General features: G+C 71.5%; 105 protein-coding genes (2 of these 105 cut by a window edge). 57 read left to right on the forward strand and 48 right to left on the reverse strand.

Annotated features, from left to right (window positions below; translation table 11 throughout):
- Positions 1-1,273: the 5' portion of a BTAD domain-containing putative transcriptional regulator gene (locus PGH47_RS02295; RefSeq protein WP_271661967.1), read on the reverse strand. The gene continues 1,214 nt to the left of window position 1, outside the view; the window shows 1,273 of its 2,487 coding nt (coding positions 1-1,273); its start codon is at positions 1,271-1,273; its stop codon lies off the left edge, out of view.
- Positions 1,274-1,456: 183 nt separating this feature from the next.
- On the opposite strand from PGH47_RS02295, the gene PGH47_RS02300 reads away from it, so the two are divergent.
- Complete coding sequence (locus PGH47_RS02300) at positions 1,457-1,750, forward strand: hypothetical protein (RefSeq protein ID WP_271661968.1); 294 nt, start codon at positions 1,457-1,459, stop codon at positions 1,748-1,750.
- Between the two features lie 105 nt (positions 1,751-1,855).
- Positions 1,856-2,734, forward strand: a complete 879-nt coding sequence (locus PGH47_RS02305) for an alpha/beta fold hydrolase (RefSeq protein WP_271661969.1) — start codon at positions 1,856-1,858, stop codon at positions 2,732-2,734.
- Positions 2,735-2,765: 31 nt separating this feature from the next.
- On the opposite strand, the gene PGH47_RS02310 is transcribed toward PGH47_RS02305, so the two are convergent.
- Entirely contained in the window at positions 2,766-3,740 is a 975-nt protein-coding gene (locus tag PGH47_RS02310) for a TauD/TfdA dioxygenase family protein (RefSeq protein ID WP_271661970.1), read from the reverse strand.
- A 135-nt stretch (positions 3,741-3,875) separates the two neighbouring features.
- Entirely contained in the window at positions 3,876-5,426 is a 1,551-nt protein-coding gene (locus tag PGH47_RS02315; protein WP_271661971.1) for a glycoside hydrolase family 32 protein, read from the reverse strand.
- Positions 5,427-5,601: 175 nt separating this feature from the next.
- On the opposite strand from PGH47_RS02315, the gene PGH47_RS02320 reads away from it, so the two are divergent.
- The 4 genes from PGH47_RS02320 to PGH47_RS02335 are packed head-to-tail and all read left to right on the forward strand — an operon-like array spanning position 5,602 to position 10,228.
- The gene (locus tag PGH47_RS02320; RefSeq protein ID WP_271661972.1) at positions 5,602-7,011 is read left to right on the forward strand and encodes an extracellular solute-binding protein; all 1,410 of its coding nucleotides are present in this window, start codon (positions 5,602-5,604) and stop codon (positions 7,009-7,011) included.
- Positions 7,008-7,961, forward strand: a complete 954-nt coding sequence (locus tag PGH47_RS02325; protein WP_271661973.1) for a carbohydrate ABC transporter permease — start codon at positions 7,008-7,010, stop codon at positions 7,959-7,961. Before PGH47_RS02320 ends, PGH47_RS02325 begins: the two co-directional genes overlap by 4 nt.
- Before the next feature lie 15 nt (positions 7,962-7,976).
- Positions 7,977-8,831 carry a carbohydrate ABC transporter permease gene (locus PGH47_RS02330; protein ID WP_271661974.1) on the forward strand — a complete coding sequence of 285 codons (855 nt, stop codon included), beginning with the start codon at positions 7,977-7,979 and terminating at the stop codon, positions 8,829-8,831.
- Complete coding sequence (locus tag PGH47_RS02335) at positions 8,828-10,228, forward strand: glycoside hydrolase family 32 protein (protein WP_271661975.1); 1,401 nt, start codon at positions 8,828-8,830, stop codon at positions 10,226-10,228. The genes PGH47_RS02330 and PGH47_RS02335 overlap by 4 nt, the downstream gene beginning before the upstream one ends.
- Here the strand turns inward: PGH47_RS02335 and PGH47_RS02340 are convergent.
- Positions 10,191-11,255, reverse strand: coding sequence for a LacI family DNA-binding transcriptional regulator (locus PGH47_RS02340; protein WP_271667957.1), 1,065 nt, complete (start codon positions 11,253-11,255; stop codon positions 10,191-10,193). The two genes, PGH47_RS02335 and PGH47_RS02340, sit on opposite strands and share 38 nt — an antisense overlap.
- 96 nt (positions 11,256-11,351) lie before the next feature.
- On the opposite strand from PGH47_RS02340, the gene PGH47_RS02345 reads away from it, so the two are divergent.
- Complete coding sequence (locus tag PGH47_RS02345; RefSeq protein WP_271661976.1) at positions 11,352-12,182, forward strand: aldo/keto reductase; 831 nt, start codon at positions 11,352-11,354, stop codon at positions 12,180-12,182.
- Between the two features lie 9 nt (positions 12,183-12,191).
- On the opposite strand, the gene PGH47_RS02350 is transcribed toward PGH47_RS02345, so the two are convergent.
- The 4 genes from PGH47_RS02350 to PGH47_RS02365 form a co-directional block, all read right to left on the reverse strand.
- A complete protein-coding gene (locus tag PGH47_RS02350) occupies positions 12,192-14,528 on the reverse strand; it encodes a SpoIIE family protein phosphatase (protein ID WP_271667958.1) in 2,337 nt (778 codons plus the stop codon).
- Between the two features lie 101 nt (positions 14,529-14,629).
- Positions 14,630-15,088 (reverse strand): peroxiredoxin, encoded by a 459-nt coding sequence (locus PGH47_RS02355; protein WP_271661977.1) that lies wholly within the window; start codon positions 15,086-15,088, stop codon positions 14,630-14,632.
- On the reverse strand, positions 15,085-15,465 hold the full coding sequence (locus PGH47_RS02360) for a DoxX family protein (RefSeq protein WP_271661978.1): 381 nt from the start codon (positions 15,463-15,465) through the stop codon (positions 15,085-15,087). The genes PGH47_RS02355 and PGH47_RS02360 overlap by 4 nt, the downstream gene beginning before the upstream one ends.
- A gap of 85 nt (positions 15,466-15,550) precedes the next feature.
- On the reverse strand, positions 15,551-16,297 hold the full coding sequence (locus PGH47_RS02365; RefSeq protein WP_271661979.1) for an AraC family transcriptional regulator: 747 nt from the start codon (positions 16,295-16,297) through the stop codon (positions 15,551-15,553).
- 87 nt (positions 16,298-16,384) lie between these two features.
- Here PGH47_RS02365 and PGH47_RS02370 point away from each other — a divergent pair, with 87 nt between their 5' ends.
- Positions 16,385-17,677 (forward strand): MFS transporter, encoded by a 1,293-nt coding sequence (locus tag PGH47_RS02370; protein WP_271667959.1) that lies wholly within the window; start codon positions 16,385-16,387, stop codon positions 17,675-17,677.
- Here PGH47_RS02370 and PGH47_RS02375 read toward each other — a convergent pair.
- The 6 genes from PGH47_RS02375 to PGH47_RS02400 all read right to left on the reverse strand — a co-directional run bounded on the left by PGH47_RS02375 (position 17,602) and on the right by PGH47_RS02400 (position 22,428).
- A complete protein-coding gene (locus PGH47_RS02375; protein ID WP_271661980.1) occupies positions 17,602-18,123 on the reverse strand; it encodes a MarR family winged helix-turn-helix transcriptional regulator in 522 nt (173 codons plus the stop codon). The genes PGH47_RS02370 and PGH47_RS02375 overlap by 76 nt on opposite strands.
- A 34-nt stretch (positions 18,124-18,157) precedes the next feature.
- Positions 18,158-19,336: an NAD(P)/FAD-dependent oxidoreductase gene (locus PGH47_RS02380; protein WP_271661981.1), complete on the reverse strand. Its 1,179-nt coding sequence runs from the start codon at positions 19,334-19,336 to the stop codon at positions 18,158-18,160.
- The gene (locus PGH47_RS02385) at positions 19,333-19,527 is read right to left on the reverse strand and encodes a ferredoxin (RefSeq protein WP_271661982.1); all 195 of its coding nucleotides are present in this window, start codon (positions 19,525-19,527) and stop codon (positions 19,333-19,335) included. Before PGH47_RS02385 ends, PGH47_RS02380 begins: the two co-directional genes overlap by 4 nt.
- A gap of 58 nt (positions 19,528-19,585) precedes the next feature.
- The gene (locus tag PGH47_RS02390; RefSeq protein WP_271661983.1) at positions 19,586-20,818 is read right to left on the reverse strand and encodes a cytochrome P450; all 1,233 of its coding nucleotides are present in this window, start codon (positions 20,816-20,818) and stop codon (positions 19,586-19,588) included.
- 121 nt (positions 20,819-20,939) lie between these two features.
- Positions 20,940-21,743, reverse strand: a complete 804-nt coding sequence (locus tag PGH47_RS02395; protein ID WP_271661984.1) for a response regulator transcription factor — start codon at positions 21,741-21,743, stop codon at positions 20,940-20,942.
- 28 nt (positions 21,744-21,771) lie between these two features.
- A complete protein-coding gene (locus PGH47_RS02400) occupies positions 21,772-22,428 on the reverse strand; it encodes a TetR/AcrR family transcriptional regulator (RefSeq protein ID WP_107910136.1) in 657 nt (218 codons plus the stop codon).
- Between the two features lie 457 nt (positions 22,429-22,885).
- Here PGH47_RS02400 and PGH47_RS02405 point away from each other — a divergent pair, with 457 nt between their 5' ends.
- The 3 genes from PGH47_RS02405 to PGH47_RS02415 all read left to right on the forward strand — a co-directional run bounded on the left by PGH47_RS02405 (position 22,886) and on the right by PGH47_RS02415 (position 25,571).
- The gene (locus PGH47_RS02405; protein ID WP_093744648.1) at positions 22,886-23,572 is read left to right on the forward strand and encodes a response regulator transcription factor; all 687 of its coding nucleotides are present in this window, start codon (positions 22,886-22,888) and stop codon (positions 23,570-23,572) included.
- A gap of 74 nt (positions 23,573-23,646) precedes the next feature.
- On the forward strand, positions 23,647-24,630 hold the full coding sequence (locus tag PGH47_RS02410; protein WP_271661985.1) for an ATP-dependent DNA ligase: 984 nt from the start codon (positions 23,647-23,649) through the stop codon (positions 24,628-24,630).
- 164 nt (positions 24,631-24,794) lie between these two features.
- Positions 24,795-25,571 carry an NPP1 family protein gene (locus tag PGH47_RS02415; protein ID WP_271661986.1) on the forward strand — a complete coding sequence of 259 codons (777 nt, stop codon included), beginning with the start codon at positions 24,795-24,797 and terminating at the stop codon, positions 25,569-25,571.
- Positions 25,572-25,590: 19 nt separating this feature from the next.
- Here the strand turns inward: PGH47_RS02415 and PGH47_RS02420 are convergent, their stop codons facing one another.
- The gene (locus PGH47_RS02420; RefSeq protein ID WP_271661987.1) at positions 25,591-26,598 is read right to left on the reverse strand and encodes an ArsR/SmtB family transcription factor; all 1,008 of its coding nucleotides are present in this window, start codon (positions 26,596-26,598) and stop codon (positions 25,591-25,593) included.
- A 107-nt stretch (positions 26,599-26,705) separates the two neighbouring features.
- On the opposite strand from PGH47_RS02420, the gene PGH47_RS02425 reads away from it, so the two are divergent.
- Entirely contained in the window at positions 26,706-27,908 is a 1,203-nt protein-coding gene (locus PGH47_RS02425; protein WP_271661988.1) for an MFS transporter, read from the forward strand.
- Positions 27,909-27,925: 17 nt separating this feature from the next.
- Complete coding sequence (hemC, locus tag PGH47_RS02430) at positions 27,926-28,861, forward strand: hydroxymethylbilane synthase (protein ID WP_271661989.1); 936 nt, start codon at positions 27,926-27,928, stop codon at positions 28,859-28,861.
- A gap of 28 nt (positions 28,862-28,889) precedes the next feature.
- Here the strand turns inward: hemC and PGH47_RS02435 are convergent, their stop codons facing one another.
- The 4 genes from PGH47_RS02435 to PGH47_RS02450 form a co-directional block, all read right to left on the reverse strand.
- On the reverse strand, positions 28,890-29,411 hold the full coding sequence (locus PGH47_RS02435) for a hypothetical protein (RefSeq protein WP_093867482.1): 522 nt from the start codon (positions 29,409-29,411) through the stop codon (positions 28,890-28,892).
- 202 nt (positions 29,412-29,613) lie between these two features.
- Positions 29,614-30,474: an ABC transporter permease gene (locus PGH47_RS02440; protein ID WP_271661990.1), complete on the reverse strand. Its 861-nt coding sequence runs from the start codon at positions 30,472-30,474 to the stop codon at positions 29,614-29,616.
- A complete protein-coding gene (locus tag PGH47_RS02445; RefSeq protein ID WP_271661991.1) occupies positions 30,434-31,273 on the reverse strand; it encodes an ABC transporter ATP-binding protein in 840 nt (279 codons plus the stop codon). The genes PGH47_RS02440 and PGH47_RS02445 overlap by 41 nt, the downstream gene beginning before the upstream one ends.
- Complete coding sequence (locus PGH47_RS02450) at positions 31,270-31,725, reverse strand: MarR family winged helix-turn-helix transcriptional regulator (protein ID WP_271661992.1); 456 nt, start codon at positions 31,723-31,725, stop codon at positions 31,270-31,272. The genes PGH47_RS02445 and PGH47_RS02450 overlap by 4 nt, the downstream gene beginning before the upstream one ends.
- A 266-nt stretch (positions 31,726-31,991) precedes the next feature.
- Between PGH47_RS02450 and PGH47_RS02455 the strand changes: the two genes are divergently transcribed.
- Positions 31,992-32,783: a SigB/SigF/SigG family RNA polymerase sigma factor gene (locus PGH47_RS02455; protein WP_271661993.1), complete on the forward strand. Its 792-nt coding sequence runs from the start codon at positions 31,992-31,994 to the stop codon at positions 32,781-32,783.
- Positions 32,784-32,792: 9 nt separating this feature from the next.
- Here PGH47_RS02455 and PGH47_RS02460 read toward each other — a convergent pair whose 3' ends face one another.
- Complete coding sequence (locus tag PGH47_RS02460) at positions 32,793-33,119, reverse strand: ANTAR domain-containing protein (protein WP_271661994.1); 327 nt, start codon at positions 33,117-33,119, stop codon at positions 32,793-32,795.
- A gap of 167 nt (positions 33,120-33,286) precedes the next feature.
- Between PGH47_RS02460 and PGH47_RS02465 the strand changes: the two genes are divergently transcribed.
- A complete protein-coding gene (locus PGH47_RS02465) occupies positions 33,287-34,087 on the forward strand; it encodes a VOC family protein (protein WP_271661995.1) in 801 nt (266 codons plus the stop codon).
- Between the two features lie 3 nt (positions 34,088-34,090).
- On the opposite strand, the gene glgX is transcribed toward PGH47_RS02465, so the two are convergent.
- The gene (gene glgX / locus PGH47_RS02470; RefSeq protein ID WP_271661996.1) at positions 34,091-36,208 is read right to left on the reverse strand and encodes a glycogen debranching protein GlgX; all 2,118 of its coding nucleotides are present in this window, start codon (positions 36,206-36,208) and stop codon (positions 34,091-34,093) included.
- A 35-nt stretch (positions 36,209-36,243) separates the two neighbouring features.
- Positions 36,244-36,756: a pep a2 gene (locus PGH47_RS02475; protein ID WP_271661997.1), complete on the reverse strand. Its 513-nt coding sequence runs from the start codon at positions 36,754-36,756 to the stop codon at positions 36,244-36,246.
- A gap of 296 nt (positions 36,757-37,052) precedes the next feature.
- On the opposite strand from PGH47_RS02475, the gene PGH47_RS02480 reads away from it, so the two are divergent.
- The 6 genes from PGH47_RS02480 (at position 37,053) to PGH47_RS02505 (ending at position 46,804) form a co-directional block, all read left to right on the forward strand.
- The gene (locus PGH47_RS02480) at positions 37,053-37,358 is read left to right on the forward strand and encodes a DUF5133 domain-containing protein (protein WP_030961613.1); all 306 of its coding nucleotides are present in this window, start codon (positions 37,053-37,055) and stop codon (positions 37,356-37,358) included.
- Between the two features lie 70 nt (positions 37,359-37,428).
- Positions 37,429-39,435, forward strand: coding sequence for an alpha-1,4-glucan--maltose-1-phosphate maltosyltransferase (locus PGH47_RS02485; protein WP_271661998.1), 2,007 nt, complete (start codon positions 37,429-37,431; stop codon positions 39,433-39,435).
- A 5-nt stretch (positions 39,436-39,440) separates the two neighbouring features.
- Complete coding sequence (gene treS, locus PGH47_RS02490; protein WP_271661999.1) at positions 39,441-41,159, forward strand: maltose alpha-D-glucosyltransferase; 1,719 nt, start codon at positions 39,441-39,443, stop codon at positions 41,157-41,159.
- A gap of 41 nt (positions 41,160-41,200) precedes the next feature.
- A complete protein-coding gene (locus PGH47_RS02495; RefSeq protein WP_271662000.1) occupies positions 41,201-42,562 on the forward strand; it encodes a maltokinase N-terminal cap-like domain-containing protein in 1,362 nt (453 codons plus the stop codon).
- A gap of 5 nt (positions 42,563-42,567) precedes the next feature.
- Positions 42,568-44,784, forward strand: coding sequence for a 1,4-alpha-glucan branching enzyme (gene glgB, locus PGH47_RS02500; protein WP_271662001.1), 2,217 nt, complete (start codon positions 42,568-42,570; stop codon positions 44,782-44,784).
- A gap of 115 nt (positions 44,785-44,899) precedes the next feature.
- Positions 44,900-46,804 carry an AMP-dependent synthetase/ligase gene (locus tag PGH47_RS02505; RefSeq protein ID WP_271662002.1) on the forward strand — a complete coding sequence of 635 codons (1,905 nt, stop codon included), beginning with the start codon at positions 44,900-44,902 and terminating at the stop codon, positions 46,802-46,804.
- A 13-nt stretch (positions 46,805-46,817) separates the two neighbouring features.
- Here PGH47_RS02505 and PGH47_RS02510 read toward each other — a convergent pair whose 3' ends face one another.
- The gene (locus PGH47_RS02510) at positions 46,818-47,369 is read right to left on the reverse strand and encodes a hypothetical protein (RefSeq protein WP_271662003.1); all 552 of its coding nucleotides are present in this window, start codon (positions 47,367-47,369) and stop codon (positions 46,818-46,820) included.
- A gap of 11 nt (positions 47,370-47,380) precedes the next feature.
- Positions 47,381-47,983, reverse strand: coding sequence for a hypothetical protein (locus PGH47_RS02515; protein WP_125523954.1), 603 nt, complete (start codon positions 47,981-47,983; stop codon positions 47,381-47,383).
- A 318-nt stretch (positions 47,984-48,301) separates the two neighbouring features.
- Here PGH47_RS02515 and PGH47_RS02520 point away from each other — a divergent pair, with 318 nt between their 5' ends.
- From PGH47_RS02520 to PGH47_RS02535, 4 genes are all read left to right on the forward strand, one after another.
- On the forward strand, positions 48,302-49,687 hold the full coding sequence (locus PGH47_RS02520; protein WP_271662004.1) for an NAD(P)/FAD-dependent oxidoreductase: 1,386 nt from the start codon (positions 48,302-48,304) through the stop codon (positions 49,685-49,687).
- Positions 49,688-49,755: 68 nt separating this feature from the next.
- On the forward strand, positions 49,756-51,999 hold the full coding sequence (locus PGH47_RS02525; RefSeq protein ID WP_271662005.1) for an FUSC family protein: 2,244 nt from the start codon (positions 49,756-49,758) through the stop codon (positions 51,997-51,999).
- Between the two features lie 52 nt (positions 52,000-52,051).
- A complete protein-coding gene (locus PGH47_RS02530; protein ID WP_125523957.1) occupies positions 52,052-52,273 on the forward strand; it encodes a hypothetical protein in 222 nt (73 codons plus the stop codon).
- Between the two features lie 301 nt (positions 52,274-52,574).
- Positions 52,575-53,030, forward strand: coding sequence for a cyclic nucleotide-binding domain-containing protein (locus PGH47_RS02535; RefSeq protein ID WP_271662006.1), 456 nt, complete (start codon positions 52,575-52,577; stop codon positions 53,028-53,030).
- Positions 53,031-53,033: 3 nt separating this feature from the next.
- On the opposite strand, the gene PGH47_RS02540 is transcribed toward PGH47_RS02535, so the two are convergent.
- Positions 53,034-54,344 (reverse strand): MFS transporter, encoded by a 1,311-nt coding sequence (locus tag PGH47_RS02540; protein WP_271662007.1) that lies wholly within the window; start codon positions 54,342-54,344, stop codon positions 53,034-53,036.
- 92 nt (positions 54,345-54,436) lie between these two features.
- Positions 54,437-55,051, reverse strand: a complete 615-nt coding sequence (locus PGH47_RS02545; protein ID WP_271662008.1) for a LysE/ArgO family amino acid transporter — start codon at positions 55,049-55,051, stop codon at positions 54,437-54,439.
- A 66-nt stretch (positions 55,052-55,117) separates the two neighbouring features.
- Between PGH47_RS02545 and PGH47_RS02550 the strand changes: the two genes are divergently transcribed.
- Positions 55,118-56,026 carry a LysR family transcriptional regulator ArgP gene (locus tag PGH47_RS02550; protein ID WP_252981121.1) on the forward strand — a complete coding sequence of 303 codons (909 nt, stop codon included), beginning with the start codon at positions 55,118-55,120 and terminating at the stop codon, positions 56,024-56,026.
- Between the two features lie 87 nt (positions 56,027-56,113).
- Here the strand turns inward: PGH47_RS02550 and PGH47_RS02555 are convergent, their stop codons facing one another.
- Entirely contained in the window at positions 56,114-56,815 is a 702-nt protein-coding gene (locus tag PGH47_RS02555) for a TetR/AcrR family transcriptional regulator (RefSeq protein WP_271667960.1), read from the reverse strand.
- A 137-nt stretch (positions 56,816-56,952) separates the two neighbouring features.
- Between PGH47_RS02555 and PGH47_RS02560 the strand changes: the two genes are divergently transcribed.
- Together PGH47_RS02560 and PGH47_RS02565 are read left to right on the forward strand one after the other, a co-directional pair.
- Positions 56,953-58,170, forward strand: coding sequence for a saccharopine dehydrogenase family protein (locus tag PGH47_RS02560; protein ID WP_271662009.1), 1,218 nt, complete (start codon positions 56,953-56,955; stop codon positions 58,168-58,170).
- 107 nt (positions 58,171-58,277) lie between these two features.
- Positions 58,278-58,511 (forward strand): WhiB family transcriptional regulator, encoded by a 234-nt coding sequence (locus tag PGH47_RS02565; RefSeq protein WP_107909724.1) that lies wholly within the window; start codon positions 58,278-58,280, stop codon positions 58,509-58,511.
- 33 nt (positions 58,512-58,544) lie between these two features.
- Here the strand turns inward: PGH47_RS02565 and PGH47_RS02570 are convergent, their stop codons facing one another.
- From PGH47_RS02570 to PGH47_RS02580, 3 genes are read right to left on the reverse strand one after another with little or no spacing between them, the layout of a single operon-like run.
- Entirely contained in the window at positions 58,545-60,368 is a 1,824-nt protein-coding gene (locus PGH47_RS02570; RefSeq protein WP_271662010.1) for a sensor histidine kinase, read from the reverse strand.
- Complete coding sequence (locus tag PGH47_RS02575) at positions 60,365-61,060, reverse strand: response regulator transcription factor (protein ID WP_271662011.1); 696 nt, start codon at positions 61,058-61,060, stop codon at positions 60,365-60,367. The genes PGH47_RS02570 and PGH47_RS02575 overlap by 4 nt, the downstream gene beginning before the upstream one ends.
- 52 nt (positions 61,061-61,112) lie before the next feature.
- Positions 61,113-61,853 (reverse strand): L,D-transpeptidase family protein, encoded by a 741-nt coding sequence (locus tag PGH47_RS02580; RefSeq protein WP_271662012.1) that lies wholly within the window; start codon positions 61,851-61,853, stop codon positions 61,113-61,115.
- Positions 61,854-61,967: 114 nt separating this feature from the next.
- On the opposite strand from PGH47_RS02580, the gene PGH47_RS02585 reads away from it, so the two are divergent.
- Positions 61,968-62,315 carry a DUF488 domain-containing protein gene (locus PGH47_RS02585; RefSeq protein WP_271662013.1) on the forward strand — a complete coding sequence of 116 codons (348 nt, stop codon included), beginning with the start codon at positions 61,968-61,970 and terminating at the stop codon, positions 62,313-62,315.
- Between the two features lie 86 nt (positions 62,316-62,401).
- Here the strand turns inward: PGH47_RS02585 and PGH47_RS02590 are convergent, their stop codons facing one another.
- Positions 62,402-64,075, reverse strand: coding sequence for an FAD-binding dehydrogenase (locus PGH47_RS02590; RefSeq protein WP_271662014.1), 1,674 nt, complete (start codon positions 64,073-64,075; stop codon positions 62,402-62,404).
- A gap of 109 nt (positions 64,076-64,184) precedes the next feature.
- Entirely contained in the window at positions 64,185-64,814 is a 630-nt protein-coding gene (locus PGH47_RS02595; protein WP_271662015.1) for a TetR/AcrR family transcriptional regulator, read from the reverse strand.
- Between the two features lie 139 nt (positions 64,815-64,953).
- Between PGH47_RS02595 and PGH47_RS02600 the strand changes: the two genes are divergently transcribed.
- The 4 genes from PGH47_RS02600 to PGH47_RS02615 all read left to right on the forward strand — a co-directional run bounded on the left by PGH47_RS02600 (position 64,954) and on the right by PGH47_RS02615 (position 68,978).
- Positions 64,954-65,583, forward strand: a complete 630-nt coding sequence (locus PGH47_RS02600) for an alpha-ketoglutarate-dependent dioxygenase AlkB (protein ID WP_271662016.1) — start codon at positions 64,954-64,956, stop codon at positions 65,581-65,583.
- 108 nt (positions 65,584-65,691) lie between these two features.
- Positions 65,692-66,906, forward strand: coding sequence for an acyltransferase family protein (locus PGH47_RS02605; RefSeq protein ID WP_271662017.1), 1,215 nt, complete (start codon positions 65,692-65,694; stop codon positions 66,904-66,906).
- Positions 66,907-66,955: 49 nt separating this feature from the next.
- A complete protein-coding gene (locus PGH47_RS02610; protein ID WP_271662018.1) occupies positions 66,956-67,702 on the forward strand; it encodes an MBL fold metallo-hydrolase in 747 nt (248 codons plus the stop codon).
- 40 nt (positions 67,703-67,742) lie between these two features.
- Entirely contained in the window at positions 67,743-68,978 is a 1,236-nt protein-coding gene (locus tag PGH47_RS02615; RefSeq protein WP_271662019.1) for a DUF4032 domain-containing protein, read from the forward strand.
- 1 nt (position 68,979) lies between these two features.
- Here PGH47_RS02615 and PGH47_RS02620 read toward each other — a convergent pair whose 3' ends face one another.
- Positions 68,980-69,849 carry a universal stress protein gene (locus tag PGH47_RS02620; protein ID WP_271662020.1) on the reverse strand — a complete coding sequence of 290 codons (870 nt, stop codon included), beginning with the start codon at positions 69,847-69,849 and terminating at the stop codon, positions 68,980-68,982.
- Positions 69,850-70,099: 250 nt separating this feature from the next.
- On the opposite strand from PGH47_RS02620, the gene PGH47_RS02625 reads away from it, so the two are divergent.
- From PGH47_RS02625 to PGH47_RS02640, 4 genes are all read left to right on the forward strand, one after another.
- Complete coding sequence (locus tag PGH47_RS02625; RefSeq protein WP_271662021.1) at positions 70,100-71,776, forward strand: FAD-dependent oxidoreductase; 1,677 nt, start codon at positions 70,100-70,102, stop codon at positions 71,774-71,776.
- Positions 71,773-73,212 (forward strand): ATP-binding protein, encoded by a 1,440-nt coding sequence (locus tag PGH47_RS02630; protein WP_271662022.1) that lies wholly within the window; start codon positions 71,773-71,775, stop codon positions 73,210-73,212. The genes PGH47_RS02625 and PGH47_RS02630 overlap by 4 nt, the downstream gene beginning before the upstream one ends.
- Positions 73,209-73,562, forward strand: coding sequence for a UBP-type zinc finger domain-containing protein (locus PGH47_RS02635; RefSeq protein ID WP_093744675.1), 354 nt, complete (start codon positions 73,209-73,211; stop codon positions 73,560-73,562). The genes PGH47_RS02630 and PGH47_RS02635 overlap by 4 nt, the downstream gene beginning before the upstream one ends.
- 61 nt (positions 73,563-73,623) lie before the next feature.
- Positions 73,624-76,566, forward strand: a complete 2,943-nt coding sequence (locus tag PGH47_RS02640) for a helix-turn-helix transcriptional regulator (RefSeq protein ID WP_271662023.1) — start codon at positions 73,624-73,626, stop codon at positions 76,564-76,566.
- A gap of 16 nt (positions 76,567-76,582) precedes the next feature.
- On the opposite strand, the gene PGH47_RS02645 is transcribed toward PGH47_RS02640, so the two are convergent.
- The 4 genes from PGH47_RS02645 to PGH47_RS02660 are packed head-to-tail and all read right to left on the reverse strand — an operon-like array spanning position 76,583 to position 83,232.
- Positions 76,583-77,773: an SGNH/GDSL hydrolase family protein gene (locus PGH47_RS02645; protein WP_443048462.1), complete on the reverse strand. Its 1,191-nt coding sequence runs from the start codon at positions 77,771-77,773 to the stop codon at positions 76,583-76,585.
- Complete coding sequence (locus tag PGH47_RS02650; RefSeq protein WP_271662024.1) at positions 77,770-80,145, reverse strand: glycosyl hydrolase family 95 catalytic domain-containing protein; 2,376 nt, start codon at positions 80,143-80,145, stop codon at positions 77,770-77,772. The genes PGH47_RS02645 and PGH47_RS02650 overlap by 4 nt, the downstream gene beginning before the upstream one ends.
- Positions 80,146-80,203: 58 nt before the next feature.
- The gene (locus PGH47_RS02655; RefSeq protein ID WP_271662025.1) at positions 80,204-82,021 is read right to left on the reverse strand and encodes an alpha-galactosidase D; all 1,818 of its coding nucleotides are present in this window, start codon (positions 82,019-82,021) and stop codon (positions 80,204-80,206) included.
- 23 nt (positions 82,022-82,044) lie between these two features.
- Positions 82,045-83,232 (reverse strand): ROK family transcriptional regulator, encoded by a 1,188-nt coding sequence (locus tag PGH47_RS02660; protein WP_271662026.1) that lies wholly within the window; start codon positions 83,230-83,232, stop codon positions 82,045-82,047.
- 235 nt (positions 83,233-83,467) lie between these two features.
- On the opposite strand from PGH47_RS02660, the gene PGH47_RS02665 reads away from it, so the two are divergent.
- From PGH47_RS02665 to PGH47_RS02695, 7 genes are all read left to right on the forward strand, one after another.
- Entirely contained in the window at positions 83,468-84,697 is a 1,230-nt protein-coding gene (locus PGH47_RS02665) for a serine hydrolase domain-containing protein (protein ID WP_271662027.1), read from the forward strand.
- A gap of 94 nt (positions 84,698-84,791) precedes the next feature.
- On the forward strand, positions 84,792-86,171 hold the full coding sequence (locus PGH47_RS02670) for a CAP domain-containing protein (RefSeq protein ID WP_271662028.1): 1,380 nt from the start codon (positions 84,792-84,794) through the stop codon (positions 86,169-86,171).
- 64 nt (positions 86,172-86,235) lie between these two features.
- Positions 86,236-86,913, forward strand: coding sequence for an AIM24 family protein (locus tag PGH47_RS02675; protein ID WP_107909757.1), 678 nt, complete (start codon positions 86,236-86,238; stop codon positions 86,911-86,913).
- A gap of 203 nt (positions 86,914-87,116) precedes the next feature.
- Complete coding sequence (locus PGH47_RS02680) at positions 87,117-88,169, forward strand: tetratricopeptide repeat protein (RefSeq protein ID WP_271667962.1); 1,053 nt, start codon at positions 87,117-87,119, stop codon at positions 88,167-88,169.
- A complete protein-coding gene (locus PGH47_RS02685; protein ID WP_271662029.1) occupies positions 88,166-89,236 on the forward strand; it encodes a polyprenyl synthetase family protein in 1,071 nt (356 codons plus the stop codon). The genes PGH47_RS02680 and PGH47_RS02685 overlap by 4 nt, the downstream gene beginning before the upstream one ends.
- Before the next feature lie 137 nt (positions 89,237-89,373).
- Complete coding sequence (locus PGH47_RS02690; protein ID WP_271662030.1) at positions 89,374-90,333, forward strand: threonine/serine dehydratase; 960 nt, start codon at positions 89,374-89,376, stop codon at positions 90,331-90,333.
- 157 nt (positions 90,334-90,490) lie between these two features.
- Entirely contained in the window at positions 90,491-92,104 is a 1,614-nt protein-coding gene (locus PGH47_RS02695) for a serine/threonine protein kinase (RefSeq protein ID WP_271662031.1), read from the forward strand.
- Here PGH47_RS02695 and PGH47_RS02700 read toward each other — a convergent pair whose 3' ends face one another.
- Positions 92,105-93,541: a serine hydrolase domain-containing protein gene (locus tag PGH47_RS02700; protein WP_271662032.1), complete on the reverse strand. Its 1,437-nt coding sequence runs from the start codon at positions 93,539-93,541 to the stop codon at positions 92,105-92,107.
- Positions 93,542-93,653: 112 nt separating this feature from the next.
- Between PGH47_RS02700 and PGH47_RS02705 the strand changes: the two genes are divergently transcribed.
- Entirely contained in the window at positions 93,654-94,625 is a 972-nt protein-coding gene (locus tag PGH47_RS02705) for an LLM class F420-dependent oxidoreductase (RefSeq protein WP_271662033.1), read from the forward strand.
- A gap of 100 nt (positions 94,626-94,725) precedes the next feature.
- Positions 94,726-95,769, forward strand: coding sequence for a hypothetical protein (locus tag PGH47_RS02710; RefSeq protein ID WP_271662034.1), 1,044 nt, complete (start codon positions 94,726-94,728; stop codon positions 95,767-95,769).
- A 28-nt stretch (positions 95,770-95,797) separates the two neighbouring features.
- Here PGH47_RS02710 and PGH47_RS02715 read toward each other — a convergent pair whose 3' ends face one another.
- Together PGH47_RS02715 and PGH47_RS02720 are read right to left on the reverse strand one after the other, a co-directional pair.
- Positions 95,798-96,280, reverse strand: coding sequence for a DUF6328 family protein (locus PGH47_RS02715; RefSeq protein WP_271662035.1), 483 nt, complete (start codon positions 96,278-96,280; stop codon positions 95,798-95,800).
- Between the two features lie 83 nt (positions 96,281-96,363).
- On the reverse strand, positions 96,364-97,347 hold the full coding sequence (locus PGH47_RS02720; RefSeq protein WP_271662036.1) for an aldo/keto reductase: 984 nt from the start codon (positions 97,345-97,347) through the stop codon (positions 96,364-96,366).
- 107 nt (positions 97,348-97,454) lie between these two features.
- Between PGH47_RS02720 and PGH47_RS43100 the strand changes: the two genes are divergently transcribed.
- On the forward strand, positions 97,455-97,739 hold the full coding sequence (locus PGH47_RS43100) for a cholesterol oxidase substrate-binding domain-containing protein (protein WP_333937964.1): 285 nt from the start codon (positions 97,455-97,457) through the stop codon (positions 97,737-97,739).
- Here PGH47_RS43100 and PGH47_RS02730 read toward each other — a convergent pair.
- Positions 97,678-98,883, reverse strand: a complete 1,206-nt coding sequence (locus tag PGH47_RS02730; RefSeq protein ID WP_271662037.1) for an FAD-dependent monooxygenase — start codon at positions 98,881-98,883, stop codon at positions 97,678-97,680. The genes PGH47_RS43100 and PGH47_RS02730 overlap by 62 nt on opposite strands.
- 361 nt (positions 98,884-99,244) lie before the next feature.
- On the opposite strand from PGH47_RS02730, the gene melC1 reads away from it, so the two are divergent.
- Entirely contained in the window at positions 99,245-99,664 is a 420-nt protein-coding gene (gene melC1, locus PGH47_RS02735; protein WP_271662038.1) for an apotyrosinase chaperone MelC1, read from the forward strand.
- Positions 99,665-99,698: 34 nt separating this feature from the next.
- Positions 99,699-100,523 (forward strand): tyrosinase MelC2, encoded by an 825-nt coding sequence (gene melC2, locus PGH47_RS02740; protein WP_271662039.1) that lies wholly within the window; start codon positions 99,699-99,701, stop codon positions 100,521-100,523.
- Positions 100,524-100,542: 19 nt separating this feature from the next.
- On the opposite strand, the gene PGH47_RS02745 is transcribed toward melC2, so the two are convergent.
- The gene (locus PGH47_RS02745; protein ID WP_271662040.1) at positions 100,543-101,235 is read right to left on the reverse strand and encodes a ribonuclease H family protein; all 693 of its coding nucleotides are present in this window, start codon (positions 101,233-101,235) and stop codon (positions 100,543-100,545) included.
- A gap of 74 nt (positions 101,236-101,309) precedes the next feature.
- The gene (locus PGH47_RS02750) at positions 101,310-102,110 is read right to left on the reverse strand and encodes a VOC family protein (RefSeq protein ID WP_271662041.1); all 801 of its coding nucleotides are present in this window, start codon (positions 102,108-102,110) and stop codon (positions 101,310-101,312) included.
- 150 nt (positions 102,111-102,260) lie between these two features.
- Between PGH47_RS02750 and PGH47_RS02755 the strand changes: the two genes are divergently transcribed.
- From PGH47_RS02755 to PGH47_RS02775, 5 genes are all read left to right on the forward strand, one after another.
- Positions 102,261-103,268 (forward strand): zinc-binding alcohol dehydrogenase family protein, encoded by a 1,008-nt coding sequence (locus PGH47_RS02755; protein ID WP_271667963.1) that lies wholly within the window; start codon positions 102,261-102,263, stop codon positions 103,266-103,268.
- A gap of 328 nt (positions 103,269-103,596) precedes the next feature.
- Positions 103,597-105,033: a family 2B encapsulin nanocompartment shell protein gene (locus PGH47_RS02760; protein WP_271662042.1), complete on the forward strand. Its 1,437-nt coding sequence runs from the start codon at positions 103,597-103,599 to the stop codon at positions 105,031-105,033.
- Positions 105,026-106,099: a family 2 encapsulin nanocompartment cargo protein terpene cyclase gene (locus PGH47_RS02765; RefSeq protein WP_271667964.1), complete on the forward strand. Its 1,074-nt coding sequence runs from the start codon at positions 105,026-105,028 to the stop codon at positions 106,097-106,099. Before PGH47_RS02760 ends, PGH47_RS02765 begins: the two co-directional genes overlap by 8 nt.
- Positions 106,100-106,149: 50 nt before the next feature.
- Positions 106,150-107,028 carry a geranyl diphosphate 2-C-methyltransferase gene (locus tag PGH47_RS02770; RefSeq protein ID WP_176579438.1) on the forward strand — a complete coding sequence of 293 codons (879 nt, stop codon included), beginning with the start codon at positions 106,150-106,152 and terminating at the stop codon, positions 107,026-107,028.
- Between the two features lie 118 nt (positions 107,029-107,146).
- Entirely contained in the window at positions 107,147-108,043 is an 897-nt protein-coding gene (locus PGH47_RS02775; RefSeq protein ID WP_271662043.1) for an SGNH/GDSL hydrolase family protein, read from the forward strand.
- An 11-nt stretch (positions 108,044-108,054) separates the two neighbouring features.
- On the opposite strand, the gene PGH47_RS02780 is transcribed toward PGH47_RS02775, so the two are convergent.
- A complete protein-coding gene (locus tag PGH47_RS02780) occupies positions 108,055-108,537 on the reverse strand; it encodes a VOC family protein (protein WP_271662044.1) in 483 nt (160 codons plus the stop codon).
- A 123-nt stretch (positions 108,538-108,660) separates the two neighbouring features.
- On the opposite strand from PGH47_RS02780, the gene PGH47_RS02785 reads away from it, so the two are divergent.
- The 3 genes from PGH47_RS02785 to PGH47_RS02795 all read left to right on the forward strand — a co-directional run bounded on the left by PGH47_RS02785 (position 108,661) and on the right by PGH47_RS02795 (position 111,197).
- Positions 108,661-109,869, forward strand: a complete 1,209-nt coding sequence (locus PGH47_RS02785) for an epoxide hydrolase family protein (RefSeq protein ID WP_271662045.1) — start codon at positions 108,661-108,663, stop codon at positions 109,867-109,869.
- 85 nt (positions 109,870-109,954) lie between these two features.
- Complete coding sequence (locus PGH47_RS02790; RefSeq protein ID WP_271662046.1) at positions 109,955-110,593, forward strand: ClpP family protease; 639 nt, start codon at positions 109,955-109,957, stop codon at positions 110,591-110,593.
- A 1-nt stretch (position 110,594) separates the two neighbouring features.
- Entirely contained in the window at positions 110,595-111,197 is a 603-nt protein-coding gene (locus tag PGH47_RS02795; protein WP_126902481.1) for a ClpP family protease, read from the forward strand.
- A gap of 16 nt (positions 111,198-111,213) precedes the next feature.
- Here PGH47_RS02795 and PGH47_RS02800 read toward each other — a convergent pair whose 3' ends face one another.
- The 4 genes from PGH47_RS02800 to PGH47_RS02815 form a co-directional block, all read right to left on the reverse strand.
- On the reverse strand, positions 111,214-111,687 hold the full coding sequence (locus PGH47_RS02800) for a helix-turn-helix domain-containing protein (protein ID WP_271662047.1): 474 nt from the start codon (positions 111,685-111,687) through the stop codon (positions 111,214-111,216).
- 67 nt (positions 111,688-111,754) lie between these two features.
- Positions 111,755-112,336 carry a DinB family protein gene (locus PGH47_RS02805; protein ID WP_271662048.1) on the reverse strand — a complete coding sequence of 194 codons (582 nt, stop codon included), beginning with the start codon at positions 112,334-112,336 and terminating at the stop codon, positions 111,755-111,757.
- Between the two features lie 57 nt (positions 112,337-112,393).
- Complete coding sequence (locus PGH47_RS02810) at positions 112,394-112,849, reverse strand: ATP-binding protein (RefSeq protein WP_271662049.1); 456 nt, start codon at positions 112,847-112,849, stop codon at positions 112,394-112,396.
- A gap of 99 nt (positions 112,850-112,948) precedes the next feature.
- On the reverse strand, positions 112,949-112,987 hold the 3' end of the coding sequence (locus PGH47_RS02815; protein WP_271662050.1) for a DUF6777 domain-containing protein. It continues 1,104 nt past the right edge of the window; only the last 39 of its 1,143 coding nucleotides appear in the window; its start codon lies off the right edge, out of view — the gene reads right to left on this strand; the stop codon is at positions 112,949-112,951.

Raw genomic sequence — 112,987 nt, forward strand, 5'->3', positions numbered from 1 at the left:
CGGGGTTGGCCGGTGCGGGGGCTTCGCCGGGGCGGGCGGTTCGGTCGGTGGGCGGCCGGCGGTCGGGCTGGGCGGGGTCGGCGGTCCCGGCACTGTGGTCGACCTGGCCAGAGGCAGCGGTCCGAGCACCATGGTGTGCCTGGCCAGAGGCAGCAGTCGGAGCACCATGGTCGGCCTGGCCAGAGGCAGCAGTCCGAGCACCATGGTCAGCCTGGCCAGAGGCAGCAGTCGGAGCACCGTGGTCGGCCTGGCCAGAGGCAGCGGTCCGAGCACCATGGTCAGCCTGGCCGAGACGGTCGGCCTGACCTGAGGCGCCGTCGCCGGCAAGGTGATCGCCCCGAGCACGACCGTCGGCTTGCCCCGGCCGGCCGCCCCAGGCACGACCTCCGCCTTGCCCCGGCCGGCCGCCCCAGGCACGACCGTCGGCTTGCCCCGACTGGCCGCCCCGGGCCCGACCGCCGGCCTCACCCGGCCGACCGGCCCAAGCCGGCCGGTCACCGCTCCCAAGGTGCTCGGCCTGCTGAAGAATGTCCTCCTCCAGCGCCCGCAGCCCCGGCCCCGGATCGATCCCCAGTTGATCGGCGAGCAGCGTCCGTGCCCCGCGCAGTACCTCCAGCGCGTCGGCCTGGCGGCCCGTGCGGTACAGGGCCAGGGCGAGCAGGCGCCAGGCGTTCTCGCGCCAGGGGTGCTCGGCGCCGTGCGCTCGGAGGTCCGCGGCGGCCCGGTCGGCCTCCCCGAGGGACGTCAGCGCCTCGGCCCGCAGTTCCACGGCGTGCAGCCGAAGCTCGGTCAGGCGGCGGCTGTCGGCCCGGGCCCACGGCTGCTCCGCGAACTCCGCGTAGGCGGGGCCGCGCCACCGGCCGAGCGCCTCGTCCAGTCGTACGGTCGCCTCCTCGGGCGGCAGCTTGGCGGCGTCGGCGACGGCCCGCTCGAACCACCAGGCGTCGACCGCTTCCGTGGGGACGCGCAGGGCGTAGCCCGGGCCCTCGGTGACGAGCAGCCGGGCCGGGGTGCGGGGCGAGCGGTCGGGTTCGAGGGCGCGGCGCAGGGCGGCGACGAAGGTGCGCAGGGCGCCCACGGGATCGGCGGGCGGGTCGTCCCAGAGGTCGTCGACCAGATGGGCTACGGGCACGACGCGGCCCCGGGCGACGATCAGCCGGGCCAGCACCGAGCGGTGCCTGGGCCCCTTCAGGGCGATCGTGTTCCCGTCCGCGTCCCAGGCGGTCACCGGCCCGAGCACGCCGAGGCCGGGGTGCGTGTCTCCCGGGCTCATGTCCGCCACCACCCTCCTCCTTCGTCGCCGGCACGCTCACGGGTCACCGACGGAACGGGTGATCCGTGGAGGTTCCAAGATAAGTCGCCGCGGGCCGTGACGATCACGTCGGCCGCGCGGTGAACTCCCGGTCCTCGACCCACGTCTTCCACGGTGACCACGACACTCACGGGAGTACGGACCATGGCCGACAAGGACGTTGAGCGGATCGACGAGCGGGACCACGTCTCGGAGCCCTGGTGGGCCGGGCTCGGAACACGAGGGGCCGTGACACTGATCGTCGTCGGGGTGCTCGCGGCGGCGTGGGCCGTCGGCGCTCCGGCGCTGGGGCTCGGATGGCTGCCGCTCACCCCGGAGAACCTGGCGACCGGCGTCCACCAGGCCGCCAAGGTGGTCGCCATCGGTGTGGTGATCGTGGTGGGTGCGGTGCTGACCCGTCGCCGCGCCGGCGCTCCGGCCGAGCCCGAGCGGGACTGACAGCGCCGGGGCGCAGGCACGGAGCGCCGCTGCTCATTCGTTGCTCATCGGCGCCGAGGAGGATCGAGGAACAAGATCCCGCCTCTCGGAAGGAGCGGAGCCGCCGTGCCTCCTGTCATCCCCGGTTTCGAACATCACCGCGTCCCCGTCGCCGCCGGAGTGTCCCTGCACACGGCCGTGGGCGGCTCCGGCCCGCCCGTCGTCCTGCTGCACGGCTTTCCGCAGACCCACCTGATGTGGCGGCACGTGGCCGCCGACCTCGCCATCGACCACACGGTGATCTGCCCGGACCTGCGCGGCTACGGCGCCAGCGACAAGCCGGCGGAGACCGACGGCTCCGTCTACGCCAAGCGGACCATGGCCGCGGACATCGTGGCCCTGGCGCGTGAACTGGGGCACGAGCGCTTCGCCCTGGCCGGGCACGACCGCGGCGCCCTGGTGGCATTCCGCGCCGGGCTCGACCATCCCGACGCTGTCACCCACCTGGCGTGTCTCGACGTCCTGCCGACTCTGGACATGTGGGAGGTCATGCACGGCGTCACCGCCGCCGTGGGTTTCCACCTCTATCTGATGGCCCAGCCGCCCGGCCTGCCCGAGCGCATGATCGGTGCCGCCCCGGACGACTTCTTCGGCCACTTCCTGGACATCTGGACGACCGACCGGGCCGCCGTCCCGGACGACGTCCGCGCCGCCTATCTCGCCGCCTGCCGTGCGGCGGTGCCGTCGATCGTCGCGGACTACCGGGCGTCGGCCGGCATCGACATCGAGCACGACCGGGTCGACCGGGACGCGGGAAGCACGCTGCGGATGCCGGTCGGCGTGCTCCAGCAGGACTGGGGCGCGGCGCTCGGCTTCGACGCCGCCGGGCTGTGGCGCTCCTGGGCGCCGGATCTGCGGCACGCCACCGTCACCTGCGGTCACTTCATGGCCGAGGAGGCGCCGGACGACATCGCGAAGGCGCTGCGGGACCTGCTCGCCCGCTGAGCCCGAGGTCCGAACCCCCGGCGTACGTCCGCTACCAGCGCCCCACCTCGGTCCCGACGACCGGCTCCGACGGCTTGCCGTCCACGCCCACCGGTACGTCCCCGGTGAGCATGACGCGGTGCATGGTCCGGGGGAAGTCGAGGTGGGCGTTGTCGCTGGGGGCGAGGTGGATGGTGGCCCGGTTGTCCCAGAAGGCCACGCTGCCGGGCTCCCAGCGGAAGCGGACCGTGTACTCGGGCCGTACCGCCTGCTCCAGCAGCATCTCCAGGACGGCGCTGCTCTCGGCGCGCGAGAGGTCGGCGATCTGCTCGACGTAGTAGCCGTTGACGTAGAGCACCCGCTCGCCCGTCTCCGGATGGACGCGCACCAGCGGATGCAGGGAGGCGACCTGACGGTCCAGGAGATGACGGACGTAGGCGTCGTCGCCGGGCCGGGGCTGATAGCCGACGCCGAGGCGGTGCTCGGCGCGCAGGCCGTCCACGAACTCCCGTACCGGGCCGGAGAGTCCGGCGTAGGCGGCCGCCAGGTTGGACCAGGTCGTGTCGCCGCCGTACGGGGGTACGGTCTCGGCGCGCAGGATCGTCGCGGCGGGCGGGTCGATACGGGCGCCGTGGTCGCAGTGCCAGCCGCGCAGCAGGGTGTGCCGGCGTCGGCGCAGCCATTCGTCGTGCTCCATGCCGAACTTCCCGCCCAGTTCGAGCCGGTCGGCGGTCGTCTCGATCTCGGGGAAGTCCGCCGGGGACGCGCTGCCTCGCTTGCGCAGGACGACCGGCTCCCCGAACCGCCGCGCGAACGCGACATGCCCGGCGTGGTCCAGCCGCTGCCCCCGGAAGAACACGACCTTCCAGCGCAGCACCGCCGCCCGGATCGCGGCGACCACGGCGTCGGCCGGCTCACCGGCCAGGTCGACGCCCGTGATCTCCGCGCCGATGTGCCCGGCGACCGGATGCACCTCGATCCCCACGGCCTGCCCCGCCCCGTCCGCGGTGGCCCTGTCCCTCGTCATCCGCACGCTCCGTCGCTCGCCCGCGCCGGCTCCGGTCCGAGCCGGTTCCAGGAAGATCGTGACAGCGTTCGGCGGACGTGGCGACAGGGCCTGGGCGGAGGGGCAACCCGGCAGCAGGCAGCCGTCAGTGCCGTGTCACAGGGAGAACTCCCGTATCACCACGTCCCGGAAGACCGCCGTGCCGTCGATCGTGAACAGGGCGAGCCCGGTGTCGATCAGATACGGGAAGACCTCCGAGGAGTGGGTGTAGCGGCCGTCGTCCACGAACATCTCGACGGACGTGCGGTCGACAAGGATGCGCAGCCGCACTCTGCGGGCGGCCGGGTCGAAGGGGCTGTGGCTCTCCTGCCAGCGGCCGGACGCGTCGGGGTTCATGGTGGGGCGGCGGTTGAGGAAGGCGTAGTCGCGGTAGATCCCGGCGTCGACGTGGCGGCTGCCGTCCGCCGAGCGGCGCAGTTGGAGGCCGGCGCCGGTGAGCTGGTCCCAGGTGATCTCGCAGGTCACCTCGTAGGCGGTGCCCTGGTGGTCGAGCACCCGGGTGCCGGAGACCTCCAGGTCGCCGAGGTGCACCGTGCGGGAGACGTGGTCGTCCAGTGCGGCGAGAGGCTGTGAGGCCAGGTAGTACGTCCCGGAGGGGGAGCGTTTCAGCGTGATCTGCCGGACGATCGAGTCGGTGCCGTTGAAGCCGTCGCAGTCGATGGTGGGCGTGATGTTCGCGTAGTCCCAGTTGTTCAGCCAGCCCATCGCGTAGCGGACGGACGGGTCGACGGAACCGTCGCCGCGGTGCCTTTCGAAGGTGACGGCGGCGTACCAGTCCCAGCCGTGGTCGAGCCACTGCGGGTCGTCGGCGTCGGCGGTGAAGGCGGTGCCGTCGAAGGAGCCCGTCCAGTAGGCGTACGTGTTGGGCAGCCCGGCCCCCTTGCCGTTCGCGCTCACGCCGAGCACCCACTTCACGGTGCCGTCGCCGGCGGTGATGCGGAACAGGTCCGGGCACTCCAGGACGCCGATGCCGCCCTTGACGAAGCCACTGACATACGTCCAGGTCTTCAGGTCGGTGGAGTGGTAGAAGCCCACCTTGTCGTTCTCGGCGAGCGTCATCACCCACCGGCCGCGCTCCTCGTCGCGGATCACCTTCGGGTCGCGGAAGTCCCGCACGCCCGGGTTCGGCAGCACCGGACCGGTGCCGTGGTTGCGGAAGGTGCGGCCGCCGTCGGTCGAGTAGTACAGGTACTGCGCCTGTGTCACCTCGTCCGGTGCCATGGTGACGACGACGATCACCGCGCCCGCGCCGAAGCCCGCGGTGTTCTCCGTGTCGACCACCGCCGAACCGGACCAGACGTCGCCGTTGGGGGTGGTGTCCTTCGGTACGGCGATCCCCCGGTCCCGGAAGGTGACCAGGTCGGTCGTGGTGGCCAGGCGCCAGGCCGTGCCCGCGGTGGTTCCCCCGGTGAAATAGTCCGGGTTGTACAGGTAGTAGTAGTGGTATTCGCCGTCGATCCAGACCGGGCGCTGAGGGTCGTTCATCCACTGGTCGGGGACGGTGAAGTGGTACGCGGCGCGGTAGCTCGCGCAGGCGGCGGCTCCTTTCCGGGGCTTCGCGGCGGCCGGGGACGCGGTCGGCAGCAGCGCGGCCGAGGCCCCCGCGGCCGAGCCGGCGAGCAGGGCTCTCCTGGTCATCGCGGGCATCACAGATCGTTCCTCTCGTCGGACGCGGAAGGCGTCGGGAGGCGGCTCATGTGGACCAGGACTTTGCGACCTAACTCGTTAAAGGTCAAGTGGTTCAGGACTATTGACAGGGCCGCGACGGGCTTCCCATCATCTGGGGCATCACTACTCGACTAACACGAGTTAGGCCCGTTGCATGACCGACTCGCATCCCACCCGCCGCACTCTGCTGCGGTACGGCGCCTACGGCGCGGGAGCCGCCGCGCTCGCCGGTACCGCCGCGAGCTGGGACCGGCTCACCGGAGCCGACATCCCCGGCCGCGACGACGGCTCGCTCGTCGTCGCCACGCTCGGCCCCGCCTACGGACCGGAGGCCGTCCGCACGCTCACCGAGGGCTTCAAGCAGGTCCATCCCGACATCAAGCTGCGGATCAACGCCGTTCAGGCGGTCGACTGGTCCGACTTCTTCGCGAAGATCCTCACCCAGATCGCGGCGGGCACGGCCCCCGATCTGGTGTACGTCGCCACCGAGGGCGTCCAGCTGTTCGCGCAGCGCCTCGGAGTCCCGCTGGACGACTGGGTGAAGCGGGACGCCGAGGAGCTGCGCGAGTACTTCGCCGACGTCCACCCCTCCCTGGTGGAGTCGATGATGTACGAGGGCTCCCTGTACCAGCTGCCGGTCGAGTTCAACGCGGCCGACATGTACCTCAACCACCAGGTGCTGGAGCGGGCGGGCGCCGGCTTCCCCGCCGCCGGCTGGACCCGCGACGACTTCACCGCGCTGCTGCGGGACATGAAGCAGGCCAGCGGCTCCCAGTTCACCCCGTACTTCTGGACCAACCGCCTGTGGGGCGGCGTAGTGCCGTGGCTGTTCGCCAACGACACCAATCTGCTGGCCGAGTCCAAGGCACCGGGCGGTGACTGGCTGTGGGACTCCTTCTACCCGGCCGCCGCGCGGGAGGGCCGCGGGGGCGGTTACCGGTGGACGACGCCGCAGGCCACCGACGAGCGCGTGGAGGAGGCGTACGACTACCTCGCATCCCTCGTCCAGGAGGGCCTGTGCACGCGGCCCGAGGGCGGCAACGGGCAGAACCTGATCGGCGTGTTCTCCACCGGCCGGGTCGGCGTCACGCCCGCGGGCGGCTTCTGGGCGGGCGGACTGCACCTGGCCGGGATGAAGGGGAACGCCTTCGACGTGCAGTACTTCCCGCGCTGGCGCACCCAGCGCATGCAGTTCGGCGCCGCAGGCTACGCGCTGTTGCGCACCTCGAAGCGGCAGGAGGAGGCCTGGGAGTTCATCAAGTACGCCGCCCGCAGGGACACCCTGACGCGACTGTTCTCCACCAACCAGACCACCCCGGCACGCCGCTCGATGCTCACCGCGCAGCGCTACCGGGAGACGGGCCCGGAGCACTGGCCGGTCTTCTACGACACCCTCGACAAGTTCCCCGACACCGGGCCGATCCCCGCGCCGCCGCAGGTCGCCGAGGTCGAGCAGGTGCTGCTCAAGCACACCGGTACGGCTCTGGCGTCCCGGCGTTCGGTGGGTCCCGCGCTGCGCCGGATGCAGGGCGATCTGGAGAAGGCCATGGAGCGTGACGTATGACGAACACCCAGATCCCGGCCGTACGGCCGCAGCCGCCGGCCGCGCCACCGGCCCCGGCGCCCCGTCGCTCCGCCCGCGACCGCGGCACCCGCCTGCTGGCCACGCTGTTCCTCGCGCCGACGATCGTCGGCATCGTCGTCTTCACGGTCGTCCCGATCATCGGCTCGGTGGTGCTGAGCCTGTTCCACTGGAACGTCATCGACGATCCGAGCTTCGCCGGCGCGGCCAACTACCGTGAGGTCTTCACCGATTCGACCGTGCTGGTGTCCTTCGGCAACACGCTGGTGTTCATGGTGCTCGCGGTCGCGCTGCAACTGGTGATCGCCCTCGTGCTGGCCCTTGCGGTGAACGGGCGGATGCCGGTGTGGCTGCGGTCGGTGTTCCGGTCGGCGTTCTTCTTCCCGCTGGTGCTGTCCGCGGCGTCGATCTCGGTGGTGATGAAGTACCTGTTCAACCAGGACTTCGGGGTCGTGAACTGGCTGCTCGGGCTGGTCGGGGTCGCCCCGGTGCCCTGGCTGACGTCGGAGAACGCGGCGATGGCCACGGTGATCCTGGTCTACGTCTGGCAGCAGTTCGGGTTCTCGTTCCTGCTGTTCGTCGGCGGCCTCAACAACATCCCCAAGGAGATCCACGAGGCCGCCGCCCTGGACGGCGCGACCGGGCTGCGCAAGCACCTCGGCATCACCCTGCCGCTGTTGTCGCCCACCCTGCTGGTCGCGTCGGTGGTCGGCATCATCAACGCGCTCCAGGTCTTCGAGCAGCCCTACGTCCTCACCAACGGCGGTCCCGGCGACGCCACCCGCACCGTCGTGATGGTCATCTACGAGAGCGCGTTCGAGCAGCTGCGCTTCGGTGCGGCCTCGGCCGTGGGTGTGCTGCTGTTCGTACTGATCATGGCGGTCACCGCCCTCCAGTTCCGGCTCAGCCGGCGTTTCGTCCACTACCAGTGAGCCGGTGACCTTCTCATGAGCCAAGCGACTCTCTCCCTCAGCCGAACCCGGCACTCCCTCGCGCCGTGGGCCCGGATCGCCGGCCTCGCGGTGTGCGCGCTGCTGACGCTGGGCCCGGTCATCTGGACCGTCTCCACGTCCCTGCGCACCCCGGCCGAGGCGTTCGACCTGCCGCCGCGCCTCATCCCGACGAGCCCGTCAGCCGAGGCGTACAGCGGGGTCTTCGACCAGATCGACGTCTGGCTGCTGGCACTCAACTCGACGCTGGTGACGGCGCTGATCGCGGTGGGCCAGATGATCACGGCCGGGCTCGCAGGGTACGCCTTCGCGCGCCTGGAGTTCCGGTTCAAGAAGCCGCTGTTCGGGCTGGTCCTAGCGACCATGATGGTGCCGCTCCAGGTCACGATCGTGCCGGTGTTCCTGGTGCTGAAGTCGATGGGCCTGACCGACACCCTGCTCGGTCTGATCGTCCCGGCCTTCCCGACCGCGTTCGGGACCTTCCTGATGCGCCAGTACTTCCTGGGCATGCCCAAGGACCTGGGCGAGGCGGCGATGCTGGACGGCTGCGGGCCCTGGCGGATCTTCCGGTCCGTGTACGCCCCGCTGGCCGCGCCCGGTCTCGCGATCGTCGGCGTGCTGGCCTTCAACTACCACTGGAACGAGTTCTTCCGCCCACTGATCCTGGAGACCTCGGCCCAGAACTACACGTTGCCGCTGGGCCTGGTCTCGCTCCAGGGCAACCTCGGTACCGGCTCCATCTCGGTGGTGCTCGCCGGTGTCGTGCTGTCCATGATCCCCGCCGTCGCCGTGTTCGTCGTCGGTCAGCGCCCTCTCCGCGAGGGCATCACGTCCGCAGGAGTCAACCGTTGAGCCTCGCAGCTCAGTGCACGGATCCCGGCGCCCCGCGCTTCCGGGTCCGTCCCCCCGCCAACTGGATCAACGACCCTAACGGTCCCTTCCGTTGGCGGGGCCGCCACCACCTCTTCTACCAGCACAATCCCGACGCCCCCGTGCACGCCAACGTCCACTGGGGGCATGTCTCCAGCGCCGACCTGGTCCACTGGGAACACCATCCGATCGCGCTGACCCCGACACCGGGCGGCCCCGACGAGGAGGGCTGCTGGTCGGGCTGTGTGGTCGACGACGACGGTGTGCCGACGGCCGTCTACACCGGCGTCGACCGGCACCACACGGGCCTCGGCTCGATCTGTCTCGCGCGGGCGCTGATGCCTGAGGACGAGACGCTCACCGACTGGCGGCCCCGGCCCACGCCGGTGGTGACGGGCCCGCCGGACGGCCTGGACGTGGTGATGTTCCGCGACCCGTTCGTGTTCCGCAGCGGCGGTCGGCGCTGGGCCCTGGTCGGCGCGGGGCACGCGGACGGCACGCCGTCGGTGCTGCTGTACGACTGCGACGACCTCACCGACTGGCGGTTCGCGGGGGTGCTGCTCGACGGCGACGACCCGGTGGCCGCGCACGCCCTCGGCGACGGGGCGGTGGGCTGGGAGTGCCCGCAACTGCTGCGCACGGCGGACGGCACGTGGGTCCTGGTGCTGTCGCTGTGGGACGGAAACCCCAGCAGCACCGGGTATCTGACGGGCAGTCTGACCCCTTCGGACGACGACGGGTTGCGCTTCGAGGCGCGTGCCGGAGGGAGGCTGGACCACGGCCGTGACTTCTACGCGCCCGCCGTGCTCCAGGAGCCCGACCGGGCGTTGCTGTGGGGCTGGTCCTGGGAGGCCCGGGAGCAGGCCGAGGTCGACCGGGCGGGGTGGGCCGGGGTCCTGACCGCGCCGCGCGTGGTGGACGTGCGTGCCGACGGTTCCCTGCTGGTCGTGCCGGCGCCGGAGCTCGAACTGCTGCGTGCCGACGTGCCGTTCGTGACAGCCGCGGGTCGGCGTGCCGAGCTGCCGGAGGCGTACGACCTGACGGTGACCGCGTCCGGCCGCACCGGCGTGCGGCTGCTGCGGTCCGCCTCGGGTGCCGAGCTGACGGTGCTGCTGGACCCGGACGAGGGCACGGTGACGCTCGACCGGGGCGGCTGGCCGCGCGGCGGGTCCGAGGGTGCGGGGCCGATCGTGGTGCGGGCGCCGGCGAACGAGGTGCGGATCCTCGTGGACGGCTCGCTGTTCGAGCTGTTCGTGGGCGACCGGGCGATGGTCACCGAGCGGGTCTACCGGCGGCCGGACGACGTGGCCGAGCTGCTCGTGACCGGTGCCGGGGCCACGGTCACCGGCTGGGAGCTGGTCCCACCGACGCACGGCTGATCACCGGACAGGCCAGACGCCGTACCGTCGCGGGCGGCGTCCGGCCCGTGTCGATGGCGTCGAGGACCAGGCGGGCTGCGGCGTCGCCCATCGCCCGGTGCGGCAGGGCGACGCTGGTCAGCGGCGGGGTGAGGAAAGCGGCCATGTGTTCCTGGTCGTCGTAGCCGACCACCGAAAGCTCGCCGGGGACGGTGATGCCGAGCCGGGTCGCGGCGTGCAGGACGCCCGCCGCGACCCGGTCGTTGTAGCAGAAGAGCCCGGTGGGGCGCCGGTCGGCGGGGACGCCGTCCAGGACGCGCGTCGCGCCCTCGTACCCGCCGGAGATCTCGCCGCCGGTGCGCACGACCCACTCCTTGGGCACGCTGATCCCCTCGGCGCGCAGTGCGTCGCGGAAGCCGCGCAGGCGGTCGACGGAGGCGAGGTCGTCCTGGCCGCCGACCATGGCGACCCGGCGGTGCCCCGCGTCCAGCAGCAGCCGGGCCGCCGTACGGCCGCCCGCGCGCTCGGCGGGGATGACGGCGGGCAGCGAGTCGTCCTCGGGCAGGCAGTTCGCGAGGACGGAGTGGGTGCGGTGCAGGCCCTCGGGGACGCGGACCCGGCGCAGCGACATGGCGGCGTAGATGATGCCGTCCACACGCCGGTCGAGGAGCTCGGCGACGGCCGCGTCCTCCTTGGCCGGGTCGCCGCCCGAGTCGATGGTCAGCACGAGGTGCTCGCTGTCCCAGGCTGTCTCCATGGCGCCGCGCAGCAGCCGTCCCGCGAACGGCGAGGAGGCGATCTCGTCGGTGACCAGGCCGATCACCGCCGTACGGCGGCGGCGCAGGCCGCGGGCGACCGGGTCGGGCCGGTAGCCGAGCTCGGCGGCGGCACGGCGGATCCGCTCCTGGGTGGCGGGCGAGAGATTGCCCTCGGCGCGGCCGTTGAAGACGAAGGAGACGGCCGTGTGCGACACCCCGGCGAGGCGGGCGACGTCCCGTGACGTCGGACGCCCGGATCCCGTCGCCTGCTTCTCCTCGGTGCCGCCCATCCCGTCGCCCGCCCTCATCCCCCACCCGTCCGGTTGATCAATCCTCACCCTATCCGTGACGCTGGGTGTACGGCACAGTCGAGGGAAGGTCCGACAGTGATCAGCATTCCGCTGCACACGCTCAACGACGGTACGGAGATCCCCGCCATCGGCCTGGGCACCTGGCCGATGGACGACGCCCAGGCGGAACAGGCGGTGGCCGACGCCCTGGATCTGGGATACCGCCTCGTCGACACCGCGACGAACTACCGCAACGAGACGGGCGTCGGCCGGGGCATCGCCGCGAGCGGGGTTCCGCGCGAGGAGGTGGTGGTGACGACGAAGCTCCCGGGCCGGCACCACGGCTACGAGCAGACCCTCGCCTCCTTCGAGGAGTCCCGGCGCCGCCTGGACGTCGCCTACGTCGACCTGTATCTGATCCACTGGCCGCTCCCCCGGGTCGACAAGTACGTCGACTCCTGGCGGGCCATGATCGAGCTCCGCGAGAGCGGCCTGGTCCGGTCGATCGGCGTCTCGAACTTCACGCCCGAGCACATCGAGCGGCTGGAGCGGGAGACGGGCGTCCTGCCGTCCGTGAACCAGATCGAGCTGCACCCGTTGTTCCCTCAGGACGAGCTGCGTGCCTTCCACGAGGGCAAGGGCATCGTCACCGAGAGCTGGAGCCCGCTGGGGCGCGGCACCGACCTCCTCGACGACCCGGTCGTCCGGGGCATCGCCGAGACCCTCAAGGTGACGCCCGGCCAGGTCGTCCTGCGCTGGCACACCCAGCTGGGCGCCCTGCCCATCCCCAAGTCGGCCGACCGGGAACGGCAGCGCGCGAACCTCGACATCTTCGGCTTCGAGCTCGACGCCACGCAGATGGCGGCCGTCGCCGACCGCGCACACCGGCGGCTCGGCGGCGACCCCGAGGTGCACGAGGAATTCTGAGCGACGTGATCAGATCGACGGCAGCGGCTGTTCGGCCCAGATCGTCTTGCCGCTGCCGGTCTGCCGGCTGCCCCAGCGCTTGGTGAGCTGCGCGACGAGCAGCAGTCCGCGGCCGCCCTCGTCGTAGGCGTGGGCCCGGCGCAGATGCGGCGAGGTCGAACTGCCGTCGGACACCTCGCAGATGAGGGTGCGGTCGCGGATCAGCCGGAGCTGGATGGGCGGTGCGCCGTACCGGATGGCGTTGGTGACGAGTTCGCTGACGACGAGTTCGGTGACGAAGGCCGCCTCGTCCATCCCCCACGCGGTCAGCTGGTCCGTGGCCGCCTGCCGGGTGGTCGCCACGTGCTCGGGGTCCGGCGGTACGTCCCAGGTGGCGATGCGGTCGGCGCCCAGGGCCCGGGTGCGGGCCAGCAGCAGGGCCACGTCGTCGCCTGGGTCCTCCGGCAGGACGGCCTTGAGCACGCCGTCGCACAGCGCGTCGAGGGTCTCGGCGGGCGCGGTCAGGGCCCGGCAGAGTTCGGCGGTGGCGTGGTCGATGTCCCGGTCGCGGTCCTCGATGAGACCGTCGGTGTACAGGGCGACCAGGGCGCCCTCCGGCAGTTCGACCTCCATGGCCTCGAAGGGCAGTCCGCCGACCCCGAGGGGCGGACCGGCGTTCATCTCGATGACCTGCGCGGTGCCGTCGGGCAGGACGACGGCCGGCGGCGGATGGCCCGCGGCGGCCAGGCTGAGGCGGCGGGTGACGGGGTCGTAGACGGAGTACAGGCAGGTGGCGCCCAGCTCGGCGACCTCGTCGGAGTCGTCCCCGGCGAGATGGGTGACCAGGTCGTCGAGGTGGGTGAGGAGCTCGTCCGGGGGCAGGTCCACGTCGGCGAGGGTGCGTACGGCCGTGCACAGGCGGCCCATGGTGGCCGACGAGGGGATGCCGTGCCCGACGACGTCGCCGACGACGAGGGCGACCCGGGTGCCGGACAGCGGGATCACGTCGAACCAGTCGCCGCCGATGCCGGCCTGCGATCCGGACGGCCGGTAGCGGTGGGCCACCTCGACGGCCGCCTGTCCGGGCAGTCCCCGGGGCAGCAGGTTGTGCTGGAGGGCCAGCGCGGTGGTGCGTTCGCGGGCGAAGCGGCGGGCGTTGTCGATGCATACGGCGGCCCGGCTCGCGAGTTCCTCCGCGAAGACGGTGTCGTCGGGGCCGTAGTCGTCCGGCTGTCTGATGCGGACGGCCACGGCGACGCCCAGCGTGGTGCCGCGGGCCCGCAGCGGCACCGCCATCATCGAGTGGGCGCCGACGCGGTGCCGCCGGCCGGCCGGGCCGCGGGCGTTGCGTTCCGCGATCCACCGCATGAACGCGGGCTCGCCGGCCTGGCTCTGGATCACGCGGCCTTCCAGGATCGCGCGGGCCGGCGGTGAGAACGGCGGGTAGACGTCCACCTCGCCCAGGTGGACGGCCGCCTCCGGGGTGCCCTCGGTGCCGGAGCCGTGGGCGACCCGGCGCAGGGCGATGTCGGTGCCGGTGAGCGCCGGGGGCTCCTCCGCGTCCAGGACCCAGTCGAAGAGGTCCACGCTGGCGAAGTCGGCGAACCGGGGCACGACGATCCCGACCATCTCCTCGGCGGTGCGCACGACGTCGAGGGTCGTGCCGATCGCGGCGGCGGCCTCGTTCAGCAGGGCCAGCCGCTCCCGCGCCCAGTACTGGTCGGAGCTGTCGAACGCCGCGAGCGCCGTGCCCACGATGTCACCGGCGGCGTCCCGCACCGGCCACATCTCGATGCTCCAGGCGTGGTCCCGGTTCAGGGCCGGGGCGCCGGTGAAGCTCTCGTAGCGGACCGGTCTGCCCGTCTCGGCGACCTGGCGCAGATGCCAGTGGAAACCGCGGCTGTGCCGGGCGTCCTCCACGGTCTCCGGGAAGTGCCGGCCGATCAGGACGTCCTCGGAGACGCCCATGACCTGGCAGGCGACGTCGTTGAGCCGGAGGTAGCGCTGCTCGGTGTCGAAGACCGACATCGACATGGACGCCTGCTGGAAGGCCTCCTGCCCCAGGTCCGGCTCCCGTGCCTCCGGCGGTTCACCGGTGATCATGAAGCCGTCGGCGGTGCCGTCCGCGCCGAGCACGGGGTGTGCGCGCACGGTCAGGGGCACCTGTGAGCCGTCGCGGTGGCGCAGGACGACTCGGCCGGTGAGCGCGGCCACGGCCTGGGGCGCCGGTTCCTCGGCGAGCAGGTCCCGAGCGGGCCGCCCCACGACCTCCTCGGCGGTGTGGCCGGTCAGCCGCCGGGCACCTTCGCTCCACCCCTTCACCACACCCTGGGCATCGAGGATCGCCGCGGCGGAGACGCGCTCCATGTCGTCCAGCATGAGTCCTCCGCCGGACCGCATCAACCGCGCCGCCCGGCGCCTGAGCCGTACCGCTCAGACGCCGGCGCCCACCGCGTGTGACTGTGCGGTCACTTGCGCAGTACGGCGAGGGCCCGGTCGGCGTGGGTGTTCATCCGCAGTTCGCTGCGCACGACCTCCAGGACCGTGCGGTCCTGCCCGATGACGAAGGTGACCCTCTTGGTGGGGGCCAGCGAGAACCCGCGCGTCACCCCGAACCGCTCCCGGACCGCGCCGTCCGCGTCGGACAGCAGCGGCATGCCGAGAGTGTGGCGGGAGGCGAACTCCTGCTGCCGTTCGACGGCGTCCCCGCTGATGCCCACGGGCCGGGCACCGACCGCGGCGAACTCGGCGGCGAGATCACGGAAGTGGCAGGCCTCCGCGGTACAGCCGGCGGTGAGGGCGGCCGGGTAGAAGAAGAGCACCACCGGGCCCTCGGCGAGCAACTCGTCGAGGCTGCGCTCGGTGCCGGTCTCGTCCGGCAGGGCGAAGTCCTCGACCTTGTCGCCGACCTTCAGCTGTGCGCTCATGCCTGTCCCTCCGCGTTCCTGGCGACGCCGCGTGCCCACAGCACGAGCGGGATCTGCAACGGCAGCCGTCCGAAGGCGACGGCCTTCTCCTGCGCGGGGCGGTCGCGCCAGTCGACGGCCATCTTCACGTTCGCCGGGAACACCCCGACGAAGAAGGCCGCGGCGGCGAGCGCGGCGGGCTTGCGGGTGCGCGGCAGTGCCAGTCCGGCAGCGAGCGCGAGCTCGGCGACGCCACTGGCGTACGTCCATGACCGGGGCGACCCGGGCAGGGAGCGCGGCACGAGGGCGTCGAACTGGCGGGGGACGGCGAAGTGGGCGACCCCTGCCGTGGCCAGCAGGCCGGCGAGCAGCAGGGGTGAGCGTTGGGACCGGGGCACGGATCCTCCTTGGATGGCCTGCCGCCGGATGCTACCGGAGGGTAGGTCTCCGTTCGCCATCCGCCCTGTCCGCTCATCGGCCCTGCTACGCGCGGCGGTTGTGCGTTCCGGGCGTGTATCCGAAGGAGCGGCGGAAGACGTCGATGAAGGCGCTGGCGGAGGACCAGCCGCAGCGGTGGGCGACGGTGGTGACGGGTGTGTCCTCGGCGAGCAGCCGCAGTGCGTGGTAGAGGCGTGACTGGGTGCGCCATTGCGGGAAGGTCATGCCGAACTCGTGGCGGAAGAGCCGGCTGAGGGTGCGTTCGCCGGCCCCGGTCGCGGCGCCCAGTGCGGCGAGGGTGCGCGGGTCGGCGGGGTCTGCGTGGACGAGTGCGCAGACGGCGGCCAGGCGCGGATCCGTCGGGGTGGGCAGCCGCAGGGGCTGCTGGGGCGAGGCGCGCAGCTGGTCGCGCAGGACGGCGAGCAGGCGTCGGCGCTCCGGGCTGTCGTCGTCGGGGTCGCGGGTGTAGGCGAGGATCAGCTCGCGCAGCAGCGGGCCGACCGCGAGGACGGTGGGGGCGTCCAGGCCGAGCGGGTTGTCGTCGGAGGGCAGGCCGACCAGGTACAGGTCGAGGTGGCCGTGGGCACGGTGGGCGTGCGCGGTGCCGGCGGGTACCCAGATGGCACGGTTGCCCGGCGCGAACCAGGTGCCGGCGTCGGTCGTGACGGCCAGGACGCCGGAGCCCGCGTAGACGATCTGGTGGTCGTCGTGCCGATGCGCGTCGATGCGTTCCCCGGCGCTGAGGACCTTGGCGCGGGTGGGCGCGGTCGGTGTGTGGCGGATGTTCGACACACTTCGGCAGATTATCGGAAGCGGGCCAGGAGCGGGCACGGCGAAGATCGCAGGGTGTCCGAGAAACGCAATCGAGCCATCACGCTGATGTCCCTGGGCCATGCCTGTGTGGACGTGTACCAGGGCGCCGTCGCCGCCCTCGTCCCCTTCTTCGTCGCCGAGCGGGCCTACAGCTATGCCGCCGCCTCGGGCGTCGTACTCGCCGCCTCCCTGCTGTCGTCGGTGGTGCAGCCGCTGTTCGGGGCGCTCACCGACCGCCGTCCGATGCCCTGGCTGCTGCCGTTGAGCGCGCTGACAGGCGGTGCCGGAGTCGCGCTGAGCGGCGTCACGGACTCCTACGCGCTCACGCTGGCGGTGGTGGCCGTATCCGGGATCGGGGTCGCGGCGTACCACCCGGAGGCGGCCCGCTCGGCCCGCGCCGCGTCCCGGGGCAGCCATACGGCCATGGGCTGGTTCTCCCTCGGCGGCAACGTCGGCTTCGCCCTGGCACCGCTCCTGGTGGCGGCGGTGGTCGCCACCGGCGGACTGGACGCCTCTCCCCTGCTGCTCGTCCCGGCGATCGCGGGCGCGGCCCTGTGCGCGGCTGCGGTGCGCTCGACAGGGAGTCGCGCCGCGGTCACGTCAAGGGCCGAGGCTTCCGGGACGGACGACTGGCGGTCGTTCCTACGGCTGTCGGGCGCCATCGTGTGCCGCTCGATCGTGTTCGTCGGCCTGAGCGCGTTCGTCTCGCTGTACGTCCGTCAGCGGACCGGCGGCGGGGACGTGGCCGGCACGACCGCGCTGTTCGTGCTCTACGCGGGCGGGGCCGTCGGCACGGTTGCCGGGGGCCGGCTCGCCGAGCGCTACGGGCGCCTCACGGTCGTCCGCCGCGCGTACACGCTGTCCGTCCTCGCGGTCGCCGGGGTCGTCCTCGTGCCGGGCCCGGCGGTGTACCTGTTCGTCGCGCTCACGTCGGCCGGCCTGTACGTCCCGTTCTCACTGCACGTCACACTGGGCCAGGACTACCTCCCCCGCCGGATCGGCACCGCGAGCGGCGTCACGCTGGGCCTGGCCGTGAGCGTGGGCGGCCTCGCGGCCCCGGCGATCGGCGCCTTGGCCGACACCACATCGCTTCGCACGGCACTGATCCCACTCATAGCCCTGCCCGCACTGGGCCGACTACTCCTGACGGGCCTACGGGAGCCGACCCCGCCCGGACCGAACCACCACGAGCCGAGCAAGGTCACCAACAGCTCGACAACCCCCCAGGGGCGCGGGGAACCGCGCGACCAGCCACGGCGGCGCCGCACACGACCCACGACACGTCAGACGGCCCCAGCCGACTGCTGCTCGCCGTCGTCGTCGATCGCATGCGCCAGAAAGTCGTCGACCATGCGATGAAAGAGCGTGGCCAACTGCCGCAGCTCCTCCGGCGTCCAGTCGGCCAACGCCAGCTGCATACCGCGGGCCCCCGCGTCCCGAACCCGGACGACGGCCCGGCGCCCGGACTCGGTCAGCTCGATCCGCTGGGCCCGTCGGTCCTCAGGATCCGGAACACGGGTGACGTACCCGGTCCTCTGCAACTGCTGCACCGTACGCGTGACATGCGAGGCCTCCACACCCAACCGCGCGGCCAACTCCCCCGGCCGCAACGGCTCCGAGTCGGCGACCTGACGCAGCAGCGCCACGGCCGCCCGGTCCAGCGGCACCCCGGCCAGGGCCATCAGCCGCTCGTGCTGCCGGGCACGCGTACTCAGATAGGTGATCCGGGTGAGCGCACGCTCGATCTCGACCACTTCCGAGGCCGCGGGGCTTTCGGGGAGTTCGGGGAGCGGTGTGGTGGACATGCATTCCACTTTACCATCTCATTGCGTAACTCAATTAATTTGCGACCGCATCGATCTGCACCGCCTCCCGCCACCTCATCCCCGTGACGATGGCCTGGCGCCACAGGCGGAGCTGCCTCGGCGGCACCCCCACCGCGAGCGCCCCGGAAACCCGGTCCCCGGTGCGGTACACGGCGACGAACCGGCGCTCGGCCACATCGCCCTCCACCACGGCCACTTCGTCGTGCCCGCGCAGATACCCGTACGCCTGGATCTTCATGTCGTACTGGTCGGACCAGAAATACGGCACCGGCGCGAACGGCTTGCGCGCCTCGGGGCGCAGCAGGTTGCGGGCGGCGGCCATGCCCTGCTCGGCGGCGTTGGTGCGGTGCTCGATCCGCATCGAGCGGCCGAACAGCGGGTTGAACCAGCGGGCGACGTCCCCGGCGGCATAGACATCGCGTGCGGCCTCGCAGTACTGGTCGCAGACGACGCCGTCGCCGACGGTGAGCCCGCTGTCGGCCAGCCAGTCGGTGTTGGGCAGTGCGCCGACGGCGGTCAACACCTCGTCGGCCGCGACGAGTTCACCGTCGGCCAGCCGCACCCCGTGCCCGGTCACCTCGGTCACGGTGACTCCGCAACGCAGATCCACGCCCCGTTCCCGATGGGCGTCCGCCAGCATCTCGCCGACCCGCGCGCCGACGGCATGGGCGAGCGGCACGGGGGCGGGTTCGAGGAGCGTCACCTCGCAGCCCAGCCGTCGGGCCACGGCGGCGGCCTCGGCCCCGAGGAACCCGGCGCCGACCACGACGAGTCTCCTGCCCGGCGCCAGCCGGTCCCGCAGCCGCACCGCGTCGTCCAGGGTGCGCAGCACATGCCCGCCCGCCCCGGGCAGCCGGCGCGGACGCACCCCGGTGGCGATGATCAGGCCGTCGTACGGCACCGCGGAGCCGTCGCCCAGGTCCACCTCGGCATCGGCGAGACGCAGGCTCGTCGCGGGAACGCCGAGCCGCAGGTCGAGGTCGAGTCCGGCGAGGTCGTCAGGGGTGCGCAGGTCCAGCCGCCCGGGTTCCCACTCGCCGGCCAGCAACTGCTTCGACAGGGGAGGGCGGTCGTAGGGCGCGAGCGGTTCGTCGCCGACGAGGGTGAGAGTGCCGTCGTGGCCCTCACGGCGGAGCGTCTCGGCCGCCGCGAGTCCGGCGGCCGAGGCACCCACGACGACGATCCGCCTCACTGGTCGACCAGCCGGATCGCGGCTGCCGGGCAGAGCGCCACGGCTTCCCGGACGCCGTCCAGGTGTGCGTCGGCGGGCCGCTCGTCGAGCAGGACCGCGATGCCGTCGTCGTCCTGGTCGAACACGTCCATCGCGGCGAGCACGCACTGCCCGGACGCGACGCACTTGTCGGCCTCCAGCTCCACCTTCATGATTCGGTTTCCTTTCCTCGGACGTGGGTGTGGTTCGTGGTGCGCGGGCGAGGAACGGTCACCAGGAGACGGGCAGTTCGTGGACGCCGTAGATGAACGCGTCGGTCTTGAAGCGGACGTCCCGCAGGTCGCCGGCGAGCCTCAGCGTCGGGATGCGCTTGTAGAGGGTGCCGTAGACGACCTGGAGTTCCATGCGGGCCAGTGGCTGGCCCAGGCACTGGTGGACGCCGAAGCCGAAGGCGACGTGGCGGCGGGCGTCGCGGGTGATGTCGAGGCGGTCGGGGTCGGCGAAGACCTCGGGGTCACGGTTGCCGATCTCGTTGACCATGATGACGCCCTCGCCGGCCTTGATCAGCCGGCCGGCGATCTCGATGTCCTCGGTCACCGCCCGGCGCCGGCCGAGGTGGGTGATGTGCAGGTAGCGCAGGAGTTCCTCGACCGCGGAGGCGACGAGTCCCGGGTCTTCGGACTCGCGCAGGAGGGCGAGTTGGTCGGGGTGCTGGAGGAGGGCCAGGGTGCCGAGGGCGATCATGTTCGCGGTGGTCTCGTGGCCGGCGATCAACAGGAGCAGAGCCATCTCCGTCGCCTGCAGGTGGGTGAGTTCGCCGGCGGTGACGCGGCCCGCGATGCTCGACAGCAGATCGTCCTTCGGCTCGGCGATCCGCCTGCCCACGACTCCGGCGAGGTAGCCGGCGACCTCACGGCTCGCCGCGCCGCGCTCCTCGGGCGTGGCGGTCGTACGGACCATGGTCCTGGTGTGTTCCTGGAAGAAGTCGTGCTCCTCGTAGGGCACGCCCAGCAGTTCGCAGATGACCAGTGAAGGGATCGGCAGGGCGAACGCGTCCACGAGGTCGACCGGGGCGGGGCCGGCCAGCATGTCGTCGATCAGGCCGTCCACGATGCGCTGCACGGCGGGGCGCAGCGCCTCGACCTTCTTCACGGCGAACGGCGCGGTGACCATCCGGCGCAGCCGGGCGTGCTCCGGGTCGTCCATCATGATGAAGCTGAGCTTGCCCTCGCCGGCCTCGGGACTGGCTTTGGTCGGGTAGCCCGGCCGGTCGGTGTCGGCGCTGACGCGCGGGTCGCCCAGCAGGGCGCGCTGCTCGGCGTACCGGGTCACGAGCCATGACTCGCTGCCGTCCCACAGCCGCACCTTGGCGAGCGGGCCCTCCCGCTGAAGGTCCTTCAGCGCGGGCGGCGGGTCGAAGGGGCAGCGGGACTGCCTGGGCATGGGGAACTCGGGAACGGCGTCCGGTGCCTCGGACGTGCGACCGGTGAGGGTGTCGGCCATGGTTCACCTCTGCTGTGGGGGGGCGTCGATGAGCACATGCAAACAGAGGGGGCTGACGCCTTCCGGTCAGTTTCCTGACAAGGGGCTGACGTGGCCCGGATCACACGATCGCCGCCTGCTCTCAGACAGCGGCGTCGGATCCGCCCAGCCAGTAGCCGAAGCCGCGGCGGGTGTGGATCAGTGCCGGGTCGTCCCGGTCCACCTTGCGGCGCAACCGGGAGACCAGCTGCTCGATGGCGTTGTCGCCGCGGTGGTCGCCCCAGACGTGGCGGCCGATCTGCTCCTTCGACAGCACGCAGTGCCTGTTGACCAGGAGATGGCGCAGCAGCCGGTACTCCGCGGGCGTCAGGTCGAGCACCCGTGTCCCCCGTCGCGCCCGGCAGACGGTGTCGTCCAGGACGAGGTCGCCGTGGTGCAGTGGATTACCCCTGGGCCGGCCGGGGCGGGCGACGCGCAGCAGGACCTGGATCCGGGCGAGGACCTCGGCGATCCGGAAAGGCTTGGTCACGTAGTCCCGTGTCCCCGGGCCGAGTTCGGGCACGAGCCGGCCCAGGGACTCGCACTCGGTGAGCAGCAGGACGGGCGGGCGGTACGGCAGTTCGGGCCGGCGCTCCCGGTCGAAGTCTCCCTGGTCCGGTACGTCGGTGTCGAAGACGACCAGGTCGAAGCGCCGCTCGACGACGCGTGCGACGGCCTCGGCGCCGGTGCCGGTGAGACTGATCCGGTAGCCGGCCAACTCCAGTGTGGTGGTGAGGAGTTCGGCGATGTCGGGGTCGCCGGCGACGACCAGGACGTGCTGGCCGGCGCCGCGTGCCAGGCGCTCCGCCGGCGGTGCCGCGACGGGGCGTTCATCGTCTGCGGGCCGGTGGGGGCCGGTCGCGCGGTTCCCCGCGTCCCTTGGGGGCGCCGCCGAACCGGTGTTCATAACCTGCCCCGTCCGCCGAAGGTCGATTTCACGGTCGTGCGCCCGGCGTCACGGGCGCCAGCCACATGCCGACGACGGCGTCGGTGAGGCCCGTCGCGGCGTCGTCCCAGGTCGCCCTGGGCGTCGGGGTGTGCTCGGCGAGGGCGCGTTCGCGCTCGGCGGCCACGTGGACGATCAGATGGCGGACCATCTCGCCGCGTTCGGCGCGGACCTCGGCCGGGAGGTCGGGCAGGCACCGGTTGAGGCCGTCGATGATCGTCTGCAGGGACGGAGAGGTGAGGGCCTCCTCGACCATGATCCGGTGCAGCGCGGGGTCGGCGACGACCTGGGCGCAGAACCGCGCGTACCAGGTGGGGCTGCCGAGCGCGGCGAGGTGTTCGAGGGAGGGCCGGACCAGGCAGTCCACCCAGCCGCGCACCTCGTCCGGGTCGGTCAGGTCGGCGACCAGCCGGGCGCGGATCTCCTCGATGCGCGTCGAGTGCCGGCGGACGATGGCGCGGACGAGGTCGGTCTTGGTGCCGAAGTGGTAGCCGACCGCGGTGTTGTTGCCCTGCCCGGCGGCCTCGCTGACCTGACGGTTGGACACGGCGTACACCCCGTGTTCGGCGAAGAGCCGCTCGGCCGCGGTCAGGAGCAGCTCCCGGGTCGCGCCCGCCTGTTCCTCCCGCAGTGTCCTGCCTGCCATGATTCACCACCGCACCGGGACTGCGCACCGCACCTCGGCGGCCAGTCCCTCGAGCCGCCGCGGTTTCACCTCCGTACAATCTAAGTCAATTGATTGAACAGGACGTGAGCCGGGGCGTGGGCATGGTGGAGCGGGCTGCACCTGTTGCCCGGGTGCTCGTGCCCCCGGGCGCGCGACGGTCCATCTCCTGGTCGCGGCCGCGATGGCCTTCGGGATGTACCTCTTCATCACCGTGCGGGTGTCGAGTCCGGTCGGGGGCCTACGGTGATCGAGGTGGAGCTGCCGTGCGTGTGGTGAGTGCCGGGCCGCGGGCCGTCCTGCTCGGGGATGACGTGGGCGGCGGAACGTACTGCGTTCCGAGTAGGGGTGAATGTCGGCAGACGGACGACGACGTGCCGGGCCGATACGGCGAGGCTGGGGGCGGACCCATGATCCGGAGCCGGAAGAAGCACCATCCATGACCATCCGTGTACTGCTCGCCGACGACCAGGCCCTGCTGCGGGCCACCTTCCGGATCCTGATCGACTCCTGCGCGGACATGGAGGTGGTCGGCGAGGCCACGGACGGCACCGAGGCCCTGGAGCTCGCCCGGCTCCACCGCCCCGACCTGGTCCTGATGGACATCCGCATGCCCGGCACCGACGGGCTCGCCGCCACCTCCGCGATCTGCGCCGACCCGGACCTCACGGCGGTGCGGGTGCTGATCCTGACCACGTTCGAGATCGACGAGTACGTCGCGCAGGCGCTGCGGGCCGGGGCGAGCGGCTTCCTCGGCAAGGACGTGACGGCGGACGTGCTGCTCGCCGGCATCCGCACGGTGGCGGCCGGCGAGTCCCTGCTGTCCGCCACCGCGACCCGCACCCTGATCACCCGGTTCCTGTCCTCCCCCGCCGAGAGCGCCCAGTCGGCCGCTCCGGAGCACCTGTCCGCCCTCACCGCCCGCGAGCGGGAGGTCATGGCGTGGGTGGCCGAGGGGCACTCCAACGAGGAGATCGCCGGGAAGCTGTACGTGAGCCCGCTGACCGTACGCACCCATGTGCACCGCGCCATGACGAAGCTGGGTGCCCGCGACCGTGCCCAACTCGTCGTCATGGCCTATCAGTCGGGCCTGGTACGGGCCGTTCCGCCGCACGGGGGCGAGTGACGCCCCGACGGCCGTTCAGGGGAAATCGGCGGCCGGTGCGCGTGGCGGCGGGCGGGCGTGTCGAGAACTGACCCGTGAGCCTGCCGCTGATCCCACCCATGCTCGCCACTTCCGGCAAACTCCCGCCCACCTCCCAGGACGCGCGCTGGGCCTACGAGACCAAGCAGGACGGCCAGCGCGCGGTGGTCTATCTGGCGGGTGACGGCACCCTGCTGCTGCGCGCCCGCTCCGGCGAGGACATCACGGCCGCCTACCCCGAGCTGCGGGCGCTGGGCGACGCGCTCGGCACCACGTCCGCCGTGCTGGACGGGGAGATCCTGGCCCTGGACGAACAGGGGCGCGCCGATTTCCAGTTGCTCCAGTCGCGGATGGGGCTGGCGCACTCGCCCGCGCGGGCCGCCCGGATGGCCGCGCAGACACCCGCGCATCTGGTGCTGTTCGACGTGATGCACCTGGCGGACCGCTCCCTGCTGAAGGTCCCCTACTCGCGGCGGCGCGGGCGGCTGGAGGACCTCGACCTGAACGGGCCGTACTGGTCGACCCCCGGTGCCGTGGTGGGGCACGGGGCGGAGGCACTGGCTGCCACCCGGGAGCACGGCCTGGAGGGGCTGGTGTGCAAGCGGCTGGACTCGCTGTACGAGCCCGGGGTGCGCTCCCGCGCCTGGGTCAAGATCCGCAACATGCACAGCGAGGACGTCGTCGTGGGCGGCTGGCTGCCCGGCAAGGGCCGGCTCACCGGTCTGCCGGGCGCGCTGCTGGTCGGGCAGTTCGCGGCCGACCGCCGGCTGCGGTACGTCGGCGGCGTCGGCACCGGCTGGAGCGAGGCCGAGCGGACGGAGCTCGCCGGACTGCTGGGGGCCCTCGCGACGGACGGGTGCCCCTTCGATCCGGTGCCCCGGGTGGCGGGCGCGCACTGGGTGCTGCCGCGGCTGGTCGGCGAGGTGCGCTACAGCGTCCGTACCCGCTCCGGCATGCTGCGCCAGCCGTCCTGGCTGCGGCTGCGGCCGGACCTGACGCCGGAGAAGTCGGCGGCCTGGCTGCCCGAGGACGGCGTCTGACGGGCCTTCACGCCCGCCAAGGCGCCTGTCCCGGGCGCCAATTGTTGTGCTGATCGTTACCAGCGGTACGCCCGTGCCTCTTGGCACGGATGTGAAACGCCGGGATGCTGAACTCCCCATCCCCCCATAGCCGTTGGGCTGCGCCGTTCCAGGAGGAGGACGCAGTGGCGTCACAGTCGTTCCGCACGCACAGCAAGAGGTGGCTCACCGGGCTCGCCGGTGCTGCCGCACTTGTCATCGCTTTCCCCAGCGTCGCCTTCGCCGCGCCGCCCGGGGCCCTGCCGGGCAACGCCGAGGCGGCCGAGCGGACGTTCCAGCCGGCCTTCGACTACGACACCGACGGGTGCTACTCCACCCCGGCCATCGGCCCGGACGGCACCGTCAACGGCGGCCTCAACCCGACCGGAGCGCTCAACGGCCAGTGCCGTGACGCCTCGGACCTCGACAACACCAACAGCTACTCGCGCTACAAGTGCAACAACGGCTGGTGCGCGTACATCTACGGCCTGTACTTCGAGAAGGACCAGGCGCTCGCGGGCAGCAGCATCGGCGGACACCGGCACGACTGGGAGCACGTCGTGGTGTGGGTGCAGAACAACGCGGTGCAGTACGTCTCGACGTCCAACCACGGCTCGTTCACGGTGCACGCCGCGTCCTCGGTGCGCTTCGACGGCACGCACGCCAAGATCGTCTACCACAAGGACGGCATCAGCACGCACTGCTTCCGGCTGGCGAACTCCAATGACGAGCCGCCGGAGAACCACAAGGGCACCTGGCAGTACCCGCCGCTGGTCGGCTGGAACGGCTACCCGGCGGGCGTGCGCGACAAGCTCGTCGCGTACAACTTCGGCAGCGCCAACTTCGGCCTGAAGGACGGCAGCTTCGCGTCCCACCTGGCATCGGCGAAGCCGTCCGGCATCTCCTTCGACCCGAACGCCTGATCCGTCCGGCGCTCCACGGTCAGCGCGCCCCCGGGCCGACGTCCCCCTCCACGAGGGCGTCGCCCAGGGGCGTTCGTGCGTACAGGACGTAGTGGCCCTGACGCCGGGACTCCAGCAGGCCGGCCTCCCGCAGCGTGGACAGGTGGGCCGACACGGTCGACGGGGCCAGTGCGTGACGGCGGGCCAGCTCCGTGGTCGAGCAGGGCGCGGTGAGACCCGCGAGGACGGCCGCGCGCTGGTGGCCGAGCAGCCGGGCGAGTGCCCGCGGCGGACGCGGCGGCAGGGCGTCGTGCAGGCGGCCCATGCCACGGGCGGGGTAGATGACCGTCGGCTGCCAGGGCCGGGCGAAGCCGCTGACCACGTCCGGCCACACGAACACGCTCGGCATGAGCAGCACTCCCCTGCCGTCCGGGCGCTGGGCGTCGGCCAGTTCCTCGTAGCGGCGCAGGGTGAGGGTGTGGTCGGTCCAGTCGACGGCCGGGTGCAGGCCGGTGAGCAGCGCGTCGAGTCCGCCGTCGGCCGCCCGGCGCGAGCGATGCGCGATGTCCGCCTCCAGTACGGCACGGTGCCGTGCCCAGTCCGGGGCGAGCAGCGCGTGCCAGGCCCGTTCGGTGAGATCTGCCAGGCGCCGCACGGTGGCGGCGGGGTCGTCCAGCGCGGCACGCCCCTGTGGTGACTCGGCGAGTCCGGGGACGCAGGCCAGGGAGCGGGCCATCTCCGCATGGGCCGGCGCCGGGTCGGTGGCGCGCATCCGGGCCAGTTCGTCGTCGAAGGACGGGTACGGCTCCGGCGGGGGCGCGCCCAGGAAGTCGGGGGTGTAGCCGCCGACGGGTGGGACGAACAGCCACAGGGGTGCGAGATCCAGGCCGGCGAGCGTACGGCGCATCCGGCGCAGCCAGCTTCGATGGTAGCCGTGCCGGGTGGGCCGGCGCAGCATCCGCAGCGCCTCGTGGGTCTGGCACAGCGGCGAGATCGCGAACCGGCAGCGCGTCAGGTCGTCGGTGCCGAGGTGCAGGGCGAGCGGCATGCGACCCCCGTCGTGAGCGGCGATTCGTCCTGGACCGAAAGAGTAGAGCGCGCCGGCCGCGGCCTCGCACTCTGGCCCCTCGACTCCCCCGCGGGAAAGGCGGTTCGATGGGCGGCACACGTCCGGCTCCGTGGCGGCGCGCCGCCGTCGTCGCGGCGCTGATGCTGGCGGCGTTCACCTTCAACACCACGGAGAATCTGCCGGTCGGGCTGCTCGCGCTGATGGCGGACGATCTGCGGGTGTCGCTCGCCGCCGTCGGCGCACTGGTCACCGGGTACGGCCTGACCGTGGCCCTCGCCTCACTGCCGCTCGCCCGGGTCACCCGGTCGGTGCCGCGCCGGTATCTGCTCGCGGGGATCCTCGGGCTGCTCGCCGTGGCGAGCTGGGTGTCGGCACTGGGTGGCGTGTCGTACGGGGTGCTGCTGGCGGCCCGGGTGGTGACGGCCCTTGCGCAGGCGGTGTTCTGGTCGGTGATGGGGCCGGTCGCGGTCGGCCTGTTCCCGCCCGAGCGCCGGGGGCGGGTGATCGGGATGCTGTCCGTCGGCGGTTCCCTGGCCACGGTGGCCGGCGTGCCCGCGGGGACGTGGCTGGGCGGGCACACCGGCTGGCGCATGCCCTTCGTACTGCTCGGGGTGCTCGCGCTCGTCTCGCTGGTGACGATCGCCGCGCTGCTGCCGACGTCGCGCCCGCAGGACGGTCATGCCGCGTACGGCGCCGCCCCCGACCGGCGCGGGTTCCGCGTCGTCCTTGCGGTGACGGCCCTGTCGGTGACCGGTGCCTTCGCCGGGTTCACGTATGTCGTCGCGTTCCTCGACGAGGTGAGCGGGTTCGGGGCGAGCGCGGTGAGTTCGGTGCTGTTCGCGTTCGGCGGGGCGGCGCTGGCGGGCGTCGCGGTGGCCGGGCCGCTCCTGGACAGCTTCCCGCGGGCGACGCTGACCGTGCCGGTGGCGGCGCAGACGGTGGCGCTGCTCGGGCTGTGGGCGACGGGCCACGTGCCGGTGGCGAGCGTGCTGCTGATCATGGTGCTGGGCGCGTCGGTCTCGACGGTCTTCATGGCGACGCAGACCCAGGTGCTGAGGGTCGCGCCGGGCCGCACCGAGACCGCCCTCGCGGCGAACTCGGCCGCCTACAACGTGGGCATCGCCGCCGGCGCCCTGCTCGGGGGCGCGCTGCTGCCGGTGGTCGGGGTGCGCGGCACGTTCCTGGCGGGAGGGTTGTGCACGGCGGCGGCGCTGATGGTACAGACCCGGCCCGCCCGGGCGCGGCGCGGCGCGGGAATAGGGCGGTGGCGTACGAGCGCGGACTTGTGAAGGTCTATCGTGGCGGCATGTCCGTCCCTGAACTGATCCGTATCGTCTCCCGCGACTCGCCCATGGCGCTCGCCCAAGTGGAGCGTGTCCGCGCCGAGTTGGCGGTCCTGCACCCCGGTGTCCGCACCGAGGTCGTGCCGGTGAGGACGACCGGTGACAAGTGGATGGGCGACCTGTCCCAGGTCGAGGGCAAGGGCGCCTTCACCAAGGAGGTGGACGCCGCCCTGCTGGTGGGCGAGGCCGATCTCGCCGTGCACTGCGTCAAGGACATCCCGGCCGACCGGCCGCTGCCCGCGGGGACGACGTTCGCCGCGTTCCTGAAGCGGGACGACGTCCGTGACGCGCTGATCCACCCCGGTGGGCTCACGCTGGACGAGCTGCCCGCCGGGACCCGGATCGGCACCTCTTCGGTGCGCCGCGTCGCGCAGCTGGCCGCCACCCACCCGCACCTGGAGTGCGTGCCGTTCCGCGGCAACGCCAACCGGCGGCTGGAGAAGCTCGCGGCCGGCGAGGCGGACGCGCTGCTGCTCGCGGTGGCCGGCCTGGAGCGCATCGGCCGCACCGACGTGATCAGCGAGATCCTCTCCCCCGAGGTGATGATGCCGCCGATCGGCGCGGGCATCCTCGCGCTCCAGTGCCGGGAGGGCGACTCCGAGCTGATCGACCTCGTCAGCGGTCTCGGCGACCCGGACACCTACCGGGAGGCCACCGCCGAGCGCATGTTCCTGCATGTCCTCCAGGGCCACTGCAACAGCCCGATCGCCGGGTACGCGCGCGTGGACCGCGGTGGCGAACTGTCGCTGCGGGCCTGTGTGTTCACCCCGGACGGGAAGACGCGGCTGAACGCCCACGAGTGGGCCGGCCGGCTGGATCCCGCGACGCTGGGCACGTCGGTCGCGGTGGCGCTGCTGCGTGAGGGCGCCCGCGAGATCATCGACGGCATCCCGCACTGAACCACGGGGCCGGGAGGGCTCGCCCGCGTCAGGCGGTGCCCTCCTCGGCCTGGTCCCGCAGGAAGTTGCTGACCTGGAGCGCGAGGCCGTCACGCAGGGCGGCGGCGTGCGCGCCGGCGCAGCCCTCCTGGAGGCCGACGCCGCCGGTCCACAGCCGGCGTTCCGCCCACTCCTCCTCGACCCGCAGCTGGATCTGCACATCGACCTGGCTCAGGCTCGCCTCGGGGCCGGCCGCGTAGAGCACGGCGGTGGCGCGGCGCAGCGGGTAGACGTCGAAGCCCTCGATGAACTGCGAGTTGCGCCAGTCGATGAACGCGGCCTCGCCGTCGCTGCCGATCCGCACGTCGATCTGGCCGTCCTCGAGGTGGATGCCGAGATGCCGCTCGCCGCGGTTCTCGACGGTGACCCTGAGCCTGAAGTACGTCAGCCCCTCGGCGGCGTCGTCGCGTCCTCGCGGCGGCTCGGCGGCCTCCAGGCGGTGGACGCGGACACGCAGACCGGCATGCTCGTCGTACTCGTGCCAGTCCCCGACCACGTTCGGCTCGTACACAATCCACCTCTCGACCCAGAGAGCTGCTTCCTATCTTTGCGCTCAGTGCACTGTCAAATGAGCAGAATGCGCTGTGGCCAGCCCATTCGCCCCCTTGATCACCGATCAAGCCGTGGGCTGGAGGAATCCCTCTCCGGGCCGTGCCCGGGTGGCCACCCACGTGCCGCACATCACGTTCCGCACACCTCGTTTCCCGCCGGCATCAGCGAGCCAGCCGGCCCAGCAGCGAGGAGGCCGCCGTGATGCCGAGCGCGGCGGCCACGAGCAGAACGGCGAAGTCGAGCGCGAGGTGGGCGGGGCTGCCGATGAGCAGGCCGCGCAGGGCGTCGACCTGGTAGCTGAGCGGGTTGGCCTTGCTGACGGCCTGGAGCCAGCCCGGCATCACCGACAGCGGGTAGAGGGCGTTGGAGCCGAAGAACAGCGGCATCGTGATGGCCTGCCCGAAGCCCATCAGCCGGTCGCGGCTGAGGACGATGCCGGCGATGGTCATCGACAGACAGGCGAAGAAGGCGGAGCCGAGGACGACGGCCACGGCGACGCCGAGCAGCTTCAGCGGGTTCCAGGTCAGCGCGACGCCGAGCAGCGCGGCGATGACGATCACGACGACGGCCTGGATCAGTGCCTTCACCCCGGCGGCGAACGCCTTGCCGGTGATGAGGGCCGAGCGCGGGGTCGGGGTGACCAGCAGCTTGTTGAGGACGCCGGCGTCCCGCTCCCAGATGATCTGGATGCCGTAGAAGATGGCGATGAACATCGCGGACTGGGCGATGATGCCGGGCGCCAGGTAGTCGACGTAGGGGATGCCGCCGGTGGGGATCGCCTTGATGCGGGTGAAGGTCTGGCCGAAGATCAGCAGCCAGAGGGCGGGCTGGACCGCGCGGGTGTAGAGCTCGGTGCGGTCGTGGCGCAGCTTCTGGAGTTCGACGGCGCACATGGCGACGACCCGGGCGGGCAGCACCCGCCAGCCGGCGCGGGGCGCGGGTGGCCGCAGCAGCAGGTCGATGCCGTCGGGGTGGGCCCGGTCAGCCGACACGGCGGGCGGTGCGGCGGGTGCTTCGGACATCGCGGAAGTCTCCTGAACTCTCGTCGAGCCCGCTGCCGGCGATGTCGCGGAAGACGTCCTCCAGCGTGGGCAGCGGGTCCGTCGCCCGGGCACCTCGGCGTTCGGAGAGGCCCTGGCGCAGTTCGGTGGGGGTGCCGAGGGCTCGGATGCGGCCGTGGTGCATGAGGCCGACCCGGTCGCAGTACTGGTCGGCCTCGTCCATGTAGTGGGTGGTGACCAGGACCGTCATGCCGGTGGCGGCGCGGACGGCACCGATGTGCTCCCACACGCCGGTGCGGGCGATCGGGTCGAGGCCGATGGTGGGTTCGTCGAGGATCAGCAGGCGGGGCGCGCTGACCAGGGCCTGGGCGAGTTCGAGCCGGCGGACCATACCGCCGGAGTAGGTGCCGGCGAGCCGGTCGGCGGCGTCGGTGAGGCCGACGGCGGCGAGGGCCTGGCCGACCCGTGCGGCGCGCTCGCGGCGGGGCACGTCGAAGACGCGGGCGAACAGGGCGACGTTCTCGCGGCCGGTCAGGCCGGCGTCGGCGGACAGCTGCTGCGGGACGTAGCCGAGCAGCCGGCGTACGGCCATACGGTCGTCCGCGGCGTCGTGCCCGAAGACCCGGACCATGCCCGCGGGCACCGGCAGGAGGGTGGTCATGCAGCGGATCGCCGTGGTCTTCCCGGCACCGTTGGGTCCGAGCAGCCCGAAGACCTCGCCCTCGCGCACGGTCAGGTCGAGTCCGTCCACCGCGTTGGTGTCCGCGAATGCATATGCGAGCCCGGTGCAGGCCACGGCGTCGGCGGTGTGTCGTGTCATGGTCGCTCCGCCTCCGCACGCAGGTTGTCGGCCAGTCTGCGCAGCGCCGGGATCGCCGCGAGCAGCGTCTCGCGGTCCGCCTCGTCGAGCCGGGACACCTGACGCCGTACGAGGTCCGAGCGGCGTCTGCGCCATTCGCCGAGCCGGGCCTCGGCCGCCGGGGTGGGCAGCAGCCGGGCGGCCCGCCGGTCGGCCGGGTCGGTCTCGCGGGCCAGACAGCCCTGCCGGGCCAGCTGATTGACCAGCGTCGACACCGAATTGCCCGCCAGGTACAGCTCCTTGGCCGCCTCCGAGATCCCGATGCCGGGCCGCTCCACGACCAGCCGGAGCAGCTCCACCTCGGCGGTGCGCAGCGGCGGGGCGGGCATCTCCCGGCGCAGTCTGCGGCGGACCAGCCGCTGGACGCCGACGAGCGCGTCGGCGAGGTCCTCGGGGAAGGTCTCCTGTTCCACGCCTTCGACGTTACCTCTGTAACAGAGGTAATGAACCAAGGAAGGGTCAAGGCCGCGCGGACATACAGTCACCCGGCCGTAACACGTAGTGGCATTCACGAAATGTGTTTCAGGTTCTGGTTGGACGGGAATACAGCCATATGTGCTTCGGACAGGAGGCACTTCCGTGGGAGCCGGCCAACAGGCCCCTGGGTGTCCTCCACGAGGTCCGAGCGCGCGCCTCCCATGGCTGTCCAGCCAGCACCTGCTGAGGGAGGTGCGCACGGATGTGTGCCGCCACCAGAACGAAGCAGCACCCGCACGACGACGCCCCCGACACCGCGGAGGCGTTCGCACGGCTCGTGGGACTCCCCGAAGGGCCGGAGCGCAAGGTTCTCAAGGACGAACTGATCCAGGCCTGGTTGCCCATGGCCGAGCGGATCGCCGTCCGGTTCAAGGGTCGTGGCGAGAACCTGGAGGATCTGTACCAGGTGGCCGCCCTGGGCCTGGTGAAGGCCGTCGACCACTACGACCCGGACCGCGGCCATGCCTTCGAAGCGTATGCGGTACCCACCATCACCGGTGAGATCAAGCGGCACTTCCGCGACCACATGTGGACCTTGCATGTGCCGCGCCGGGTCCAGGACCTGCGCAACCGGGTGCGCAGCTCCTCCAAGGAGCTGTCGCAGCAGACCCCGGGGCGGGCCCCCACGGTTGCCGAGATAGCGGAGCACGCCCAGCTGAGCGAGGACGAGGTCCGCACCGGGATGGAAGCTCTGGACTGCTTCTCCGCGCTCTCGCTGGAGGCGGAGATGCCCGGGACGGACGGCTATGCGCTGGGGGACGCGATCGGCGGTCCCGATCCCGCGTACGAAATCGTCATCGACCGTGTCTCCGTCAAGCCGTGTCTGCAACGGCTCCCGGAGCGCGAGCGGACGATCCTCTATCTCCGGTTCTTCCGCGGGATGACGCAGAGCCGCATCGCCTGCCAGCTCGGAATCTCACAGATGCACGTGTCCCGGCTGCTCAGCGGCTGCTTCGCCCATCTGCGTGAGGAGCTGATGACCGAAGCGCGGTGAGCCGTAGTCCTACCCCGCCCCCGGGATCTGCGTCGGGCCGTGACGCTCCAGGGCTTCTTCGAGCTCGAAGCGGATCTCGGGCGGCATCTCGCCCTCCCTGCCCCAGACGAGAATCAGTTCCGCGACCCGGCGGAGCTTGATGTTCGTGTGCTGGGAGACCTCCTTCAGCACCGCCCATCCCTCGTCCGGCGCCACCCGGCCCAGCGCGACGACCATGCCGATCGCCTGGTCCACGACGGCGTGCGAGACCACCGCTGCCTTGAGCTGGTCGACTTCCTCTTCCAGTTCAAGGATCCGGTCGGTCTCGTCGGCGGGCTCGCTCGGTACCGGTGCCACGCATCCATCGTCGTCTCTTCGCCGGTCGGGTGCCAGTGAACGCGTGGACGGACATCGGCCGTTTCGGCACTCCGCCGGGGGTACTCGACAGGCCCGGCAGCGGTTCCGGCCGGACACTGGGAGCACACCGGTGGCCGCCGGTGGGGCGAGACCAGGACGCGACTGACATGAACAATACGAAGACCCCCGGGAGCACGGCCGATGTCGTGTCCACACACTCCGTGTTCGGCGCACCCTGCTGGGTGAGCCTGACCAGCCGTGACCTGGAGGCCACCGAGGTGTTCTACACGGCCGTGCTCGGGTGGCGCTGGCGGCCGGCCAAGCTGGGCGACCGGTTCCGGGTCGCGCTGGTGCAGAACGTCCCGGTGGCCGGGATCGCCGCGGTCGCCTCGATGTGGCAGATGGCCGTGGCCTGGACCCCGTATTTCGCCGTGCCGAGCGCGGACGATGCGGTCGCCCGGGTCCAGGAACGCGGCGGAACCGCGGCCGTGGGGCCGCTCTCCCTGCCGCCCGGACGGGCCGCGCTGCTCGCGGACCGCGACGGGGCGACGTTCGGCATCTGGGAGGGCGAGCTCATCTCCAACTGGGAGACGTGGCGGCGGGCCGCGCCGACGTTCATCCGCCTGCACACACGTGACGCGTTCGACGCTGCCCTGTTCTACGGCGAGGTGCTCGACTGGGCCACCGAGGGGCCGGGGTACTGCGAGGTGCACTACGAGGGCGGCGAGGTCGTGCTGCGCAGCGGCGGTGACGCGGTGGCGCGCATCGAGTCGGGGGCGGTCGGGTCCGCGCCCGACCCGACGATCCGTCCCCATTGGCAGGTCCACTTCGCGGTCGAGGATGTCGCGGAGTGCGCGCGGGACGCGGAGCTGAACGGGGGCAGCGTGCTGACGAAGGGCAGTGACGAGGCGGTGCTGCGGGATCCGGACGGGGCGCAGTTCACGGTGACCTCGCGCCGTGAGAGGTGACGCTCAGGGGCGTCGGCGCGAGGGTCGGGACAGGAGAACCAGGCTGCGGCGCTCGATGAGCACTGCCGTGCCCGCCTTGTGCTCCACCTCGTCCGGGGGGCTCTGCTGCTCCGACGTGTCGATCAGTGTCGTCCAGCGTTCGCCGTACGTCTCGTCCGGGAGCTGGAACTCCATCGGCTCCCAGTAGCTGTTCAGCAGCATCAGGAACGAGTCGTCCACGACCGGCCGCCCGCACGAGTCGGGCTCGGCGATCGCGTCGCCGTTGAGGAAGGCGGCGACCGCGTGCGCGTCCGAGCGGCGCCAGTCGTCCGGTGTCATCTCGCGGCCGTCGGGCAGCAGCCACACCAGGTCGGGCAGCGGCTGGTCGGGGTGGGTCGGGGTCTCCCCCTGGAAGAAGCGGCGGCGGCGCAGCACGGGGTGGGCGGCGCGCAGGCCGATGACGTGCCGGGTGAAGTCGGCGAGGGCACGCTGGTCGTCGGTGAGCCGCCAGTCGACCCAGGAGACCTCGTTGTCCTGACAGTAGGCGTTGTTGTTGCCGCGCTGGGTGCGGCCGAGTTCGTCGCCGTGGCAGAGCATCGGGATGCCCTGGGACAGCAGCAGAGTGGCGAGGAAGTTGCGCTGCTGACGGGCGCGCAGCCCGAGCACGGCCGGGTCGCTGGTCTCGCCTTCGGCACCGCAGTTCCAGGACCGGTTGTGGCTCTCGCCGTCCCGGTTGTTCTCGCCGTTGGCCTCATTGTGCTTGTCGTTGTACGAGACGAGGTCGCGCAGCGTGAATCCGTCGTGCGCGGTGACGAAGTTCACGCTGGCGCGCGGGCGGCGCCCGCTGTGCGCGTACAGGTCCGAGGAGCCGGTCAGCCGGGAGGCGAACTCGCCGAGCGAACCGGGCTCGGCCCGCCAGAAGTCCCGTACGGCGTCCCGGTACTTGCCGTTCCACTCCGACCACAGCTGCGGGAAGTTGCCCACCTGGTAGCCGCCCTCCCCCACGTCCCAGGGCTCGGCGATCAGCTTGACCCGGCTGATCACCGGGTCCTGCTGGATCAGGTCGAAGAACGCGGAGAGCCGGTCCACCTCGTGGAACTGCCGGGCCAGGGTCGCCGCGAGGTCGAAGCGGAAGCCGTCGACATGCATCTCGGTGACCCAGTAGCGCAGCGAGTCCATGATCAGCTGGAGCACGTAGGGGTGCCGCATCAGCAGGCTGTTGCCGGTGCCGGTGGTGTCGTAGTAGTGCGCCCAGTCGCCGTCCACCAGGCGGTAGTACGAGGCGTTGTCGATGCCCCGGAAGGACAGCGTCGGGCCGCGCTCGTTGCCCTCGGCGGTGTGGTTGTAGACCACGTCCAGGATCACTTCGAGACCGGCCGCGTGCAGCGCCTTCACCATCGACTTGAACTCGTCGACCTGCCGGCCGCGGGTGCCGCGGGCGGCGTAGGTGTTGTGCGGCGCGAAGAAGCCGATCGTGTTGTAGCCCCAGTAGTTGGACAGACCGCGGCTCTGCAGTACGCCGTCCTGGACGTACTGGTGCACCGGCATCAGTTCGACGGCGGTCACGCCGAGGGACGTGAGGTGCTCGACGATCGCGGGGTGCGCCAGCCCGGCGTAGGTGCCGCGCAGCTCGGGCGGGACGTCGGGGTGACTGCGGGTCAGGCCCCGTACGTGGGCCTCGTAGATGACGGTGTCGGCGTACGGCCGTCTCGGCGGCCTGTCGTCGCCCCAGTCGAAGTACGGCTCGGTGACCACGCCGAGCATGGTGTGCCCGGCGCTGTCCGCCGGGGTCGGGGCGCCCGGGGTCCGCTCGAAGAGGGAGGCATGGTTGTCGACCTGGCCGTCCACGGCCCGGCTGTACGGGTCGAGCAGCAGCTTCGCCGGATTGCAGCGGTGGCCGAGGCCCGGGTCCCAGGGGCCGTGCACCCGGTAGCCGTAGCGCTGCCCCGGGCCGACGTCGGGCAGATAGCCGTGCCAGACGAAGCCGTCGATCTCGGTCAGCGGGACCGCGCTGTGCCGGCCCTTGTCGTCGACGAGGACGAGTTCGACGCGTTCGGCGACCTCGCTGAACATGGCGAAGTTGGTGCCCCGGCCGTCGTACGCGGCTCCCAGCGGGTAGGGGTGCCCGCTCCAGGCGGACACCCCTCGGCTCCTGTCGTCACGGCGCCGTCTCGCGGTCACCGGGCCTCCTCTAGGACGCCGTCCCGGATGTCCGCCGCGTGCGCGACGGCCGTGGCGGGCACGTCGCGGGGGACGCGGCGCGCCTCGCGCAGACTGGGCGCGGGGGCGGCCGGTACGAGCGGGGCGCGTTCGCCGGCGCGGGCGCGCTGCGAGAACCAGATGACCTTGCTGCCGGACTCGGTGGCGCAGCAGCCCCAGCCGTCACTCGTCAGGGCGATGTGCCTCAGGCAGGCGCGCAGCTCGTGGTCCGGGCGCAGGGCGCGGTCGTTGTCGCCGACGGCCGTGATGAGGTGCTGGCCGTTCCACCACATCTCGATCGAGATGTTCTTGTCCGTAGCGTGCTCGTCGATGACCCTGAGCAGCATCTCCGCGCCGTGGCGGACGGGCTCGACAAGCGTCTCCAGGTCCCAGTACCTGAGGTGGGCGGCCAGAATTCGGCTGACCTGACCCACCCGTTCGGGGCTGACTTCCACGTCGAGGTGGTAGTAGCAGGGCACTGCGGTCTTCACCGTTTACCTCCTCACCGCGAAAGCTCCCGCTCTCCTCGCCCCTGCGGGGCGGGGCCCCGATTACGGAGCGTGAGCACTGATCGCTTCTGAGTCACTCCAGGGTGGGGGCGGTACGCCATTCGTGCAACAGGAGCGCACTCCTGAGGTAGTTGAAGATCCAACAGGACGCTGCGTCGTCAACCGTGCACCATGTGTGAAGACCTCGATGCCCGTAACGGAACCCGTGCGTATGCGCGCACGGGTTTCCGCCCGACGGTCGGGAAACGCTCATCGAGCCCGGAAGGTGAACGGGGCCAATGCTGCTACCGGCCAAAGCCGAAGTCGCCCGGCAACTTCGGCGATACCGGGCCTGGGAACGAGCCATGCTCGCGGCCCCGGCCGACCTCATGGTGCGCGCCACCTTCGAGGACACCGGTTACACCCTCTGTGTGCTGATGGGGAAGCGCTGCGCGCGCGAGGCCGTGGACGCCGCAGAGCGCTATCTGCGGATCACCCCGGCCGACTATCTCCTGGAGCAGAACGAACGGCCCCGTACGGCGAGCGTCTCCGCCCGGAGAGGACCGCTGAGATCACGTCGGCGGCGTTTCCATGCCGGGAGGTAGCCGGCTTCCGGCGAAGATCGAACCCCCGGCCGGGCCCTGTGCCCGGCCTTGAGCGCGGTGGAGGTGAACCATGGGCAGGACCAAGAGCAAAGCCGGTGCCGGCATCGGGACCATCGGCCGTATCCCGGTACGGGACGTACGACCGGCCGTGGAGTGCGGCAGGCACCCGGCGAAGGCAGTCGTGGGCGAGACCTTCGAGGTCACCGCCACCGTGTTCCGCGAGGGCCACGACTCCGTGGCCGCCAATGTCGTACTCACCGACCCGGACGGCCGCCCCGGCCCCTGGACACCGATGCACGAACTGGCCCCCGGCATGGACCGCTGGGGCGCCAAGGTGACGCCGTCCGCGGTGGGCCGCTGGACGTTCCATGTGGAGGCCTGGAGCGATCCGGTGGCCACGTGGCGCCGCACCGCCCGGATCAAGGTGCCGGCCGGCATCGACGTCGGGCTGGTCCTGGAGGAGGGCGGCGAGCTGTACGAGCGTGCCGCCGCCGGAGTGCCCGACGAGTCGGAGCGGGCGGCCGTGCTGGCCGCCTCGGAGGCGCTGCGCGACGACTCACTGCCGCCCGTGTCACGGCTCGCGGCGGCGTTCGCGGCGAACGTCGATGCCGTGTTGGGGCGCTATCCGTTGCGGGATCTGGTGACCGCGTCGGATCCGCTGCCGCTGCTGGTGGAGCGGGAGCGGGCCCTGTACGGGTCCTGGTACGAGTTCTTCCCGCGTTCCGAAGGCACCGCCGAGCGTGCGCACGGCACTTTCGAGTCCGCGGCCGGACGGTTGCCGGGGATCGCGGCGATGGGCTTCGACGTCGTCTACCTGCCACCGATCCACCCGATCGGCACGACCTTCCGCAAGGGCCCCAACAACACCCTGTCCGCAGGCGTCGACGACGTCGGCGTGCCGTGGGCGATCGGTTCGCCCGAGGGCGGCCACGACGCCGTCCACCCCGGCCTCGGCACGATCGAGGACTTCGACCGGTTCGTCGCCCGGGCCGGCGAACTCGGTCTGGAGGTCGCGCTCGACTTCGCCCTGCAGTGCTCGCCGGATCACCCCTGGGTGGACAAGCATCCGGAGTGGTTCCACCACCGCCCGGACGGCACGATCGCCTATGCGGAGAACCCGCCGAAGAAGTATCAGGACATCTACCCCATCGCGTTCGACGCGGACATGGACGGTCTGATCGCCGAGACGCTGCGGGTGCTGCGGCACTGGATGGACCACGGGGTGCGGATCTTCCGGGTCGACAACCCGCACACCAAGCCGGTCGTGTTCTGGCAGAAGGTGATCGCGGACGTGGGCCGCACCGACCCGGACGTGATCTTCCTGGCGGAGGCGTTCACCCGGCCGGCGATGATGCACACCCTGGCCCAGATCGGCTTCCAGCAGTCGTACACGTACTTCACCTGGCGCAACACCAAGCAGGAACTCACCGAGTACCTGACCGAGCTGTCGGGGGAGGCGGCCGCCTACATGCGGCCGAACTTCTTCGCCAACACCCCCGACATCCTGCACGAGTTCCTCCAGCAGGGCGGCCGGCCCGCCTTCGAGCTGCGGGCCGTCCTCGCCGCGACGCTCTCCCCAAGCTGGGGCATCTACAGCGGCTACGAACTGTGCGAGAACACCGCACTGCGCAAGGGCAGCGAGGAGTACCTCGACTCCGAGAAGTACCAGCTACGCCCCCGCGACTGGGCCGCCGCCGAACGCGAAGGCCGCACCATCACACCCCTGATCACCCGCCTCAACGCCATTCGCAGGTGCCACCCCGCGCTCCACCGGCTGCGCAATCTCCGCTTCCACCGGACCGACAACGACTCGCTGATCGCGTACAGCAAGCGCACCGGTCCGGACACGGTCCTGGTGGTCGCGAACCTTGATCCGCACCACACCCAGGAAGCCACGGTCTCGTTGGACATGCCGCAACTCGGCCTGGACTGGGACGCCTCCCTGTCCGTGCACGACGAACTGACGGGCGAGAGCTACCGCTGGGGCCGGACCAACTACGTACGCCTCGAACCCGGCACGGCGCCCGCGCACGTTTTCCACGTCCAGGCTTCGCCACCGCAGATCGGAGGGTCCTGAGCCCCATGACCGTCAACGAGCCCGTTCAGGACACCTTCGAGGACACCCCTGCCAGGGATCGTGACCCCGACTGGTTCAAACGCGCCGTCTTCTACGAGGTCCTGGTCCGCTCCTTCCAGGACAGCAACGGCGACGGCGTCGGCGACCTCAAGGGCCTGACCGCCAAACTCGACTACCTGCAATGGCTCGGCGTCGACTGCCTGTGGCTGCCGCCCTTCTTCAAATCGCCCCTCCGCGACGGCGGCTACGACGTCTCCGACTACACCGCCGTGCTGCCCGAATTCGGCGACCTCGCCGACTTCGTCGAATTCGCCGACGCCGCCCACCAGCGCGGCATGCGGGTCATCATCGACTTCGTCATGAACCACACCAGCGACCAGCACCCGTGGTTCCAGGAATCCAGAAAAGACCCCGACGGCCCCTACGGCGACTACTACATGTGGGCGGACGACGACAAGGCCTACTCCGACGCCCGCATCATCTTCGTCGACACCGAAGCCTCCAACTGGACCTTCGACCCGGTCCGCAAGCAGTACTTCTTCCACCGCTTCTTCTCCCACCAGCCCGACCTCAACTACGAGAACCCGGCCGTACAGGAAGAGATCCTGGCCGCCCTCCGCTTCTGGCTGGACCTGGGGATCGACGGCTTCCGGCTCGACGCCGTGCCCTACCTGTACTCGGAAGAGGGCACGAACTGCGAGAACCTTCCCGCCACCCACGCATTCCTCAAGCGTGTTCGCCGCGAGATCGACGCGATGTATCCGGACACGGTGCTGCTGGCGGAGGCCAATCAGTGGCCGGAGGACGTAGTCGACTACTTCGGCGACTACGGCAACGGCGGCGACGAATGCCACATGGCTTTCCATTTCCCGGTCATGCCGCGCATCTTCATGGCGGTGCGGAGGGAGTCGAGGTACCCGGTCTCGGAAATCCTCGCCAAGACGCCGGCCATCCCGTCCGGCTGCCAGTGGGGCATCTTCCTGCGCAACCACGACGAGCTGACCCTCGAAATGGTCACCGACGAGGAACGCGACTACATGTGGGCGGAGTACGCCAAGGACCCCCGCATGCGCGCCAACATCGGCATCCGCAGGCGTCTCGCCCCGCTCCTGGACAACGACCGTCACTCGATCGAACTCTTCACGGCCCTGCTGCTGTCCCTGCCGGGCAGCCCGATCCTCTATTACGGCGACGAGATCGGCATGGGCGACAACATCTGGCTCGGCGACCGCGACGCCGTCCGCACCCCCATGCAGTGGACCCCGGACCGCAACGCCGGCTTCTCCACCTGTGACCCCGGACGGCTCTGCCTGCCGACGATCATGGACCCGGTCTACGGCTACCAGGTGACGAACGTCGAGGCGTCCATGGCGTCGCCGTCGTCGCTGCTGCACTGGACCCGCCGCATGATCGAGATCCGCAAGCAGAACCCGGCGTTCGGCCTCGGCACCTACACCGAACTCCAGTCGTCGAACCCGGCGGTCCTCGCCTTCCTGCGCGAGTACGAGGACGACCTGGTGCTGTGCGTCCACAACTTCGCCCGCTTCGCACAGCCCACCGAGCTCGACCTTCGCGAGTTCAGCGGACGCCACCCGGTCGAGCTGTTCGGCGGGGTCCGATTCCCGGCCATCGGCGAACTGCCGTATCTGCTGACCCTCGGGGGCCACGGCTTCTACTGGTTCCGGCTCACCCGAGTCGCATCCCGCATCGGCAGACGACTTTGAGCGTGAGCTTCGAGCGTGTGCCGAGGAAAGGACGCGTCACCATGCAGAAGACCGCATCTCCCCGACCCACCCGTACCGTCGACGCGAGCCCGATGGCCTCGCTGGCCGGGCTGCTGCGCGAGTGGCTGCCACGCCAGCGCTGGTTCGCGGGCAAGGACCGGCCCGTCACCGACCTCGCGCTGCTGTCGATGACGGAGCTGTTCCCGGGCTGTCTGCATCTGCTGGTGCACGCCGGTCACTCGGCGGTGCCGTCGCCCGGCGGCGCACCCCCGGCCGGCGACTGCTACCAGCTGCTGATCGGCGTACGTCAGCATCTGTCGCCACGCCTCGGGAAGGCGCTCATCGGCCGGGCGGAGGAAGGTCCGCTCGCCGGTCTGACGGTCTTCGACGCGCTTCAGGACCCCCGCTGCGCCCAGCTGCTGCTGGACCGGCTGCGGCACCCCGGCACGGCGGGCCCGCTGCGCTTCGAGGGCGACCCGTCGGTGCCGGTGCCGGCCGGGCTCGTGCCGCGGCTGCTGGACGCCGAGCAGTCCAACTCCTCGCTGGTGTACGGCGAGGCGTTCATCCTGAAGCTGTTCCGGCGCATCCAGCCCGGCGTCAATCCCGACCTGGAGCTGTCCGGCGCGCTGGCCCAGGAGGGCTGCGGTCGGGTACCGGCTCCGGTGGCCTGGTTCCGTACGACGCACCCGTGGGAGGCGACGCTCGGCGTGCTCCAGCCGTTCCTGCGGGACGCCTCCGACGGCTGGACGCTGGCGCTCGGCGCGCTGGCCTCGGGTGACGACTTCACCGCGGAGGCCCGTCAGCTGGGTCAGGCGACGGCGGACGTGCACCTGGCGCTGGCGTCGGCGTTCCCCTCCCGGGCGCACGCCGAGAACAGCAGGACGGCCGCGGCGATGACCGAACGCCTGGAGCTCGCAGCGCACTTCGTCCCCGCGCTCCAGCCCCATGTCCCCGGGCTGCGCACCGCCTTCGGCACCCTCGCCGCCTGCGATCCCGGGCCGCCGGCCCAGCGCATCCACGGCGACCTGCACCTCGGTCAGGTGCTGCGGGCCGGCCGGGAGTGGTTCGTCATCGACTTCGAGGGCGAGCCGTCCCGCCCGCTGGCCGAGCGGCGGGGTGTGCACTCCCCGGTGCGGGACATCGCCGGCATGCTGCGCTCCTTCGACTACGCCGCCCGCCAGCGCCGGCCGTGGCGGCCGGAGTGGGCGCGCCGCTGCCGGGAGGCCTTCTGCGCGGGCTACGCCGCCCGCGCCGGCTGGGACCCGCGCACGAAGCACGGGCTGCTCCGTGCCTACGAGACCGACCGCGCCGTGTACGAGGTGCTGTACGAGGCCCGGCACCGACCCGACTGGTTGCCCGTACCGATGGCGGCGATCGAACGCCTCGCCGTGAGAGGAGCCTGACCCCCATGGCCCTGCACGAGACCTCGCGGCCCGAGTCGGCCGGACCCGGCCGGCTCGCCACCGCGCCCGCCCTCGATCCGGCCGAGCGTGAGCGCCTGTTGTCGGGCGCCCACCACGATCCGCACGCGCTGCTCGGGGCCCGTCCCGTCCCCGGCGGGATCGCGTTCCGGGCGCTGCGCCCGTTCGCGCGTGCGGTGAGCGTCGTGGTCGACGGCGAGCGCACCGCGCTGGTCTCGGAGGGCGGCGGTCTGTTCTCCGCCGTACTCGCGCTGGACGCGGTCCCCGCGTACACGCTGCTGGTGTCCTACGCCGAGGACGGGTCGGACGAGCGGGAGTTCCACGACCCGTACCGCTTCCTGCCCGCCCTCGGCGAGTTCGACCTGCACCTCATCCGCGAGGGCAGGCACGAGGAGCTGTGGAAGGCGCTCGGCGCCGAACCCATGACCCATCAGGGCGTGGCCGGCACCCGCTTCACGGTGTGGGCGCCGAACGCGCGGGGAGTGCGGGTCGCCGGGGACTTCACCTGCTGGGACGGGACGGCGTTCCCGATGCGGTCGCTCGGTGCGTCCGGGGTGTGGGAGCTGTTCCTGCCCGGCATCGGCGAGGGCACCCGGTACAAGTTCGAGATCACCTCCCGGCACGGCCACCGCTTCCTCAAGGCGGACCCGATGGCACGCCGTGCGGAGGTCCCGCCGGACACGGCGTCGATCGTGCACGCCTCGCACTACGAGTGGGGCGACGAGCAGTGGATGGCGCACCGGGGCGACGTGCCGGTGCACCAGGCCCCCTTCTCGGTGTACGAGGTGCACCTGCCGTCCTGGCGGCCGGGGCTGACGTACCGCGAACTCGCCGAGCAACTGCCCGCGTACGTCGACTACCTGGGCTTCACGCACGTCGAGTTCATGCCGGTCGCGCAGCATCCGTTCGCCGGTTCCTGGGGCTACCAGGTCACCGGCTTCTACGCGCCGACCTCGCGGCTGGGTACGCCCGACGACTTCAAGTACCTGGTCGACGCCCTGCACCGGGCCGGCATCGGGGTGATCGTGGACTGGGTGCCGGCGCACTTCCCGAAGGACGACTGGGCGCTGAGCCGGTTCGACGGGGAGCCGCTGTACGAGCCCGGGGACTCGCGGCGGGCCGAGCATCCCGACTGGGGGACGTACGAGTTCGACTACGCGCGCACCGAAGTGCGCAACTTCCTCGTCGCGAACGCGACGTACTGGTGCGAGGAGTTCCACATCGACGGGCTGCGGGTGGACGCCGTCGCCTCCATGCTCTACCTCGACTACTCGCGGGACTCCGGCCAGTGGACGCCGAACGAGTTCGGCGGGCGTGAGGACCTGGCCGCGATGGCGTTCCTCCAGGAGATGAACGCGACGGTGTACCGGCGCAACCCCGGGGTCGTCACGATCGCGGAGGAGTCGACCGCCTGGGGCGGGGTGACCCGGCCGACCGACAGCGGCGGGCTCGGCTTCGGGCTGAAGTGGAACATGGGCTGGATGCACGACTCGCTCCAGTACATCTCCAAGGAGCCGGTGCACCGCAAGTACCACCACAACGAGATGACGTTCTCGATGGTGTACGCGTACAGCGAGAACTACGTGCTGCCCATCTCCCACGACGAGGTCGTGCACGGCAAGCAGGCTCTGGTGTCCAAGATGCCGGGCGACTGGTGGCAGCGTCGCGCCAACCACCGCGCATATCTGGGCTTCATGTGGGCGCACCCGGGCAAACAACTGCTCTTCATGGGGCAGGAGTTCGCACAGGGCGCCGAGTGGTCGGAGGCACATGGTCCGGAGTGGTGGCTGCTCGATCCCGGGTACGCGTCGGCCGGCGACCACGAGGGCGTGCGGGATCTGGTCGCGGATCTGAACGCGCGCTACCGGGCGACGCCGGCCCTGTGGGAGCGGGACACCGACCCTGGCGGGTTCCGGTGGGTGCTCGGGGACGCCGGCGACGACAACGTCTTCGCCTTCCTGCGGTTCGGTGCCGACGGCACGCCGATGCTCGCCGTCAGCAACTTCTCCCCCGTGGTCCGTCACGACTACCGGCTCGCGGTGCCGGATTCGGTGATCGCGTGGCACGAGGCCCTCAACACCGACGCCGCGCGCTACGGCGGGAGCGACGTCACCAACCCCGGTCCGGTCAAGCCGGAGGACGGGCACATCAGCCTCACGCTGCCTCCGCTGGCCACGGTGTGGCTGCTGCCTGAACGGATGTGACGCCGGAGTTCTCCGTTCCCGACACCATCCGGTCCAGGCTGGGCTAGATTCGGGCAGCGCCGATAACGGAACTCATCGGTGACGTCACACCCGGTACACATCTGGAGCAGTGCACATGCGCGACCTCGGCCTCGCTCCCCCCAGCGTCACGCCCATGACCGGCGGGCTCGCAGACAGCGTCTTCGAGACGGCGGCCGTCAATCCGACATTGCCGATGCTCGCGCGCCGTCCCGATCCCTCCTCCACCGTGTGGGAGGAGGTGACGGCCGTGGAACTGCGCGACGAGGTGGCCGATCTCGCCAAGGGCCTGGTCGCGTCCGGCATCTCGCCGGGCCACCGCGTGGCCATCATGGCGCGCACCCGGTACGAGTGGACGGTGCTCAGCTACGCGCTGTGGACGGTCGGCGCCGAGGTGGTCCCGATCTATCCGACGGCGTCGCGCGACCAGGTCGAGTGGATCCTGCGGGACGCCGAGTGCGTGGGCGTCGTCGTCGAGGACGAGCAGGCGGTCATGACGGTCGGCTCCGTGTGCGGATCGCTGCCGCGGCTGCGGCACGTCTGGCAGCTGGACGCGGGAGGGCTCGCGCAGCTCGCGGAGCGCGGTGAGTTCGTCCCGTTCACCACGGTCGAGTCGCTGCGCCGCATCGTCCTGCCGGACTCCACCTCGGTCGTCGCCTACACGTCCGGCACGACGGGACATCCCCTGGGCTGCGCCCTCAGTCACCGGAATCTGGCGACCCCCTGCGACACGCTGCTCGCGGGCTGGGGCCACAAGGTGGTACCACCGGGCGGCCAGGCGTCCGTCCTCGCCTTCCTGCCTTTCTCCCATGTGTACGGCCTGCTGCTCCAGACCCTGTGCATCCGCGGCGGCATGATGATGGGCCACGAGCCCGACCTGCGCGAGGAAGCCCTTTCGGCCGCCCTGCGCAGTTTCAGACCCACCTATTTCTGTGCCGTGCCGTCGATCTTCGAGAAGATCTACAAGAACGCCCTGCGCGTGGCCCAGCAGGCGGGCCGGGGTGCCCTGTTCGAGCGGGCCGCGGACACCGCTCGGGACTTCGCGGCGGCCCTGGAACGGCAGCGGCTGGGCGGCGGCCCTGGACCCGGTTTCGATCTTCGGCTGCAACACGCACTGTACGAACGGACGGTGTACCGCAAGTTCCGCAGCGCGCTGGGCGGCCGGGTCATGCTCGGGACGTCCGGCGGCTCCTCCTTCAACCGCGAGCTCTCCCTCTTCTACGAGGGCGTCGGCATCTACGTGAACGACGGGTACGGGCTCACCGAGACCAGCGGCGGTGTCACCGCCCAGCCGCTCGGCCGGGAGATGTCGGGGTCGGTCGGGCAGGCACTGCCGGGTGTGGACATCCGGGTGGCCGACGACGGGGAGATCCTGGTGCGCGGGGCGTCGGTGTTCCAGGGCTATGTCAACGACGACGCCTCGACACGGGCGGCGCTGCGCGGCGGCTGGCTGGCGACCGGGGATCTGGGGCGGCTGGACTCCGACGGCTATCTGACCATCACGGGGCGCAAGAAGGACGTCATCGTCACGAGCAGCGGCAAGAGTGTCTCGCCGGCGCTCCTGGAGCAGCGGCTGAGGATGCATCCGCTGGTCCACCAGGCGGTGGTCGTGGGTGACAACCAGCCCTGCGTCGGGGCCCTGATCACTCTGGACCCCGACTTCCTGGCCTACTGGCGCGACTCCCTCGCCGTGCGCAGCGACTCGCGGATCCGGGAGGCGCGTGAGGAGAACGCGCTGCGCGAGGAGGTCGCCCGGGCCGTGGCCGCCGCCAACAGCGCGGTGTCGCGCCCGGAGTCGATCCGGGTGTTCCGGGTGCTGGCGGAGCCGTTCGACGTGGCCAGCGGTCTGCTGACGCCGTCGATGAAGCTGCGGCGGGACGCGATCGTGCGGCACTACGCGCTCCAGATCGACGCGATGTACCAGGCCCGCTCGCGCGCGCCGCGGGAGCAGCTGTCGGACGAGTTCGCGCACTGGGACGACACGGACAACGTCTTCGGCTGAGTGTCCGTTCGTCTCATTCACCCGTCGTCAGCCGCACGACGTTCGACCGCTCCCCGAGGACGAAGGCGCGGACGCGGTAGGTGGCGTGCTTCTCGTCGGGCAGGGGGACGAAGTCGGTGGCCTCGGTGTCGGGGTCGAGGACGGCGACGGGGTCGTAGCCCTCGCCGTCCTTCTTGCGGATCTCCAGGAGGTAGCCGTCCTCGGCCGGGGAGTCGTCGGTCCAGGTGAGGCGGATGCCGTCCGGCCGCTCGGTCAGGTGCGGCCGGGCGGTGGGGCCCCGGTAGGAGGTCAGCCGGTAGTGGAAGGTGGTGCGGGGCATCAGGTCGGGGTGGCGGTAGTCGGTCACCTGGGGCGCGAGGTACTGCAGGACCGTGTACGGTCCGTCCTCTTCGGTCGCGAACTCCAGGACGTGCCCCGCGATCCCGGGCCGGTCGTCCCGCCAGGTCAGGTCGATGTCGGTGGGCGTGGTGAGGGCTGCCCGCAGCGGCTGTTCCGGCTCGGCCGAGCAGGCCGGCAGCGCCAGGATCAGCGCTGCCGGCACCGCGATACGCGCCTTTCCTCGCATACGGGCGGCCGCTACTTGCGCCAGAAGCGGACGTTGCTCCACTCCACGGTGGCCGTCCCGTTGCCGCTGTTGGTGCGGTAGGCGCCGAACTTGTCGTAGAAGCTGCCGCCGGGGCTCGCGTAGGTGTGCTTCAGCGAGCCGTTGATGTACGTGCGGTGCTCGGCGCCGACCTGGTGGACGGTGTTGACGCGGACGGTCGCGCCGACGGTTCCGGCGTTGGAGAGCGTGGTGCCGCCGTGGACTGCGTAGAGCCTGCCGCCGCGTTCGACGGCGAGCATGAAGTACGGGCCGGAGCCGGACTCGTGGAAGGTCTGCTTGAGGCTGATCCGGGTGCCACTGAGGCTGGTGATGCGGAAGTAGCCCTCGAACTGGCGCGTTCCGCCGGTGTAGGTGGCATAGCGTCGTTCAGCCCGTTGGTCGCCGCTGGCCGTGGAGCAGGTGAGCCGGAACGTCAGGCCGTCGATCTGACCGCAGCCCCGCTCCTGCTCGGTGTAGGTGGGTGACACCGACTGCCAGCCCCCGGGCTCGACTTCGGCGAACGCGTGCGGTGCGGCGAGCAGCGACGTGGCGCAGAGTGCCGTGCTCACGGTGAGGGTGCGCAGGGTCGGGCGCATCCTGCCTCCTGTCGGATGTGGGGGGGTGACCACACTTCAAGTGTTCAGATACATGAACTGCGGTCCCTTATATGGATGAGCATTACGGAAGTTAGGTTCGGACCAATGACTCGTCAAGAGATCGCGCGGACATGTCTTTCACTTCCGAACCGGTGTGCCCCCGCGCAGGTTGGGGCAAGGTGGCTCACGACGGGTTCATCTGCCTGCCGCACCCGGCTGGCGGAACGACCGGTGGCGCGGTGGGATCTAGGCGTGCGAAGCCGCGATCCAGGGGCAGGCGAACGTCGTCGAGGCAGACCGCCTGGAGCCGCAGAAGGGATGATCACCGTGACACGACCCAGGATCCTGGTGGTTGGCGCAGGCTTCGCCGGAGTCGGATGCGTTCGCCGATTGGAACGCAAACTCTCCCCGGACGAAGCCGAGATCACTTTGGTGACGCCGTCTTCCTACCAGCTCTACCTGCCGCTGCTGCCACAGGTCGCCTCCGGCGTCCTCACCCCCCAGTCGATCGCCGTGTCCCTGCGCCGCAGCCGCAGGTACCGCACCCGGATCATCCCGGGCGGCGCCATCGGCGTGGACCTCGCCTCGAAGGTGTGCGTCGTGCGCACCATCACCGACAAGCTCCACAACGAGCCGTACGACTACATCGTGCTGGCCCCCGGCAGCATCACCCGGACCTTCGACATCCCGGGACTGACCGACAACGCCTACGGCATGAAGACCCTCGCCGAGGCCGCCTATCTGCGCGACCACGTCATCTCGCAGCTGGACCTCGCCGACGCGAGCCAGGATCCGGACGAGCGGGCGGCGCGGCTCCAGTTCGTGGTGGTCGGCGGCGGGTACGCCGGCACCGAGACCGCCGCGTGCCTGCAGATGCTCACCCACAACGCGGTCAAACGCTATCCGCGGCTCGATCCGCACCTGATCAAGTGGCATCTGATCGACATCGCGCCGCGGCTGATGCCCGAACTCGGCGAGAAACTCGGCACCGACGCGCAGGAGATCCTGCGCAAGCGCGGCATCGAGATCTCGCTGGGCGTGTCCATCGCGAAGGCGGGCCCCGAGGAGGTCACCTTCACCGACGGCCGGGTGATCCCCACCCGCACGCTGATCTGGACCGCCGGTGTCGTCGCCAGCCCGCTGATCTCCACGCTGGGCGCGGAGACGGTCCGCGGCAGGCTCGCGGTCACCGCCGAGATGAACCTGCCCGGGAACGACGGTGTGTTCGCGCTCGGCGACGCCGCCGCGGTGCCCGACGTGGCCAAGGACGAGGAGGGCGCGGTCTGCCCGCCCACCGCGCAGCACGCGATGCGCCAGGGCAAGGTCGTCGCCGACAACGTCATCGCGGCCCTGCGCGACCAGCCGCTTCGGCCGTACCGGCACAAGGACCTCGGACTGGTCGTCGACCTCGGCGGCCGCGACGCCGTCTCCAAACCGCTCGGCGTGGAGCTGAAGGGCCTGCCCGCGATGGCCGTGGCCCGCGGATATCACTGGTCGGCGCTGCGCACCAACGTCGCCAAGACCCGCGTCATGACGAACTGGCTGCTCAACGCGGTCGCCGGCGACGACTTCGTGCGGACCGGATTCCAGTCCCGCACCCCCGCCAAGATGAAGGACTTCGAGTTCGTCCACGCGTATCTGACGCCTGAGCAGGTGCGGGCGCAGGTCGAGGGGAAGGGTGCGGCCGACGGTTCGGCCGAGTGACGTGACGGTGCCGGCCGGGCCGCGGTGCGCGGTGTGAGCGGGGAGAGAGCGGGAGTGAGTACGGCGGCGTGAGGGCAGTGGGAGGGCCGGCCCGGGTACGGTTGCGCGACCGTGTCGCGGCCTCGGACCCGGGTCTGCTGAGACTGACGGCCGGGCTGCGCACGGCGGGCTCGATCGCCCTCGCGGTCGCCGTGCTCGCGCTGCTCGGCACCGACGTCACGCATCTGGTGGCGGGGGCGCTGGCGGCGATGGTCTCGACCTTCGCCATCCGGGAGAAGCAGCGCGGGCAGCAGGCGATCACGCTCGCACTGGGCCTGCCGGTGGCGTTTGCCTCCATGACGTTGGCGGCGGCCCTGCACAGCAGAGTCGTGGCGGGCGACCTGGTCTTCGTCGCGCTCATCTTCTGTGCCGTCTACGGCCGCCGGTTCGGCGACCGGGGCACCGCGCTGGGGCTGATCGGCTTCCAGATCTACTTCGTGTCCCTGTTCGTCGGCGCCTCCGTCGGTGAGCTGCCGGAACTGTTCCGCGCGGTCGCCGTGGCGTTCGGGTGCGGCGCGCTGGTGCGGTTCGTGCTGGTCCCGGAGACGCCGACCGGCGTGCTGGAGCGGCTGCGCGAGGCGTTCCGCGCCCGGCTGGCCCAGTTGCTGTCCGCCCAGCACGATCTGCTGGACGCCGGCCCCGAGGAGGCCGACCGGGCCCTGGAGCAGGTGCGCGAGGGCACCGCACGGCTGCACGAGACGGCTCTGCTGATCCAGGGCCGGCTGGAGGGCGGGACCGCCGACGAGCGGGTGGCCGCGCTCGTCCAACGGCGTGTCGCGGACGCCGAGATCGCCGCCGAGCGGCTGGGGCTGTCGCTGCTGCGGGCGCGCGGCGCCGAGCGCGTGGACACGCTCGCCATGCATCTGCCGGGCGCTCCCATCCCGTCGGGCGGGCGGCAGCCGGTGAAGGACGAGGCGACCGAGACACTGCGCAGAGACCTGGTGGCGCTGCGTGTGCTCGTGCTGCGCCCGGTCGAACAGGCCGCCGGTCCCTCGGTCGCACAGCTGCGCAACCGGCTCCTCGGCTACCGCGACGAGGAGAACCTGCCGGTCGCGTCACCGGCCGTGCAGGACGTGTTCCGGGCCGTCGGCGAGGCCGCCCGTGCGGTCCTGGGCCTGCGGATCGCGCTCGGCGGGGCCCGGGACGAGACGGACGACAGCCCGGCGACCGCCCGCTCGCGCGAGGAACTGGACGCCGAGGACGCGGTGCTCGACGCCGAAGAGGAGACCCCGGCCGAGGAGGCGACGGGCCTGGCGCGGCCCACGACACGTGCCGCGGTGCAGGTCGCCGTGGGGTCGACGCTGGCCATCGTCGGCGGCGAGCTGCTGTCCCGCGACCGCTGGTACTGGGCGGTGCTGACCTGCTGGATCGTGTTCCTCAACACCGCGTCCACGGGCGAGATCCTGGTCAAGGGCTACCGCAGGCTGCTGGGCACCGTCCTCGGCGTCCTGGCCGGGATCGTGCTGGCCGGCGCGGTCGGGCACAACACCTGGACGGCGTTCGCGCTGGTGCTGCTGTTCGTGTTCGCGATGTTCTACTCGGCACCGCTGTCCTACACGGCGGTGTCCTTCTTCGTCACCGCGGCGCTGGGCCTGCTCTACACCCTGCTGCACACCTACAGCCTGTCGGTGCTGGTGCTGCGTATCGAGGAGACGGCGCTCGGCGCGGCCTGCGGGGTGATCGCGGCGGCGTTCGTGCTGCCGGTGCAGACGGACCGCCGGACGAACGAGCTGCTCGCGACCGTGCTGGAGCGGCTCGGCGACGTCACCCGCAGCGCCGTGGACCAGCTCAGCGGCGAACCGCCCAAGGAACTGCTCGACGAGGCGCGCGAGCTCGACCAGGCGCTGGCCGACCTGCGCGCCGCCACCAAGCCGCTCACTCATCCGGTCACGCCGCTGCGGGCCCGCCGGGAGACCGCCCGCTATGTCGTCGCGCTGCTGGAGACGTGCGCTTTCCACGCGCGTTCGCTGGCGGCGACCGCCGAGCTGCTGCCCACCCACCCCTCCATCGCGGCCGACCCACGGCTGCGCCGGGCCGCCGGGCGTATCGAGCACAACCTGGAGGCGATCAGCGCCCACGTCGGTGACGAGCACTCCACCGCCGAGATCGAGACCGGCCCGAGCATCGCCTCGCTCCTCGGCCCGAGCACCCCGGGCGTCCCGCGCTACGGCCGGATCACCGACCGTGTCCTGCGGCATCTGCAACGCCTCGACGAGGGCGTGACGGGCCTGGCCCGGCCACTGGGGGTACCCGTGAAGGCATCTGAGGGATGACCCGGACGACACGGGACCGCACATCGGGGCGATTCCCGGGTACGCGGTTGTCATGACCGATGTCGTGGACTCAGACGAACTGCTGCGACGGATGCACCGAGCCCGGGCCAGCGCCCGGCAGGAGGAGCGATCCTGGCGGATGCGGAGCGAGCAACTGAGGTCGACGGACCCCGAAGGGGCTCGCGACGCCGCCGTCCGGACGCTTGCGTACGAGACGGTGATCGTGGTGCTGGACGAGATCCTGACCCCTGGCAGACGCTCCGAACAGGGCTGAAAACCGGGCCCGAGTGAAACAGGTCACCCGACCCGGTCTCGGTTGCGCGGAATCCACCAAGATGGTTTACGGTTCATCCATACGTGGTCACGGGGTCGATCGAACAAATCCCCCGCGAACCCCGCATACGGCCCTGGCTGGCTTCCCCCGTCCAGCCAGGGCTTTTTCATGCCCTCAATGACCCGGCCCCGCGACCTGCGGCGGAAACCGCTCTCCGCCGAGGTGCTCAGCGCGGCCGCACGGGCTGAAATGGACGCAGGGAAGCACCGGAACCTCAGTCCTCGGCGAGGAGCCCTGTGTCATGACCAAAGCGATCAAACTGCTCACCTCCCTTCCACCGCCGCAGCGCCAGCGCCTTATGTCGCTGGCCCGGGAGGTCTCCTTCCCGGAGGACGCCCGGATCTTCGAGGCGCGCGGCACGGCCGACCGCTTCTGGGTCATCCGCTCGGGCGCCGTCTCCCTCGACCAGCGCGTCACGTCCCTCCAGCGGGTCACCGTCGCGAGTCTCGGCGCCGGTGATCTCCTCGGCTGGTCCTGGCTGTTCCCGCCGTACCAGTGGGACTTCGGCGCGGAGGCGTTCAGCCCGGTGCGCGCCTACGAGTTCGAGGCGGAGGCGGTGCTGCGGCTGTGCGAGGAGGACACGCAGCTCGGGCTGTCGCTGGTGCGGCACGTCGCCGAAATCCTCGCGCACCGGCTGGAGATGACCCGGGGCAAGCTGATGGAGCAGTACGGACAGCACCGGCGCAGTGTGCTCTGAGCGTCAGACGCGGTAGCGGCGCAGGGCAGGCAGCGCGGCGGCCAGGCTCAGCATGAGTACGACGACCAGCAGGCCGCCACCCACGGTTGCCGCGCGGGGTCCGAAGGCCGAGCCCGCCGTGCCGTGCAGGACGTCGGCGAGGCGCGGGCCACCCGCCACGACGACCGTGAACACACCCTGCATCCGGCCGCGCATCTCGTCGCTGGCGGCGGACAGCAGGATCGCCCCGCGGAAGACCATCGAGACCATGTCGGCGACCCCGGCGAGGGCCAGGAACACCACCGCGAGCCACAGGCTGCCGCTGAGCCCGAAGGCGGTGATGGCCGCGCCCCACGCGACGACCGCGCCGATCACCATCCAGCCGTGCCGGCGGGCCCTTGAGAAGGTGCCGGAGAACAGCCCCCCGACCACCGCGCCGATCGGGATCGCGGCGAACAGCAGGCCGAGGGCGAGCCCTTCGCCGTACGACCCGTAGGTCTGGCCGGCCAGTTGGGGGAAGAGGGCGCGGGGCATGCCGAAGACCATCGCGATGATGTCGGCAAGGAAGGACAGCAACAGCACCTTGTGCAGGGCGATGTAGCGGAAGCCCGCCACGATCTCCCGTATGCCCGCGCGGCGTTCGGCGGCGGCCTTCAGGGGCGGCAGCGCGGGCAGCTTGAAGACCGCCCACACCGTCACGCACAGGGCCAGCGCGTCGATGAGATACAGCTCGGCCAGGCCGATCACGGGGATGAGCACGCCGGCCAGCAGCGGCCCCATGACCTGACCGGTCTGCATGACGGTCGAGCCGAGGGCGTTGGCCGCGGGCAGTTCGTCGGCCGGCACCAGGCGCGCGATCGAGGCGTTGCGGGCCGGGGAGTTGATCCCCCAGAACGCCTGCTGCACGGCGAGCAGCACCATCAGCGCCACCACCGACTCCATGCCGGTGACGGCCTGGAGCCAGAACAGCAGCGAGGTGACGGCTATGCCGGTGTTGGTGACGAGGAGCAGCTTGCGGCGGTCCACGCTGTCGGCGATGGCGCCGCCCCACAGCGCGAACACCACCAACGGCAGCAGTCCGGCGAGGCTCGCGGCGCCGACCCACGCCGAGGAGCCGGTGATGTCGTAGATCTGCTTGGGCACGGCGACCGCGGTGAGCTGGCTGCCGACGGCCGTGACGATGGTCGAGGACCACAGCCGGCGGAAGGCCGGGCGGCGCAGCGGGCGGGTGTCCATCGCCCAGCGGCGCCAGCCGCGCCGGGCGGCGACCTGTTCCTGCGGGGCCGCCGCCGTCCGCTCTTCTTCGGTACTGCGCTCGCTCGCGTCCACGGACATCCTGGTTGCTCGTTACACCTATCGGGAACCAGGGATCACTATGGCACCACCGGTCAAGCATCTGGGATGGGTGGTCTCAGGTTTCGGACACCTCACGCGCCCGCGATGAGGCTCGCGCCGAGGGCGATCATCGTCGCGGCGACCAGTCCGTCCAGCACCCGCCAGGCCACCGGCTTGGCGAGGTGGCGGCTCAGCAGCCGAGCACCGAAGCCGAGCGCGGCGAACCAGACCAGGCTGGCGAACGCGGCGCCGAGGCCGAACGTCCAGCGCAGCGGGCCGCGGTCGGCTGCGACCGTGCCGAGCAGGAAGACGGTGTCGAGGTAGACGTGCGGGTTGAGCCAGGTCATCGCGAGGCAGGTCAGCACCGCCCGCCGCCGTGACCCCGCCGCGTCGCCGTCGGTCAGCAGGGCGCCGCCGGGCTTGAAGACCCGGCGAGCGGCGAGCGCGCCGTAGCCGAGGAGGAACAGTCCGCCGACCCAGGCGACCACCGTCAGCACCCCGGGCCAGGCCACGACCACCGCGCCGACGCCGGCCACTCCCAGGGTGATCAGGAGCGCGTCGGACAGGGCGCAGATGCCGATGACGGCGAGGACGGCGTCGCGGCGGATCCCCTGGCGCAGGACGAAGGCGTTCTGCGCGCCGATGGCGACGATCAGGGAGAGGCCGGTGCCGAATCCGGCGGCCGCGGTGGTCAAGGCGTTTGTCATGCCCTTCACGCTAGGGAGACGATCTCTTGACGTACAGCTAAAGATTCTTACGTATCCTTAGCGCTCGTGAAGACCGAGCTGACCGAGCTTCCCCTCGACCAGGTGCGGACGCTGCTCGCGGTGGTGGACGAGGGCACCTTCGACGCGGCCGCCGCGGCGCTGCACGTGACGCCGTCGGCGGTCAGCCAGCGGGTGAAGGCGCTGGAGCAGCGCACGGGGCGGGTGCTGCTGGTGCGCACGAAGCCGGTGCGGCCGACCGAGTCGGGCGAGGTCGTCGTCCGGTTCGCCCGTCAGCTGGCCCGTCTGGAGCGCGACGCGCGGGCCGAGCTGGGGCTGAGCGGTGCCGGGGAGGCGACGCGGGTGTCGGTCGCGGTCAACGCCGACTCCCTGGCGACCTGGTTCCTGGGGGTCCTCACGCGCGTGCCGCAGGAGCCGCGGCTCTGTTTCGAGTTGCGCCGGGAGGACGAGAGCCGGACGGCGACGCTGCTGCGCGAGGGGCTGGTGATGGCGGCGGTGACGTCCTCGCCGGACGCGGTGGCGGGCTGTTCCGTGCGGTCGCTGGGCCGGATGCGGTATCTGGCCGCGGCGAGCCCGGAGTTCGCCGAGCGGCACCTCGGCGGGTCACTGCGGGAAGCGCTGGTGCGGGCGCCGGTGATGGCCTTCGACCGCAGCGACGATCTCCAGGACGCGTTCGTCCGCAGGCTGCTGCATTCCCGCACCGGCGCGAGCGCCGTACGGCACCACGTACCGACCTCGGAGGGCTTCCTGGCGTCCGTGGTCGCCGGACTGGGCTGGGGCCTGATCCCCGAGACACAGGCGGAGCCGTACCTGGCGGACGGCCGCCTGGTGCAGCTCGCCCCGGACCGCCCGGTCGACGTCCCGCTGTACTGGCAGCAGTGGAAGCTGGACTCGCCGGCGCTGGTGGCGGTGACGGAGGCGGTGACGGCAGCGGCCTCCGGGACACTGCGCCGCTAGTGCCCCAAAGGGGCGCGGGGAACTGCGCGACCAGCCGCGACGACGCCGCAGCCCCTTGACGACAGATCGCGGCACCCCCGAGGAGCACTACGTCGCCTCCAACTGGACGGCCGCACTGTCCAACAGCATCTCCAGCGCCGTCGGATACGCGCTGTTCACCATCCGCGCCGCCAGCAACGGTGCCGCCTCGGCGATCCGGGGATGCGTGGCCCGCGGCAACCGCGCGTAGGTCGAGCGCCACATGTCCTCGTCCGCCCGTAGCGCCGCACTCGGCAGAGCGAGGGACGCGGCGTCCAGCGCGGCGAAAGCCAGGGTCTGGTCGATGAACGCGTGATAGATGCGCACGGTGTCCGGCAGCGGGAATCCCGCCGTGCGCAGAACGTCAAGCACCGTCTCGTCGGCGGCGAGTTCGTTCGCCCGCCCGGTGACGCGGCTGGTCGTCAGCACCGCGGCCTGCGGGTGGGCGACGTAGGCCGCGTGGATGCGCAGCCCGACGGCACGCAGGTCCTCGCGCCACTCCCCCGACGGCGTCCAGCCCTGAAGCGCCTGTCCCATCAGCGCGTCGCCGATCGCGAGGGTCAGCTCGTCCATGCCGCGGAAGTACCGGTACAGCGTGCTCGGGTCGGCGTCGAGGGCCAGACCGAGGCGGCGGGCGGTGAGACCGGCGCTGCCGTGCTCGCGCAGCATCCGCAGCGCCGTCTCGACGATCAGCCGCTCGGACAGCACTGTGCCGCTTTTCGTGGGACGCCTACGGCGCCGCTTCTCCTCCGGGACGACCGGTTTGGGCACGATGCTCTCCGTCCTGGTGCCGCTCACGCCGACCTCTGCGCCTTATGCCAACGCCATTGACCTTATGTGAGCGGCGGGCGTTGTATCTGGCGCGGGGCCCCATCACGTCGTAGACCTTGAGCCGAGGGAGTCTTGTCATGCGTGTACTGCTCGTGGGTGCCGGCGGGGTGGGTACCGCCATCACCCGGATCGCGGCCCGCCGTCCGTTCTTCGAGGCGATGGTCGTCGCCGACTACGACCTCGCGCGTGCCGAGGCGGCCGTGGCGGCCCTCGGCGGCGACGCCCGGTTCGTCGCCGAGCGCGTGGACGCGAGCGACGAGGCGGCGGTCACGGCGCTGCTTGAGCGGCACGCGTGCGACGTGCTCCTCAACGCCACCGACCCGCGTTTCGTGATGCCGCTGTTCCAGTCCGCGCGCACCGCCGGGGCCACCTATGTCGACATGGCGATGTCGCTGTCGCACCCGCATCCGGAGCGGCCGTACGAGGAGTGCGGCGTCAAGCTGGGCGACGCCCAGTTCGAGCAGGCTGCCGACTGGGAGAAGGCGGGCGCGCTGGCGCTGGTCGGCATGGGCGTGGAGCCCGGTCTGTCCGACGTGTTCGCCCGGTACGCCGCCGACGAGCTCTTCGACGAGATCGAGGAGCTCGGCGTCCGCGACGGCGCGAACCTCACCGTCGACGGCTACGACTTCGCGCCGTCCTTCAGCATCTGGACCACGATCGAGGAGTGCCTCAACCCGCCGGTCGTCTACGAGGACGCCCGCGGCTGGTTCACCACCGAGCCGTTCAGCGAACCCGAGGTGTTCGACTTCCCCGAGGGCATCGGCCCGGTCGAGTGCGTGAACGTGGAGCACGAGGAGGTGCTCCTGATGCCGCGCTGGGTCGACGCGCGGCGGGTGACGTTCAAGTACGGCCTGGGCGAGGAGTTCATCAGCACCCTGAAGACGCTGCACCTGCTGGGCCTGGACCGTACCGAGCCGGTGACCGTGCCGAGCGCCGACGGGCCGGTGCGGGTCTCGCCCCGGGACGTCGTGGCCGCGTGTCTGCCGGACCCGGCGACGCTGGGCGAGCGGATGCACGGCAAGACCTGCGCGGGCACCTGGGTGCGGGGCGCCAAGGACGGAAAGCCGCGTGAGGTGTACCTGTACCACGTGGTCGACAACCAGTGGTCCATGAAGGAGTACGGCTCGCAGGCCGTGGTGTGGCAGACGGCCGTCAACCCCGTCGTCGCCCTCGAACTCCTCGCCGGCGGCGTCTGGTCGGGCGCCGGCGTGCTCGGCCCGGAGGCCTTCCCGGCCCGGCCCTTCCTGGATCTGCTGACCGAGTACGGCTCCCCCTGGGGCATGCGGGAACAGTGACCGGATTCGCCGGTGTCCGAACGGGTTTCACTTGCGCATCGACAGGCGACTCGAAAGCGAGTAAATGCATCCACCGAGGGCACGTTCGACGATCGCAGGTGACTTTGATGGACGACTGGCGAGGCCACGCCGCCTGCCGCCATGAGGACCCCGACCTCTTCTACCCGATCGGCACGTCCGGTCCGACCGTGTTGCAGACCGAGCAGGCGAAGGCCGTCTGCCGGCGCTGCCCGGTCCGGGACCAGTGTCTGCGCTGGGCACTCGACATGGACCAGTTCATCGGGATATGGGGCGGCACGAGCGAGGCGGAGCGACGGGCGCTGCGCCAACGGGCCGGATGACGGACCCGTCGGCACGGCCCGCGGCCACCACCCTCACGAGGGCGGGGCCGCGGCCGGCAGCCGCAGACTGAACACGGATCCGGCGCCCGGCTCGCTCGCCGCCCCGGCCGTACCCCCGTGCGCGGCGACCAGGTGCCGGACGATCGACAGGCCGAGCCCGCTGCCTCCCGTACGCCGGCTGCGGGACTTCTCGGCACGCCAGAACCGGTCGAAGACGTACGGCAGGTCCTCGGCGGCGATGCCGGTCCCCGTGTCGGTGACGTCGAGGACGACGTCACTGCCGTCGCGGCGGGCGCCGAGGGTGACGGTGCCGCCGGCCGGTGTGTGGCGCAGGGCGTTGGAGACCAGGTTGCCGAGTGCCTGGCGCATCCGGACAGGGTCGGCATCCAGCCAGGGGGTGCCGTCCGCCGTGGTGCGCAGGGCGACGCCGGCCGTGTCGGCGGCGACGCGGTGGGCGGCGGCGACCTGGTCGAGGAGTTCGTCGACACGGACGGGCTCGCGGTGCAGGCGCAGCGTGCCGGCGTCGGCGGCGGCGAGGTCCTGGAGGTCGTCGATGACGCGCTGGAGCACGAGGGCCTCCTCGTGCAGGGAGGCGAGCAGCGCGGGGTCCGGGTCGACGACGCCGTCGCGGGTGACCTCCAGCCAGCCGCGGATGTTGGTGAGCGGGGTGCGCAGCTCGTGGGCGACATCGCTGACCATCGCCTTGCGCTGGACCTCCAGCCGCTCGCGGCGTTCGGCGAGTTCGTTGAAGGCGGCGGCGAGGATGCCGGTCTCGTCGCGGGTGGTGACGGGCACCCGCGCATGCAGTTCGGGCGGCTGCTGGGCGGCCTCGGTCAGTGCCCGCAGCGGCCTCACGAGCCGGGTGGCGACCACTGCGGTCACGGCCACGGTGACCGCGAGCACGAGTCCGGCGGCACCGACGACCTTGGCCTTGTTGGCCGGGGACATGTCGAAGCGCACGGCGGTCGTGTCGCCGCCGCCCAGGAACAGCTCGGCCACGGGGGCGACGTAGGGATCGAGTTGGGCGCGGCGTGCCTCGTCGACGCAGCGGTCCGCCTCCCGCACCGCCGTACGGTCGTCGGTCCCTTTGGTCTTCCCCAGGAGATAGCGGGTGCCGAGCCGCTTCTCGGTCACGTCGACCGTGACGAACGGCTGCGAACCGGGGTTCAGTCCGCGCCGGTCAAGACACTTCCTGGCCCGATCCGACAGGTCGGACAGGGCCTTGTTCTCGGTCGGCGTCGTGGTGTTGAGCAGGCCGTCGGCGCACTCGTCGGGCACGACCCCGCTCGCGACCGGCCCGTCGTGGTCGGTGACGACCGGCCGGCCGCTCGGCGTCTGCACGACGACGGCCTCGTACCCGTTGCGGGCGAAGCACCGCTGCCGTGTGTCGGCGAGCTTCTCCAGCTTGGCCCGCTCCTGGTCGGTCACCCGGTACGGGCCCACGACCCGGGGGTCGACCCCGGCACGCTGCGCTCCGCGCTCGGTGTAGGTGTCGATGTGCAGGGGGTCGACGGTGGCGGCGGCGCGCGGCGGCAGGGAGGTGCCGGCCGGGGCCGAGTCGGCGATGGCCGTACGGTCCGTGGTGGTGAGGGCGATACGGCGTCCGGTGCGTGCGGACAGCTCGCGGACCGTCTTCTCCACGCCCCGCCAGTCGGGGTGGGTGGCGGCGTAGCCGCTGAGGCGCGCGAGGACGTCCATGTCCTCGGCGATGACCTGCCCCTGTTCCTCCCGCAGCGCCCGGGTGGTGGTCTCGACCGCGAGCCAGGCCGTGGCCGCCACCGAGCACACGGCGATCAGCACCGAGGTGATCAGCAGCCGGACCAGCAGGCGCTTGCGCAGCGGTATCCGCCGGGTCATCCGCGGCCGCCGCTGAGCTTGTAGCCGACACCGAACACGGTCAGCAGCCGTGCGGGGCTGCGCGGGTCGGCCTCGATCTTGCGGCGCAGGTTCATGATGTGGACGTCGACGGCCCGCTCGGTGGACGCCCGGTCGGTGCCCCGGGTGCACTCCAGCAACTGCCGCCGGGAGAAGACCCGTTCGGGTTCGGCGACCATGGCCAGCAGGATCTCGAACTCGGCCGGCGTGCACTCCACCGCCGCCCCGTCGCACCGCACCTCGTGCCGCTCGGGGTCGACGGCGATCCCGGCGGCCCGTACGACGGGGTCCTCCCGCCGCCCGGCGGTGCGTCCGCTGCGGCGCAGCACGGTGCGGATGCGGGCCATGAGCTCGCGTGGGCTGTACGGCTTGGTCATGTAGTCGTCGGCGCCGAGTTCGAGGCCGAGCAGGACGTCGTCCTCCGCCGACCGGGCCGTCAGCATCAGCACCGGGATGTCGTCGTCCCGGCGCAGCACCCGGCACACCCCGAAGCCGTCGATCACCGGCAGCATCAGGTCCAGCACGACGAGGTCGGGCCGCAGCCGCCGGGCGGCGTCCAGGGCGGCCGACCCGTCGTGGACCACGGTGGCGGTGTGCCCCTCCGACAGCAGGGAGCGGCGTATGAGTTCGGCCTGCATCTCGTCGTCCTCGGCGACCAGCACATGTGCGCACACGCGGCGGATCCTAAGCGGTGGTGGGTGGACTCGGCAGCGGTCGTGGGCGGACTCAGCGGGCCAGCGACTCGGCGTCGCCCATGACGACGACCGGGTCCCGGTCGGGGTGCAGTGCCCTGAGCAGTTCCCGCATGTGCTCGCGGGAGATGCTGACGCAGCCCTGGGTGGGGCCGCCGTGGTCGACGTGGAGCCATATGCCGCCGCCGCGTCCGGCGCCGAGCGGGCGGGTCCAGTCCAGGGGTGTGGTGCCCGGCCTGCGGTTGTAGTTGATGGCGATGACGTAGTCGAAGGAGCCCGCGAGGGGCTCGCCCTCGAAGCCGGTGCCGTTCGCGGTGAAGCCGACGCCGTGGTCGTACGGCAGCCTGGTCCCGGGGTCGCGGAGCAGGCCACCGGCGTCCGTGAGCGTGTAGACGCCGACGGGTGAGCGCAGGTCACCGGCCCGGTGGTGGTCGGTCCAGCCGCGCAGGGCGTTGTGCGCGGGCCATCGGGCGCCGGCCTCCCAGCCGATGTCGCTGCGCTCGTACAGCACGACCTCCGACTTCGCCGAGTCACGGCCCTCACCGGTCACGACGACTGCCTGCCTGGCCTCGGCCGGCACCTCGGCCCAGGTCTTGGGGCCCAGTCCGGGCAGTTGCTGCGGAGCGACCTCCAGGGCGACGTCGGGCATCGGCGTGGCGGTCGTGGGCCTGGTGGCGGCGGGTTCGTGGTCCGGCGTCGCCATGGCACCGCCGCCGCAGCCGGTGAGCAGCAGGGAGGCGGCGAGCAGTGCGACACGGGGCTTGTGCGTGATCATGCCTCGACCTTGACCGACACTTGTGAGGAACTCGTCAGGTGTTCGACGAGTGCCCCGTTCCGCCCGAGAACTCGCACGGCAGCCCGCGAGGAGTAGCACCGGAAAGGCCCGGTCATGAGCGTTCGCATCCGCCGCGTCTACGAAGCACCCGAGCCCGGGGACGGGGTACGCGTCCTGGTCGACCGGCTGTGGCCGCGCGGCCTGTCGAAGGACGCGGCCCATGTGGACGAGTGGCCCAAGGGGCTCACCCCGTCCACCGAGCTGCGGCGCTGGTACCACGCGGGCGAGGGGTCCTACGAGGAGTTCGCCGACCGGTACGAGGCGGAGCTGGACGCGCCCGATGCGGCCGAACTCCTCGATCATGTCCGGGAGTTGGCGGGCAGGGGCGCGGTGACGCTGCTGACCGCGTCCAAGTCTCCCGAGCGGAGTCACGCCGCCGTGCTGGCCCGTCTCCTCTCCTGACCGAGGAGACGGGCCGCGGGCCGCCGTCGGGCCATCGAGCCGTCAGGCCGTCTGCCGCGCTCGCCGTCAGGCCGTCGCGCTCATCGTCAGGCCGTCTGCCGTGCCGCCGCCCGGCCCGCCGTGCGGCCCGAGAAGAGGCAGCCGCCGAGGAAGGTGCCCTCCAGGGCGTTGTAGCCGTGGACGCCCCCGCCGCCGAAACCGGCGACCTCGCCGGCCGCGTACAGGCCCTCGATCGGCGTCCCGTCGGCGCCGAGCGCGCGCGAGTCGAGGTCGGTCTGGATGCCGCCGAGGGTCTTGCGGGTCAGGATGTGCAGCTTGACGCCGATGAGGGGGCCGGCCGCCGGGTCGAGGATGCGGTGCGGGGTGGCGACCCGGCCGAGGCGGTCGCCGATGTAGCGGCGGGCGTTGCGGATGCCCTGTACCTGGGAGTCCTTGCTGTACGGGTTGGCGATCTGGAGGTCGCGGGCCTCGATCTGGCGCCGGACGGTCTCCGCGTCGAGGAGCGCCTTGTCCGTCAGCTGGTTCATCTTCTCGACCAGCTGCTCCAGGGTGGGTGCGGTCACGAAGTCCGCCCCGTTGCGCAGGAAGGCCGCCACCGGCCCCGGGGCGCCCTTGCCGAGCACCCGCTCCTTCAGGAATCCGGCGCGGTCCTTGGCGGTGATGTCGGGGTTCTGCTCGGAGCCCGACAGCGCGAACTCCTTCTCGATGATCTTCTGGGAGAGGATGAACCAGGAGTGGTCGTAGCCGGCGATGTCGGCGTCGGTGCGCAGGTGCTTGAGGGTGCCGAGGGTGTCGTATCCGGGCAGGCACGGGTCGGGCAGCCGGCGGCCGAGGGCGTCGAACCACATGGACGACGGCCCGGGCAGGATACGGATGCCGTGGCCGGGCCAGATCGGGTCCCAGTTCTGCAGGCCCTCGGTGTAGTGCCACATGCGGTCGCGGTTGACGAGCCGTACACCCGCCTGTGCGCTGATGTCGAGCATGCGCCCGTCGACGTAGGCGGGGACGCCGGTGACCATCTCGGTGGGCGGGGTGCCGAGCCGGTCGGGCCAGTGGCGCCGGACTATGTCGTGGTTGGCGCCGATGCCGCCGGTGGTGACGACGACGGCCTGTGCGGTCAGCTCGAACTCGCCGACGCCGTCGCGGTTGGAGGCGACACCGCGGGGCGAATTGTCGTCGGCCAGCACCGTTCCGCGCACACCGCGGGCCGTGCCGTCCTCGATGACCAGCTCGTCGACCCGGTACCGGTGGTAGAAGGTCAGCAGTCCGTCCCGGGCGGCCTCCTTTGCGTACCGCACGAAGGGCTCCACGACGCCCGTGCCGGTGCCCCAGGCGATGTGGAACCGCGGCACGGAGTTGCCGTGGCCGTCGGCGCGCAGGTCGCCGCGCTCGGCCCAGCCGACCGTGGGCAGGAACTTGATGCCGTGGGTCTCCAGCCAGGACCGCTTCTCGCCGGCCGCGAACTCGACGTACGCGCGCGCCCAGCGCACCGCCCAGGAGTCCTCGTCGTCGACCCGGTCGAACCCGGCGCTGCCCTGCCAGTCGTTCCAGGCCAGGTCGAAGGAGTCCTTGATGCCGAGCCGCCGCTGCTCCGGGGAGTCCACGAGGAACAGCCCGCCGAAGGACCAGAACGCCTGCCCGCCGAGGTTGGCGGCGTTCTCCTGGTCGACCAGCGCGACCCTGCGGCCCCGGCTGGTCAGTTCGCTCGCGGCGACGAGGCCCGCGAGTCCCGCTCCGACGACGATGACGTCGGCATCCATGGCGACCGTCCCTTCCTCTGTTCGGTACACGTGGTGGCGCTGATCGATGGTGGAGCCGCTCGATGGCCGGGTCGTCCGGCGATCGGGCTCTTCGGTGGTCCGGCTGTGGCTATGCCGTGCTGTCGCCGCTGCCGTCGGTGAGCAGTGCGGTGAGCAGTCGCCCCAGCCAGCGGCGGGCGTGCTCGACGTCCCTGTCCAGCAGCAGTTGGGTGGTGACGCCGTCGTACGCGGCGACCACGGCGTGCGCGGCGCCGTCGATGTCGCCGAGCACCGCGGGCAGCGCGGTGCGGCCTCCCGCGCGGGCGAGCCGTTCGGCGATCGCGCCGCGCAGTCGGGCGCGGTGTTCCAGCAGGGTCCGCGCGACGACCGGGTCACGTGCGGCGTGCACCAGGAAGTCGGTCTTGACCAGCAGCCAGTCGCGGTCCAGGAGCAGCACCTCGGTCACCCGGTCCACGGCGGCGGGCACGTCCAGGCCCGGCCCGTCGAGGGCGAGCGCCCCGGCGACCTGGTCGGCGATCAGGTCCGCGCGTTCCCGGTAGAGGGCGAAGAACAGCTCGTCCAGGCTGTCGAAGTTGGAGTAGAAGGCGCCCCTGCTGTAGCCGGCGGCCTCGCAGACCTCCTCGATGGAGACCCGCCCGAACCCCTTGGCGGCGAACACGGCGAACGCGGCGTCGAGCAGATTGGCCCGCGTGCGGACGCGGCGCCTCGTGACGCGTCGGGTCGTTTCCTCCACCGTCATGGCCGGACCTCCGTTCGATACGCGAATGTATCCGATACATCTGTGTATCCAAAGGGTCCGTCGGAAAGTCGGCCCGCGACGCCGTCTCGCCGGAACATCTAGGGGAACAGATTTTCGATTTCAGGGGTACGCTGGACGCATGGCCACGCACCTCCAGGGCTCCCTGTTCGACCAGACCGACGAGCTGCGGCTCGGCTCCCTCACCGGGACCCGCCGTACGCGGCTCGCCCATGGCGCCTGGATCGACGTACTGCCGGGCTGGCTCAGCGGCGCGGACACGCTGTTCGAACAGCTGGCGTCCGAGGTGCCGTGGCGTGCCGAGCGGCGCACGATGTACGACCACGTCGTCGACGTACCGCGACTGCTCGCCTTCTACGGTGTCGACGACGCCCTGCCGCACCCCGTCCTCACGGAGGCGCGCGACGCGCTGTCCGCGCACTACGCCGAGGAGCTGGGCGAGCCGTTCACCACGGCCGGGCTCTGCCACTACCGCGACGGCCGCGACAGCGTGGCCTGGCACGGGGACCGCATCGGGCGGGGCGCACGCGAGGACACCATGGTCGCGATCCTTTCGGTGGGCGCGCCTCGGGATCTGCTGCTGCGCCCGATGCACGGCGGCGGCGAGACGGTACGGCGTCCGCTGGGGCACGGCGACCTCATCGTGATGGGCGGCTCCTGCCAGCGGACCTGGGAGCACTCGATACCCAAGACCACCCGCGCCGCGGGACCGCGCATCAGCGTGCAGTTCCGCCCGCACGGCGTGCACTGAGGCGGAGAGGCGGCCGCTTCGGGTGCACGCGGGGGCTGCCTCCGGCGGACGGTGCCGGAGGCAGCCCTTCCTCTGGGCGCGGCCCCGCCCCGCCCGCACACTGTGCGGATGAGCGCGCAGACGCAGGTCCCGGCCACCGCTCCCCGGCGCACCGAACTCGACGCGCTGCGGGTGCTCGTCGTCCTCGGCCTGGTCTTCTTCCACTCGGCCCTCGTCTTCTCGCCGGACGACGACTTCTACGTCAAGAACTCGCAGACGAGCGAGGCCGTCACCGTCTTCGTCGGGTTCGGGGTCGTCTGGGCGATGCCCATGCTGTTCCTCGTCGCCGGGCTCGGCTCCCGGTACTCGATCCGCCGGCGCGGAGTGGGCCGGTTCGCCCGGGAACGCCTGCTGCGCCTGGGCGTTCCGCTGGTCGTCGCGACACTCGTGCTGTGCCCTCTCCCCCAGTGGCTGCGACTGCGGGCGGCCGACCCCGGTTACCACGAGTCCTACTGGCGTTTCTGGCCCCGCTTCCTCACCGTCCGTCCGGACGCGGCCGACTTCCCCTTCGTCCTCGACGGGGAGTACTTCGAGACGGGCCATCTGTGGTTCGTCGTGCTCCTGCTGACCTTCAGCCTGCTGCTCGCCCCGGTCGCGGCACCGCTGGCCGACCGGTCGCAGCGGGTGGGGCGGGCGGCCGAGCGACGCCCGGCGCTTCTCCTGCTGCTCACCCTGCCGCTCGCCGCCATCAACGCGTTCCTCGGCATGGAGGAGGGCTTCGCGGGCTGGAACAGATGGGCCTACCTGGTGTTCTTCCTCTTCGGGTACGCCCTCGCCGACGACGACCGTGTCCGCGGCGCCCTGCGCCGGCTCGCGGTGCCGACGGGTGTGGCGGGGCTCGCCCTGTTCGCGGGGACCGCGCCCGGATTCATGGCACTGGACGACCCGTTCACCGAGTGGAGTCCGTTCGCGCTGGTGACCCGGGCGCTGTTCGGGGCGGCGGGCTGGTGCTGGGTGGTGGCCATCCTCGGGCTGCTGGACCGGCCGCGCGAGATCCGGCCGCCCTCCCACGTGATGGCGTACCTCGGGATCGCCGCGCTGCCGGTGTACGTGCTGCACCAGCCGGTCGTGGTCGCCCTCGCCTATGGCGTGGTGGGCTGGTCGGCGCCGATCGTGGTCGAGTACGCGGCGATCGTGGCCGGTTCGCTGGCGGTGATCCTGGTGCTGTACGAGGGTGTGGTGCGGCGGACGCGGCCGGTGCGGTCGCTGTTCGGAATGCGTTCCGAACCGCCGGTCGTCCTTCCTGTCCAGCCTCCGGACCCGCCGGTCACACCGGCCCGTTGATCTGCTTTGCTGTGTCCGTCGGGCACGGACCTCACCACGCGGGACGATCATGCGGGCAGATGTGCAGCAAGTCGCGGACGGCACCTATCTCGTACACGGCAGCAACACCAACTGGGTGATCCTGTCCGAGGGGGACGCGGTCACGCTGATCGACACCGGGTACCCCGGCGACCGGGCCAAGCTGCTCGCCTCACTCACGGAGATCGGCAGCGCACCGGAGGCGGTCGCGGCCGTGCTGATCACCCACGCGCACACCGACCATCTGGGCAACGCCGAGTACCTGCGCACCACTTACGGCACGCCGATCCACCTCCACGAGGCCGAAGTGCCGCACGCCCGCCGGGATTTCCTGCACCAGGTGAACGTCGGGACGGTCCTGCGCAACGGCTGGCGGCCGGGTGTGCTGCCCTGGGCGATCCACGCCATCCGCTCCGGCGGCACCGCGCACGTCCCGGTGACCTCCCCCGAGGCATTCCCGTCGGCGGGTCCGCTGGACCTGCCCGGCCGCCCCGTACCGGTGCACACGCCCGGCCACACCGACGGCCACTGCGCCTTCCACCTCCCGGACGCCGGTGCGGTGATCGCGGGTGACGCCCTGGTGAGCGGGCACCCCACCTCGCGGATCAAGGGCCCGCAGCTGCTGCCGGACATGTTCCACCACGAGCGGACCCGGGCCGTGGCCTCGCTGGCGGTGTTCGAAGGGCTCAACGGCGACGTACTGCTGCCCGGCCACGGACCGTTGCACCGGGGCCCGGTGCGGGAAGCCGCTCTTCAGGCCAGGGAGCGCGCCGTCTAGGGTGAGGTGACGATCACCGCGAGGCGAGGACGAACGGCCCATGGCACTCCAGATCAGCGCGACGAATCCGGAGCACCCCGCCCTCCTGCTGGAGCTGCCGTGGCAGCTGCCGCTTGAGGAGTGGCCGGAGGAGGTCCTGGTACCGCTGCCGCGCGGCATCTCCCGGCACATCGTGCGCTACGCCCGGGCCGGCGACGAGGTGATCGCCGTCAAGGAACTCGCCGAGCGCCCGGCCCTGCGCGAGTACGAGCTGCTGCGCGACCTGGACCGGCTCGGCATCCCCGCGGTCGACCCGCTCGCCGTGGTCACCGGGCGCCTCGACGCGGCCGGTGCCCCGCTGGAGTCGGTGCTGGTCACCCGGCATCTGCGCGGCTCGCAGCCGTACCGCTCGATGTTCGAGACGACGATGCGCCCGGCGACCATGCACCGGCTGATGGACGCGCTGGCCGTGCTCCTTGTGCGCCTCCACCTCGCCGGGTTCGCGTGGGGCGACTGCTCACTGTCCAACACGCTGTTCCGGCGCGACGCGGGCGCCTACGCGGCCTACCTGGTGGACGCCGAGACCGGCGATCTGCACGCCCAGCTCAGCGACGGCCAGCGCGACTACGACCTGGACCTCGCCCGGGTCAACATCAGCGGCGAGCTGCTGGACCTGGAGGCGTCCGGGGCCCTGCACCCCTCCGTCGACCCCATCGAGTTCGGCACCGAGATCTGCGCCCGCTACCAGGGCCTGTGGCAGGAGCTGACCCGCACCTCCGTCTATCCGGCGGGCAAGTACCACTACATAGAACGCCGGATACGCCGCCTGAACGACCTCGGCTTCGACGTGGCCGAGATGCAGATCGAGCACGCGACGCACGGCGACACGGTCACCTTCGTGCCCAAGGTCGTCGACGCCGGCCACCACCAGCGCCAGCTGCTGCGACTGACGGGCCTGGACACGGAGGAGAACCAGGCCCGGCGGCTGCTGAACGACCTGGAGAGCTGGATGGCCACCCAGGACGACTACGCCCCGGGCGACCCTCTCGGCGCCCGCCCCGAGGTACTCGCGCACCGCTGGGTGCGGGATGTCTTCCGGCCCACCGTGCGGGCGGTCCCGCTGGACCTGCGCGGGTCCATGGACCCGGCCGAGATCTACCACGAGCTGCTCGAACACCGCTGGTACCTGTCCGAGCACGCGCAGCACGACATCGGCCTGGACACGGCCGTCGAGGACTACATCAGCAACATCCTGCCCACAGCCAGGGAGACGCTGCGGCCGACCGTGTCCGACTGACTCAGTCGTGCGGGACCACGGCCACCGGGCAGTCCGCGAGGTGCAGCATGCCGTGCGCCACCGAACCGATCCGGGCACCCACGGCCGTACGGTGCACGCGGCGCCCCACGACCATCAACTGGGCCCGCCCCGACACCGACAGCAGCACCTGTCCGCCGCTGCCCATCTCCACGTGCTCGACGACGGGGACATCGGGGTAGCGCTCCCGCCACGGTCGCAGCGCCTCGCCCAGGGACTCCTTCTCGTGCGGCTCGAGTCCGCCGGCCTCGTCGAGCATCTTCAGGGAGGCCGGGCTGTAGGCGAACAGCGGCGGCAGCGTCCAGGCCCGGACGGCGCGCACGGTCGCGCCGCGCGCCGCGGCCGCCTCGAAGGCGAACCCCAGGGCCGCGGCACTGTCCTCCGGGTCGCCCTGCTGCCCCACGACGATCTCGCGCCCCGCGGCCTCGCCGGACGGCTCGTCACCGGCCCGTACCCGCACCACGGGCCGGGCGGCCCCGGAGATCACCTGCTGTCCGACGGAACCCAGCAGGAACCCGACGACCCGGCCGTGGCCGCGCGACCCCAGCACGAGCATCTCGGACTCGCTCGCGGCGGCGATCAGCGTCTCGGCGGGCGGGCCCTCGACGACGTCGATGGTCACCTCCAGGCCCGGGTGCCGCTCGGCGACGCCCCTCGCCACCTCGGCCAGTCCGTCGCGCACCCACTGGGCCTGGGTGTCCTCCCCCGCGTCGATCGCGTCGTGCGGCTGGAACCGCCAGGCGTGCACCACCCTCAGGGGGAGCCCCCGGCGGACGGCTTCGCGGGCGGCCCAGGCCAGCCCGGCGAGGCTCTCCTCCGATCCGTCCACCCCAGCGGTGATCGGGCGCGTCATTCCGGCTGCCTCCTCGTGTCACGGTCACATCCGTGAGCCCAGTCTTCACTACGACCCCGTAGCCCCGAGACGCCGGTGGTCCGGGCCGCCCGGGGCCGCCCAGGGCCGCCCGGGGCCGCCCCGAGGCTGACACCGGCAGGGTCCGGCATACCCGCGCGGAGCGGGGCGATCGAACATACGATGGGCAGGACCGGGCCGGTGACGACGGGGAAACCGTGCCCTGACACCGGACTCTCGGGGTGGGAGACGTATGACACAGGCCGCCGAAGCAGCGCGGACCGTCATCCTGACCGTGGACGACGACCCGGGAGTCTCCCGGGCGGTCGCCCGCGATCTGCGGCGGCGCTACGGCGAGTCGCACCGGATCGTGCGCGCGGAGTCCGGCGAGTCCGCGCTGGAGGCGCTGCGCGAGCTGAAGCTCCGCGGCGACCTCGTCGCGGTGATCCTGGCCGACTACCGCATGCCGCAGATGAACGGCATCGAGTTCCTGGAACAGGCCCTGGACGTGTACCCCGGTGCGCGGCGGGTGCTGCTGACCGCGTACGCGGACACCAGCGCGGCGATCGACGCGATCAACGTCGTCGACCTCGACCACTACCTCCTCAAGCCGTGGGACCCGCCGGAGGAGAAGCTCTACCCGGTCCTGGACGACCTGCTGGAGGCCTGGCGGCGCAGCGACTACCGGCCGGTGCCCAGCACCAAGGTGGTGGGACACCGCTGGTCGGCGCGCTCCTCCGAGGTGCGCGAGTTCCTGGCCCGCAACCAGGTGCCCTACCGCTGGTACTCCGCCGAGGAGCCCGAGGGACAGCGGCTGCTGGCCGCCGCGGGGCACGACGGACAGCGGCTGCCGCTGGTGGTCACGCCCGACGGGACGCCCCTGGTGGCGCCGGAGGCACCCGAGCTGGCGGCCAGGGTCGGGCTGGCCACGACACCGACCGCCGACTTCTACGACCTGGTCGTCATCGGCGGCGGACCCGCCGGGCTCGGCGCGGCCGTGTACGGGGCGTCGGAGGGCCTGCGGACGGTGCTGGTGGAGCGGTCGGCGACCGGCGGGCAGGCCGGGCAGAGCTCCCGCATCGAGAACTACCTCGGCTTCCCGGACGGCGTGTCGGGCGCCCAGCTCACCGACCGGGCCCGGCGGCAGGCCGCCAAGTTCGGCGCCGAGATCCTCACCGCGCGCGAGGTGACGGGACTGGAGGTCAGCGGCGCCGCCCGGATCGTACGGTTCTCCGACGGGTCGGCGGTCGCCGCGCACAGCGTCATCCTGGCGACCGGCGTGTCCTACCGGCAGCTGCAGGCGCCGGGCTGCGAGGACCTCACCGGCTGCGGCGTGTACTACGGGTCGGCGCTCACCGAGGCACCCGCGTGCCAGGGCCAGGACGTGTACATCGTCGGCGGCGCCAACTCCGCGGGGCAGGCGGCTATGTATCTGTCGCGGGGCGCGAAGTCCGTGACGCTGCTGGTGCGCGGGGCGTCGCTGTCGGCGTCCATGTCGCACTACCTGATCCAGCAGATCGAGGAGTCTCCGAACATCTCGGTGCGCCCCAGGACCGTCGTGGAGTCCGCGCACGGCTCGGGCCACCTGGAACAGCTCACGCTGCGCGACATGGACAGCGGGCAGACCGAGAGCGTCGACGCCCAGTGGATGTTCGTGTTCATCGGCGCGGCCCCACTGACCGACTGGCTGGACGCGACGGTGCTGCGGGACGAGCGCGGGTTCATCCTGGCCGGGCCCGACCTCACCGCAGACGGGCGGCCGCCGTCCGGCTGGGAGCTGGACCGGCCGCCGTACCACCTGGAGACCAACGTCCCCGGCGTGTTCGTGGCGGGCGACGCGCGCTCCGAGTCCGCCAAGCGTGTCGCGTCCGCCGTCGGAGAGGGAGCCATGGCAGTGATGCTCGTCCACCGTTATCTGGAGCAGTCATGAGCGGGCAGTCGGTGCCGTGCCAGCCCACCGAGATCGGCTCGCTGTTCCTGTTCGAGAAGCTGACGCCCGAGCAGCTCGGAAGGCTGTGCAGCGAGGGCCGGGTGGAGCGGTTCGAGCCCGGGCCCGTGTACACCGAGGGTGACCCCGCCACCTGCTTCTACGTGATGATCGAAGGCACGGTCGTGCTGTACCGCAAGGTCGGCGGGGACGACGTGGAGGTGACCCGGACGTCCCAGCGCGGGGTGTACGCCGGGTCCATGCAGGCGTACCTGGGCGACCGGGTGCGGCAGGTCTACAACAACTCCATGCGCGTCACCGAGCCGACGCGGTTCTTCGTGCTGCCCGCGGACACGTTCGCGGACATCATGCAGGAGTGGTTCCCGATGGCGGTGCATCTGCTGGAGGGCCTGTTCTTCGGTTCGAAGAGCACCCAGCAGGCCATCGGGCAGCGCGAACGGCTGCTGGCGCTGGGCTCGTTGTCCGCCGGGCTCACGCACGAGCTCAACAACCCCGCCGCGGCGGCCGTACGCGCGACCGCGACACTGCGCGAGCGGGTCGGCAAGATGCGGCACAAGCTGGCGATCATCGCCCAGGGTTCGTACTCGCCCGAGGTGATGGCGAACCTCATCGACCTCCAGGAACGCACCGCCGAGCGGGTCGCCAAGGCGCCGACGCTCAGTCCGCTGGAGGCCGCCGACCGGGAGGACGCGGTCACCGACTGGCTCGACGACCACGACATCCCGGAGGGCTGGCGGATCGCGCCCACCTTCGTACAGGCCGGCATCGACGTGGACTGGCTGGACCAGGTCGCGGCGGGGGTGGACGGCGAGATCCTGCCGAACGCGATCGGCTGGCTCAACTACACGGTCGAGACAGAGCTGTTGATGGACGAGATCAACGACTCGACCACGCGCATCTCGCACCTCGTCGACGCGGCCAAGCAGTACTCCCAGCTGGACCGCGCCCCCTTCCAGAACGCCGACGTCCACGAACTCCTCGACAGCACCCTGCTGATGCTGTCGGGCAAGATCGGGCAGCGCATCGACGTCGTCAAGGACTACGACCGCACACTGCCGAAGGTCCCGGCGTACCCGGCGGAGCTCAACCAGGTGTGGACGAACCTGATCGACAACGCGGTCTCGGCGATCAACAGCGCGGGCGGTGAAGGGACGCTGACCGTGCGCACCGCGTCGGACCACGACCGGCTGCTGGTGGAGTTCCGCGACACGGGGGTGGGGATCCCGGCGGAGAACCGGGGGCGGATCTTCGACCCCTTCTTCACGACCAAGCCCGTGGGCGAGGGCACCGGGCTCGGCCTCGACATCTCCTGGCGGATCGTGACCAACAAGCACCACGGCACGATCCAGGTGGAGTCCGAGCCGGGCGACACACGTTTCCAGGTGCTCCTTCCGTTCACGTCCGAGGAGGCTTCATGACCAGCGCGAACGGCATCGATCCCGGCGCGGCGCCGAGCGGCAGCGGCTGTACCGAGTGCGACGAGGCCGGCGGATGGTGGTTCCACCTGCGGCGGTGTGCGCAGTGCGGGCACGTGGGCTGCTGCGACAGCTCCCCCGCGAAGCACGCGACGGCGCATTTCCGGGACACCGGGCATCCGTTGGTGCAGAGCTTCGAGCCGGGCGAGGCCTGGTACTGGAACTACGACACCAACGAGATGTTCGAGTCGGGGCCCGAGCTCGCTCCCCCGGCGAGCCATCCCGCGGACCAGCCGACGCCGGGGCCGGCGGGGCGGGTGCCGGCGGACTGGGCGAAGACGTTGCGTGCCTGACCGCTCGGGGCGCCCCTGAATCCCCACGGGTTCTGTCGGTGGCAAGTGGCAGGATGTTTTCGTGTCGCAAGCCTCCTTCAGTACCCCGCTCATCGGCCGGGACGACGAATTCGCCCGGCTCTCCGGAATGCTGGAGCGTGCCCGGGGCGGGGATGCCCGGGCCGTGCTGGTCGCCGGGGATGCCGGGGTCGGCAAGACCCGGGTGCTCGACGAGGTCTCGGGGCGGGCCGCCGCCGACGGGATGATCGTCCTGACCGGGCACTGTGTCGACCTGGGCGATGTCGGGCTGCCGTATCTGCCGTTCACCGAGGTCCTCGGGGTGCTCGCGGGTGACGAGCGGTTCGCGGGTGTCCTCGACGGACATCCGGTCGTGGGCCGGTTGCTGGGCGGCGGCACGGACGCCGTGAGCGACCGGCTGCGGCTGTTCGAGGGCATCGCCGGACTGCTGGCCGACCTCTCGGAGATCGCGCCGGTGCTGCTCGTCCTTGAGGACCTGCACTGGGCCGACCAGTCGTCGCGGGACCTGCTGCGGTTCCTGCTGAGCCGGGGCATCCTCCAGCGGGCGGCCGGTGGGGCGCCCGGACACCGGCTGGCGGTGTTCGCGTCCTACCGCGCGGACGACCTGCACCGCCGCCATCCGCTGCGGCCGCTGCTCGCCGAGCTGGTACGGCTCCCCGCGGTCGAGCGTCTCGAACTGCGGCCCATGGCCGACTCCGAGGTGGCACGGCTGGTGCGGGCCGTGCAGGAACAGCCGCTCCCCGACACCACCGTGCGCCGGATCGTGGAGCGGGCCGAGGGCAACGCGTTCTACGCCGAGGAACTGGTCGCCGCCACGGACACGGAGGCGGGCGGGGTGCCCAGCGGGCTGGCCGACGTCCTCCTGATCCGGTTCGAGCAGCTCTCCGACACCGCCCAGCAGGTGCTGCGTACGGCCGCGGTCGCCGGGCGTCGTGTCGAGCACGACCTGCTGCGGGGTGCCGTGGGGATACCGGAGGACGAGCTGGAGTCCGCGCTGCGCGAGGCCGTGGGCCGGCAGTTGCTGGTGCCGGGCGCGGGCGACACGTACGCGTTCCGGCACGCGCTGGCCCGTGAGGCGGTGTACGCCGATCTGCTGCCCGGCGAACGGGCCCGGCTGCACGGCGCGTTCGCCCGGCTGCTCGCGGGACGCGGCCGGCCGGAGGAGACGGCGGCGGAGCGCGCCCACCACTACCGGGAGAGCCACGACCTGGCCGAGGCCCTCGCCGCCTCGCTGGAGGCCGCCTCCCACGCACACCGGGTCGGCGCGCCGGCCGAGGAGCTGCGGCATCTGGAGACCGCCCTCGACCTGTGGTCGTCGGTGGAGCCGGCGGCTCGGCCCTCGGGCGAGGGCAACGACCGGGTGACCCTCACGCTGCGCGCCTCGGCCGCGGCCGCGCACGCCGGTGAGTCGCACCGGGCGGTCTCCCTGACCCGTTCCGCGCTCGCGGGCGTCGGCCAGGACACCGACGCCGAACTCGCCGCCCGGGTCCGCTACACCCTCGCCGGCAATCTGCTCGGCGTGGACAGCCTTTCGGCGGCCTACGCCTACAGCAGTGAGGCGCTCGCCCTGATCCCGGCGGAGCCCCCGTCACGGACGTGGGTGTGGGCGGCGGCCACGCATGTCATGGCCGCACGTCAGGTCGGTGAGGACGAGACCGCGCTGCGGATCGCCCACGAGGCGCTGCGCACCGCCGAGCAGTTGCGGGTGCCGGACGCCCAGGCGGACCTGCTGATCTCGCTGGCCGCGCTGGAGGGCGGCGGCCGGCGCACCCCGCTGGGGCGGGAACGGCTGCGGGAGGCCCGGGAGTTGGCGAGGGCGTCCGGGAACGCGCCGGTGGAGATGCGGGCTCTGTTCAACCTCGCCGTCGGCTGCTTCGAGTCCGGTGAGCTTCAGGAGTGCCTGCCGTGGCTGGCGGAGGGCCTGGACCGGGCCCGGCGTGCGGGGTTGCTGTCGTCGCCGTATCCGCTGGAGATGCGGTACCTGCGACTGCTGGTGCTGTACGCGCTGGGCCGCTGGGACGAGTGCCTGAGCGTGGCGTCGGCCGACGCCGAGGTCCTGCCCGCGGCGGGCGGCTTCACGGCCGGTCCGGCGCTGTACGTCGCCCTCGCGCGCGGCGATCTCCGCGCCGTCGAACAGGCCGGCACCCTGCTGGAGGGGCCGTTCGACTGGATGGGCACGCTCGTCGCGGGGATCGCGCTGACGGACGCCGCCGCGCTGCGCGGGGACGCGGAGGAAGCGGTGGAGCGGATGGGGACCGCCGTCGCGGCTCTCACCGACGACGTGGGCAGGCCGCCCGACGTCACGGTCCGGTTGGCCGCCCTCGCCCTGTCCGCGGTTGCCGACCGGGCCGCCGCACTGCGCCTGACCGGTGACGCGGAGGGTGCCCGGCGCTGGGCGGACACCGCGACCGAACTGGTCGGGCAGGCGCGGACGGCGGCCGTGCGCGGCGAGGTCGGCGTGCCGCAGGGCCCGGAGGGCATGGCTTGGCTGGCACGTGCGGAGGCGGAGTGGACGCGGGCCGTGAGCGGGCCGGATGCGCAGGCGTGGGCGAAGGCGGTGGCCGCGTTCGACTACGGCGACGACTACGAGCGGGCCAGGTGCAGGCTGCGCCACGCCGAGGCCCTGCTGGTGGCGGACGACCGTGAGGCAGCGGGTGCCGAGGCCAGGGCTACCCGGGATACGGCGGTGCGGCTCGGTGCGACACCGCTGCTGGAGCGGGTGGACGCGCTGATCCGCCGCGGTCGTCTGGCGGAGGCCCATGCCGACGGTTCCTCGCCGCTCACGGCCCGTGAGCAGGACGTCCTGCGGCTCCTCGCCGTCGGCCGCAGTAATCGGCAGATCGGCGAGGAGCTGTACATCACCGGCAAGACGGCGAGCGTCCATGTCTCCAACATCCTCGCCAAGCTGGGCGCCGCGAGCCGTACGGAGGCGGTGGCGATCGCCTATCGCGAGGGGCTGATCACCCGTGAGGAGACGGTGGGCTGACCCGCCGTCACGCGGATCAGCCGGTGGGGTCGCAGTCGAGGGCGGTCAGGTCGACGGCGTCGGCCATCGCCTGCATGCCCTTGTCGTTGGGGTGTATGTGGTCGCCGCCGTCGAGGGCGGGCAGCATCCTCTCCCGGTCGTAGGGGCTGCGCAGGATGCGGTCGAAGTCGGTGACGGCGTCGAACTCGCCGCTGCCGCGGATGAAGGCGTTGACCTCCTGGCGTACTGCCTCGCCGGCCTGGTCCCATTCCTGCCAGCCCTTGAACGGGCCGACGGTCGCGCCGACGACACACTTGCCGGCCGCGTGCGCCCGGTCGACGATCTCGCGGTAGCCCTCGATGAGGTCGTCGGCCGTGACGCCCGTGTGGGCCTTGATGTCGTTGACGCCCTGGAAGAGGAACACGGTCCGCACGCCCGGCTGGGACAGCACGTCCCGCTCCAGCCGGTTCAGGGAGCTCTGGCCGGCGCCGTCCGCGAGGACCTTGTTCCCGGAGATCCCCTCGTTGGCGACGCCCTTGACCGCGGTGTCCGTCTTCTGGAGCCGACGGGCGAGGTAGTCGGGCCAGCGGCGGTTCAGCTCGGAGGTGGACTGCCAGCCGTCGGTGATGGAGTCGCCGAGGGCGACCACGGCGCCGGTGCCCTTGGGGGCCTGCACGGAGACGGCGTCGAGGTAGAACCAGGATCCGGTCGGGATGGTCCAAGGGGTGCCGCTGTCCTCGGCGGTGTGGTCCCCCTGTGTGGCGTACGACGTCTGCATCGCCATCCAGTGCCCGCTCGCCGGGCCGGCCGCGTCGGGGCTGTGCAGGCTGACTGCGAGGTTGGACGCCGTGGGCAGCTTCCCGGGCAGCGGGTCGCTCCACACGGTGGCGCCGGCCGGCACGGTGACGGTGCGCTCGCCGCCGAAGGCGAGACGCCGGTTGGTGCCCGGCCGCAGTTCGGCGCCCTGCTTCTGGAGGCCCGCGTAGGCGCTGTCGAAGGTGATCGGCCGGTCCCCGAAGGCGTTGGACAGCCGGACCCGGACGCCGGTGCCGCCGACGCTGGTGTGCACGACGAGCCGGTAGCTGCGGCCGGCCACGCCGTCGCCCATCCGGTCCGCGCCGGCCGCCCAGGTGACGACGCCGCTCGGGCCGCCGGTCGCCTCGGCGGGCGCGGACTGGCAGGCGACGAGCGTCAACAGGACGGCGGCCAGGGGCAGTTTGGATCTCACCGGGCGAAGTCCTTCAGGGTGACGGACGCGCCGGGGCGCAGCGAGACAGTGCGGGAATCCTTGCCGTGGGCGACCGTCGTGGTGCGGCCGCCGACGCTGCGGATCCGCGCCTCGGTCGGCTTGCCGTCCCGCCAGCGCAGGTCGACCTCGAAGCCGCCGCGCACTGGGACGCCCTCGACGAAGCCCGATGCGGCCCAGGCGTCCGGGAGGGCCGGGAGGAGTTCGACGTGTCCGGGCCGGGAGTACAGCAGCATCTCCACCATGGCCGCGGGGGTGCCGAAGTTGGCGTCGATCTGGAAGATGCCCCGGCCGCGTTCCACCTCGTAGATGTCGAAGAGGTTGAAGGCCGTGCCGTTGCTGCCGTCGGTGGAGGGGCGGAGGTTGTTGACGATGAGCTGGTAGGCCTTGTCGGCGTTCTTGAGGCGGGCCCAGCACAGGCTGCGCCAGGCGTTGGCCCAGCCGAAGCTCTCCATGCCGCGTGCGGTGAGCAGCGCGGTGGCGCCGGTGACGAGGTCGGCCGGGGTGGAGCCGTCGGGGCGGATGCGGTCGCCCGGGAACAGGTTGATCAGCGGGGACAGGTGGCGGTGCGTGGTCTCACCCAGGTTGTCCGGCGACATCCACTCCTCCAGCCAGCCGGTGGTCGGGCTGACCTGCGGCAGATACAGCTTCCTGCGCAGCGATGCGACGGTGTCCGCGAAACCGGCGTCCCGCCGGAGTTCGGCGGCCGCGGTGCAGTAGTTCCCGAACAGTGTCCACACGACTTCCTGAGCATAGGTGATGCCCTTGGCGTCCTGCGGGCCGTGTTCCGGGGACCAGTCGCTGTCGTCGACGAGCACCTCCTTCGAGGTGCCGGGGAGGGTGATGGTGAGGAGCCGCGCCTCCCAGAACTCGCAGGCGCCCTTGAGGAGCGGGTAGATCTTCTCGAGGTACTCGCGCGATCCGGTGTACTCGTAGTGCTCCCACAGGGTGGTGCAGAGCCAGGCGTTGCCCGCCGGGTGCCACCACCAGCCGCTGCCGCCGTAGGGGTTGGTGGAGAAGGCGACGGCCCAGCCGGCGTTCTTGCCGCTGGAGTTGCGGTATCGGTTGCGCGGGTCGTTGTAGAGGCGGCGGGTGAGGTCGTTCCAGGACGGGAGCTGGGCGACGCAGTAGTCGGTGAAGGCGTCGAAGCACGGCGACAGGCCCGTGCGGTCGGCCATCCAGTAGTTCATCTGGATGTTGATGTCGGTGTGGTAGTCGCCCATCCAGTCCGGGTCGTTGCCGTCCAGCCACAGGCCCTGGAGGCCCAGCGGGAGGCTGCCGCGGGAGCCGCAGATCATCAGGTAGCGGCCGAACTGCAGGTAGGCCGCTTCCAGCTCGGGGTCGGGCTCGGGGTCGCGGCTGCGGGCGTGCAGACGTTCCCAGGTGTCCAGTTCGCGCTGCTCGGCGGAGGAGGTGCCGAGGGAGAGGCCGAATCGTCCGTACAGGGTGCGGTAGTCGGCGACATGGGTGCGCCGCAGGGCGTCGGCGGACTCGGCGACGGCGGCGCGGACCTTCGTACGGGCGAGTCGCTCGGGGTCGAGCGAGGGGTCGCGGAAGCCGGAGCGTGCGTCCGGCGCGTAGTTGGTCCCGGCGGTGACGACGACGGTGAGGTCCTTGCAGCCGGTGAAGTCGATGCGCGTGCCGTCGACGGTGACCTTGCCGCCGGTGCCCCGGGCCTTGACCGCGGCACCGTAGCGCAGGCCATTGGGGAGGGTCGCGGCGAAGGACTCGGCGGCGGTGGGGTGTTCGCCGTGGGTGCCGGTGAGGGTGATGCTGCCGGTGTAGCGGCCGCCGCCGCTCTGGGTGAAGCGCAGGACGATGACGTCGTCGGGCCGGCTGGCGTACATCTCGCGCCGGTAGGTGACGCCGGAGCGGACGTAGGAGCTGGTGACCAGGCCCTGGGCGAGGTCGAGGGTGCGGCGGTAGCCGCTCACGCCGCCGAGGTCGTGGTCGGGGATGTCGACGGTGAGCTTGGCCAGCAGGGTGAACGAGCCGAAGTCGGAGCGGCCGTAGGGGAACTGGCCGTCCTGGTCGAGGGTGTCGTTGAGGCCGCCGGTCCACATGGTGGCGTCGGTGATCAGGAGGAGTTCGCGGCCGGGGTCGTTGCTCGCGAGGGCGCCGATGCGGCCGTTGCCGACGGGCAGGCCCTGTTCGATGAGCGAGCCCTCGTCGCCGGGGGCCTGCCACCACAGCTGGTGGCGAGCGGCGTCGGCGGGCAGCGGGACTTCGGCGGGGCGGGCGGGTGCGGCGGTGGCGGTGAAGGCGGGCAGCGTGCCGAGGGCGGCGGTGAGGCCCGCGGTGGTGGCGAGGGAGAGGACGGTTCTTCTGCTCGGCTCGTTCGGGCTGGTGTCCATGTGCGGCTCCGGGGTCGTCCGGGCCGGGGCCGGCGCCCGGGGCCCCGACGGGGGGAGATCAGAGGGACTTCGGTACGTCGATCCGGTCGATGTCCGGCGCGTAGCCGGTGCCGCTGTCGAAGACGACGGTGTTGGTCCCGGCCTTGAGCTTCACCGGCACGTAGACGCTGTTGACGGTCCCCCAGTCACCGGTGGAGGGCAGCTTGTGCGAGGTGGCGCCGCCGTCGCCCGCGGAGACGAGGACCGAGCGGGCGTCACCGCTGACGTAGGCGACCTTGATCTGGTAGGTGCCGGCCTTGGCCACCACCACGTCGTTGACGGTGACCTTGCCGCCGACGTACAGGTTGCCGACCTTCTTGCCGCCGGAGCAGGCGGAGCAGTCGGCCACGGAGGCGTTGCCGCTCAGGGTGTTGGAGCCGGCTTCGGCCTCGTACGCGGTCCAGGCGAGGTCGGTGCCGCGCGGGGTGACGGTGAACAGGCGGGAGCCGTGGGCCGGCAGGGCCTGGGTGATCTTGTCGGTGTAGGTGCCGAGGCCCTCCTTGTTCCACACGTCGCGCACGGCGGCCTTGCCCTTGAAGCCGAGGGTCTGCCAGTTCGCGGTCACCGAGGCGGGTGCGTCGGAGAGGTTGAACAGTGCCACGGTGTAGGTGCCGTCGGGGTTCTTCGCGGCCCACACCTGCTGCGGGTCGGAGGCGGTGACGGGCTCGGCGGGCGGGGCGCTGCTCTGGTTGATCGCGATGACCTCGCGGTTGGTCAGCAGCGACAGGCCGTAGGAGTCGAGCTTGGTGATGTCGTCACCGGTGAACAGCGGGGACTTGGCGATGGCCCAGAGGGTGGCGTAGCTCTGCCGTTCGGCCTTGGTGAGGCCGTCCATCTCTCCGTTGCCGACGTTGAGGGAGTCGAGGTCGTTCCAGCCGCCGGGGCCCGCGTGGTCGGTCCAGGCGGGGGCGTCGTCCCAGCGGTCGTCGACCGAGTTCTCCCAGGTGACCAGCGTGTTGCAGTAGCACTCGACGTCGGTGTCGATGCGCCAGCCGTTGGAGTACTTCTTCCAGTCCGCGACGTGCCCGTAGTCCAGGGACCAGGACAGTTCCAGGTGGATCGGGCGGCCGGCGGTCCTGATGGCCTTCTGCCAGGCGGCGACGTCGGCGACGTTGTTGTAGTTGTCGCCGTTCTTGAACGAGCCGGGGCCGACGCCGTCGAGCTTCAGGAAGTCGTAGCCCCAGTCGGCGAACATCTGCGCCTGGGAGTCGATGTACTTCTGCGCGCAGGGATCCGAGAAGTCGATCTTGTAGGCGCTGTCCCAGCCGTTGGTGGTGCGCAGGTCGTCGTAGACGATGTCGCCGGTGGTGCAGCCCTCGGCGTTCCAGATCGGGTTCTTGCCGTCGTTGTACGCCCCCTTCTCCAGGCCGACCGGGAGGTAGATGCCGGCCTTGAGGCCCTTGGAGTGGATGCGGTCGGCGACGGCCTTCATGCCGCTGGGGAAGCGGACCGGGTCGGCCTTCTGCCGGCCGTACTCGTCGAACTGCGACTTCCAGGACCAGTCCATCCACCAGCCGGCGTCTATGTTGACGTACTCGTAGCCGTACTTCTTCAGCTTGGCGGCCATGGCGTCGGTCTGCTTGATGACGTTGGCCTCGGACAGGTAGCTGTAGTCGCCCTTCGGGTTGAGGCCCGGGTACTTCGACGACTGCATGGTCCAGCTGGTCCAGCCCATGTAGGGCTTGGCGGCCACTTCGGTGCCGGCCGTGGCGGCCGGGGGCGTGGTGGTGTCGGCCTGCGCGGCGGGGACGGCCGCGGTGACACCGGCGGTGAGGGCGAGGACCACCAGGGCTCTCAGGGCGCGTGCGGGCATGACGGAGTACGAGGATGACCTCATGGGTCGTGCCTCCAGGGGTTGGTTCAGCGGTACTGGCGCTGGTCGTCGGCTCGGATGAAGGACTGGATGGCGGTGGCCGCGGCCCCGCGCGCCCACTCCTCGAAGGGCAGTGGGCGGGTCTGTACGTCGCACTGGGCGGCGGTGCCGAACGCGGCCGCGGCGAACGCGTCGCGGATCTGTTCGGCGAACAGGTCGTAGGCGGCGAGGCCCTCGCCGGAGATGATCACCCGCTCGGGTCCGAGCAGGTTGGCCACGGTGGCGATGCCCCGGCCGATCGCCTCGCCCGCGCGGGCGTAGGCCTCACGGGCTCCGGCGTTCCCCTGGTGGGCGAGCGCCGCGGCCTCGGCGGTGTCGGCGACCTCGACACCGGTGCTGTCGCGGATCCGCCGGACGATCGCGGCGTCCCCGGCGATCGCCTCCACGCAGCCGCGGTTGCCGCAGTGGCAGGGCGGGCCGGCCGGGTCGACGGTCACATGCCCGATCTCCCCGGCCACGCCGTGCGCCCCGGCGACGACCCGGCCGTGCACCACGAGGCCGCAGCCGATGCCGGCGCCGACGGTCACCACGGCGAAGTCGGACAAGCCGACTCCGGCGCCGAACCACTGCTCGGCGACGGTGAGGGCCCGTACGTCGTTGTCGACGGTGACCGGCAACCCGGTGGTGGCGGCCGCGAGTTCGGCGAGGGGGACGTCCCGCCACTCCAGGAACGGCGAGTACCGGACGACTCCGGCGCCGCGCTCCACGTCTCCGGAGACGGCGATGCCGAGGCCGAGGACGGGGACGCCGAGGTCGCCGGCCTCCGCGAGGAGGGTGCCCGTGAGCTCGGCGACCGAGGCCAGTACGCTCCCCGGCTCCCGGTCCGGGAGCGGGGCGTGGCGGGCCACGCGGATGCGGCAGCACAGGTCGGTGAGCACGCCGATGACCGCGTCGCCGGTCACTTTCAGCCCGATGAACAGTGCTCGTCCCCCGTCGACCCGTACCGGGTTGGCGGGGCGGCCGAGCGCGGGGCGGGCGGTCTCGTCCAGGTCCTCCACCAGGTAGCCGGCCTCTATCAGGGGCCGTACCGCCTTGGTGACGGCGGCCGGGGACAGTCCTGCCCGCCGGGCCACCTCCAGACGGGTGAGGGGCCCATGGCTGAGGACGGTGGTGAAGATCTGCGAGGCGGCCGGCGTGTTGGCCGGAAACGTCTCGGCGTGGTGGATCGAGGACATGACCGGAACCTAGAGCCCTTATTTTCCGTCGTCAATAAAAGAAGCAGGATTCGTTCGAGGACTCCGGATCCGGCCGTTCGAGGGCTCCTACCCGGTGATCGAGGTATGTCCAACTGTGCGTCGTCTGTGGCGATGTGACGGGATGCGAGAAGGTTGCCCCGCACGCAGATGATCGTTCTCGTATCGGCAGCACATCGGTATCGGCAGCACATCGAAGGAATCGGGAGGAACCCGCATGGTCTCAGCAGCGGTGGTCAGAGGTACGGCGGTGACGGCGGCCCTCGTGTCGCTCATGGTGGTCCCCGCGCATGCCACGCCCCTGGAGCCCGGCACCACGAGGGCCGGCGCCCCGGCCCCGGACGTCACGGGCCTGTGGAACGTCCTGCGCACGGCGCAGCGCAACGGCGCGCCCGGCGCGATGGCGCGTCTGGAGGACCACGACACGGTCCACTGGGCGGCCGTCGGCGTGGCCGACCGGAAGACCGGACGGGCTCTCAGCAACTCCGACCGGTTCCGCATCGGCAGCATCACCAAGGTCTTCTCGGCGGTCGTCCTGCTGCAACTGGCCGAGGAGAAGAAGCTGACGCTCGACGCCCCGGTCGACCGCTATCTGCCGGGGTTGCTGCCCGACAAGAGCATCACGGTGCGTCATGTGCTCAGCCACCGCAGCGGCCTGTACGACTACACCAACGACATGTTCGCGCGGACGGTTCCCGGCTTCGAGGCGGTCCGCAAGAAGGTCTTCACCTACCGTCAGCTGGTCAACCGCTCCCTGGCCAAGCCGCGGACCACCAAGCCGGGCGGGGCGTACTCGTACTCCAACACCAACTTCGTCGTCGCGGGCATGCTCATCGAGAAGCTGACCGGACACCCGGTGGCGACCGAGTACCGCGACCGGATCATCAAGCCGCTGACACTGACCGACACCTTCTACGTGCACCCCGGCACGAAGATCCCCGGCCGGTACGCCCGCGGCTATCTCACTCCGGACACCGCGGGCGCGGCACTCGTCGACGCCACCGAGCAGACGGCGTCCTGGGCACAGAGCGCGGGCGCGGTCATCTCCAGCACCCGGGACCTCAACACCTTCCTGTCGGCACTGCTCGGCGGCCGGCTGACCTCCAGGACGCAGCTGGCGCAGATGCAGCGCTGGGTGCCGGCGGGCAGCACCACGGCGTACGGGCTGGGGCTGCGGCGGCGCGACCTGTCGTGCGGTGTCTCCGTCTACGGCCACACGGGCGCCGTGCAGGGCTACTACTCCTACGCGTTCGCGTCCAAGGACGGCAAGCGCAGCCTCGCCGCGGTCGCCACCGCCTCCAACAACGGCACGCTGCACAACACGATGCTGCGCACGCTGGAGTCCGCGTTCTGCGGCAAGCCGTCGAAGAAGGCGCGGCCCGCAGCCACGCCCGTCGAGCGGCACGACGACATCGCGCCGGACAACACGTTGAGCTTCGACGAGTAGGACCGACCCGCACGTCAGGTGGGAACCCCCGGGATCCGGCGCGCGTTCTCCGGACATCCGCACCGGATCCCGAACCACCCACCAGGACGGCCCGATGAGCGAGTTGGTCCCCGGGGGCAATCTGCCCCTCCCGGGCGGCGGCGTGACCGTCCGGGTGCCCGGCCCCTTCGACGTGTCCGCCCTCGTCACCGACGACAGTGGCAAGGTGCGGGGCGACGCCGACTTCGTGTTCTACAACCAGCCGTCCGCGCCGGGCGCCCGCCTGCACGGCGACACCCTGACCGTCGACCCGCCGCGGCTGCGCTCCGGGGCGACCCGGGTCACGGTGGTCGTCAGCCCGGCCGACCCCGGCACTCCCCTGGGCCGGCTGCCCGCGCCGGTGCTCCAGGTCACCGACCCGGGCGGCCGCCCGATCGCCCGGTTCGCCCCGCCACGCCCGGGGCCGGAGACCGTGCTGCTGCTCGCCGAGGTCTACCGGCGTGGCGGCGGGTGGAAGCTGCGGGCTCTCGGGCAGGGGTACGCGGACGGACTGGCGGGGCTCGCGCGCGACTTCGGGGTGGACGTGATCGAGGACGCCACGCCCTCGCCCGCCGGGCTGACGACCGTCCCTACCGTGCCCGGCGCTCCGCCGATGCCCACGGCACGCTCCACGATGCAGACGCTGGCCGGCCTGACCGTCCCGGACTTCCCCTCCCCCGATCCGGACGGCTTCCTCGGCCTCGCCAACTCCGCCCGGGCCGACGTCGGTTCGCCGCCCGTCGCCCCCGACGCCCGGCTCGCCTCCGCCGCGCGGGCGCACGCCTCCGCGATGGCCGCGTCGGGCCGGCTCGGTGTCGAGGGCGGCGACGGTGTCTCCGTGTACCAGCGCATCACGGCCACCGGGTACACGTACATCACCGTCGGCGAGCACCTGGTCTCCGGTCCGCGCACCCCGGCCGAGTTCGTCGCGTACTGCCTGCGCACCGAAGGCGCTCGCCGCACCCTGCAAGACGCCGCCTTCACGCATGCCGCCGTGGCGTCGGTCAGCGGCGGCCGCTCCGGCGACACATTCTGGACGGCGCTGTGGGCCAGACCGCTCGCCCCGGGTGATCTGCCCCGTACCGCGGCCGAGGTCGTCGACCTGACCAACCGGGAGCGGGCGAGGGCCGGGCTGCGCCCGCTGGCCGCCGATCCCACGCTGACCGTGGCCGCGCAGTCCTACAGCGCCGACATGGCGGCCCGCGCCTTCTACTCCCACACCTCGCCCGAGGGGACCCAACCGTGGGACCGGGCGGCCGCGGCGGGCTCCCGGATGCGCGCGATCGGCGAGAACATCGCATGCGGTCAGCGCTCCCCCGCCGAGGTCGTGGAGGGATGGATGAACAGCCCGGGACACCGCGCCAACATCCTCAAGCGCGACTTCACGCACATGGGCATCGGCTTCGCGGGCGGCGGCCCGGCGGGCACATACTGGACACAACTCTTCGGCGGCTGACGGATCAGGGCCGCGACACGCCGCGACCTAGGCGGAACGATGCCGTCCGGGACACGATGCCCGCATGAAGGGTGACCTCTTTTCCAGCGAGCACATGGTCCAGCCGGCCACGGCGCCGGGCATGACGATCGAGAACGCCAAGTGCATCAAGTACGCGGTGAACGGCGAGATGCACGCCCGCCAGGGCGCCATGGTCGCCTACCGCGGCAACCTCCAGTTCGAGCGCAAGGGCCAGGGCGTGGGCGGCATGCTCAAGCGGGCCGTGACCGGGGAGGGGCTGCCGCTGATGGCGGTGCGCGGACAGGGCGAGGCCTGGTTCGCGCACGAGGCGCAGAACTGCTTCATCGTCGACGTCGACCCCGGCGACGAGTTCACGGTCAACGGCCGCAACGTGCTGTGTTTCGACGCCTCGTTGTCGTACCGGATAGCGACGGTGAAGGGCGCCGGCATCACCGGCGGCGGTCTGTTCAACAGCGTCTTCACCGGTCAGGGCAGGCTGGGCCTGATCTGCGACGGCAACCCGCTGGTCATTCCGGTCTCGCAGCAATACCCGGTGTACGTCGACACCGACGCGGTGGTCGGCTGGACGGCCGGGCTCCAGACCTCGCTGCACCGCTCGCAGTCCCTCGGCTCGATGCTGCGCGGCGGTTCCGGCGAGGCCGTACAGCTGATGCTGCAAGGTCAGGGCTATGTCGTCGTACGGCCGAGCGAGGCGACACCCCAGAAGCCGCAGCAGCACTGAAGCGTCCCCCGAGGTGATCTGCGCCTCACGAGCAACCCACTCCGCCCTGCCGACGTCTTGATCGACAACAGGTGAAGCCCTGGCCGAGCATGTGGCCAGGGCCGGTTCTCAACGCTCTATACACGCCATGTATACCGTCGACGTATACGCACCATGTATACACTTCGAGTAGACACTGCGTGTATATCGATCGAAAGGCATCGATGTACGGCAAGGCATTCGCCCCGGAGTACCAGGGCGCCCTGACCACTCTGTCCGTGAACGCGTCTCTCACCGACGTTCTGGCCGCCGGCACCGAGCAGTTGAGAGCGGCCGAGCGGTCCGGACAGCACGGCGAGGCGGCCCGCTCGGGGCTCGCGGTCGCCGAGGCACACCGCAGGCTGGGGCAGATCGGCGACGCCGAGCGCGCCTGGAAGGCGAGCTACCGCGCCGCCCGGGAGGCCGACGACTGGGGGGCGATGGCCTGGGCGTTGTGGAGCGGCGGCACGCTCGCCCGTCAGCGCGGTGCGTTCCCGCTGGCCCGGCGGCTCCTCCAGCTCGCGGCGGACCTCGGCGAGCGCGGCGGCGACATCGTCGTGCGCGGCTATTCACTGGCCGGGCTCGCGGAGACCGGCCGTATCCAGGGCGACTACGAGGCCGTCCACCGGCTGCACGAGCAGTTGCTGGCCGAGGCACGGCGGCGCGGCGAGGCCCGGCACACCGTGTGGGCGCTGGAGGGCATCGCGCAGATCCACCGCAACACCGGCTCGTACGACACCGCGTACTCCCTCTTCGAGGAGGCTGCCGAGATCGCCGCGGGCGCCGAGGACCGCCGCGGCCACGCCTGGGCACTGCGCGGGCTCGCCGACGTCGTCTCCGTGCGCGACGGCGACGTGGACCGGGCGCTGGCCCTGCTGTCCGAGGCGGAGACCACATGCCGCGCGATGAAACTCTCCAGCGCGCTGGCCTACAACCACAAGATGCGCGGCAACGTCCTCTACCGCGCCGGGCGTTACACCGAGGCGCGGGCCATGTACGAGCAGGCGCTGTCGGAGTTCCGGGCGATGAGCGAGCCCCGCGGGGAGGCGCTGTCCCGGCTGGGGCTGGCGAAGTCGCGGGCCCAGCTGGGACGCGACCGTGCGGAGACGGCCGCCGAACTGGCCGAGCTGGCCGACGTGTTGGAGCGGATCGGGCTGCGGCACGCGCGGGAGATGGTCGGACGCGCGCAGCGGGAGTTCGGCGTCGACGCGGGCGCGGAGGCGGTGGGCGCCCGATGACCGCCTCTTCCCCGGCGCTGCGAGCCCCGGCCGACGCCCACCGGAACGCCTCGACGGTCCGGTTCCGGGTGGACGCCGGTCAAGTCCTCGACCGCTGCCGGACCTTGGTGCGTCCCGCGCTGCGGGAAGCCGTGGAGCGGACCCATCCGTGGGTCGGCGAGATGGCCGCGTACTCGTTCGGCTGGTGCGAGGTCGGCGGCGCGCCGACCGCGGCCTCCGGCGGCAAGGGCGTGCGGCAGGCACTCGCCGTGCTCGGCGCGGAGGCGGCCGGTGCGCCCGGCCGGGCCGCCGTGCCCGGGGCGGTCGCGGTGGAGCTGGTGCACGCCTTCTCCCTGCTGCACGACGACATCATGGACGGCGACGAGGCACGGCGCCGCCGCCCCACGGTGTGGAAGGCCTACGGCACCGGACCCGCCGTCCTCGCCGGGGACGCGCTGTTCGCGCTGGCCGTCGAGACGCTCGCCGCGGCACCGGAGGGCCCCCGGGCGGTACGGCTGCTGTCCGTGGCGTTGCAGGACCTGGTGCGCGGGCAGGCGGACGACCTGCTGTTCACCACGCGTCCCTGGACGGGTCCGGAGCGGGTGCGCCCGGACGAGTACCGGACGATGGCCGAGCACAAGACGGGCGCCCTGCTGGGCTGCGCCGCGGCACTCGGCGCCCTGCTCGGCGGGGCGCCGCCCGCGACCGTCGCCGCGCTCGACCGCGCGGGCCGGCATCTGGGCATCGCCTTCCAGGTCGTGGACGACCTGCTGGGCATCTGGGGCGACCCCGCCGTCACCGGCAAACCGGTGCACGGCGATCTGCGGGAGCGCAAGAGGACGTATCCCGTGCTGGCCGCCCTCGACACGCCCCTCGCCGGCCGGCTCACCGCGCTGCTGGAGTCGGCCGCCGACCCCGGCGAGGCGGCCGCGTTGATCGAGGAGGCGGGCGGCCGCTCCGCCGCGCTCACGGAGGCACGGCGTCATGCCGCCGCCGTGGAGGCGGCCCTGGCGGACGTACCGCTCCAGGAGGGGCCCGCGGAGGAACTGCGCTCGCTGCTGGACTTCCTCGTGCGGCGCGATCTGTGAGCACCCGGCCCACGTGTGCGGCGGCGATCTTCTCAGGGGACGCGCCGCCGCCCGTGAAACCGGCTTGACCGGCGGCGTCTCGCGCGTCAGGGTGCCAGCGGCGTGGATCCCCGCCCCGCGCCGGAAAGGTGACTGCCTTGATCGGGATCTCGGACGTCGAAGCCGCGGCCGACCTCATCGCAGGACACGTCGTACACACCCCGACCGTACCCAGCCCCGGCCTGTCGGCCCTGCTCGGCGTCCCGGTCACGGCCAAGCTCGAACTCCTCCAGCGCACCGGGTCGTTCAAGGCCCGCGGGGCGACGGCGAAGCTGCTGTCGCTGAGCGACGACCAGCGGGCCGCCGGGGTGGTGGCGGTCAGCGGCGGCAACCACGGCATCGCCCTGGCGATGACCGCCGCCGTCCTCGACGTGAAGGCCACCGTGGTCATGCCGCGCTCGGCGCCCGCGCACGCCGTGCGGATCGCCGAGGACGCCGGGGCATCGGTCCGGCTCACCGACGACATGGCCGGAGCCTTCTCGCTCGTGACCCGGCTGCGGGACGAGGGGCTGACACTCGTCCATCCCTTCGACGACCCCCTGGTGATCGCCGGTCAGGGCACCGTCGGTCTGGAGCTGGACGCCGACGCCGGTGAACTCACCGACGTGATCGTCAGCGTCGGGGGCGGCGGGCTCATCGCCGGAGTCGCGGCGGCGCTGCGGGCCCGGCGTCCCGACGTGCGGATCTGGGGCGTGGAGACCGAGGGCGCCGAGGCCATGTCCCAGGCACTCGCGGCGGGCGGGCCGGTGCCGGTGGAGCTCGCGTCGATCGTGTCGACGCTCAGCGCGCCCACGGTGTCGCAGCTGACGTACGACCATGTTTCCGCCCAGGTCGACGAGGTGCTCGTGGTCCCGGACCGGGAGGCGGTACGGGGTGTGCTCGACCTCGCCGAGCACGCCAAGGTGTGGACCGAGCCGGCCGCGGGCTGTCTGCTGCCCGCCGCCCGGCGCGTCCTGGAGCGGGTCGGGGGCGACGCCCGGCTCGGGCTGGTCGTGTGCGGAGGCAACGCGTCGACCGCCGACGTGCTCCGCTGGGCGACGGATTTCGGACTTCACTGAGGCATTCGAGCCCAATTTCCTTGCCTTTTCGTCAGCTTACTCATGCGTCAGAAAGCAAATGAAAAGAAGCGCCCTTTAGTTGAGGATTTCGTTGAACGCTTCCCATGACGTCTCGCGTACTTCCTGTGAGAAATGAGAGCCGGCGGTTCAGCGAGGGATGGCCATGGTCAAGGCGCGCGTCTCCACATCCGAGTTGGTTGCCGGAAGGTACCGTCTCGTCGATGTCGTACATCGCGAGACGAACCGCGTCGGTTACTACGGCGAGGACCTGGAAACCGAACGTGCGTGCCTTCTGACCCAGATCGGACTACCCGACGATCAGGGCCCGGACGACGCGCGGCGGGCCACCTCGCGCATCCTGCGCACCTCGGAGCGGATAGGGCTGCTGCGCCCTGGCCGGGTGGCCACCGTGCTGGACGCCGTCGAGGAAGCCGGCAGCCTGTGGATCGTCACCGAATGGATCGACGGCACACCGCTGGGCGAACTCCTCGCCCAGCAGGGCACGTTCAACTACGTGCGGGCCGCGCGTATCGGTCTCGAACTCCTCGATGTGCTGGAGGCCGCGCATGTCGCGGGCATCACGCACGGCGAGCTCAGCCCGGGCCAGTTGTTCGTGGGCGCCGACGGGTCGGTCGTGGTCACCGGCTTCGGCCTGGCCGGCGCGACCCTCGCACCCCGGGTCGCAGCGCCGTCGTACGCCTCGCCGGAGCAGGCCCGCGACGAGCGGATCGGGCCCGCGTCCGATCTGTGGGCGCTGGGCGCGATCCTCTACACGATGGTCGAGGGACGTCCGCCGTACCGCGAACGGGACCGCCCCGAGACCACGTTGAAGGGGGTCGACCGCCTTCCGCTGCGCGCCCCGGTGCGCGCCGGGCCGCTCACCCAGGCCGTGCAGGGGCTGCTGCGCAAGGACTCGCGGGAGCGGCTGAGCAGACCGGTGGTGCGGGAGGCGCTGGACCGGGTCATCAACGACGACCCCGAGACGGCCGCGCAGGCCATGCACCGCCCCCGGCTGCGCGGTCGGTACGCCGTCGGACCCACCTGGGGCAGGCGCGCCATGGTCATCGGCACGGCGCTTGCCGTGGTCACCGTCGCCGCGGCCGTCCTCGTGGTGACCAACGGTTCCCAGGACGACTCGGACTCCGCGGCGACGGGTGCGGCGCCCACCCCGTCCGCCTCCGCCGGTGCGCCGACGGGCCAGTCCCCCACCGCCACGCCCAGCACCTCCCCCACCCAGGAGGAGACGGGGACGGAGTCCGGGTCCGGGTCGAAATCCCCGAGCACCTCCCCCTCGGGCACGGCACTGCCCGACGGATTCCGCACGTACACGTCCCCCGACGGCTTCTCCATTGCCCTGCCCGAGGGCTGGGAGCCCGTGGCCACCAGCCGGGCCTCGGACGTGGCGTACCGCGTCTTCTTCGGCGCCGAGGGCGACGATCGCAGGCTGGCGATCACCTACAGCGAGGCTCTCGGGCCGGACCCCGTCGCCGTGTGGCGTGACGACGTCCAGCCCGATCTGGAGGAGCGCGGCGATTTCCAGCGGATCGGCGACATCGAGGCGACCACGTACCAGGGTTACCGGGCCGCCGACATGGAGTGGGTCTCGGACAAGGACGGCACCCGGTCGCGCACCTTCGGCCGCGGGTTCCTCATCGACGACCACCGTGGCTACTCGCTGCGCTGGACGACGCCGGAGGAGGACTGGGACGACGCCGTGAACCGGAAGGCCCTGGACACGTTCCTGCGGACCTTCCGGGTTCCGGGCGACTGATCAGGCCGATGCGCGAGGGGCGCTCATCGCCCGCAGCGACCTGGCGTGGAGCGGGTCCGTGCGCCAACGGGCCGTGAACGTGCGGTCCTTGAGCGAGCACGTCACTTCCAGGTGGTGCGGGGTCTCCAGGAAGGCGACGTCGACGGCGAGGGTGTCGGCGTCGGTCCAGCCGCCGCTCACCGCGGTGGGCACCGGCCCCTCGGTGACGGTCCATCCGGTCTCCCCGAGCCGCACCTCCAGCGGGTGCCCGTCCTCGGTGAGCGTCAGCGCCCAGCCGTCCGCGCCGGGCGCGAGATCGATCGCCGTCAGCTTCGGAAGCGGTGCGCAGACACCGCCGTCCGGTGTGAACGCGGCGGCGGACCAGGTCTCGGCACCCTCGGGCGGCGCGGGCTCCCCGGAGGCGGGTGGCAACGCCAGGCCGGCCAGACGCTGTGCGAGGGCCGCGTCGGCGGCCTCGCCGCCCGTCCGGGGCTCGGGTCCGAACGCGGGCAGCAGGTGCTCCCAGACCAGGTTCAGCACGGTCTGCATGTCCCAGGTGTCCGCGGTCGTCGCGATCACGGCGTCGTGCTCGGGCAGCACGATGCAGAACTGGCCGAAGGCGCCGTCGCCGCGATAGCCGTGCCGGGACATCCAGAACTTGAAGCCGTAGCCCAGCTGCCAGTCGTCGCCCGGCATCCCACCGGCGTTCGCGACCTGCACACGGGTGGCCTCGGCGACCCACGACTCGGGCAGCAGCCGCTCGCCCTCCCAGACGCCGCCGTTCAGATAGAGCTGCCCGAGTCGGGCGATGGCGTCGGTGGTGGCGTGCAGTCCGCTGAAGCCGAGCTCCTGGCCGCTGCGGTGACGCAGCCACGCGATCTCCCCGATGCCGAGCGGGTCCAGCAGGCGCGGGCGCAGATACTCGGTGAGCGACTGGCCGCTCGTGCGCTGCACGATGGCGGAGAGCGTGAAGGTCGCGGGCTGGTTGTAGGCGAAGACGGTGCCTGGGTCCTGTTGCGGTGGCACCAGGAGGAAGCCGCGCACGAGGTTCTCGAGGTCACGTTCGCGCGCCTCGGCGATGGTGTCGGTCTCGTGCCCGGTGGCCATGGACGCCACGTGCCGCACCAGCATGGCGCGGCTGCGCGGGTCGGTGATGTCGGCGTCGAGCTCGGGAAAGTACGAGATCACCGGGTCGTCGAGCCGTATGAGTCCCTCGCCGACGGCGATGCCGGCGGCGGCCGCGGTGAAGCTCTTGCTGATCGAGTAGAGCAGGTGGGGACGTTCGGCGGTGTACGGCGCCCACCAGCCGGAGGCGACCAGCCGGCCGTGCCGCATGATCATCAGGCTGTGCGGCTCGATCGTGGGGGCGGCGTCGAGGGCGTCGAGGAAGGCGAGGACGCCGGCGGCGTCGACGCCCTGGGCGGCGGGGGTGCTCGAAGGCAGCTCGCGGGCAGACATACGTGCATCCTCCCCCGATATCCGGGCGTCGTCCGGGAGTCCTCGCACTCCGGTCCTGGAGCCCGCCCCGTCCGTCCCGTTTTCGACGCTCCTGTCCGGGGACTCGGGCCACATGGTGAAGATCGGATACACGATGATGACCGAGCAGGCCGGCCCCCGTGACCTGGTGAACCACCTGGTCCGCGCCGAGGAGGCCGGTTTTGACTTCTCCGTGGCCTCGGACCACTACTTTCCGTGGCTGCGTTCGCAGGGTCACTCGCCGTACGTCTGGAGCGTGCTGGGCGCGGCGGCGCAGGCGACGCGGCGGATCCCGCTGATGACCTTTGTGACCTGCCCGACGGTCCGCTACCACCCGGCGGTCGTGGCGCAGAAGGCGGCCACGATGCAGTTGCTGTCCGAGGGCCGGTTCCGGCTGGGGCTGGGCTCCGGCGAGAACCTCAACGAGCATGTCGTGGGCGGCGGTTGGCCGTCGGTGGACGTACGGCACGAGATGCTCGAAGAGGCGGTGGAGATCATCCGGGCGCTCTTCGGGGGCGGGCATGTGAACCACCGCGGCACGCACTTCGACGTGGAGTCCGCCCGGCTGTGGGACCTGCCGGACGAGCCGCCGCCCATCGGTGTCGCCGTGTCCGGCCGGCAGTCCTGCGAGCTGGCGGGCCGGCTCGGCGATCTCGTGATCGCCACGGAACCGAAGGCGGACCTGCTGGAGGCGTTCGACCGGCACGGCGGCGAGGGCAAGCCGCGCGTGGGTCAGTTGCCGGTGTGCCACGACCCCGACCCGCACGCCGCCCTCGAGCGCGCCCACTCCCAGTTCCGCTGGTTCGGCGGCGGCTGGAAGGTCAACTCGGAGCTGCCGCACCCGGACTCGTTCGAGGCGGCGACCCGGTTCGTCACCGAGGACGACGTCGCCGAGTCGATCCCGTGCGGCGACGACCCGGACGCCTTCGTCAAGGCCGTACGCCCGTACGCGGAGGCCGGGTTCACCGAGATCGCGCTGGTACAGATCGGAGGCGAGTCGCAGCTGCCCTATCTCGACTGGGCGGAGAACACGCTGCTGCCGGCGCTGCGGGACGCCCTCGGCTGACCGTGGGCACACCACCGCGCCCGGGCGACGTGCGCGGGTGCCATAGGCTGCCGGTCTGCACTTTTCGCCTTCCGAGCAGCTCGCAACAGGAGAGTCACCCGTGACACTGGCGTTCGTCCCACCCGAGACGTCCTCCGCATCCCCGGCCCCGCTGTCCGACCTCGTCGCGCGGGACGCGCGTGAGTTCGGGGTCTACGCGCGGACCGGGGGCTGGGCCTTCGGCCTGATGGTGGCGCGCAGCGTCCGGCCCGGCGGGCAGGGCGCCGACGAGACGCCGAAGGTGTCCGCGAAGGAGTTCGCCGAGCTCGCGGGCTGCTCAGCCGATCGCGTCATGCGCTACTACAAGGCCTGGGACCGCGCGGCCGACGACGGTCTCGTCCCGCAGTTCGAGGCGCTCGCGCCGGGCCAGGAGGTCGAACTGCCGGACGCGGACGTGTGGCTCGGCTACTACGTCTCCCGCAACAGCGCCACGTCCGAGCGCGGCACCGCCATCTCCGAGGCGGCCGAGGCCGAGGGCATCCGCCCGACCAAGGCCCTGGAGGTCGCCGAGAACCCCACCGCGCTGCGTGCGGCGATCCTCGCCGACCCCTCCACCGCCCGCGCGGCCCGCCAGGCGCTCCTGGACCGGGTGCGCGAGGACCCGGAGCTTCAGGCCGAGCTGGCGCGCGACGTCGTACGCACCGACGACCTGAAGAAGGCCGTCGCCACCGAGAGCCGGTCGGCCGACCGCATCGGCTATGTCCGTCAGATCGCCGAGTCGGGTCAGATCAAGACGCCGGCCGGGCAGACCGTCGACGCGCCCGTGGACCTGCGCCAGGAGGCCGAGCGGCATCTGTCGCTCATCGACGAGCTGGAGGACGACGAGGACACCGGCGAGTGGGCCACCGACGCCTACGACACCATGAAATCCCTCGTCGTCGAGGCCGTGGAGGCCGACCCCGAGCTGCGGGTCCAGGAGCGGCGGACGAAGTTCTACAACAGTCTCCAGCGGGCGACGAAGGTCTTCGAGGAGCTGACCTTCGACGACGTGCAGGAGTTCGCGGAGGACGACATGGTCCAGCAGCTGGAGGAACTCCAGCAGGCCATCTCCACCTGCATCTCGGCGCTGCGCGGGGCGCACGGAGGCAGCGCGCAGGCGCTGTAGCCGCACCCGGTCGCCGGGGCGCCGCCGCTCACTCCGCGGTGCGGCGGCGCGCCCACAGCGGCAGCACGAACCAGCACACCAGGTACCAGGCGACGACGCCCGCGACCACCCAGGGCACGAAGTCGTCGTGGGTGGCGACCCGCAGGATCAGCAGCAGCGAGCCCGTCATGGTGCCCAGCAGCAGAATCAGACCGACGAAGGTCATCCGGGACGCCCACGACACCGCCTGCGGCTTGATGCGCCGCCCGGCCACCAGGCGGTGCAGCGACACCGGGCCGATCAGCGCGCCGGTGGCGGCGGCGCCCAGCACCACCGTGACGATGTAGATCGTCTGGTCGGTGTCGGCGAGGCTGTCGTACTTGTTCGTGAACACGACGGTGAGCAGGAAGCCGAACAGGATCTGGACGCCCATCTGGGTCACCCGGACCTCTTGGAGGAGCTCGCCCCACATGCGGTCGGCTCGCTCTTCCTCGCTTTCGTCGCGTCCCGTCCGTCTTTCCTGTTCGGCCATGCGCTACAGGTAACCCCGCCGCATCGGACTCAAACGGCGGGGTCCGGGAGCGGCCAAGCCGCCGCTCCCCGCGCGCTACGCGTCTACCAGCGGTTTTCCACCTGGTCCTTGATCCGCCGGTCGTAGAGGTCGCCGATCGCGGTGAGCGTGTCCGCGGACAGCTCCGGCAGCGCGGCGGCGGCCGCGTTGGCACGGGCCTGCTCGGGCGAACGGGCGCCCGGGATGACGGTGGTCACGCCGGGCTGCTGGATGATCCAGCGCAGCGCCAGCTGGGCCGGTGTGTACCCCTCCGGGGCGAGGCCGGCGAACTCGACGGCCGCCTCCACGCCGGAGTCGTAGTCGACGCCGGAGAAGGTCTCGCCCTGGTCGAAGGACTCGCCGTGCCTGTTGTAGGTGCGGTGGTCGTTCGCGGGGAAGACGGTGTCCTTGGTGTACTTGCCGGACAGCAGGCCGGAGGCCAGCGGGACGCGGGCGATGATGCCGACGCCCGCCTCCCGGGCGGCGGGCAGCACCTCCAGCAGGGGCTTCATGCGGAACGCGTTGAGGATGATCTGCACGCTGGCCACCCCGGGCCGGGCGATGGCGGTCAGCGCCTCGGCGCAGGTCTCCACGCTGACGCCGTACCGGGCGATGCGCTCCTCCTCGACCAGCGTGTCCAGGGCGTCGAACACCTCGTCCGTGGAGTAGACGGGCGTCGGCGGGCAGTGCAGCTGGACCAGGTCGAGGCGGTCCACGCCGAGGTTGCGCCGCGAACGGTCGTTCCAGGCACGGAAGTTGTCGAGGACGTAGTTCTCGGGGATCTGGTCCACGCGGCGGCCCATCTTGGTCGCCACGAAGATGTCCAGCTCGGGCCTGGCCCGCAGGAAGCCGGCGATGGTCTGCTCGCTGCGCCCGTCGCCGTACACGTCGGCCGTGTCGAAGAAGGTCACCCCAGACTCGACCGCCGCGTCCAGCACCGCAAGGGCTTGCTGGTCGTCGACGTCTCCCCAGTCGGCGCCCAGCTGCCACGTACCGAGTCCCACGACGGATGCCCGCTGACCCGACCTACCGATTACACGCTCGTCCATGGCGTCAGTGTGTCATTCGCCGGCCGCGAGCGCGGAGCGGGCCCCGCCGCTGCCGCATCCTGTGAAGCCTTCACTCACAGGGGCGAATCGGCTCGACGGGCAAGCGGTTGCTGTCGGGGCGCTCCCGGCTTGGGCCGTGCGTCGAGTGGTCGAAGGGCTGTGCCTGCACGGACGACGCCGCGTGGCGCGACGGCGGGGTGCTGGAGTCCGCCGCGCCGGGCAGCTTCGGGGAGGAGGGGTGGGGGCGGGCCGCCGGGGTGCTGGAGCGGCTCGACCCCCACCGGGTTCTCGGGAACGCCTTCTGGGACCGGTTGTTCGCGCAGCGCGCGGCTACCTGCGGGCCGCCCTGCTCTGCACGGTGCGCGCGACCTTCGGTCCGAGCCAGCGCTTGAGGCGGCGCAGCGCCTCCAGCTGCCCGGCCGCCCTGTCGATCCGGTAGTACAGCTGGGGCGGCACGTAGGGCAGCAGGGGCGAGTGGCGCTGGCCGAGCAGGGCGAACATCTGCTGCGGCGGCAGGTCGATGTAGCGGGGCAGGTTCTCGTACCACAGGGCGCTGTGCCGGGCGGCGCTCTGGAGGGACAACAGGGCCGCCCTGCGCTCCCGTTCGTAGTGGGCGAGCGCCTCCGGCAGGGCGGGCCGCTCGTGCAGCGCGCCGGCCAGGGCGATGGCGTCCTCCAGGGCGAGGGTCGTACCGGCGCCGATGGAGTAGTGGGTGGTGTGGGCGGCGTCGCCGATCAGGACGACGTTGCCGCGGTGCCAGGTGCGGTTGGTGACGGTGCGGAAGGTCAGCCACGGCGCGCTGCCGTCGGCGGACGGGCGGCCGATGAGCGGGTGGCCGTCGAGGATCTGGGCGAAGAGCTTCTCCAGCAGGGCCAGTCCGTCGGCCTCGGGCGCCCTGTCGAGGCCGAGGCCGGTCCATGTCTCCGGGGCGCACTCGACGACGCAGGTGCCGGCTTCGGGGCCGAAGCCGTAGCCGTAGCACCAGATCCAGCCGTGGTCGGTCTCGACGAAGGCGAAGGTGAAGGCGTCGAAGGCCTTGCTGGTGCCGAGCCAGAGGTAGCGGTTGCGGCCGCTGTCGATCCGGGTGCCGAAGTGGTCGGCGTGGCGGGCGCGCAGGGCGCTGTGGACGCCGTCGCCCGCGACGACGAGGTCGGCGGCGGGCACGTCGTCCGGGCTGACCGCGCTCCCGAACTCCAGGCGTACGCCGAGCGAGCGGGCGCGTTCGGCGAGGATCTCCAGCAGCCGGTGGCGGCCGATGCCGTGCCCCTCGTCGCCGGGCCGACGGGTCGTCAGGTCCCGTACGTGGGCCACGCCCGCGTTCCAGCGGACCGAGCTCGCCTCGACCGCGCGAGCCGTCTCGAGGTCATGGGCGCGCAGTTGGTCGAGCAGTCCGCGCCAGTACGTCACTCCCCAGCCGTAGGTGGTGCCCTCCGCGTTGCGTTCGTGGACGGTGATGTCGTGGGACGGGTCCCGCAGCTTCAGCAGGATCGAGAGATAGAGACCGGCGGGCCCGCCACCGACACAGGCGACCTTCACACATACCCCTAGAAAGTTCCCCAATACGGCCAATTCGGATCCGCAGGGTAGCAGGGGTCGCGGCACTTTCCGTGACGTTCCGGATCGCGCCAGTTTCAGCGGGTGAGACACACCACTGGCGCCGCATCCGCCCGCCAAGGACCACCGGGAACACTGCTCCCGAGAGAAGGAATTACCCGTTCCGGGTATGCGGGGAGACCACTCGCAGCAAGATCATCTCTGTTCAAGCTTGCACGACATGTAGCCACTTGTCCGGATCGAAGCCAACCACTCGCGACCGATTTCTCCCGCTCTCATGGGGCCCGATAGGTATGCGGAGTCAGCACCCGAACGCACCATCGAACCCACCCAGGAGATCCGTATGCCGGAACTCAGCCGTCGTCGCGCGCTCACCGCCACGGCCGCCCTCGCCACCGCCGCCGGCGTCGGTGCCCTCGTCCAGACGCTCAACGCCCCCGCCGCGTCCGCCTCCGGACAGAGCCGGCACCCCGAGCACACCGGCCACCAGGAGCACGACCAGCACTCCCCTGCGCCCTTCGACGAGGTCTACAAGGGCCGCCGGATACAGGGCCGGCCCGCCTCGGGCGGCGCCCACCAGCATCACGGCGGCGGTTACGCCGTGTTCGTCGACGACGTCGAGCTGCATGTGATGCGCAACGCCGACGGCAGCTGGATCAGCGTCGTCAGCCACTACGACCCGGTGCCCACCCCGCGGGCCGCCGCCCGCGCCGCCGTGGACGAGCTCCAGGGCGCGGCCCTGCTGCCCTTCCCCGCCAACTGAACCGCCGTACCCGCACTCTGGAGCACCCGCAACCATGACCGTCCGCAAGAACCAGGCCGTCCTGACCGCCGACGAGAAGCGCCGATTCGTCGCCGCCCTTCTGGAGTTGAAGCGCAACGGCCGCTACGACTCCTTCGTCACGACCCACAACGCCTTCATCGTCGGCGACACCGACAACGGCGAGCGCACCGGCCACCGGTCACCGTCGTTCCTGCCCTGGCACCGCAGATTCCTGCTCGAGTTCGAGCGTGCGTTGCAGGAGGTGGACGCCTCGGTCGCGCTGCCGTACTGGGACTGGAGCACCGACCGCTCGATACGGTCCTCGCTGTGGGCGCCCGACTTCATGGGCGGCACCGGGCGAAGCCGCGACGGACAGGTGCTGGACGGGCCGTTCGCGGCGGCCGGCGGGAACTGGCCGATCAAGGTGCGTGTCGACGGGCGTACGTTCCTGCGCCGTTCGCTCGGCACTGCCGTACGGGACCTGCCGACCCCGGCCGAGGTGGAGTCCGTGCTGGCCATGCCCACGTACGACATGGCGCCCTGGAACAGCGCCTCGGACGGCTTCCGCAATCACCTCGAAGGCTGGCGCGGGGTCAATCTGCACAACCGGGTCCATGTATGGGTCGGCGGGCAGATGGCCACCGGCGCGTCGCCCAACGACCCGGTGTTCTGGCTGCACCACGCCTACATCGACAAGCTGTGGGCGGACTGGCAGCGGCGCCACCCCGGCTCCGGCTACCTGCCGACCGCCGGGACGCCGAACGTGGTCGATCTGGGCGACACGATGAAGCCGTGGAACGACGTGCGCCCCGCCGATCTGCTGGACCACACCGCGCACTACACCTTCGACGCGGCCTGAGCCCCGCCGGGCCGGCCGGTCAGGCGTCGGCGGTGCGGCACTCCGGGTGGCCCCAGCCCTGCGCGTTCTTGGCGATCTGCTCGCCCGCCGCGTAGCCGCGGCCGCAGAGGCAGCGACCGGGAAACTTGGCCTTGATGGTCCGCGAGGAGCTGCCGCTCTTCCGGGCAGCGGCAGCCTTGCGGCGCGGTGCCTTGGTCTGCGGGGTGTCCGGGGAGGGCGGCGGCTGCGGCGAGCCGAGTTCGCTGCCCGCGGACTCCTGCACGGTGGCGGCCTGGCTGGCGGCGCGGTCGGCGAAGTCGTTGAGCGGGTCGCCGTCGACCTGGTGGGCGGGAACGTAACGGAACTCGACCTTGCGGCCGTCGAGCAGCTCGTCGATGCGCACGACCAGGTCCTGGTTGGCGACGGGCTTGCCCGCGGACGTCTTCCAGCCGTTGCGCTTCCAGCCCGGCAGCCAGGTGGTGACGGCCTTCATGGCGTACTGCGAGTCCATGCGGATCTCCAGCGGCACGCCCGGGTCGATCGCCGTGAGGAGCCGTTCCAGCGCGGTCAGTTCCGCGACGTTGTTGGTGGCCTTGCCGAGCGGCCCCGCCTCCCAGCGGGCCGGGGTCTCCGACTCGTCGGCGACGACCCACGCCCAGCCCGCCGGCCCCGGGTTTCCCTTGGAAGCCCCGTCGCACGCGGCCACAACACGTTCAAGCATGCGCCCGATCATGCCATGGGCCAGCGGGCCGGCCGGTCGCGGGTGCGATCGCCGATCGGTCCTGCCCGGTCGTGGTCAGCCGCCGATCACGTGACGTCGGTCGTCTTCGGCATCTCGCCCTCGGTCGTGGTGACGTCGATCACCGAGAAGTTGGCGCCCTGCGGGTCGCTGAGCGCGGCGAACCTGCCGAACGGCGAGGTCATCGGGCCGAAGCGGAGCACGGCGCCCTGCTTGGTGGCGCGGGCCACGGCGTCGTCGCAGTTCTCGACCGTGAAGTAGACGTTGATGTAGGAGGGGACCTCGGGCGGGAACTCCTCGGTCATCACCATCCGGCCGAGAACCATGTCCTCGCCGATCGAGTAGATCCGGAAGTCGACCGCGTCGTCCTCCATCTGTTTCGCGCCGTACCCGAAGACCGCCGGGAAGAACGTGTCCGGCTTGTCGCGCTCGCGTGTGAAGACCTCGCCCCAGCAGTAGGCGCCCGGCTCCTCCATCGGAGCCTCGAAGCCCTCGTGCGTGCCGGGCTGCCACAGCCCGAAGACGGCGCCGCCGGGTTCGCGGGCCAGGCACATGCTGCCGAAGTCGCCGACCGCCATCGGCTCCATCAGGATCTCGCCGCCGTTCTCACGGATCCTGGCGGCGGTGGCGTCGGCATCGGAGGTGGCGAAGTAGAGGCACCACTGCGACTGGCCCTCCTGGCCGGGCATGGGCGGCACGACCGCCGCGGCCGCCTTCTCGTTCGCGTAGGCCTGTGTGTAGTTGCCGTACTCCGACGAGGACTCGCCGAACGTCCAGCCGAGGACGTCGCCGTAGAAGTTCTTGGCTCCCTCGATGTCGCTGAACATCGCGTCGGCCCAGATGGGGGTTCCTTCAGGTTTCGCGGCCATGACTGCGGCCCTCTCCCGGCTCGGTGAGTTGTCCGGATTCTTACGCTAGTCACCGGGCCGTCGGGTCGCGCGCCGAATGCCCGGTTCCGTTCCAGACTGGAGGGAAGAGCGGCCGGACGGCGGACGGGACTCGGTATGGCGGGCGCGACGATGCGGGCATGGTCGGTTCTCGCGCCGGGGCCGGTCGGGACGGGGCCGCTGCGGCTGGTGGAGAAGCCGGTTCCGGTGCCCGGGGACGACGCGCTGCTGGTGCGGGTGCGGACGTGCGGGGTGTGCCGTACCGATCTGCATGTCACCGAGGGCGATCTGCCGGTGCACCGGCCCGGCGTGACTCCCGGGCACCAGGTCGTCGGGGTGGTAGCGGGCCTCGGCGCCGCGGTGACCGGCTTCGAGGTCGGGGAGCGGGTCGGCGTGGCCTGGCTGCGGCGGACCGACGGCACCTGCGGCTACTGCCTGCGCGGGGCGGAGAACCTGTGCCCGGCCTCCGCCTACACGGGCTGGGACGCCGACGGCGGATACGCCGAGTACACGACCGTGCCGGCCGCGTTCGCCCACCGGCTGCCCGGCGCCCTGGACGACATCTCACTCGCGCCGCTGTTGTGCGCCGGGATCATCGGGTACCGCGCGCTGCGCCGCTCGGCGCTGCCGCCGGGCGGGCGGCTCGGACTGTACGGCTTCGGGGGCAGCGCTCATCTGTGCGCGCAGGTCGCGCTCGCCAAGGGCGCCACGGTGCACGTCCTCACGCGCGGCGCCGACGCACGGCGGCTGGCGCTGGATCTGGGTGCCGCCTCGGCCGGGGACGCGCAGGCGATGCCGCCGGAGCCGCTGGACAGCGCCATCCTGTTCGCGCCCGCCGGCGAGCTGGTCCCGGTCGCGCTGCGGGCCCTGGACCGGGGCGGGACGCTTGCGGTCGCCGGGATCCACCTCAGCGACATCCCGGTGCTGCGCTACGAGAGCGAGCTCTTCTACGAGAAGCAGGTGCGCAGCGTCACCTCCAACACGCGCGAGGACGCCCGTGAGTTCCTGGCGCTGGCCGCGGAGCACTCCGTGCACGCGACGACGCACGCGTATCCGCTGTCGCGGGCGGACGAGGCGCTGCGCGATCTCGAAGCGGGCCGGTTCGACGGGGCCGCCGTGCTGGTGAACGACCTGTCCTGAGACGCAACGCTCCGCAAGGTGTGCGGCTTGTCGTCTGCGGCGCCATTGTGGCTGGTCGCGCAATTCCACGCGCCCCTTCGGGGCGCGTTCCTTCCCGGCGTGGGAGCACTCGGATGTGATCACTCCGCTTCAACAAAGGGTTTACACCACCCAGGTGTACGAAACCGCCCCCTTCACGCCGTACCGGGCGAACCGCCCCCGCTGTTTGGCTTGTCCCTGCGACGCGTACGGCCCATCCGTGTCACGAGGCAGCCGTATTCGCGTCCAGAGGCTGCCGTCGTCACCGACCACATCGTTCACTCCCGTTCGCCCTCCAGGAAGGGATCACGTGTCCGTATCCGAGAGCGCCGCCGGCCCCGCCGCCGACGACCCCGCCCCCACCACCGACGGACCACTGACCAGTCTCAGCACCCAGGCGGCACGCCAGCTCGCCACGACCACCAAGTCCGAACCCCAGATGCAGGCCATCTCCTCGCGATGGCTGCTGAAGATGCTTCCGTGGGTCGACGTCAAGGGCGGCACCTACCGGGTCAACCGGCGTCTGCAACTGCGTGTCGGCCGCGGCCGGGTGCAGTTCGAGCAGAACGGCGCCGACGACATCAAGGTCATCCCGCAGACGCTCACCGAACTGCCCGTCCTGCGGGGCTACTCCGACACGGAGGTCCTGAAGGAGATCGCGAGCCGGTTCCGGGTGCGCGAGATCCGGGCCGGCCAGGTGCTCGTCGAGGCCGGGCAGCCGGTCCACGAGGCCTTCCTCGTCGTGCACGGCCGCTTCACCCGCTTCACCGAGGGCAAGTACGGCGAGGAGGAGATCGTCGGCATCGTCACCGGCGGCGACCAGATCGGCGACGAGGCCATCGGCCAGCCCGACCCGCTGTGGCTGAGCTCGGTGCGCGCCGAGACCGCGGGCGTGCTGATGGTGCTGCCCTGGACGGTGGTCCAGGAGCTCACCGACCGGGCACCGTCGCTCGCGGAGCACCTGTCGGCGTACGCCGAGCGCCAGCAACTGCCCATGAACCGCAAGGGCGAGGCCGATGTGCCGGTGCAGGCCGGCCATGTCGGCGAGCCGACCATCGGCGGCGGCTACGTCGACTACGACCTCGCCCCGCGCGAGTACGAGTTGTCGCTCACCCAGACCGTGCTGCGGGTGCACACGAGGGTCGCCGACCTGTTCAACAACCCGATGGACCAGACCGAGCAGCAACTGAGGCTGACCATCGAGGAGATCCGCGAACGCCAGGAGTGGGAGCTGGTCAACAACCGGGACTTCGGGCTGTTGCACAGCGCCGACTACGGGCAGCGGATCAGCACCTTCACCGGGCCGCCGACGCCGGACGACATGGACGAGCTGCTGTCGATGCGCCGCAAGACCAAGCTGTTCGTCGCCCATCCGAAGGCGATCTCGGCGTTCTTCCGGCAGTGCAACCGGCGCGGTCTGGTGCCGGGTACGGCGAATGTCGACGGGCACGAGATCCCCGCCTGGCGCGGTGTCCCGATCTTCCCCTGCAACAAGATCCCGATCAGTGCGCAGCACACCAGCAGCATCATCGCGCTGCGTACCGGCGAGGGCGACCAGGGCGCCATCGGGCTGTACCAGACCGGGATCCCGGAGGAGTACCAGCCGGGCCTGAACGTGCGGTTCATGGGGATCGACGCCAACTCGATCATCCGCTATCTCGTCACCGCCTACTACTCGATGGCGATCCTCGTGCCCGACGCGGTCGGGATCCTCGAGAACGCCCAGATCGGCCGGACCGCTGAGTGAGCCCGCGGAGAACGCGATGAGTACGACCGCCTCCACCTGGTCCCTGCCCGGGCCGCCGAACCTCGCCCGGAGTCTTCAGTCGCGGCGCGGCGGCGCGATCCCGGGGCTGCACCACCGGCAGGTGGGGCCGGCGGACCCGGAGAAGGTCACGGAGGTCGACCGCAGGCTGGAGGAGTGGGCCCGCCGTCTCGACCTGTTCCCGCCGGCCTGGTCGGGGGACTTCTCGGGCTTCCAGTTCGGGCGGGCCGTGGTGCTCCAGCATCCGGCCGGCGCCGACCTGGACCGGCTGACGGCGGCCGGGAAGCTGCTGCTGGCGGAGAACATCGTCGACAGCTGCTACTGCGAGGAGGACGAGGGCAGGGGCGCGACCCGCAGCGGCCTGGGCGGGCGGTTGATCATGGCCCAGTCGGCGCTGGATCCGTTCCACGCCACGCCCGGGTTCCAGGAGGAGTGGGCGCACGGCATGCAGGCGGACGGTCCGCTGCGGTCGTACCACTGGGCGCTGAAGGACTACGCGGCCGTCGCGACGCCGAGTCAGACCGACCGGCTCGTGCACGACCTCGCCCGGCTGCACATGGGCTACCTCGCCGAGGCGGCCTGGAGCGAGACGCGGTACGTCCCCCGGGTGTGGGAGTACCTGGTGATGCGGCAGTTCAACAACTTCCGGCCCTGTCTGTCGATCGTCGACGCCATCGACGGCTACGAACTGCCCGAGGCGCTGTACGCCCGCCCGGAGATCCAGCGGATCACCGCGCTCGCCTGCAACGCCACCACGATCGTCAACGACCTGTACTCCTTCACCAAGGAACTGGCGAGCGACCCCACCCATCTGAACCTGCCGCAGGTCGTCGCGGCCAACGAGCGCTGCGGGCTCAAGGCCGCCTATCTGAAGGCGGTCGAGATCCACAACCAGATCATGGCGGCGTTCGAGGAGGAGTCCGCGGTGCTCGCCGCCACCTCGCCGCTCGTCGAGCGCTACGCCCGGGGCCTGGACGACTGGGTGGCCGGGAACCACGAGTGGCACGCCACCAACACGCACCGCTACCACCTGCCCAACTACTGGTAAAGCGCCATCTCATGACAGAACGTCACATGCACCAGCACGAGGAGTCACAGTTGACCATCGCCCCCGAAGCCGGCACCAAGGCCAAGTCGGTGCCGACCCAGTCCACGTACCAGAACCGCGTCGCGGACTACTGGAACGCCGAGGAGAACCCGGTCAACCTCGAACTCGGAAAGCTCGACGACCTGTACCACCACCACTACGGCATCGGGAACGCCGACCGCTCCGTGCTCGACGAACCCGATCCCGAACTGCGCCGTGAGCGCGTCACCGCCGAACTGCACCGGCTGGAGCACGCCCAGGCGGAGCTGCTCGCCGCGAGCCTCGGTCCGCTGTCCCCCGCCGACCGCGTCTTCGACGCCGGCTGCGGGCGCGGCGGCGGCAGTGTGGTGGCCAATCTGCGCTACGGCTGCCACGCCGACGGCGTCACCATCTCCGAGAAGCAGGCCGAGTTCGCGAACGCGCAGGCCCGCAAGCGGGGCATCGACGGCCGGGTGCGCTACCACCACCGCAACATGCTGGACACCGGGCTGGAGTCCGGGGCGTACGCGGCGTCCTGGAACAACGAGTCCACCATGTACGTCGAGCTCGACCTGCTGTTCGCCGAGCACGCCCGGCTGCTGCGCCGCGGCGGCCGCTACGTGGTGATCACCGGCTGCTACAACGACACCTACGGGCGCGCCTCGCGCGAGGTGTCCCTCATCAACGCCCACTACATCTGCGACATCCACCCGCGCTCGGAGTACTTCCGCGCGATGGCCCGCAACCGCCTCGTACCGGTCCATGTGGAGGATCTGACGGAGGCGGCCATCCCCTACTGGGAGTTGCGGCGCGAGGCGGATCACCTGGTGACCGGGATCGAGGACACGTTCATCGACGCGTACCGCAACGGCAGTTTCCAGTATCTGCTGATCGCGGCGGACCGCGTCTGAGCGACGACCGGACGCGCGTCGGCCACGGGTGTTCCGTGGCCGACGCGTGTCTTCCCCCTTGGGCCCGGCCGTGCTTGCCTGGGGAGCCGTTTTCGGTGTCCGGGGCGGGAGTCGCCGTATGCGCAAGCCGTGGATCGTGGGGGTGCTGCTGGCAGCCGTGCTGCTCGATGGGTGCGGGGATCCGTCGTCCGGGGCGGAGGCCGCGCCGCCTCCGGAGGTGCCGCGGGCTTCGGTCACCACACAGCAGCGCGCGCCGGCCTCGGCGTCGCCGAGTGCCGCTCCGGCGAAGGCACCGAGCGTGCTGTACCTCGGCGACTCGCTCGCGATGGAGGCGCAGAAGGTGCTCGGCCAGGAGTTACGCGGGGAACTGCGGGCGACGTACACGAGCGCGCCTTACTCGGGCACCACCCTGTGCGACTACCTTCAGGGCACGGGCCGGCGCTCTCTCGTGCCGGACGGGGACAAGGCGGCCGCACTGGTGCGCCGGCTGCGGCCGGACTTCGTGGTGCTCCAGTTCTGGGGCAACGCCTGGGGCTACACGCCGTGCATGGACGGCATCACCCATGACGCCTCCCCGGAGCGCTACTTCGAGCGGTACGCGGCCGACATGAAGCGGCTCGCCGACCAGATCGCCGGCGCCGGGGACGCGCGGATCGTGTGGGTGCTCCAGGGCCCGGACCCGATCACTCCGGACCGGGTCCGGCGCGTCAACGCCCTGTACGAGGAGCGGGCCGCCGCCTCCGGGGAACTGGTCGCCGACGCGGGCAGGGCGGTGAGCGGGGCCGGGGCCCGCTACTCCTGGGTCCAGTACCTGCCGTGCACCGCGTACGAGCACGCGCACGACGAGTACTGCACCCAGCCGGGCCGGGACCGCACGGCCCTGCATCGCGACGACGACTACCTGCACTTCTGTCTGGCGCCCACGACCTCGACGCCGAAGCCGTGCCCGGTCCGCTCGCCCGGGATCCTGCGGATCGCCCTGGAGATCACCCGGGTGATCCGCGAGAACCCGTAGCGGGGCGGGGCTCACTCCCCGGCGTAGGCCTTCTCCAGGGCGGCGATGTCGAACTTGTGCATCGCCATGAACGCCGCGGTGACACGGGCCGCCTTGGCGGGGTCCGGGTCGGTGATCATCGCGTCGAGCCGGTCCGGGACGACCTGCCAGGACACCCCGAACCGGTCCTTGAGCCAGCCGCAGGGGCCGGGCTCGCCGCCGTTCTCGGTGAGCTTGGTCCAGTAGTGGTCGATCTCCTCCTGGTTCTCGCAGAAGATCATGAAGGAGGTCGCCTCGGTGAACTTGAACTCGGGGCCGCCGTTGAGGCCGAGGAACTTGTGGCCGTTGGCCGTGAACTCGACGGTCATCACGCTTCCGGCGGGCTGCATCGCGCCCTCGGGATAGCGGGCGATCTTGCCGATGCTGGAGTTCTTGAAGACCGAGACGTAGAAGTGGGCGGCCTCCTCGGCCTGGCCGTCGTACCAGAGACACGTGGTGAAACCGTCGGTTGCCATGAGTACCTCCTGGGGCGTGGATCCGCTGTCATGTGTGTCGACCGGTCCGCGCCGCGAAACTCATCGCTCGGGGCGTCGCCATATTCAGGTGGCCGGTACACCCGTACGAACTAGCATCCGGGCATGACGTCATCGCCCCAGGACAGCGTCCGGCCCTTCCGTCTCGACATCCCGCAGAGCGACCTCGACGATCTCCACGACCGACTCGACCGCACCCGCTGGCCCGACGAGATCCCCGGTTCGGGGTGGGCGTACGGCGTGCCGACGGACTATCTGCGCGATCTCGTACGGCACTGGCGGCACGTCTACGACTGGCGTGCCGCCGAGGCGCGGCTGAACGAGTGGCCGCAGTTCACGACCACGATCGACGGGGCGAACGTGCACTTCGCCCACGTCCGCTCGCCCGAGCCGGACGCCACGCCGCTGATCATCACGCACGGCTGGCCCGGGTCGATCGTGGAGTTCCTCGACGTGGTGGGCCCGCTCGCCGACCCGGCCGCGCACGGGGGCGATCCGGCGGACGCCTTCCACGTGGTGGTGCCGAGCATTCCGGGGTTCGGGCTGTCCGGGCCGACGACGGAGCCGGGCTGGGAGGCGGGCCGGGTCGCCGACGCCTGGGCCGAGCTGATGCGCCGGCTCGGCTACGAGCGGTTCGGCGCACAGGGCGGCGACTGGGGCGCGGCCGTCTCCCGTGAACTGGGGCGGGCGCACTCCGAGCGTGTCATGGGCGTGCACCTCAATCTGCTGCCGGGTGCTCAGGCGGCCACCGAGCCGACGCCGGAGCAACTCGAAGCGCTGAGCCCCGAGGAGCGGGACCAAGCGCTCGCCTCGTGGCGCCGGTGGGCGGCGTGGTCGCGTGACGGGATCGGCTACTACCACCAGCAGGCCACCCGGCCGCAGACCCTGGCGTACGGGCTCACCGACTCGCCGGTGGGGCAACTCGCCTGGATCGTCGAGAAGTTCAGGGAGTGGACGGACTCCAAGGAGCTGCCGGAGGAGGCCGTCGACCGGGACCGGATGCTGACCAACGTGATGCTGTACTGGCTGACCGGGACCGCCGGTTCGTCCGCCCGCATCTATTACGAGCGGGCCCACCCGCGGAGCCGGGTGGCGAAGCCCTCCGAGCCGTCCGCCGCGCCGACCGCGCTCGCCCTCTTCCCCGCCGAACCGCAGATCCCGCTCCGGCACAAGGCGCGGCGCACCGAGAACCTCGTGCGCTGGACCGAGTTCGACCGGGGCGGGCACTTCGCGGCCATGGAGGAACCGGATCTGCTGGTGGACGACGTACGGGCGTTCTTCCGGCAGCTGCGGGAGGGCTCTGCCGTCAGCTGATCTGCCGAGGGCAGAGAAATCCGCCGTCGGCATCGTCCGAGGTCAACAGTGGAGTCACCGGCATCCATCACCACGAGGAGAACCGATGACTTCACTCTCGACGCTCACGCCGCGTGCCGAGGAGGGCGACGCCCCGCCGACGCGGTTCGACGACCAGCTCGCCGCCCAACTGCTCGGCCAGCGCATCGTGTTCCTCGGCACCGAGGTCACCGAGGCGTCCGCGAACCGGATCTGCGCCCAGCTGCTCCTGCTGTCGGCGGAGGACCCGCGCACCGACATCAGCCTGTACATCAACAGCCCAGGCGGCTCCGTGCACGCGGGGCTCGCGATCTACGACACGATGCGGCTGATCCCGAACGACGTCGCCACGCTGGCCATGGGATTCGCGGCCAGCATGGGCCAGTTCCTGCTCAGCGTGGGCACCGCGGGCAAGCGGTTCACGCTGCCGAACGCGCGCATCATGATGCACCAGCCGTCCGCCGGGATCGGCGGCACGACCGCGGACATCGAGATCCAGGCGGAGAACCTGGAGTTCACCAAGCGGACCATCGAGCGGATCACCGCCGAGCACACCGGTCAGACCCCGGAGACCATCTCCCGGGACGGCGACCGCGACCGCTGGTTCACGGCCGAGGAGGCCACCGAGTACGGCTTGGTGGACCGGGTCGTGGAGTCCCTCGCGGACGTCCGCCCGGCCGCCTCGAAGCGACGGATGGGGCTGTGACATGGGGAACTACACGATTCCGTACGTGATCGAGCGGACCGCGCACGGCGAGCGCTCCTCGGACGTGTTCAGCCGGCTGCTGTCGGAGCGGATCATCTTCCTCGGCACCGAGATCGACGACGGCGTCGCCAACGTCGTCATCGCCCAGCTCCTGCACCTGGAGTCCTCGGCGCCGGAGAACGAGATCGCGATCTACATCAACTCCCCCGGCGGCTCGTTCACTTCGCTCATGGCGATCTACGACACGATGACGTACGTGCAGGCGCCGATCTCCACGTTCTGCGTGGGGCAGGCCGCCTCCACCGCCGCGGTGCTGCTGGCCGGCGGGGACCCGGGGCGGCGGTTCGTGCTGGAGCACGCGCGCGTGCTGCTCGGCCAGCCCGCCACCGGGGGCAGCCGGGGCATGGTGTCCGACCTCGCGCTCCAGGCGCAGGAGATGGTCCGGATCCGCTCGCAGGTCGAGGAGGTGCTGGCCCGCCACACCCGTCACGACATCGCGACGCTGCGCGCGGACATGGACCGCGACAAGGTGTTCACCGCACCGGAGGCCGTCGCGTACGGCCTCGCCGACGAAGTGGTGAGCCGGCGCCTCGTGCGGGTCTGAGGCGCCGGCACGTCCCTCACGCCGCCAGGCACAGCCCGTCGTACGACGAACCCGTCCTGCCGCGGCTGCCGCCCGGCACCCGGCGGCTGGTGACCCTGATGAGCTCGCCCTGCGCCAGCGACAGCAGGTCGCCGAGGCCGAGCCCGAGGGCGTGGGCCGCGGCCGCGAGGACCTCCGAGGAGGCCTCCTTGCGGCCGCGCTCCACCTCCGAGAGGTACGGCATCGAGATCCGGGCGGCGTCGGCGACGTCCTTGAGCGTCCGCTCCTGCGCGAGGCGCTCACGGCGCAGGACGTCGCCGACGAGGTCGCGCCAGAGGGGTTCCTTGGGTGCTGCCCGGGGTGGGGCGGTCGCCGGCGGGGCGGTGGCAGGGCGTTCGGACGCGGGGCGGGTGGTTCCCGGGCGCGTGGCCGAGGGCCGGGCCACCGGCGGGCGGGCGGCCGGCGGGCGCAGGGGAATGACGCGGGCTTCGTTCGGCGCTTGTTCGCTCACCTTCCCAGCCTAGGAACGCCGGGCGCGAGGGGAAGGGATCGGCGTTCCGCCCTGGGGGAAATCGCGGCTACTGCCCGACGCGCCCGTCGATCCGCTCGCGCAGGAAGTCGGCGTGGCCGTTGTGCCGGGCGTACTCCTCGATCATGTGGACCAGCAGTTCGCGCAGGGCGATCGGCTCGTCGCCGCCGTTGCCGATGACGTCGAGGCTCGGTGCCTCGGCCACGAAGTGCTCCGCGAAGGCGACTTCCGAGCGCCAGGTCGCCCAGGCCTCGGCGACCACGTCGGGGTCGGGTACGGCGCCGGTGAACTCGCCGTTGGGGTCGTCCTCGGTGCGGTAGTGCCGGGGGATGTCCTGCCCGGCCATGACACGGCGGAACCAGGCCTGTTCGACACCGGCGAGATGGCGCAGCAGGCCCAGCAGGGAGAGGTCGGACGGGGGGACCGAGCGGCGGGCCATGTCCTCGGCGTCCAGGTCGGCGCACTTCATCTCGAACGTCAGCCGCTGGTCGCCGAGGTAGCCGACGAGGGTCGCGAGTTCGCCGACGTAGCCGCCGTCGCTGCGGGGGTCGTCGTCGGGGGCGACCCACATGTCCCACCACCCGAAGGTGCGCGCGGGCAGCGCCCTCTCAGGCTCCGTGACATCGGTCATACGGGCGAGCATGGGGGGTCGGCATCCGGACCGCCACCGGATTTCCGGCCGCGCCCCTCACTCGTCGGCGAGGCGCAGCACCGCCCGTACCCGCTTGCCGACCGGTACGCGCTCGACGGCGACCTCGGCCGCGAGCGCGTGGACTATCTCCAGACCGTGCCGGCCGACCCGCTCCGGGTCCTTGGGGTAACGGCGGGGCAGGGCCGAGCTGCTGTCGTACACGCAGACCGACACCGCGTCGTCCGTGCCCTCCAGGTCCAGGATGTACGGGCCGTTGCTGTGCCGGTCGGCGTTGGTGACCAGCTCGCTGACCACCAGGAGCACCTTGTCCTCGACGGGTGCGCCGATGGCGGCGCACCACTCGGTCCTGAGCCGGCCGAGGAACAGCGCGGCGAAGGACCGCGCCTCGGCGATGCATCCCGGTTCACCGCTGTAGTGCGCTGCCCGCCTCAGTGGTTCCACGGGCACGTCGAAACCAGTAGGAATCACTGCCCCGTCCGCGTGCTCGATCATGCGTTTCTCTCTCGGAAGCCGGCACTGGCCGGATGCTGCTGCATCTGTCCTGTTACCCAGAGCGCGGCGACGCAGTCACAGTGCAGGTGGCGCCGTACGTCACAGCTCCGGGGACGGGGGTGCGGCCTCGGTGGGCGC

The sequence above is a fragment of the Streptomyces sp. HUAS 31 genome, from assembly GCF_028198125.1.
Classification (GTDB): Bacteria; Actinomycetota; Actinomycetes; order Streptomycetales; family Streptomycetaceae; genus Streptomyces; species Streptomyces chartreusis.

Bases quoted from the DNA above. Each gene is read 5' to 3' on its own strand.
- PGH47_RS02480 (WP_030961613.1), top strand. From the start codon at position 37,053: ATGCTGCTACCGGCCAAAGCCGAAGTCGCCCGGCAACTTCGGCGATAC.
- PGH47_RS02445 (WP_271661991.1), bottom strand. From the start codon at position 31,273: ATGACACGACACACCGCCGACGCCGTGGCCTGCACCGGGCTCGCATAT.
- melC2 (WP_271662039.1), top strand. From the start codon at position 99,699: ATGACCGTCCGCAAGAACCAGGCCGTCCTGACCGCCGACGAGAAGCGC.
- PGH47_RS02330 (WP_271661974.1), top strand. From the start codon at position 7,977: ATGAGCCAAGCGACTCTCTCCCTCAGCCGAACCCGGCACTCCCTCGCG.
- PGH47_RS02635 (WP_093744675.1), top strand. From the start codon at position 73,209: ATGACCAGCGCGAACGGCATCGATCCCGGCGCGGCGCCGAGCGGCAGC.
- PGH47_RS02540 (WP_271662007.1), bottom strand. From the start codon at position 54,344: ATGTCCGTGGACGCGAGCGAGCGCAGTACCGAAGAAGAGCGGACGGCG.
- PGH47_RS02720 (WP_271662036.1), bottom strand. From the start codon at position 97,347: ATGGACGAGCGTGTAATCGGTAGGTCGGGTCAGCGGGCATCCGTCGTG.
- PGH47_RS02510 (WP_271662003.1), bottom strand. From the start codon at position 47,369: ATGCGAGGAAAGGCGCGTATCGCGGTGCCGGCAGCGCTGATCCTGGCG.
- PGH47_RS02615 (WP_271662019.1), top strand. From the start codon at position 67,743: ATGGCACTCCAGATCAGCGCGACGAATCCGGAGCACCCCGCCCTCCTG.
- PGH47_RS02580 (WP_271662012.1), bottom strand. From the start codon at position 61,853: ATGATCACGCACAAGCCCCGTGTCGCACTGCTCGCCGCCTCCCTGCTG.
- PGH47_RS02620 (WP_271662020.1), bottom strand. From the start codon at position 69,849: ATGACGCGCCCGATCACCGCTGGGGTGGACGGATCGGAGGAGAGCCTC.
- PGH47_RS02440 (WP_271661990.1), bottom strand. From the start codon at position 30,474: ATGTCCGAAGCACCCGCCGCACCGCCCGCCGTGTCGGCTGACCGGGCC.
- PGH47_RS02405 (WP_093744648.1), top strand. From the start codon at position 22,886: ATGACCATCCGTGTACTGCTCGCCGACGACCAGGCCCTGCTGCGGGCC.
- PGH47_RS02425 (WP_271661988.1), top strand. From the start codon at position 26,706: ATGGGCGGCACACGTCCGGCTCCGTGGCGGCGCGCCGCCGTCGTCGCG.
- PGH47_RS02750 (WP_271662041.1), bottom strand. From the start codon at position 102,110: ATGGCCGCGAAACCTGAAGGAACCCCCATCTGGGCCGACGCGATGTTC.
- PGH47_RS02700 (WP_271662032.1), bottom strand. From the start codon at position 93,541: ATGTCTGCCCGCGAGCTGCCTTCGAGCACCCCCGCCGCCCAGGGCGTC.
- PGH47_RS02485 (WP_271661998.1), top strand. From the start codon at position 37,429: ATGGGCAGGACCAAGAGCAAAGCCGGTGCCGGCATCGGGACCATCGGC.
- PGH47_RS02545 (WP_271662008.1), bottom strand. From the start codon at position 55,051: ATGACAAACGCCTTGACCACCGCGGCCGCCGGATTCGGCACCGGCCTC.
- PGH47_RS02685 (WP_271662029.1), top strand. From the start codon at position 88,166: ATGACCGCCTCTTCCCCGGCGCTGCGAGCCCCGGCCGACGCCCACCGG.
- PGH47_RS02705 (WP_271662033.1), top strand. From the start codon at position 93,654: ATGGTGAAGATCGGATACACGATGATGACCGAGCAGGCCGGCCCCCGT.
- PGH47_RS02785 (WP_271662045.1), top strand. From the start codon at position 108,661: ATGACGTCATCGCCCCAGGACAGCGTCCGGCCCTTCCGTCTCGACATC.
- PGH47_RS02775 (WP_271662043.1), top strand. From the start codon at position 107,147: ATGCGCAAGCCGTGGATCGTGGGGGTGCTGCTGGCAGCCGTGCTGCTC.
- PGH47_RS02505 (WP_271662002.1), top strand. From the start codon at position 44,900: ATGCGCGACCTCGGCCTCGCTCCCCCCAGCGTCACGCCCATGACCGGC.
- PGH47_RS02350 (WP_271667958.1), bottom strand. From the start codon at position 14,528: ATGGAGCGCGTCTCCGCCGCGGCGATCCTCGATGCCCAGGGTGTGGTG.
- PGH47_RS02670 (WP_271662028.1), top strand. From the start codon at position 84,792: ATGAGCGAGTTGGTCCCCGGGGGCAATCTGCCCCTCCCGGGCGGCGGC.
- PGH47_RS02570 (WP_271662010.1), bottom strand. From the start codon at position 60,368: ATGACCCGGCGGATACCGCTGCGCAAGCGCCTGCTGGTCCGGCTGCTG.
- PGH47_RS02520 (WP_271662004.1), top strand. From the start codon at position 48,302: ATGATCACCGTGACACGACCCAGGATCCTGGTGGTTGGCGCAGGCTTC.
- PGH47_RS02650 (WP_271662024.1), bottom strand. From the start codon at position 80,145: ATGGACACCAGCCCGAACGAGCCGAGCAGAAGAACCGTCCTCTCCCTC.
- PGH47_RS02585 (WP_271662013.1), top strand. From the start codon at position 61,968: ATGAGCGTTCGCATCCGCCGCGTCTACGAAGCACCCGAGCCCGGGGAC.
- PGH47_RS02605 (WP_271662017.1), top strand. From the start codon at position 65,692: ATGAGCGCGCAGACGCAGGTCCCGGCCACCGCTCCCCGGCGCACCGAA.
- PGH47_RS02660 (WP_271662026.1), bottom strand. From the start codon at position 83,232: ATGTCCTCGATCCACCACGCCGAGACGTTTCCGGCCAACACGCCGGCC.
- PGH47_RS02600 (WP_271662016.1), top strand. From the start codon at position 64,954: ATGGCCACGCACCTCCAGGGCTCCCTGTTCGACCAGACCGACGAGCTG.
- PGH47_RS02455 (WP_271661993.1), top strand. From the start codon at position 31,992: ATGTGTGCCGCCACCAGAACGAAGCAGCACCCGCACGACGACGCCCCC.
- PGH47_RS02535 (WP_271662006.1), top strand. From the start codon at position 52,575: ATGACCAAAGCGATCAAACTGCTCACCTCCCTTCCACCGCCGCAGCGC.
- PGH47_RS02745 (WP_271662040.1), bottom strand. From the start codon at position 101,235: ATGATCGGGCGCATGCTTGAACGTGTTGTGGCCGCGTGCGACGGGGCT.
- PGH47_RS02325 (WP_271661973.1), top strand. From the start codon at position 7,008: ATGACGAACACCCAGATCCCGGCCGTACGGCCGCAGCCGCCGGCCGCG.
- PGH47_RS02340 (WP_271667957.1), bottom strand. From the start codon at position 11,255: ATGGGCGGCACCGAGGAGAAGCAGGCGACGGGATCCGGGCGTCCGACG.
- PGH47_RS02610 (WP_271662018.1), top strand. From the start codon at position 66,956: ATGCGGGCAGATGTGCAGCAAGTCGCGGACGGCACCTATCTCGTACAC.
- PGH47_RS02375 (WP_271661980.1), bottom strand. From the start codon at position 18,123: ATGTCCACCACACCGCTCCCCGAACTCCCCGAAAGCCCCGCGGCCTCG.
- PGH47_RS02790 (WP_271662046.1), top strand. From the start codon at position 109,955: ATGACTTCACTCTCGACGCTCACGCCGCGTGCCGAGGAGGGCGACGCC.
- PGH47_RS02810 (WP_271662049.1), bottom strand. From the start codon at position 112,849: ATGATCGAGCACGCGGACGGGGCAGTGATTCCTACTGGTTTCGACGTG.
- PGH47_RS02465 (WP_271661995.1), top strand. From the start codon at position 33,287: ATGAACAATACGAAGACCCCCGGGAGCACGGCCGATGTCGTGTCCACA.
- PGH47_RS02495 (WP_271662000.1), top strand. From the start codon at position 41,201: ATGCAGAAGACCGCATCTCCCCGACCCACCCGTACCGTCGACGCGAGC.
- PGH47_RS02300 (WP_271661968.1), top strand. From the start codon at position 1,457: ATGGCCGACAAGGACGTTGAGCGGATCGACGAGCGGGACCACGTCTCG.
- PGH47_RS02675 (WP_107909757.1), top strand. From the start codon at position 86,236: ATGAAGGGTGACCTCTTTTCCAGCGAGCACATGGTCCAGCCGGCCACG.
- glgB (WP_271662001.1), top strand. From the start codon at position 42,568: ATGGCCCTGCACGAGACCTCGCGGCCCGAGTCGGCCGGACCCGGCCGG.
- PGH47_RS02755 (WP_271667963.1), top strand. From the start codon at position 102,261: ATGCGGGCATGGTCGGTTCTCGCGCCGGGGCCGGTCGGGACGGGGCCG.
- PGH47_RS02680 (WP_271667962.1), top strand. From the start codon at position 87,117: ATGTACGGCAAGGCATTCGCCCCGGAGTACCAGGGCGCCCTGACCACT.
- PGH47_RS02320 (WP_271661972.1), top strand. From the start codon at position 5,602: ATGACCGACTCGCATCCCACCCGCCGCACTCTGCTGCGGTACGGCGCC.
- PGH47_RS02630 (WP_271662022.1), top strand. From the start codon at position 71,773: ATGAGCGGGCAGTCGGTGCCGTGCCAGCCCACCGAGATCGGCTCGCTG.
- PGH47_RS02795 (WP_126902481.1), top strand. From the start codon at position 110,595: ATGGGGAACTACACGATTCCGTACGTGATCGAGCGGACCGCGCACGGC.
- PGH47_RS02530 (WP_125523957.1), top strand. From the start codon at position 52,052: ATGACCGATGTCGTGGACTCAGACGAACTGCTGCGACGGATGCACCGA.
- melC1 (WP_271662038.1), top strand. From the start codon at position 99,245: ATGCCGGAACTCAGCCGTCGTCGCGCGCTCACCGCCACGGCCGCCCTC.
- PGH47_RS02515 (WP_125523954.1), bottom strand. From the start codon at position 47,983: ATGCGCCCGACCCTGCGCACCCTCACCGTGAGCACGGCACTCTGCGCC.
- PGH47_RS02565 (WP_107909724.1), top strand. From the start codon at position 58,278: ATGGACGACTGGCGAGGCCACGCCGCCTGCCGCCATGAGGACCCCGAC.
- PGH47_RS02780 (WP_271662044.1), bottom strand. From the start codon at position 108,537: ATGGCAACCGACGGTTTCACCACGTGTCTCTGGTACGACGGCCAGGCC.
- PGH47_RS02315 (WP_271661971.1), bottom strand. From the start codon at position 5,426: ATGCCCGCGATGACCAGGAGAGCCCTGCTCGCCGGCTCGGCCGCGGGG.
- PGH47_RS02395 (WP_271661984.1), bottom strand. From the start codon at position 21,743: ATGAACACCGGTTCGGCGGCGCCCCCAAGGGACGCGGGGAACCGCGCG.
- PGH47_RS02715 (WP_271662035.1), bottom strand. From the start codon at position 96,280: ATGGCCGAACAGGAAAGACGGACGGGACGCGACGAAAGCGAGGAAGAG.
- PGH47_RS02665 (WP_271662027.1), top strand. From the start codon at position 83,468: ATGGTCTCAGCAGCGGTGGTCAGAGGTACGGCGGTGACGGCGGCCCTC.
- PGH47_RS02695 (WP_271662031.1), top strand. From the start codon at position 90,491: ATGGCCATGGTCAAGGCGCGCGTCTCCACATCCGAGTTGGTTGCCGGA.
- PGH47_RS02385 (WP_271661982.1), bottom strand. From the start codon at position 19,527: ATGAAGGTGGAGCTGGAGGCCGACAAGTGCGTCGCGTCCGGGCAGTGC.
- PGH47_RS02625 (WP_271662021.1), top strand. From the start codon at position 70,100: ATGACACAGGCCGCCGAAGCAGCGCGGACCGTCATCCTGACCGTGGAC.
- PGH47_RS02590 (WP_271662014.1), bottom strand. From the start codon at position 64,075: ATGGATGCCGACGTCATCGTCGTCGGAGCGGGACTCGCGGGCCTCGTC.
- treS (WP_271661999.1), top strand. From the start codon at position 39,441: ATGACCGTCAACGAGCCCGTTCAGGACACCTTCGAGGACACCCCTGCC.
- PGH47_RS02400 (WP_107910136.1), bottom strand. From the start codon at position 22,428: ATGGCAGGCAGGACACTGCGGGAGGAACAGGCGGGCGCGACCCGGGAG.
- hemC (WP_271661989.1), top strand. From the start codon at position 27,926: ATGTCCGTCCCTGAACTGATCCGTATCGTCTCCCGCGACTCGCCCATG.
- PGH47_RS02390 (WP_271661983.1), bottom strand. From the start codon at position 20,818: ATGGCCGACACCCTCACCGGTCGCACGTCCGAGGCACCGGACGCCGTT.
- PGH47_RS02420 (WP_271661987.1), bottom strand. From the start codon at position 26,598: ATGCCGCTCGCCCTGCACCTCGGCACCGACGACCTGACGCGCTGCCGG.
- PGH47_RS02655 (WP_271662025.1), bottom strand. From the start codon at position 82,021: ATGAGGTCATCCTCGTACTCCGTCATGCCCGCACGCGCCCTGAGAGCC.
- PGH47_RS02355 (WP_271661977.1), bottom strand. From the start codon at position 15,088: ATGAGCGCACAGCTGAAGGTCGGCGACAAGGTCGAGGACTTCGCCCTG.
- PGH47_RS02370 (WP_271667959.1), top strand. From the start codon at position 16,385: ATGTCCCTGGGCCATGCCTGTGTGGACGTGTACCAGGGCGCCGTCGCC.
- PGH47_RS02595 (WP_271662015.1), bottom strand. From the start codon at position 64,814: ATGACGGTGGAGGAAACGACCCGACGCGTCACGAGGCGCCGCGTCCGC.
- PGH47_RS02310 (WP_271661970.1), bottom strand. From the start codon at position 3,740: ATGACGAGGGACAGGGCCACCGCGGACGGGGCGGGGCAGGCCGTGGGG.
- PGH47_RS02560 (WP_271662009.1), top strand. From the start codon at position 56,953: ATGCGTGTACTGCTCGTGGGTGCCGGCGGGGTGGGTACCGCCATCACC.
- PGH47_RS02805 (WP_271662048.1), bottom strand. From the start codon at position 112,336: ATGACCGATGTCACGGAGCCTGAGAGGGCGCTGCCCGCGCGCACCTTC.